Below are 115343 nucleotides of genomic sequence, written 5' to 3' on the forward strand. Positions count from 1 at the left end.
TTAATGAAATGTCTGCAGGAGTTGTTATTTTTATATTTAATATAGTTCTAGTGAAGATAGGTGGAGTAGAAGCAGTTTCTGCCTATAGTATAATTTCAAATGTAGCTTTAATTTGTACTGCAATATTTAATGGAATATCTCAAGGAATTCAGCCTATTATAAGCATGAATTATGGAGCAAAAAAGATAGATAGAGTTATATCTGCTTTTAAGCTAGCTAGAAAAATTTCATTTGTTTCTGGAGTAGTGTTTTTTATAATTGGGGTATCTAATCCTGAATTTATAGCGAGAATATTTTCAAGTAATATAGAAGGAATTCTAGATATTACTTGTAGTGGAATAAGAATATACTTTTTATCTTTTATTGTAATGGGTGTAAATATAGTATCTATAGGTTTTATGCAATCTATAGAAAGATCAAAGGTATCCACTATAATATCTTTAATTAGAGGGTTTATATTAATTTCTATAGTAATAGTAATTATGTCATATATTATGGGATTAACAGGGGCGTGGTTAACTGTACCAATAGTTGAAAGTATCACTTTGATATATACAATTATTATTATAAAAAGAGATAAATCTATATATCTACAAAAATAGAAGTTGAAATGATTTTTTGTATATGTAAAATATAAATTATATAGATAAAACTAATAAGGTGAAAGAATGGATAGAGAATCAATAATGGCTATGGACCCTAATATTTTATTAAGTGTTATAAATATGAAGCTTAGAGATACTTTTTCTTCATTAGAAGGATTATGTGAAGATATGGATGTTTCAGAAAAAGAAATTTGCGAAAAATTAAATGCTATTGGATGTACTTATATAAGAGAAATAAATCAATTTAGATAAAAATATTTAAAAATTTCAAACTATAGTATATAGGCAAGTCTATGGGTTATAATACTAATATAGGTAAAATTTATGTTTGGAGGGTCGTCGTATGAATATGAAAAAAACAGGGAAGGTTTTAGTACTTTTAGGAGCATCAGCAGCTTTAATAGCGTCATTAGTCAATGATAAAAAAACTAAAGCACAAGGAGAAAACAATAATTAGGTTACAGAAAAAATAAAAGGTTATATTATAAGTTCTAATATTACAGGAAGTAAAAAAATAGTAAAATTTAAGTGTAATATATTGACAAAAATAGAAAAGATGCATATTATAATATTAAGATAAATCCTTTGAAGAGGGATAGTAACCAGGTGCAAGGTTAAAGAGAGCTGATGATGGTGGAATATCGGTACTGTAGCTAATGGTGAATGGGCCTTTGAGGAGCAAGATGAAATCTTTGGAGAGAGTAGTTAAGCCGTGGGTTGCACGTTACAGCAAATAGAGTATATTAGTACTTGAAAGTAGAGAGGTGTTATACACAATTTAGGTGGTACCGCGGAACATATCCGTCCTATTAATTTAGGACGGTTTTTTTATTTTATTTAATAAGTTTGGGGCGTGATTAATATGTTATGAAATGAAGAGTGGAAACCAGGATAAGAAATATTTAAAATTAGGGGGAATTTAAAATGGATACAAAGAAAATGGTATTAAACGCAATTTTAATTGCAATAGGAGTAATATTACATGCAATAAGTCCATCCTTTGGGTTACCAGCTCAACCGGATTTTGCACTAGCAATGCTTTTTATAATAATGTTAATTAATAGAGATTATAAAACAACTATATTTGCAGGTATAATAATAGGTATATTTACTGCATTAACAACTAAATCACCAGGTGGGCAATTACCTAATATTATAGATAAGGTTATAACTTGTAATGTAATGTATTTATTAATGCTTCCATTAAGGGAAAAAGTAAGCAATAATATTCAAGGGATAATATTATTTGTTTTTGGAACATTATTAAGTGGGACTGTATTTTTAACCTCTTTAGCACTTATATCGGGGGTGGAAGGAGCTATATTAACAACTATATTTGCAGTAGTAGTTCCTACAGCGGTGGTAAATGTTATTGCAGGAATGATTATATATAAGATAGTCGAACAAGCTATGAGAATTACTAAATATAATATATAGATAATTCTAACGTTTCATGTTAATTGGAAAAAACCTAGAAGTTATTCTAGGTTTTTTCTATTAATGTTTCATAAAATGAAACATTTCATCAGTATCGCTTGATATTGCTTTAAATGTATATCCCTTATCTTTATAGTATTTGATTACCTCAGGTAAAGCTTTTGCGGAGTTTTTATTCATGTAGCCACAATGCATAAGTAAAATTATATTATTTTTATCACTTTTTGCATGTTTTATATAAGTACTTGGGCTAGCGTTGTGGTTGGCACCATCAGTACTATCTACATTCCAGTCATAAATCTTCAAGTTGTTTTCATGTAATGAGTCAACAAGTGTTTTCTTTAAATGATAAGAATTGTTATTGCAACCAAAAGGAAATCTTAATATAGAAGGACTAATACCACATGCATCATTTATGGTTTTTTGACACTCTAGCATTTCTTTTAAAAACTCTTTATCTGAAGAATATAGTTTTGATTTATTATGGGACATACTATGTAGTCCAATTGAATGTCCTTCATCAACCATACGTTTAATGAGTTTTTCTTGTCCTTTTATTTGATCACCAATTAAAAAGAAGGTAGCAGGAACTTCTTCTCTTTTTAATATGTCTAGTACCTCAGTGGTTACTTTGCCACCAGGCCCATCATCAAAAGTAATATAAATTACCTTTTCTTCTTCAGCCATTGTATAAACTGAAAAAAAGCTTAATGTAAAAATAAAAACACATATAAAAGCTAGAAAAGAATATTTGTTTTTTTTCATATGTATCACCCTCTATAAATATTTATTACTTAGTATGTTCCTGTATAAAAAAAATATCCCTTAAAGAAAAGTGTAATATTTTGTTATTGAATTACTTAGATTGCTATGCTATACTTATAGAAGTTTAAATAAAAAATTAAAATTCTTTAAAGTGGTCCAGAGAGGCTAGTAAGAAGAAAGATTTACGGTTATATAGACAAATTATAGCTTCTTACTGCCATGTAAGAAGTTTTTTTATTTTATTAAAACCTTTTAATTCAAGTCCAGAGAGACTGAAAAAGGGAGAAAGTAATTTCTCCTTATAAATATTAAGGAGGTAAAAAGATGTCAGAAATGATACTTTCAGCAATTGAAAAATCAAAAAGTAGAACTTTAAAGGAAAAGGTAATGAGATGCATTTTGGCATTACAACATTTGGTTGCAATGTTTGGAGCAACTGTATTAGTACCATTTTTAACTGGCTTAGACCCATCAGTAGCTCTATTTACAGCAGGATGTGGAACATTAATATTTCACTTATGTACTAAGGGAAAGGTTCCAGTATTCTTAGGATCATCTTTTGCATTTATACCAGTAATTATAGCAGTTAGAGATGCATATGGTGATTTAAGTTATGCACAAGGTGGTATGTTTGTAGCAGGACTTATATATATAATAGTATCTTTAATAATAAAAAAGGTTGGAGTTGGAAAAATAAAAGCAATATTACCAGCACAAGTTGTTGGGCCAATGATTATGGTAATTGGATTAAATCTTATACCAACAGCTATAGATATGGCATCAAATAACTGGACATTAGCAATTATAACATTAGGTGTTACTTTAATAATAAAATTCTTTGGAAGAGGATTTACAAAACAGATTGCAATATTATGTGGTGTAGCAGTTGGATATATAGTAGCTTTAATAATGGGAGAAGTTCAAACAGCTGAAATAGCAAGCGCAGCAGTACTATCCGTACCATCATTTACTTTACCAAAGTTTGATATTGGAGCAATAATGATTATAGCACCAGTAGTACTTGCAGTATTTATGGAACATATAGGTGATATTACTACTAATGGACAAGTTGTAGGTAAAAACTTTATAGAAGATCCAGGTTTAAATAGAACATTACTTGGAGATGGATTAGCAACTATAGCAGCTTCACTTTTTGGTGGACCAGCTAATACAACTTATGGTGAAAATACAGGGGTTTTAGCAGTAACTAAGAACTATGATCCATCTATTCTTAGAATAACAGCAGTATTTGCAATAGGATTAGCTTTTATAGCTAAGTTTGGAGCTGCAATAAGAACTGTACCACAAGCTGTTATGGGTGGAATAAGTTTAATGTTATTTACAATGATTGCAATAGTAGGACCTAAGACTATAAAGAGTGAAAAAGTTAAATTTTCATGGAATAACATAATAGTTATGGTTGTTATATTATTCTTAGGATTAGGAGCTTCATATGTAGAAACTAAATATAATATAATTTTAGGAATTAAAATTACTGAACAAGTAGCTATTACAGGGTTAAGCTTTGCAGCATTAGTTGGTGTAATATTAAATTTAGTTTTAACATGGATAAGCAATTCGATAGGTAAAAATAGATAATAGTTATGATAATAAAGTCTTGAGATTAGTTAATAATTTCAAGACTTTTATTTTTGACAAATTACTATTTATTCTACCTGTATATAACATAACTGTATATAAAATATAAAGGTTATGTGGTAAAATTTAATTATGGAATTAAAAGTGTAGTATTACGGAGGGCTTTATGAGGGACTTAGACAAAACTTTTAATATGCTTGCAGTAACAACTATTATAGTAGCTGTTATAGCTTTATATAAAGGAAATACAATTTTTAATCTTATATTTTTAGGAATATTGTGTTATCAGTTTGTGATTTATAGAAAAATTTATTTTCTTAAGTTATCTATAGAACATGGAAAATATGAAAAAGCATTAGGTGCCTTAAATGGAGCAGTATGGGAATGGTTTGATGACTATAATTTACTTTTTATATCTAGTAGATACAAAAAGGTATTTAAAACTGAAAATAATATTGATTCATTTGATAGGTTATATGAGTTTATAGATAATAGTTATAAAGAATATATAAAAAGCTTTTTTACAGAAATAATAGATAAAAAAATTGAGGATGAATTCATATTAGAATTTAAGACTGTAGATATAGAGGGGCAACAACTATATATAGAATGTTCAGGAAAAGGAAAAATAAAAGATAATAAATATGAGTTAAATGGTATTTTTATTGATATAACAGAAAAGAAAAAGCAAGATGAATTACTAAGGATGAGTGAGAGAAATTATAGAAGGGCCTTAGAAGGTAGTCAAGATATAATGTTTTATTTAAAGGTTGATACAGGAGAATATATTATAAATGATAGAGAAGGTATATTGTTTAATAATAATGAAGATCAATGTAAAATCTCAAATGAGAGTTGGGTAAATTTTATTTTACCCAAGGATAGATGGATTTATATACAAAAGTATGAAGAATTTTTGAGAGAAGAGAAAGAATATTTTTCAGTAGAGTTTAGGGTTGAAGGTAAAAAAGGCGAAACTCTATGGATAAAACAAAAAGGGAAGAGAATATTAGAGGATGATGGATTATACATATATGGTTCTATTAGTAATATAACTGATAGAAAAGAAAAAGAAATGAAGATATATTATATGAGTAACTATGATGAAGTTACTGGAATACCAAATAGAAGATATTTTATAGAGAAATCTAAAAAAATGCTAACTCAGGTTAAGAGAGAGGAAAAGGATTTTGCAATAGTTTTTTTAGATTTAGATAATTTTAAATATGTTAATGATACTTTTGGGCATGATGCAGGAGATAAGCTTTTAAATAGCTTTTGTAATACATTAAATAGTGTTATTAATGAAAAATGTTTATTAGCAAGATTTGGTGGAGATGAATTTATAATAGCAATAGGGGATGTAGAAGCAAAAGAAGAAGTAGTAAAATTACTAAAAGATATATTAGATACATTTAATAGACCACTTAAAGTGTCAGGTAAAGAAATATATTGTACAGTAAGTATAGGAGTTAGTTTTTACAGAACTGATGGGGAAACTGTACAAGCATTATTAAAGAAAGCTGATATTGCAATGTATAAAGCAAAAGCTAATGGAAAAAATAGATTTTGCGTATTTAATAAGGAAGTTTCAGATGAAATTAACAGGGAATTAGCTGTAAAACGTTGTTTAAGAAGTGCCTTAGATAATGGTGAAATATATTTTGATTTACAACCTAAGTATTGGTGCAAATCTAAGAAGATAGAAGGATTTGAATGTTTAGCACGATGGAAAAGTAGTGAACTAGGTTATGTGTATCCAGATGAGTTTATACGTGCATCAGAAAGTTCAGGAGCTATAATTAATATAGGTAAATATCTTATAGATAATGCATTTAAAAAATGTAAATATTTAACTAGTATTATAGATGATAAATTTAAAGTGGCAATAAATCTTTCACAAGTACAAATACGAGATGTTGAACTTTTAGAATATATAAAGGAAAAGATTGATGAGTATGATATAGACCCTGCAAACATTGAATTTGAAGTTACTGAAAGTGTTATAATGAAATCAGCAGAGCGCAATATAGAAATGTTAAGAAAGATAAAAGATTTAGGCGTAACTATAGCTTTGGATGACTTTGGTACAGGATATTCATCTTTAAATTATTTAAAAAGGTTACCTATAGATAAAGTAAAAATAGATAAAAGCTTTGTATCAGATATAGGAATCGACTTAAAAAGTGAATTTATTATTGAAAAAGTTATTGAATTAGCACATATGCTTAATCTAGAAGTTGTTGCAGAGGGTGTAGAAACTAAAAATCAACTTAATTATTTAGAAAAAATTGGTTGTGATATAATTCAAGGATATTATTTTAGTAAGCCTTTAGGATTTGACAAAATAGTTAAAAGCTTTACAGAGGATAAGACACTAGTATTTGACAGGTAAAATAATCACATATCTCTTTAGTTTCTCATATTTTATTAATATAAGAAAACTAAGGAGGTTTTTTTTGTGAGCGAAGAAAAGGGGAAAAGAGTTTATTGTACTAACATGAAAGATGATGATCCTATTATAGAGAGGTTTATGAAGGAGTATTTACAGGAAAAGGCCGAAGCAAAACAAGAAGGGAAAACTGAAGATATAGTAGTAAATTTTGATATATCATATCCAGATGGCAGATGTGAAACACATACTTGTGGGTCAGAAAGCTATATTTTTGGAGAAAATGATGATAGTTGTATTAATAGCAAGATAGAAGCAGAAGAGATGAAATGTTATTATAGTGATGCAGACATAAATGTTACAGAAAAGGAATTTGATAATGCAGAAGATAATCATATTTGCAATGAATGCAAGGAGGAAGAATATGTAAATGAAGAGCCGTATGACGTAAATACCAGTGATTATTATGAACATTATGAAAGGCAAAAATGGCTAAACTGCGAAGACGAGTGGAATGAAAATAATAATTGTGGATGTGCAGTAAAGGATAAGAAAGATAAATGCAGAAAAGAAGTAAAGGGCGTTATAACAGTAATTTCAGCTTTGCATAGTAAAGAAGGAACAAAAATAAAGGGCGTAAAAGTTAATCTTTATAAACTTAATGGAGTATGCCCCAAATTAGTAGATTCAAATGTTACTGATTGTGATGGTAAAGTTGTATTTTGCAATGTTCCTGAGGGAGCATATAGGGTTATAGAATTAATTGATAAGAGATACTTTGAAAAACCTCAATATATAAATTGGAATGAGGTTACTATTGATGAATGTACAACAGAAAGTTGTATTTATGTAATTAATAAGATTAAGAATAAAAGACAATGTAGAAGATAATTAATTCATAAATGAAAAAGATATGGAGTATATTTATTTTCCTTGTTCCATCGCTGCGCTTTAAGTCACATCAAAATAAATATCCACCTCACTGGTACTAAAGGTAGGGAAATTATAAAATTATTATCCTTGATTTATATCTAATTAAAATTTTATACTTTCCTCGTATAAAAAAGGCTTTAGAGAATAGGCCTTTTTTATTTTGTAGAAATATATGTCTATTATTGTTATAATGGTAGTAAAATAGTCTAAAGAGTAAGGAATGAAAGAGAAATTATGAAAATAAGAATAAAGTATTTTGAAGAGGCAACTAAGTTAAAAAAAATAGCAAAAGGTAACTGGATTGATGTGTACGCTAATAAGGATGTATTCGTAAAAGTTAATGAAAGAGCTATGATTCCATTAGGGTTTGCATTAGAATTACCAAGAGGGTGGGAAGCACATCTTGCTCCAAGAAGTTCAACATTTAAAACTTGGGGAATAATTCAAACTAATTCAGTAGGGGTAGTTGATGATACATATATAGGTGATAATGATCAATGGCACATGCCTGTTTATTGTTTAGAAGGAAAAAATATAGAGCTTATAGATGGAGTAGAAGTAAAGGGTACTTGGATAAGAAAAGGGGATAAAATAGCACAGTTTAGAATAATGGAAGTAATGCCTGAGATAGAGTTTGATGAAGTAGAGTCCTTTGGAAATTCTGATCGTGGCGGATTTGGAAGTACAGGATCTAAGTAATTATAATAAAGATAAATAGGATAAGATAGATAATAAGTTTGAGGACAAAACTCTGCATTTGCAGAGTTTTTTATATTAAAAGAGAAATTGCAGTAGGCAATTTCTCTTTTAATCTTTATTATCTATATTATCTTTTTTATTAATTAACTTCTTCCCATTTAATATAAAGGTCTTCTATTTTTTCTTCAAGGATTTTTATTTCTTTATTTACTCTTTCACTTTCTGAAGGATTAGAGTATATTTCTTCTTTACATAAATCTTCTTGAAGGGCTAGAAGTAATTCTTCATTTTTACTTATTGCATCTTCTAACTTTTTAATTTGTAGTTTCTTTGCCTTTTCTTCTTTTTCTATTTCGCGTTTTTTCCTTTTTTCTTCTTTTAGTTGAGTTTTAGTTTTACCATTTGCTAGTTCTTCATAAGCTTCAAATCTTAATGGATTAAGCTTCTTTTCAACATAGTAACTATAGTTTCCTAAATATTCAGTAGTTCCTTCTTCTTGAAGTTCCACAATTCTGTTTATAACTTTATTTAAGAAATATCTATCATGGGAAATTACTATTAATGTACCATCATAGCTTAATATAGCTTCTTCTAAAGCCTCTCTAGATAAAATATCTAGATGGTTAGTAGGTTCATCTAGTAATAATAAGTTGGATCTTGAAAGCATTAACTTAAGCAAGTTGATTCTACATTTCTCACCACCGCTAAGTTTATTAATAGTTTTAAATACATCCTCACCAGTAAATAGGAAGGTTGCTAATGCCCCTCTAACTTGTGATGTTGTTAATTCAGGGAAGTCATCCCATACTTCATCAATTATAGTTTTATCTTCACATAAGTTAGATTGTTCTTGATCATAATATCCTATGTTTACGTTAGTGCCTAATACTTTAACACCGCTATCTGGTTTTATTTTATCCATAAGAATGTTGAAGAAAGTAGTCTTACCTCTACCATTTTCACCAATTAAGGCGATTTTTTCTCCTCTCTTTAAATCTAAAGAAAGATTAGAGAATAAATGTTTATCACCAAAACTCTTACTTAAATTTTCAGCATGTAAAACATCATATCCACTTTTAACTGAGGTTTCAAATTTAATTTTTGCTGGTCCCTTTTCTTCATCTGGAGCATCTATTTTCTCCATTCTATCGAGGGCTTTTTCTCTACTTTCAGCAGCTCTAATACTCTTTTCTCTATTAAAAGATCTAAACTTCTCAATTATTGCTTCTTGTCTTTTTATTTCAGCTTGTTGAAGATTATATGCCTTTAGCTGTGATTCATAATCTTTTTCTCTAAGTTCTAAAAACTTTGTATAAGAAGCATTGTAGCAGTTAACATGACCATTAATTACTTGGAAAGTTCTATTAGTTACAGAATCAAGGAAAAATCTATCATGGGAAATAACTAAAATAGTACCTTTATAAGATTTTAAATACTCTTCAAGCCATTCAATTGCTTCTAAATCTAAGTGGTTAGTAGGCTCATCTAAAAGTAATATATCTGGTGAAAGTAATAATAATTTACATAATGCAACTCTGGTTTTTTGACCGCCACTTAACTTTGAAATTTCTTTATCAAAGTCTTCTTCAGAGAAACCTAAACCTTTTAATACCTTATTTATTTCTCCTTTGTAAGTATAGCCACCCCTATGTGAGTATAGTTCTTGTGAAGTATTATAGTCATTAATTATCTTGTTATGATAATCTGCTTTGCTTTCATCATAGGGCTCATTCATTTTGTTTTCTAAATCTAGAAGTTTTTCTTCTAATCTTATTAAGTCAGAGAAAACTAAAAGCATTTCATTATATATTGTATTTTTTGTATCTAAATCTAGGTGTTGAGCTAAGTAACCTAAAGTTTTATTCTTATCTATAAATATTTCACCATCATCAAATGATAGTTGTTTAGAAAGAATTTTAAATAGAGTAGATTTACCCTCTCCATTTGCACCAATGATACCAACCCTATCCCCTTCATTAATTGATAGAGTAACATCCTTTAATATTTCATCTATTCCATAGCTTTTGCTAATATTTTTACAACTTAAAACAATCATAACCTTTTCCTCCGGAATTATATTGGGTAAACTAGTATAGAATAATAAAGTTTACATAAGTAAATTAATTAACCTTAACATCCTAATTAATTATACTATTGAACTTAAATCATAGCAATTTTAAACAAAAAGCAAACTTTTTAAACAAAAAGAAAATATAGTAAAATATAAATTGACTATTAGTCAGAAAGGAATATAATAGAAATATAAAATGACTGATAGTCATAAAGGAGGAAGAAATGACGAGGGATAAAAGTGGAAGCAGTAAAGTAGGGGAAAAGAAAAGAAAAAAAGAAACAGAACTATTTTCTGCTGCATATGAACTGTTTACTACAAAAGGCACACAGAATACAGCAATAGATGACATAGTTAAGAGAGCTGGGGTAGCAAAAGGAACATTTTATCTATACTTTAAAGATAAGTATGACATAATCAATAGGCTTATACTTCAAAAAAGTTCTCAAGTTATAAAAGAAGCAGTAGAAAAAACTGAAGAACAAAAATTAGATAGGTTTGAAGACAGAACATTATTTTTTATTGACTATGTTATTAATTACTTTAAAGAAAATAAACTTATGCTAAAGCTAATTAATAAAAATTTCTCCTGGGGACTATTCAGAAGAGCATTAAGAAATCCAGAGCAATATAAGGAAATGGAGGGGATAGTAGAAATCTTTATAGGAAATCTAGTTGAAAAAAATATGAATTTAGATGAAGCGGAATTGACATTGTTCATGATATTTGAGTTAGTAGGTAGTGTTTGTTATAGCTCTATAATTTTAGAAGAACCTACAACTATAGATGAAATTAAGCCAATTCTCTTTAAGAAAGTTTTAGCTATGATAAGTTACTAAAAACAAAGGGGATGTTAAGGGTGAATAGAATTAGTAAGTTTATTGCAGATCATGCTAAATCAGTCATAGTAGTTTCATTACTTTTATTAATCCCATCAGTGATAGGTTTCATAAATACAAGAGTAAATTATGACTTATTAAGTTATTTACCTCAGAACTTAGATTCAACAAAGGGAGAGGACATCTTGGACAAAACTTATTCCGATGCGTCAATAGGTATTGTAATAGTAGAAGGAATGGAGAATAAAGATATTAACATTTTAAAAGATAAAATTGAAGAGGTGGATGGTGTTACTACAACGTTAGGCTTAACAGATGTGTTAGATGAAAGTATCCCTAAGGATATTTTACCTGATGAGATAAAAAATCAACTTTATAATGAAGATTCAACAATGTTTGTTATAAAATTTGATGGGGCACCAGGATCCGATTCAACTATAAATGGTATTTCTAAAGTAAAGAAAATATTAAATAAGCAATGTTTTCTTAGTGGAATGTCTGCAATTATGGAGGATACAAAAGAGCTTGCCGAACATGAAGCTCCATTTTACGTTTTAATTGCAGTGGCATTATCAATTGTAGTTTTATTAATTTCAATGGAATCTACAGTTGTACCAATTATATTCTTAGTTTCAATAGGGATAGGTATTGTATATAATTTAGGCACTAACCTATTTCTAGGTGAAATATCTTATATAACTAAAGCACTAGCAGCAGTACTTCAATTAGGGGTAACTATGGATTACTCTATATTCTTGATGCATAGATATGATGAAGAAAGAGGTAAGTGGAGTACTAAAGAGGAGGCCATGACTCAAGCTATAAAAGCAACAATGACTTCTATATCAGGAAGTTCCCTTACAACAATAGCTGGATTCTTAGCTCTTTGTACAATGGACTTAGCATTGGGTAAAGATATAGGTCTTGTTATGGCAAAAGGGGTTGTAATTGGTGTAATATGTGCAATTACAATATTACCTGCATTTGTTTTGGTTTTCGATAAAGCAATTCATAAATTCAAGCATAAAACAATAATTCCAGAGTTTAAAAAGGTATCAACCTTAGTAACAAAGCATTATAAAGCATTTATAGTAGCATTTCTTGTAATAATGCTTCCAGCATTTTTTGGACAAGCAAATGCAAAGGTATATTATAACCTAGATGAAACATTAAAACCTGATATGTCTTCAATAGTTGCTCTTAACAAGATGAAGGATAATTTTAATATGACATCTACACATTTTATAATAGTTAAAGATGATATTAAGAGTTATAAGATGAAAGAGATGACAGATAGAATAGAAAATTTAGAAGGTGTAACTACAGTATTATCCTATGATAAATTTATTGGACCTAATGTTCCAGAAGATTTTATTCCAAGAGATATAAAAGAAATATTTAAACAAGGTGGATATAATCTTTTGTTAGTTAATTCAGAGTATAAATCTGCATCAGACGAACTTAACAATCAAATTATAGAGATGACAGATATAGTTAAGAGCTATGATAAAGATGCAATGGTAACAGGAGAAGGTGCATTAACTAAAGATTTAACTACAATTGCAGATCAAGATTTTAAGAATGTATCAGTTGCATCTATAGCAGCTATATTTGTAATTATTTTAATTGTATTTAAATCAGTGTCAATACCAGTTTTACTAGTTTCTGCAATAGAATTTGCAATATTTATAAATATGGGTATTCCATACTACACAGGAACAGTTATTCCATTTGTAGCCAGTATAGTAATAGGAACTATTCAATTAGGGGCTACAGTTGACTATGCTATTTTATTAACTTCTAGATTTAGGGAAGAAATCAGAAATGGATATGAAAAGAAAGAAGCAATGAGAATAGCAGTCCAAGAGTCAGCGAAGTCTATAGTAACAAGTGGATTAACATTTTTTGGAGCTACAGGTGGTGTAGCATTAGTATCTGATATGGCATTAATTAAGAGCTTATGCTTCTTAATGGCTAGGGGAGCAATTATTAGTATGATGGTTATAATATTTGTTTTACCTGCACTGTTATTAGTAAGTGAAGGCATTATTAATAAGACAACAAAAGGTTGGAAAATTAATAAACTTGACTCTATAGAGCCAAAGAAAGTTGCTATGTAGGGAGGAATTAAATATGAGAAAAGCAATGTCTAAGAAGGTTGTTGCATTAGTAGTGGCAGCAACAATAATGAGTACAACAGTAGTACCAGCAGTAGAAATAAAAAAGGATGAGTCTGTATTTGTAAATTTAAGTTCAGATGGAAAATTAGAAAAGAGTACAGTATCTAATTGGATACATTCAAGCGAGTCAAATTTAGAAGTTAAAGATAAATCTTCTTTAAGTGATATAAAAAATGTAAAGACTGATGATGAACCAGTTAAAGATGGTGAAAATTTAACTTGGAAGGTAGAGGGCAGTGATATATATTATCAAGGAAAAACTGACAAAGAGTTACCTTTAGATGTAAGTATAAAGTATTCATTAGATGGAGAAGAAATTAAAGCAGAAGATTTAGCAGGAAAAACAGGTAGGGTTAAAATTGAACTAGAAATAAAGAATAAGATTTATAAAGAGACAAGCATAAATGGTAAAACTAGAAAGATATATACACCTTTTACAACAGCATCTTCTATTATATTGCCAGTAGATAAGTTTAAGAATGTTAAAAGTGATGGTGGTGTAACAATTTCTGAAGGAAATAATAATATAATTGGCTTTGTTGCATTTCCAGGTTTACAAGAAAGTCTAGGAATAGATAATCTAGATATTGGAGTAGACTTAAAGGATAAATTAGTTGTAGAAGCAGATGTAGATAATTTTGAAATGGGTCCAATAATGATAACTGCAACACCTGAACTACCAGATTTAAGCGCACTAGACAAGGCTAACTCTATTGATGAGTTAAAAGATTCCTTGAATCAATTAAAGGATGGTAGTGATAAGTTATTAGATGGAACTGGAAAGTTAAAAGATGGAATAGACCTAGCAAAGACAAAACTTATTTCAGCTAGTAATTTGTTGAAAACTCAAAGCTTACAAGAGAAGATGTCTTTAATAACTAATGAAGATAAGACTGAAAGAGCTAGAAAATTAATAAAGGATGCATATTTTGCTAAAGATATAGATTTTCATCAAGCAAATGTGTTGATTTCTATGTTAGATGCTGAAAATGTTAATAAAGCTATGACCTTAATGGAAGACTATCAAAGGCTTGCAACTAAAGAGAATAAGGAACTATTATCATCCACTTTAAATATGATAGAAGATTTAGAAAAGGATAATAATTTTACTAGATTAATGTCAGATATAATTAAGACAAAAGATGGATATGATAGCATTGACAAAACTACAAAGATAAAGTTACAACAACTTTTATCTCAAGTAAATCCTACAAATATAAAGGCTGTACAAGGATTACTAGTAGATGTTAATGTTGCTAAAACAGCTACATCTCCTATTATAGAAGAGATAAGTAGAGAGATAAAGAGCGCAGGTGGAACATCAAATTACCTTTATGGGTTAAATAAGAATTTAAAAACAGCATCATCACTTATAGATAGTTCTAGCAAATTAGAAAGCTTGCAAGGAGATATGACAGCATATGCATCATCTTATATGATCCTAAAAGCTCAGCTAGCAGCCGCTGCATCACAAGGTGGAGAAACAGGATTTGCCCAAAAGAAAGAGGAATTAAAGTATATGATTAATGCTGTATATTCTCAAAGTAGTACAGAAGCTGCAAAATCATTAATTAACTATATTGATAGTTTAAATATATCTTCTGTAAGTTCTAATGCTTTAGCACAAGATGGGGCAAAAATTAATGAATATAATTCAACACTACCGTCTCTTGTTCAGGGAGTAAAGTCTATGGAGAATATGAAACCATTAATAGATACTGCAAGTAATGTACTTTCAAATCAAGAGAATGTTAATGCTCTAGGTAAATTCTTTAATGATATTAATGACCCAACAACTCAAGGACTAATTAAGTCCTTCGGGGAGGGAATAATGAGCTTATCGGATGAAGATTTGTCTGCAATAGGAGAAACATTAAATAATATAAATAATTTAGCAAAGGATTTGGAAACCAATAAGTCTAATATTGAAAATATAACTGCATTAGTAAGTGGATTAAGTAATAATACTGAATTAAAAAATAATCTGGTTAAGTTTAAAGCTGATATAGAAAGCTCTAGTGAATTGATTTCAGAATTAGAGGGACTATTAAAAGATACAAAGCCTAGCGATGTTGAAAAAATTAGAAGCTTATCTTCACAATTAATGTCTATGCAAAATGATTTAAAAAATAGTGAGGATATATTAAGAATTACTAATGATGCATTAAGGAGTGGTAATGTATTTCAAGCAAGAAATTTAATTTCTGCACTACCATCACTAGAAAAAGGAATAAGTGAATTATCTACAGGAAGTAAAGAATTAAGTGATGGAATGAAGACTTTCCATGATGATGGAATAAATAAGTTATATACAGAAGGTAATAATACTATATCTTCAATAGATGATGTAATTGCAGCAAAGGATGAATTGGTTAAAGCTTCAAAAGAATTTTCTTCATTTACAGGTAAGGGAGAAGAGATGGATGGAAGTGTTAAGTTCATTATGAAGACAGATGAAGTAAAGATAGAAGATAAAGCAAAAGAAGAAAAAAAGGAAGTTAAGGAAGAAAAGAAGGGCTTTTTTGCATGGCTTAAGAGCTTAATATTTGGGGAGGATTAGTAAAAAAGAAGTTCGCAAAGCGAACTTCTTTTTTTGCTATTTTTTAGTACCATCCTGTTTAAATAAAGAACCAATTCTTGGAGTACCATCAAATAATCCTATTATAAATAAGGTATGAAAGAAACCACCTGTTAATGTGATTTCACTTATAAATTTACTTAATACTGTAGCATCAGTAGCTTCAACTTTAAGATTATATATGCCAGGAGATAGTAGATAATATCCTGTTGTCTCTAAATATTCAACACCATTGAATAGAGTATCACCATTTGGTAAAGATAATGTTAGTAGAGGTGAATCAGGTGATAAATTAATGAACCTTAAATAAGATTCATTAGCCGAACTTGTTGGAGTACCATCTTTTAGTTTTAATAATTGCAATGTACTTTCGAGTAATACAACGCAAAGTGTTGATGTTGAATTAGGCTCTATATCTATGGTTTCAGTATATATAGGATTGTCATAGGTACCTGCTTTATATATTTGAATTTCGTTATTTCCAGGATTAATATTGTAATATTGAGTTATATTGCTGAAACCTATATTCATAGCAATTGGGTTACCATTGCTATAAATATCAATATTATTTGCACCAGGTGCAGCGTGCAACAATCTAATTGTAGAGGTTATTCTAGGAAGAAATTCATTAAACATAATCATAACCTTTCACCTACTTTTTACAATAACGCATTGTTATTTTTATAATACGTCTTACTATTAATTTAGCTATTGGTGAGGGAATATTATAGGCTTCAAGTAAAGATAATATTCCTGGACAGTCATTTTCAATTTCTTTATATAGCTTATTAATATCATCATCTTTACAACATCTAATTAAATCAATATCTTCATCAACGTCTAAATTTAAGCTTCTTAGTAACTCAGCTGGATTTTTAACGTTAGCGTTAGTGGTGGTATTGTTATTAATATTATTAGTAGATGTATTAGGTGTAGTATTTGATGTATTAGTAGTATTTAGGTTTGCGTTATTGTAAGAATACAAAGTATCTGAACTAGTATCACTAGGATACTGAATACTTAAATCCTTGTTTTGAGGAGAGTTAGGGCTATTAATAAGATTTGGTGTATAGCCTGAATTATTAGTATAACTTGGGTTAGTACCAGTACCTTGACTTTGTGAATTCATGGTGTTCATATTATTAGCATTATAGTTTGAAGAAGGTAATCCACCAGCATAGCTATTAGTACTAGTACCTTGATTTGATGTGTTTGTATTATTCATAGTACTGTTGTCAGTGCTATTATATGGTGGATTATTATAGCCCATGCCACTTGGGTTAGTATTAATTCCTTGGTTACTAGGAGTATTGGTATTGTTTTTAGATTGATTATTGTTGTAATTAGCAGATAGTGGTTCACCATAGCCCATGCTACTTGGATTAGTATTAATTCCTTGATTACTAGGAATATTTGGATTGTAAGTATTATTAGCATTGAAGTTAGCAGATAGTGGTTCACCATAGCCCATGCTGCTAGGATTGGTATCTATTGCTTGACTAGGTAATTGCCATGTGTTAATAGGAGTATTATATCCCATATTATTCTGATTAGGATATAAATTAGGTTGCTGTGTTTGCTGGTTCATGTTTGGATTAACTCCCAATTTAGGAAGATTTAACTGAGAATTCATTTGAGGTGTCATAATCATACTATTAGGAATATTATTAACTGATGAGCCATCAAACAAATTCTGAGGAGTCCATCCAATTAGTGGGGAAGGTGAAGTAAAAGGTATAAAGTTTAGGTCATCGTCTGATTTTCTATAACTGGATGGCATATATTTTTCATCAGGTTTCATTTCTTACCTCCAAAAGAATGTTTAATATAATTATATGACTTAAAAAGTCACTTGTTACCTTAAATATTATGAGTTTGTAACCTTTCATAGAACAGAGAACCTAAATATAGATTTTTGAATAAGATATAGTGGAGGAGATGCATATGAATGAAAAAGTGGTTAACTTTCATGATATATTAATGGGAGTAGACGCTAAGGTGGAAATCTTAGGAGGGGTTAAGATTAGGGCGGTAAATTTTGATAATGCAGCGACAACTCCGCCATTTAAATGTGTTTTAGATTCTATTATTAATTTAAGTGAGTATTATGGGTCCATAGGCAGAGGTGCAGGACAAAAAGCTGAGGTTACAACTAGGATATATAGCAAAACTAGAGAATACCTATTGGATTTTTTTAATATAAAAGATAAAGAAAGGTATACGGTAATATATGTAAGTAATGCAACAGATGGTATTAATACTTTGGCAAGAGTTTTAATTAAAGATAAAAATGATGTTGTTATATCTACAAGAATGGAGCATCACTCTAACGATTTACCATGGAGAAGACAGTGTAAGGTAGACTACATTGAAGTAGATGAACGTGGTAGGTTGAAAATTAATGAGTTAGAAGAAAAGCTTATAAAATATAAGGGTAGAGTAAAGTATGTTACAGTAACTGGAGCTTCAAACGTAACAGGATATATAAATGATATTCATAAAATTGCACAAATTGTCCATAAATATAAAGCAAAAATAATAGTTGATGGAGCACAATTAGTTCCTCATATTAGGGTGGATATGAGTGGAAAAGAGAAAGATGAAAGTATCGATTTTTTAGTTTTTTCAGGTCATAAATTATATGCACCATTTGGTTCTGGTGTAATTGTTGGATTGAAGGATGAGTTTGAAGAAAAAGTTCCAGATAATGAAGGCGGAGGGACTGTAAATATAGTATTAGATAATTCTATAGAATATTTATCTCCCCCAGAAAAAGATGAAGCAGGGTCTCCAAATTATTTTGGAGTAGTAGCAATTACAAAAGCGTTAGAAGAACTTGATAAAATTGGTTTTGATAATATAAAGAATCATGAAATTCAGCTAAGAGATAAGTTGATATGTGGATTGTGCTCTATACCAAGAGTTAAGACCTATGGGGATATAGTAAATAGGGAAGATCGACTGGGTATTGGGGTATTTAATATAGATTCCATATATCATCAAAAGGTTGCAGAGAAACTAGCAAAACATTATGGTATATCAGTAAGACAAGGTTGGTTCTGTGCGCATCCTTATTGTAGAAGACTAATGAATATAAGTGAAAAAGATACTTTGATGTTAATGAATAATAAAGGAATGCCAGGAATGATAAGAGCAAGTTTTGGAATATATAATGATATTAGTGAAGTTGATTATTTTCTAAATGCAGTAGAAGATATTTCTATGAAAAAATAGAAACTAAAACTTTTTTGGGGGAGGGTTATGACAAGGAAATGTGAGAGGTGTTCGTATGATATTAGTATCACCCAGATATTAGAACAAGAAAAAGTTAATGAGATCATATGTCCTAACTGTGGTAGGAAACTAGTGGCTACAGATTTAAGTAAATTTGTAACTCTAAGCTTTTTTTTGATGATTTCTGTAATCTTTTGGATACTCCCCTTAAAAAGTATAATTAAATTATGTATTCAAATTATATGGGCTATAATTTCGGCATATTACTTGCCGGTGTTTTTATATATTTATAAAGAAAAAGAAGAAGAGGATTGATAAATCCTCTTCAAATTATATGTGGTATTTATTTAGTAAAAACTTTATACTGTGGAACATTGTTAGTTCTGTATAAAGTAGGAACACCATTTAATAAAGGCATAAAGTACTCATAAGCTTCTTCTGTTACTCCATTACCTTTTTCATTTATCCATTCTTTAGGGAAGTATTTAACATTGTTAGCTATTTTATTTGCTTCTACTAAAAAGAATGAAGTTGAGTAAGGAGAATTGCTTTCTCTCTTTATTGCTACCATGTACCCATTATGTCCATCAGCAGCATATTTTAAAGCTTCATATCCAGCATTAAATGCTTCATCAATATCTATTTGAGATGCACAGTGCATTGCACATCTTTGTAGAACTCCTAATTCTAAAGCTTTAACTCTTGTTGTTATTCCAGCATCAAGTATTAATTGTCTTAAGTGTTGTCCAACTCCACCAAGTTGAGAGTGACCAAAATTATCTTGAGAAATTACGTTCATTTCTGATAAAAATCTTCCATCCTCTGTTTTTAGACCTTCAGAAGCAACTATAAATACTTGATTTTGTTCCTTAAACTTCGCTCTTACATCACATAAGAAGTCTTCAACATTAAAAGCTTTTTCTGGAAGATAAATAAAATCTGCTACAGGTTTACCGTTATATCTAGCTGTACAAGCAGAAGCTGCTAGCCATCCAGTATCTCTACCCATAGTTTCAACTATAAATATACCATTATTTATGTATACAGAAGAATCTAAATATGTTTCTAAAACAGCTGTAGAAATAAAGTTTGCTGCACTACCAAATCCAGGAGTATGGTCGGTATACATTAAATCATTATCTATTGTTTTAGGAATACCTATAAAGTTTATATCTAGTCCATTTTCTTTAGCGTATTTTCCAAGTTTAGCTGTAGTATCCATAGAATCATTTCCGCCAACATAAAAAAAGGCTTTTATATCTAAACTCTTTAAAATATCTAAAAGTCTGTCGTATTCCTCAGTAGATTCCTCTATGTTTTTCATCTTATATCTACAAGAACCTAATCCAGAAGATGGAGTAAGTCTAAATGTATCTATATCTTCAGAAGATATTTGGGATAAATCAATAATGTTTTTATTTAAAATTCCTTCAATTCCGTTTAATCCACCATAAACTTTATCGAATATCTTGAATTCTTCGTTAGCTCTAATTAATCCAACAACACTAGAATTAATTACAGAGGTAGGTCCACCTGATTGGGCTATAATACAATTTGGCATATTAACTCTCCTTATATCTATAAATTTATACTAATACCTTTAAATGTGATATACTATTTGATAAAACATCTACTCTATTTAATACTATACAATAAAAAGTAGTAATAATAAAGACTTTTTAAAATTTTTTGCATAATAAGTTATGTGTGAAACTATTTATAGAATGTATAGATAAAATTATGGAGTTGAAGAAATGAGTGTTTTTGGAGTTTTTGTAATAGGAATAGCTTTAGCTATGGATGCCTTTGGTATTAGTATAGGAATAGGAGTTAACTCAATAATAACTAGGAAAAAGAAAATAGGATATATATTGTCTTTTGGTTTTTTTCAATTTTTATTCACTTTGATAGGAGGAGGAATGGGATATTATTTTGATACATATATATTGCCTATTCCTTCTGTACTTGGAGGAATTATTGTAGGTGCTATTGGTATACTAATGATAATGGATGGAGTTAAAGAAAAGGAAAATTCTCTTTTGGTAAAAAATAGTATGGTAGTGATACTTGGTATTTCGGTAAGTATTGACGCTTTGATAATTGGTTTTACTACATTCCATCAGTTAGGAAGCTTGCTTGTACTACTTATAGACTCTGTTCTTATTGGATTAATAACATTATTTTTTTGTACAATTGCATTTTTCTCATGTAGATATTTAAGAAAAATAAGCTTTATTTCAAAGTATGCAAACTTCTTAGGTGGTATAGCATTAATATTATTTGCTATAAAGATGATATTTTTTTAAATAAAAAAATATATTCATATGATATAATATAATAAATATACTAATTATTCTTGAATCGTAGGTGAGATGATGAATTTTGATGGCTTTTTAAAGAGTAAGGAACTAAAGGTTACTAAAGGTAGAATAGCAATTTTAAAAGTTTTATATGAGGCAGATAGAAGCTTAAGTGTAGAAAATATATTAGAAGAATGTAAGAAATTTGGTGTAGATATTAACTTAAGTACTGTTTATAGAGGGGTAGAAGCTTTTGAGGAAAAGGGAATTATAGACAAGTTTTCATTAAATAATGGAAGATTTTCATATAGAATTAAAGGAGATGAACATAAGCATTTACTTCAATGTAGTGTTTGTCATAAAGAGATTGAAGTTCCATGTCCTATGAAACAAATAGAAGAGTTAGTTCAAAGCGAAACAGGATTTACATTAACAGAGCATAACTTAATTATGAAAGGTGTATGCGAGGAATGTAAAAGGCATAAGTAAGTATGAAACCGCAAAGGCGGTTTCTTTTGTTGTATAGCAAAATATAAAATTCTAGTTAATAGAAATAAAAGGTATTAATACAATTTCATGTTAAAAAAATATAGCGAATTAAAAAAAACAGAAACTGTTAATTAGTTCCTGTTTTATCAATGGTCCAATCATATTTTCCGTCAGGTAAGTCGATTATATGAGAGTTTATAGAAACTGTATCATTATCAATCCATTCTATATTAGCATCTCTAATATGATAATCACTATATATAGTTTTAGATTTTTTATTATCTACAAATAAAATACACTTTACACTAAAATCTGTTGTAGCTCCATTATCAACTAAATAGGCCTCAACTTTATATTTATTATCAGGGGAAAAGGATTCTGATAATAACTCTTCATTTTGAGGAAACATTTTAGAGGTAGTTGATATTAATTCATATAATGCAAATATGATAAGTGATATTAATATACATAAAGATACTAGTGTACCAATAAGAATTTTTTTCTTGGATTTTTTTACTTCTTGATCTGTTAAAAAGTCTTCGTTAAAGTAGTCATTCATATATATTCACCTCAATAAGAATATAACATATGTTTACATAAATTGGAATAGAAAAAGACTACTTCAAAGTAGCCTTATTTTTTAATTATCATTTCTTTTTAGTATTAAGGTAATTACTAAAACTATTACTGATGTTAATGCAATAGTACCTCCAGGTGCACTATCAAAATGATAGGATAAAAATAATCCAAGTAGAATATCAATTAATCCAAATAATACTGATAGAGTTAAAGTTTTATTAAAATTCTTTTTTAGCTGCATAGATGTAGCAACTGGCACAACAATAATTGATGAAATAACTAATATCCCCATTATTCTTATGGAAAGAGAAATTGTTGCACCTACTAGAATAGTAAATAAGTAATTAATAAACTTAACGTTAATACCAGCAGTTTTTGCACCTTCTTCATCAAAGGTAATGTAAATAAGTTTATTATAAATCACTCTAAGTATTAATAGACAAATAATACCGGCTGTAGCTATAATAAGTAAATCACTTTTTGAAACAGTTAGTATACTACCAAATAAATATGAATTAACATTAGCATTTGCTTTTCCTGTGCTAATTAAAATTATTGCTATACCTAAACTTAAGGTTAAGACTATTGACATAACTAGTTCAGCATATTTTTTATAATATCCTCTTAGGAATTCAATTATAACTGCACAAATAGTAGTGAATAAAAATGCTGATATAATTGGATTTACGCCAAAAACTAGCCCAATAGCAACTCCAGCAAAGGATGAATGTGATAGGGTGTCACCTATCATTGAATTACGTCTAAGTACTATAAATAAACCTATGATTGGACATAAAACTGAAACAACTACTCCCGCCATAAAGGCATTTCTCATGAAATCAAATTCAAACATAATTAAGCCCCCGGAAGTGTATAGTTTTCCCTAAAATCTTTATTAGATTGAAGGGTTAACTTTCCATTGTTTATTGTTAATATATGTGTAGAATATTTTAAAGCTATGTCCATATTATGTTCAATTGAAATTATAGTTTTCCCTTGTTCTTTATTTATTTTACTTAAAAGAGAGTAGATTTCTTGTTGATTTTTAACATCAACACCTGTAGAAGGCTCATCTAAGATTATTAAATCTGGATTACCTATAAGAGCTCTTGCTATAAAAACTCTTTGCTGTTGTCCACCTGATAGGTTACCAATTAAGTTTTCCTTAAACTTTAGCATATTAACCTTTTCTAAAACATCAATAGAAGATGATTTAGGATCTAGTTTTAATGATTTTGCGTGTATTTTTAATATTTCATAAATTGAAATGGGAAATTGTGAATTAAATCCATCTAATCTTTGAGGTACATATGCAATATTATCTGTATCTACAGTTATTGACCCAGATATAGGGGTTAGTAGTCCTAGTATTAGTTTTATTAGTGTAGTTTTGCAGCTCCCGTTTTCTCCTACTATAGAAAGATATACACCTTTAGGAATATCTAGGTTTACATTCTTTAATAACGGAGGAGTATTCTTGTTGTAAGCAAAACTCAAATTATTAATTTTTATCAAGTTATCAGCTCCCATAATATCCTTTCTTAACAAAATAATAGACCAATATGCTATATATTATGCATTATTGGTCTATAAATACGCATAAATTGGATTAACTAACCCTATTATACACCTATTTGCGAACTATTTGCAAATACTAACTAAGAGTATTTAATGGGGTTGTGCTCTCTAAATCCCAAGAATCTAGAGAGTCCTTCCTAAACATACCTTCAACAGCACTTTTTTCATGTGGTTCTTCTTTTGAAAGACCATAAGCTTTGACTATTGCTGTAGTATCATCAGAGAAAACCAAAGTCATATTTTGTACTCTCAGCAGTCCGTCATCTGCTTTCTTTGAAGTAAGATAGTGTTCAACGGCATATCCAAGGTCTTTACATTTATTTTTTATGTAAAGTTTATAACCTATAAAGAATCCAACTCCAATAACTAATACACCACATATTAATAAGGATATTCTTCTTTTTCTTCTTTGTTTTTTTAATCTAGCTACTCTTGATATATTATTTTTTCTTGCTTTTTGTTGTCTTTCCATAAATAACCCTCCTAATTGTTGGATAAGAAGATATTACCATATTTTTACAAATGATGAAATAAGAAATTTTTTTCAATATTTAACAATTATTTTGAGTATCTTTTAAAAAAGTTGGATTTTTATCATATTTTTATTGGTACTATTGCCTAATTTGACTAATAAACTCTATAATAAAGGAAGATAATATAATGTAAGCAAAATTGAAAGGAAGAAATTATATGGATTTTTCAAGTTTAGTTTTAATGGAGAAAGACAAGGAAACAGGATTTATAACTAAAGAGCTTGGAAGCTTTGAAGTTAATGAAGGTGCTTTATATGTTAAAAAGCTATTTGTTCTAGATAATGAGGTAAATTTATATTTTGATACAAATAAAGATGTTGAGGAATGGGAATACTCAGCAATATATGATCTTTTTAATATAAAAAGATTTGAAGAAGAAGGTTTTAGAATAGAAGAGGAATTAGATGAATATAATCCAACGTTTATTCTTAAGTTCCCTTATAAGGAAGAACATTTAGAAATGAAGGATGTATTAGATAAAGTTGTAGAATTAATCAATGAAGAAATGGAAAAAGTATTTTTAGCCATAGAAGGCAAGGAAGAAGAATACATATAAAAGGTAATATATGAAGGGAGGGAGCCTTTAATTTAAGGCGAAAATATGGAAGATAATAAAGTTGTAAAGAAAAGAGAAGAGATAAACTTAGAAGATAAGTGGAAATTAGAAAAAATTTATGCAAATGAGGATGCTTGGGAAAAGGATTTTAATATCTTAAAGAAGGAAAGTCCAAAGCTAAGAGAGTTTGCTGGAAAATTAAATGATAAAGAAGAAATTCTTAAATATCTAGAGCTAAATGAAAAAGTATCAAGACTTGGAGAAACATTATATGTTTATGCCCATATGAAATCAGATGAAGATACTTCAAACCAAAAGTATCAATCATATATGAATAAAATTGATGCTTTTATGGCTGAGTTTGCAAGTTATGGAGCTTTCTTTGTGCCAGAGATACTTGCATTACCAGATGAATTTATTAAAGATCTTATAAAGAATGATGAAAGATTCAAGATTTATGAGTTTATGTTAATGGATATTTTAAAGGAAAAGCCACATATATTAACTAAGGAAATGGAAGAATTACTTGCATTAGCATCTGATTGTTTAGATGCACCATCAAGCATACATAATATGCTTACTAATGCAGATATGACTTTTGGAAACATAAAGGATGAAGATGGAGATGAAGTAGAGCTTACAGAAGGAAATTACTCAAGTTTTATAAAGAGTAAGGATAGAAGTGTTAGAGAAGCTGCATTTAAAAGATTGTTTGGTGAATATAAGAAGTTTGATAACACGTTAGCTACTACATTAACTTCATCAGTTAAGAGTTTTAACTTTAGTGCAAGGGTAAGAAAGTATGAATCACCAATTGAAGCATCACTTTCTCCTAATGATATTCCAGTGTCAGTTTATGAGAATGCAATTAAGACTATTAATGATAATTTAAGTTCTCTTCATAGATATGTAAAGATAAAGAAAAAACTTTTAGGTTTAGAACAAATGCATATGTATGATTTATATGTACCAATAATTGAAGTAGAGAAAGAGAAGATATCATTTGATGAAGGTGTTAAGCTTGCTAATGAAGGTCTTAAACCACTTGGAGAAGAATATTTAAATCTATTTAATGAAGGTATTAATAGTGGTTGGATTGATAAATATGAAAATAAGGGTAAAAGAGGTGGAGCTTATTCTTGGGGTGGATATGACACCATGCCATATGTACTACTAAATTACCATAACGAATTAAATGATGTTTCAACTCTTGTACATGAAATGGGACACTCATTACATTCATATTATTCAAGAAAAACTCAACCATATTACTATGCCGGGTATACTTTATTCTGTGCAGAAGTTGCATCAACAACAAATGAAGCACTTCTAATTCATTATTTAATTGAAAAAGAACAAGACAAGAAAAAGAAGCTTTATTTAATAAACCAAGAATTAGAACAAATTAGAACTACTGTATTTAGACAATTAATGTTTGCAGAATTTGAACTATATACACATAATGCATTAAATGCAGGGGAAGCTTTAACAGCTGCAGATTATTCAGCAAAATGGCATGAGTTAAATGCTAATTACTTTGGACCAGATATGGTAGTTGATGAAGATATAGATATGGAATGGGCAAGAATACCTCATTTCTATTCAGACTTCTATGTATATCAATATGCTACTGGATATGCAGCAGCATCAGCATTTGCAAATGCTATTTTAGAAGGCAAAGAAAATGCAGTAGAAAAATATAAAGGATTTTTAAAAGCTGGTGGAAGCAAGTATCCAATAGATATTTTAAAGGATGCAGGAGTTGATATGACAACATCAGAGCCCCTTGAAGCTACAATTCATAGATTTAATGAATTGTTAGATATGTTAGAGGAGTTTTAATTAGAAAATTTTAATGATATAAAAAGGGGCTCTTATAGAGTTCCTTTTTTATTATTATTTGTTATTAAGATATATTCACAATATTAGGAAGGATGATTTTATGAATATTTGTATTGTTGGATCGGGAAATATAGGTACATATTTAGCTACTTATATATCAATGAAAGAAGGAAATAAGGTATGGCTTCATACATCTAAGCCAGAAGTTTTTAAGGAAGAAATAACTTTAGTAGAAGAGGAAAAAAATTTAAGACATAATGTTAAGGTACATTCCATAACATCAAGTTATGAAGAGGCAGTTAAAAATGCAGATTATGTATTAATAACATATCCATCTTTTATGATAGAAGAAACACTGAAAAAAATAATTCCATATTTAAAGGAAGGAACTGTAGTTGGAGTTATACCAGGATTTGGAGGTAAGGAATATTTAATAGATGAATTACTAGAGAAAGGTTGTATTTTCTTTGGAAGTCAAAGAGTACCTTCAATTATTAGATTAGAAAAGTACGGTGAGTGTGTTCTATTAAAGCAAAAAAATGAATTTATGAAGTTAAGAGTTATACCAAGCAAGTATTCTGAAAAGGTATGTGAGATTATGACAAGCTTTATTGATATTCCATGTTTACCTTTAAATAATTACTTAGCTATAACATTATCACCATCAAATCCAACAATGCATCCATCAAGATTATATGAATTATTTAATGATTATGTTGAAGGAGAAAAGGTATATCCAAGAAATCCATATTTTTATGAAGAGTGGGGGACTTTAGCTTCTCAAACATTATTAGATTTAGATGATGAATTAACAGAAATTTTTAATTCATTAAATTATAATAATGAGTTTTATGAAGAAGATATGGAAAAAATAAAGAAGAGATATGGAATATCTATAGCTGAAGAATTGTCTAAAAAAATAAATACAGCTCCAGGATTTCAAGGAATAGATTCACCAATGGTAAAGGTAGAAGGAGGGTTTATTCCAGACAAAAATTCTAGATATTTTGTTGAAGATATTCAGTTTGGCCTTTGCATAATTAAAGCCTTTGCTGAACTGTGTGATGTTAAAACTCCAACTGTTGATAAGGTAATTGAATGGGGACAAAAGTTAGTAGGAAAAGAATATTTAGTTAATGGACGTCTTAATGGAAGAGATAAAGGTGAGTTAATGATACCACAAGCCAAGGGGATAAAAACTAAAGAAGAGTTAATAAAATACTATAAAAACTTATAAAATAAAAACTAATAACACAGCTTGCAGATTATAAATGTGAGCTTTGTTATATTAAAACTTTTTTAAGATTCCAAATATGAATTGTAATTTTTAAATTTTGACAATATAATTAAAGCTAGTGACAAATTTTAAAATATGTAAAAATAGTAGTAACGGAGGAATTAAAAGGTGTTCATTATTAATTTTATAAGAGGCTTTTGTATGGCACTAGCTGATAGTGTTCCAGGGGTTTCAGGTGGTACTATAGCATTTATATTAGGATTTTATGATAAGTTTATTAATTCATTAAATTCTTTAGTTTCAACAAAAAGTAATAAGGAAGAAAAATTAGAGTCATTAAAGTTCTTAATAAAGATAGGTATCGGATGGGCTGTAGGTATGGTACTAGCAGTGCTATTTATATCATCAGTGTTTACAACACATATTTATAAAATAAGTTCTTTATTTTTAGGGTTTATAATTTTCTCTCTACCATTAATATTTAGAGAAGAAAAGTCAGAAATAGTAGGTAAGTACAAGAATATAATTTTTGCAGTAATAGGTATTTTAGTAGTTGCTGCGATAACATATTTTAATCCAGCAACAAGTGGTGGAACTGGTACAAATCTTTCATTAGACAATTTAAATATTGGGTTAATAGCGTATGTATTTGTAGTTGGAGCTATAGCAATTTGTGCTATGATATTACCTGGTATATCAGGTTCAACACTATTATTAATATTTGGAATATATGCTCCAATTATGACAGCTGTAAAAAGTGTTATTAAATTTGATTTTAGCTATTTACCAATAGTTATAGTTTTTGGGCTAGGAGTAATTACAGGTATAGTAAGTATTATAAGGCTTCTTAGATATTTATTAGCAAACCATAGATCGAAGGTAATATATACAATTATTGGGTTAATGATTGGGTCATTATATGCAGTTGTTATGGGACCAACTACCTTAGAAATTCCTGAAGCTCCAATGGGATTTGGGGAGTTTAGTATTTTATTCTTTTTATTAGGAGGAGCACTAATACTTGGTTTAGAAAAGTTAAAGAAAGTTTTAGATAAGGGTCAAGAATAATAAAGGGGTGTTACAAAATTATTGATAATCTTGTAGCACCTCTTTAGTTTAATAATAAGGCAGGAGAAGTAGATGAACATAGCAGAAATATATAATGAATATAATAATTTAAATAATATGTTAGTTATTTATGTAGAAGATTTAGCTAAAAAAGAGTTTGAAAGTGAAGATGAAGAAACAGTAATTAATATGTTCTCATCTTTTAAGAGTAATTTAGAGTATCTGTTTGATAAATGCAATGCTATAGAAGCTGATGATGATAATATAAAAGATTTGAAATATTTTTTATTTGATGCACTTTTATTTACAAGAGATGTAATAGCATTTTACAAAGTTAAAGAATTTACAAGAATAAAGATGAGAATAACTAATTATGTAGCTAAAAAAAGAAGAGCAGAAATGTTTCAAAGATAGAACGTAATATATAATAAATTATGAGAAACTGTTAAGGCAGTTTCTTTTTTTCATTACCTTTAGTATGAGTGGGGGGATGTTTGTTTTGATGTGACTTAGATCGCAGTGACGGAACAAGCAAAATAAATATCTACCCAACTTCTTTCATATAATCAATTAATGGTAAAATAATAATGAGAATTTATATAGGAGGATACTATGGGGATAATTGATAAGTTAAAAAAGAGGAAAATTATTAAGGAAGAAGTAAAAGGGGAGGAAAATATAAAAGAAGAAACAATAGAGTGCTATGATGCTTATGGAAGAAAGATAGTTATCTCTAAGAGTGAATGGAAAACTAAAATATTACCTGATCAATTAAAGAAATATAAAAATGATGATAATGCACTATACAATATAATACTATCATCTATAAATGATGGATTTATAGATGAAGTAGTTGAGTCTGCTGAACATTTAAAAGAAATAGATAGGATAAAGGAAAGAGGATATACTATTTTAGCTATAGTATATATGAAGTTATTACAATATGATAAATCTGAGAAGGTATTACTTGAGTATATAGATAAGTATGGGAAGACAGGGACTATACTTACTAACTTAGCAAAAGTATATTATGGACAAGGGCATGAAGATAAGGGGTTAAATACTTTATGGGAAGGTATATATTTAGATCCTAATCAAACTAATGGATTAATGTGGCTTAAAGCTCTTTATAATGAAAAAGAAGGTAAGGAAGCTGAAATTAAAGTCTTAGATAAGGTGAGTAAGGTAAGTGGAAGTTGGTTTCCTCAGGTGCTAATTGGGAAAATGTACTTAGATAATAAAGAAATAGATAAAGCATTAAAGGAATATGAGAGCATAATGGAAATAGTAAAGGATAATGGGTATGCCCTTTCTATGATTTCTGGTGATTTGGGAGCTTCTGGATATGCAGATATTATGGTTAGAATGATGTCTCCCATATATAAATTAGATATTCACGGTATTGATTTAGGAATGAATTTGCTAAGAGGTTATTTAGTTATAAAAGATATTGAAAATGGGGAAAAACTTTTAAGCACACTTTTAAAGCTAGAAAGACCTGATTTAAAGAATTATCTTATGAATATATATAATGAATTTGAAAAAATGAAGGGGGAATCAACTGGAGAAGAGTTAGGTGAAATATCTATATCTTTGCCAACATATGATTCTCCTTTATGGTATTACTCTTTAGGAGAACCAACTTGGTTACTTCCTAAAAAATCTCAAGATTGCAAAAAGGTTATAGTTTTAGCTTATGCAAATGAAGGGATAAAAGAGGAAAGTAAAGGTCATATTCAAAGAGAAGAGTCAATAGGAAGGTTAACAAGAGCTCTTCCATTTTATTTAGGAGAAAAAATACAGCATGAAATAGAGTTATTATTAAATGTTATAATACCTACAATAAAAGATGTGGGACCAATAGTATCAAGAAAAGTATATGAAGATGATTATATAAAAGATTTATTGGTTAAACGTAATGGGGATTATATGGTTACAGGCGGAATAAGAGAAGAAGAGGATTCTATTTATATAGAGAGTTATATTTATGATAAGTTTGATAATAAGCTTAAAATAAGCAAGAATTTAAACAAAATAAGTTTTGGTAGTGAATTTAATGAAATGATTAAAGAGATAATAGATAGCTTAAAAGTTGAATTAGTGTATTGTGGGGAGTATTATAAAACTCCAAAAGATAATTTAGTTAGCCTATATATACAATCCTTAGCTCAATTATTAAGCCAAAGCTTAGTGAAAAATGAATACTGTAAGAAGGATTCCTTATGGGGGGAAAGAAATATACTAAACTGGTATTTGAATATAGCAGTTGAAAATAGAGATTATCCACACTTTAAGCTTATTCTACTTTCTGGTATAGCTGCTGCTAAGGAATATGGTTCTTCAATATACTTAGAACTAAAAAATGAAGTTTTAACTCTATTTAAGGAGAAGGATGAGCTTGGATTGTCAGAGAAAATGATGCCATTAGTATATAAAATATATGATATGGCTACAGAATTTGAAGATTGCAGAAAAGATCTCATATTAAAGAATAGTAATGATAGTGAGTATACAAAATGGCTACAGAAATTATAACAATATAGAAAAGCAGTAGATATATTAAAATTGAGAAGAGGAAATATCAAAGTATATAAAATAAAAATTCAATAAACTTAATGTATATGATATAATATCTAAAGATTTTCATATTCATAAGGAGGATTTTTATGTTTAGTAAGGAAGAACTTTTGGTTATAGAAGATGCTTTAAAAATTGCAGATAATGAATATATGAGATTATTAGAAGAGAATAGAAATAATAAAAATAGGATGGTAGCTTATAATAGAAAGCAAAAAAGTCTTTGGTTAGTTCAAAATAAGTTAAAGAAGATATTACAAGAAAATAGAGAAAAGTAGTTAGAAATAAAAAAGTTTCTAACTATTTTTTTATGTATTGGAAAGTATAAAATTTAAATTAGCTATAAATCAAAGGTATTATTAGAATCTTATATTAAAAAAAATAAATTAAGGATAATAATTTTATTTTTTCCTTACCTTTAGCATAGGTGGGATATATATTTGTTTTGATGTGACTTGGAGCTTTGTGACGGAATAAGCAAAATAAATATCCACCACACTTTTTTTATTTTCGAGGAAAAAAGATGAAAATTAATTAAAAGAATTGAAAAGAAAGAAATATAAGGTTAAAGCTTTTTCTTTCTCAATGTGAAAGTAAAATTCTCACTGGGTTGATTTTGACTTTCTTTGACTTTAAGCGCATAATAATACTTGTAGAAAGGATTTAAGGAGGTTGTTAAGTATGTTTGGATTAGTACCTTTTAAAACAGATGATGTAAAGAAAAGAAGCGAGTCATTAGAAGATTTCATTACAGAATTTTTTAAGGATGACCATGTTGGAAATATGAACATGGGAATTAAGTTTAAGGCAGACATTAGGGAAACAGCCACTAGCTATATACTAGAAGCAGAATTACCAGGAGTAAAGAAGAAAGACATTACTCTAGAATATAAGGATGGTTACTTAATTGTTGGAGGAAAGCGTGAAGAAGCCAATGAAGAAAGTAAAGATAGCTATATAAGAAGGGAAAGGCATTATGGTGAATTTACTAGAAACTTTTATATAGTAAATGTTGATGAAGAACAGATTTGTGCAGAGTTTAAAGAAGGGGTATTAAAAGTTACAATGCCAAAAGAAAAGATAGAGAATTCTAAAAAGATAGAAATAAAATAATTAGGAGTGATATTTTATGTTTGGATTAATACCTTTTAAGATGAATAGAGTATATAAAGAAGATGTCTTTGATAACTTTTTATCAGAATTCTTTAATGATGACTTTTTTGATATGAGCAATATTAACGGTAGCTTTAAGGCAGATATAAGAGAAACAGATAATGAATATCTTGTAGAAGCAGAGCTTCCAGGAGTGAAAAAAGAAGATATAGAATTAGATTATGAAAATAATAATTTAATTATATCTGCTAAGAGAGATGAGTTTGTAGAAGATAACAATAATAATTTTATAAGAAAAGAAAGACATTACGGAAATTTTTTAAGGAGTTTTTATGTAGAAAATGTTGATAGGGAAGGAATTCAAGGTAGGTTTAAAGACGGATTACTTCAAATAATAATGCCTAAAATAGAAAGAAAAACAAATAGAAATAAGAGAATTAATATTCAATAATATAAGGGATGTAGTATAATCTACATCCCTTATATTATTTATAGGTTGTGTGAGTTGAAGGTTCATCTTCTCCGAAAGGACTTTTTTGATGAGCCTTATTATTTATTTCTTTAGAATAGTTTGGTGAAGTAGGATCAGCTTTAGTTTTTTTATGTTTACAACCATAATTACATGACATATTGATTCCTCCTATTTATTATGAGATAACTTAGATCTCTTAGTGTATTTTTTGCCATTAGCATGAGCTCCTATTTTCTTACCCTTTTCTATACCTATTTCAGCTCCTGCTTCAGAATACATTTTTCTAAGTTCAGCATTAGATTTAGGACGATCTTTAAGCCTATTTTTATTATTATCCATAAAACTTCCTCCTAGAACATCTAAAAGTTTGTACACTAATAGCTTATCCATTCTTAAAAGAAATATTATAATATTAAAACGAAAGTACCTATGGTAATAAGTAGTCCACCTATTAAAGTTTTAGCTGTTATAGCTTCTTTTAGGATTACAAAAGCTAAAACCATGCTAATAACAACACTAAATTTATCTATAGGTACAACTTTTGAAGCTTCTCCTAATTGAAGTGCTTTATAATAAAATAACCAAGATAAACCTGTTGCTATTCCAGATAATATTAAAAATATCCATCCTTTAGTTGTAATATTGCTAATTCCATATTGTTGACCTGTAAGGAAAACTAGTCCCCAAGCCATAATAAGTACAACAATTGTACGAATTGCAGTGGCTAAATTAGAATTTACACCATCAATACCTATTTTAGCTAGAATGGAGGTTAATGCTGCAAAAAGGGCAGATAATAAAGCAAAAACTATCCACATTTTATTTCCTCCTTTTATAGAAGATATCTTTAACATAAAAACATCCCTTTCTATATATAACTATAGTTTATTATAGTATTATTTTAATGTCATTTCTATTAAAATTCACTTAAGTGTTTCCAGTATCTTATAGGCATCATACGTTTTTGTAATTTTGGATTTTTACGTTCTTTTATTGTAGTAGATTCAAAATAGCACTTCCATAAATCTATGTATTCATCTTTGGTGCTTTTAAAAAGGTTATAATCATCTACTGTCATATGAGTAATTTCCCAAGCTCTTTTATTATATATTAAAGCTTTTTCACGATTTATGTCGTGAATTATAAAATACTCATTGGAAAATCTAGAACTAAAGTGGGCGGCAATTAGTTCTAAGATATCATTATCAGGTTCAATAGAAGAATATAAGAATTTATTTTCAATTAAAGAAAAACGTATAAATCCTTCAAATCTATGAGCTTCTAGATAAACTCTTCTTCTAATATCTTCTACTATTTTAACTATATCTAAATTAAGAAAAGCGTGAATATCTTTTCCAAGATTAAATGCAGCTTTTATATATTTTAATGCTATAATACCAGCATCTTTGTTATTACTAAGAAAGACTATATATAAGTTTTGTAAAGTTTTAGAATCAATTTTTGTTATTATTGCATTCATTACCTTTTTGGCTTTAATTTCATCAGTTTCTATATAAATAATTTCGTATAATAATAGAGAATTGTAACTTTCAGATTTAAAAATACCAATAGGAGGAACTTTGGAGTAAAAGCTATCATATATAGCTGTTAATAATCCTTCAAATGTACCATCATATAAAAATGTCTTCATAAATTATAACTCCCCGTTAAAAGATGATAATTTATCACTTAATATATTAGTATTTGTTGATGGAAGAATAATTCCAGATGATGTAGACTTATCATAATTATAGTCATCAAAAAAAGAAATTTGATTTGGTTCAGGTGAATTTTTCTTTATATTTTGAGATAATAATTTTCTCTTTATTTTATAATCATCAAAGACCACATCTCCATAGTATTTACCTGAACAGGTTATAAAGTATTTAGCTCTTTTTAAAACAATTCCTAATCTTTTTAAATCCTCATAAGTTAATCTGCAAACCCTTCTAGTTTTAATGATTCTTCTTGCAGATGTTACTCCAATTCCAGGGATTCTAAGTAAAGCTTCATAAGATGCTTTATTAATTTCTACAGGAAATTCATTAAAGTTATTTAATGCCCAATAGGTTTTAGGATCAAAATTTAAGTCAAAGTTATCATTCTCATTTTTTAATAATTCACTAGCTTTAAAACCATAAAATCGTAATAACCAATCAGCTTGGTAAAGTCTATGTTCTCTAACCATTGGAGGATGAGTGATTTGGGGTAAAAGTGGGTTATCTTTTACAACTGGTACGTAAGCAGAAAAATATACCCTCTTTAACTTGAATTTATCATATAAAGATTGAGTTAAATTTAGTATTTTATAATCACTTTCGGGAGTAGCACCTACTATAAGTTGAGTACTCTGTCCTCCAGGAACAAAAGTGGGAGTAGATTTAATACTATTCTTTAATTCTGTATGGCTAATGATAGAATTTTTAATTGTTTTCATTGGTAAAAGTATTTTTTCTTTACTTTTTTGAGGAGCTAGTAGTTTTAGGCTGTTACTTGATGGTAATTCTATATTGACACTCATTCTATCAACATATAAACCTGCCTCTTTAATTAAGTATTCATCAGCTCCAGGAATAGCCTTTAGATGTATATAACCATTAAAGTTTTTTTCTAATCTAATCTTTTTTACTGTTTTTAAAAGAAGTTCCATTGTATAATTTGGATTTCTTACTATAGCTGAACTAAGAAACAACCCTTCAATATAATTTCTTCTATAAAAGTTTATAGTTAAATCACACACTTCATCAGGTGTAAAACTAACTCTTTGAAAATCTTTGGAATATCCATTTATACAATATTTACAGTCATATATACAATCGTTAGAAAAAAGTATTTTTAATAAAGATATACAGCGACCGTCAGGTGTAAAACTATGGCATATTCCACTTTCAGATGCATTTCCAATACCGTTAATATTATTTTTTCTTTTTGATCCAGAAGAGGAGCATGAAACATCATATTTAGCAGCATTAGAGAGAATTTTTAATTTATCCATAAGGTCCATAAAATGTACCTCCTTAATAGAGAATGTATGTTCTTGTATTAACTTATATTATATACGAATATACGTTCTTTCTCAAGAAAAATAAAAAACAACTAATTTTTTTAGTTGCTTTTAAAATGATGTTTTTAGTATTGTAATTATTTCTTTAATATTATTAACATCTATAGGAAATTCAAATGTTGAAAAGGATAAATTAGGATTATTCAGAGTCAATGTTTTCATATAATTTCTTACATTTGTAGTATCTTTAATAGCATGAATTACATAAATATGATTGCTATTAAATAAAAATACTTTATCTAACTTATCAGAGTTCTTAATTAAATACTTTACTATATCTACTTGGGAATTGTTTCTAATTACGTTTAATGTAAAAGAAACCTTATTTGAAATAAGTAAATCTAGTGAAGAAATAAAGCTTTCAATATTTTCAATACTTTTAGGAATTAAATCTACATATTTATAGTTTTGAATTAAAAGTAAAGAAATAGACTGTTGAACATCTACTAAATTATTAATTAGCTCATAAGATTTATTTGGAGTTTTTGGCTTTATTAAGATAAAAGCAAGGGGGGGTGAATTATAACAAATAGGAACAATTATAAAGTTTGAATTTAATAAGTTAAACTTAGAAACAAAACTAAAGCTATTTTTTAGTCTATATCCTTTAATAATATTTGAGCGTTCTGATTCCATAATGTCCTTTAATTCATTTTGATTATTTAGATTATTTAGATCTAGTTTTAGGTTATTTAAACTTATATTTTCTTCACATCTATAACAAATAGGAAATGTGTACCTATAATTTTCAAAAATAGGATAGATACTTATAAGGGAACATGGAATTAATTCTTTTAGTACATCTATATAACTATAAATTTTTTCTGAAAAATTATGATTTGGAGATAGAGATATCAGATAACTATCTTTAAGCTTACTTAAAAATCTATTGTTAGAAGTAATTTTATAATTCTTTATAAATAGATAACATATTGTAGTGTTTAACAGGAATATGGTTAGGATTGGTGGATAACCTAATATTGTATAAAGTACTAGCCCTAAATATGTAAAAACTGTAGAGTAAGCAAAGTTGATAAGTATAGATATAACACTATCAAGTAAGTGTGTATTTTCCTGTTCTGTTAAAGTTATAATATAAGTTACATATTTTAATAATAGATAAAATATATGTTGAAATGTATTGAATATTATTATTTGTGAAAATAGTAAAGGTACATCATTAATGTATTGAGAAAATACTATAAAAGCACCATTTGCTAGAAATAGAGAGTTAATTATAATTAAAACTTCATTAAATTCAGGACTATTAAAGAAGTAAAAGGTTTCTTTGTAGTAAAAGTACAATATTCCTTTCTTTAGCATTTCGCTAGCTATTAATATAATTAGGGTTGTTTTTAAGTCATAAATAAAAACGGATGAAATAAGTATAAAATCATAAAAGAGAATAGGTGTATTTGTAACTTGCTTTTTCCAACACAGTAGAAGAGCAAGTAGTATTATTAATATTGTCAAAAAAAGTATATCGGTAAGGGAAAAGGTTTTATGTTGTTCTATAAAAAAAGCTGCTAAAAGTGAAATTGCACTAAATAGTATTAGTATATTTTTAAATATTTTATTAAGTTTATTTATTTTCATATGTATTCTCCTTGAACGAGGTCTATTATATAATTATATAAAAAAAGTGTTACATAATAAAGTGATGAGGAGAGGAATATGAATAGGCTAAAAGATAAGTTCTTCAGTTATATTACAGCTAAAGAAGGTTTTTATGTAGAATTTTATATCAGTCAGTATAGGAATAACCAAATGACTATTGCATTAAAAAGAGTTCCACAAGGTATTTATGCAATAATACTAACAGATGATAAGTATGAAAATATAGATTATAACGAAGCCCTATATTACCTTAAACAAAAGGGGGAGGGATTTAGTTTACATACTATAGTTTTTACAAGCGAGAGTATATATAATCCTTCATATTCTATTGATAATAAAGTTGTAGTAGATTATTCATCTGGTAAAATCTTGTATTGTGATCAAGGGTGTGAACCTATTGTAAGAATAATAAGAAATGTCACAGTTAATAATGAAAAGATAGTGAGTGAGTTTAAGAGATATTGTATAACATATACACTGATAATTATTAATGTGGCTCTTTTTATTATATGTGCTTTAAAATCAAGAAATATTTTTGATATAGATCCCTACGTATTATTAGATATGGGAGCAAAGTATGGACCTTATATATATTTTGGTGATGAATGGTGGAGATTGATAAGTTGTAATTTCTTACATGGAGGAATATTGCATTTATTATTTAATATGTATGCATTATACATTATAGGAAAACAGATAGAAGATTTATACGGTAAAAAAGCATATATTACAATTTATTTATTATCAGGATTGGGAGGTAGCATATTAAGCTATTACTTGTCTCCAACGTCTTTATCAGTTGGTGCTTCTGGAGCTATATTTGGTTTATTGAGTGCGCTTTTAGTATATGCTTATAATGAAAGAGGAAGAATACAAAAAGGAGCAATTTCAAATTTGCTCTTTGTCATAGGTATTAATCTTTTGTTTGGATTAAGTATGCCTAATATAGATAATTATGGACATATTGGAGGAATAGTTGTTGGAGGAATATCATCCTACTTCATTTATAACTTATTAAAGAAACAAGGAAAAGTTGTTTAAATTACCTTTATACATTATTATATAAATGTAATAGAAATATAGGAGAACAGATATGAAGAAGAGGTTAGGTTATCATTTATTATGTACATATATCTTTTATGTACTTTTAGCAGTTACTTTTGTATGGGATTATTTCTATAGAGATGGAGAAAAGTTATGGCGAATTGGGCTAATATATGTAACTATATTTGCCGCAAGAGTATTATTTTCAAAAACATTTTTGCGAAAATCTAAAGGGGCTTATGTTGTTACATTAGTATTTATATTCTTTGCAATGTATTTAGCTAATGTAATGAACTTTTATGCATTTGAGGCATATGATAAGATTTTACATTTTGCCTCTGGAATATTATTAGCATTCTATGGACTTATTTATTGTGTGTATCTATGTGGAGATCAGAGCAACAAATCTATTAACCCAATTATTTTAGTGGCATTTCCATTTTTATTTTCTGTTGCTTGTGCAGGCTTATGGGAATTATGGGAATTTGCAACTGATAGTATATTTGGATTAACAGCTCAGAACGGATCATTAAATGATACTATGTGGGATATTATTTGTGGAACTATTGGAGGAATTATTTCCTGCACATTTATTTATCTACATATTAAGATTAAGAATATAAAATTTATTCAAACTATAATAAATGAGATGAAGTAAAAGAAGCGCCGTTTGGTGCTTCTTTTTTTTCTTACCTTTAATATGAGTGGGGGGATATTTGTTTTAATGTGACTTGGAGCGTAGCGACGGTACAAGCAAAATAAATATATAAACCATCTTTTTTACACCCTAAGGAATATATTTTTTAAAAGAATATATATTCTTTTAAAATAAAAATAATATAAGTGATATAAATTTAATTATGAAAAAAATATGAGCTTAAAAGTTCATAGCAAAGATATTTTTCTGCAAGCTTATGAAGATATTCTTTAGCCTTACTATAGTTTCTTTCATTTTTTAATTTGAAAAAGTGATTTGTCTCTCGAGAATTTATATTTTCCTCGATTAATTTAAATCCTTCAACCAATGCTTTATTAGTTGAAGCGGAGGTTGGCTCTTTATAATAAAGATTATCTATATATAGATAAAAATCTTTTATATCACTGAATAAAATTAAGTCCTTAGCTTTTTTTAATATATCTTCTCCTTTTTCTATTAAGTAAAGTTTATAACGTTCAATCTCCATTAACCTATCAACTTCAGTTAAAGCATTTTGGGATTCCTTTATTAGATTTATAGTTTTGATAGCAGAGAAGTCTTTATCCTTAACCTCTAACATGATATCTAAATTATAATTTTTCGCAACTGAATAATATTTAAGAAAATCATCTGTAAAGATAGTGGGAGAGTGTGAACCCTTTTTCTTTTTTGTATCTTGTTGGCTATAGTGTACTTTCATATTACACTTCTCATTTGACCAAGTTGATTTTGCTAGTTCAAATAATTTATCTAGAGTATAGTTGTTATCTCCAAAGCATTCATTATGAAGATTATCAAAAACCATAGGAGCATTAATAGCTTTGCAAATGTTTAGCACATTAATAAATGAATAATTTTTTTCATCATTTTCAATAATTAATCTATTTTTTATTGATTTAGAAAGTAGAGTATAGTTATTCATAAATCTTTCTGTTGATTCAACCTTTGAGTCATATACTCCCCCTACATGAAGAATAATTTTATGTTCTGAATTTAGTCCCATAGAATCTAATAGAGAAGTATGGTAATTTAAATCATCAATTGCCTTATTTACTATTTCATCCTTAGGTGAATTAAGCACTGTATATTGACCAGGGTGCATAGAAACCCTCAAGTTGTTATTTTTAATAAATTCACCTATGGATTTTAATTCATTAGAGAAATACTTAGACCAATTGAAGGTATTTATACTATGACTTCCAAAGGGAATTATATCTGAACTAATTCTAAATAGTTTTATTCCAAGTTTATTATTAAATTCTAATATTTTATATAAATCCAATAAGTTATCAGATATAGTGGTCTTAAGAGTTTCTTCATTGTATGAGTTTAATGTAAATTTTCTAGTGGTTCTTAATGGCGTCGATAAAGGTGTACATGCATATCCTATTTTCAATTTATCACCTCTTCTTTATTATTAAGATTAGTGTTTCTTATTTGTTAAAAGAATATAAAGGGAAAGTAAGTTAGTACTAATAAATTGATATTTTGTTAAAGAAAATATTAAATAAGTATGAAATTCATTAAAAAATAGTCCTTTTAATAATTTTTTGTAGTAATCATAAAGAAAATAATGTATTATTAAGGTAAATTAAAATTTAAAAGGGGATGACAAAATGAACGGTAAGCAATATGTTAAATCTGTTCTAGAAAAGGTGGAAAGTCGTAACAAAGGAGAAAAAGAGTTTTTAGATGCAGTTACTGAAGTTTTAAATTCATTAGTGCCTGTATTTGATAAGCATCCTGAGTTCATAAAAGCGGGGCTATTAGAAAGAATGGTTGAACCAGAAAGACAAATTATGTTTAGGGTTCCATGGGTAGATGATGAAGGAAATGTTCAAGTCAATAGAGGTTTCAGAATTCAATTTAACAGCGCTATAGGACCTTATAAAGGTGGATTAAGATTTCACCCATCTGTTAACGCAAGCATTATTAAGTTTTTAGGTTTTGAACAAATATTTAAAAATTCATTAACTGGTCTTCCAATAGGTGGAGGAAAAGGTGGTTCAGACTTTGATCCAAAAGGAAAATCTGATAATGAAGTAATGAAATTCTGCCAAAGTTTTATGGCTGAATTATACAGACATATAGGATTAGACACTGATGTTCCTGCGGGAGATATTGGTGTTGGTGCTAGAGAAATAGGATATATGTATGGATATTATAAGAAGTTAAGAGGAGCTAATGACCAAGGTGTTTTAACTGGGAAAGGCTTGACATATGGTGGAAGTTTAACTAGAAAAGAAGCTACTGGATATGGATTAGTTTATTTTACAGAAGAAATGTTAAAAGACAATGGAACATCATTTGATGGTAAAACAGTAGTTATCTCAGGTTCTGGTAATGTTGCAATATATGCTACAGAAAAGGCTACTGAATTAGGAGCAAAGGTTGTAGCATTAAGTGATTCCAATGGTTATATTTATGATCCAAATGGAATAAATCTTAATGTTGTTAAAGATATTAAGGAAGTTAAAAGAGGAAGAATTAAGGAATATACAGATAGAGTTCCAGGTTCTACTTATACAGAAGGATGTAGAGGGATTTGGACTATTAAATGTGATATAGCATTACCTTGTGCAACTCAAGGAGAAATTAATGCTGAATCAGCTAAAATATTAGTTGATAACGGAACAATTGCTGTATCAGAAGGTGCTAATATGCCTTCGACATTAGAAGCTATAGAAGTATTCCAAAGCAATGGATTAATGTTTGGTCCAGCAAAAGCTGCTAATGCAGGTGGTGTTGCATGTTCTGCTCTTGAAATGTCACAAAATAGTATGAGATTATCTTGGACATTTGAAGAAGTAGATGAAAAACTTCAAGGTATAATGAAGAATATTTATAAGAATGCAAGTGCTGCAGCTAAGGAATATGGAAAAGATAAGAATATTCTTATGGGAGCTAATATTGCTGGCTTTATGAAGGTTGCTGATGCAATGATGGCTCAAGGAATTGTTTAATTAAATAAGTTTGTTTTCAAAAGGAAATCTAATAAAAAAGATTTCCTTTTTTTTTGCAATCTACCTATAAAAATTTTTATATAGTAATAAGAAATAGGGAAACTTAATAATGAAAGTTAAAAAACATGTATAGGAAAAAATATAAAAAATTAACATTAATTTAAAATTAAGATTTTTGCCCTTGATTTTTTGATATAATTGAACTAGTATTAATAAGAACGCATTAACGAGAAAAAAAGACAACAATAATATAATGGGAACTTCTCATTTAATATTAGGAGTGAAAGTAATGGAAAAAGTAATGTATACAGCAATAGCGGTGTTTCAAGTGTTCGCATTTGTAGTTTTATGCTATTACTTGATATTAGGGTTATTTGGAACCTATAGAAAAAAGAAAAAAAGGATTATGCTCCTAAGCGTAAATTTGCTATGATTGTTGCTGCACACAATGAAGAGGTAGTAATTGGGAAATTAGTAAAAAGTATATTAGGACAAAATTATCCGAGGGAATTATTTGAAGTTTTTGTAATAGCTGATAATTGTGATGATAATACTTCAAAAGTTGCAAAAGAAGCCGGAGCAAAAGTGTTTGAAAGGTTTAATAAAGATCAAAGAGGAAAAGGATATGCATTAGAGTGGATGTTCGATAAAATTTATAAAATGGACGAAAAGTTTGATGCCATTTGTATATTTGATGCAGATAACTTAGTACATCCTGACTTTTTAAGAGAAATCAACTCTAAGATGAAGGAAGGTTATAAAGTTGTACAAGGCTATATAGATAGTAAAAATCCAGAAGATTCATGGATTGCAACTTCATATTCAATAGCATTCTGGTCACAAAATAGAATGTTCCAACTTGCAAGAAATAATGTTGGATTCTCTAATCAAATTGGTGGAACTGGATTTGCAATTGACTTTGATACTTTAAAGGAATTTGGATGGGGAGCTACATGTTTAACAGAAGACTTAGAGTTTACATGTAAGGTTGTCCTAAATGGTGGAAAAATAGGTTGGGCACATGATGCTAAAATTTATGATGAAAAGCCATTAGGATTAAAAGCTTCTTGGGTTCAAAGAAGAAGATGGATGCAAGGGTTTACAGATGTTGCATCAAGGTATTTCTTTAAACTTGTTAAAAAGTCTATTAAGGAAAGAAAATGGTATATATTTGATTGCGCATTATATGTTTTACAACCATTTGCAACTTTATTAATGGCTATATCAGCAATATTAACTTTAATTCAAGCAAATGCACCAGAAGGAGCTAATATATTCATTATGAGTGATCTTCTTGGAAGTGCAGGATATCAAGCTATAACATTAGTTCAGTTTGTTATAACACCATTAGTATTAATATTAGATAGAAAGATATCAAAAGGACTTTTTACTATGATTGCATTATTCTCTACTAATATTTTTATAATGCCTATTTTATTAAAAGGTGTTACTGATGGAGCGATTATTGCAGCAGCTAATTTTGGGTTCTATGCAATATTCTTAGTTGCCACATTTATATTTTGTGGGAAGAAAGGTTTAGTTTTCTTCTTTAGATTCTTACTATATGCTCTATATACTATTACTTGGGTGCCAATTACAATCCAAGGTATATTAAGAAAGAATAATAAGGAATGGAATCCAACTAAGCATGTAAGAAATGTTGAAATTTGTGATGTTTAGATAAGTAAATATTTAATAAATTTAAAGTGGAAGTTAAGAATATTAGCTTCCATTTTTTGTTTTTAAAAAATTGTACTGCAAGATAAGCTGTTAAAAAATTCTACAGATACATAGTGGTTGTGGTGATTTTATAATATCTTTAAAAAGATATGGATAAACTAAAAAATATTTATAATAAATAAATTTTGACATAGTAAATAAAAATAAGTATATTTTAATGTAGACAACTATAGAGATAGAAAATATATGTGGAGGGCAAAAGTTTATGAAGAATAATACTACTTATGATGTTACTGATTTGACTTCCTTAGAAAAATTGGAGCCTGTTAGAATAAGGCCAGGTATGTATATAGGTTCAATTGGAAGTAAGGGATTACATCATTGTGTGTGGGAAATATTAGATAATGCTATAGATGAAATTTCTAATGGGTATGGGAATAAAGCTCAAGTTATTTTAAATAAGGATAAGAGTGTTACTATAAAAGATAATGGAAGAGGTATACCAACAGGAATTCACCCAATTAAGAAAAAGAGTGGGGTAGAGATGGTATTTACAGAGCTTCATACAGGAGGAAAATTTAATAATAAGAATTATAAAACTTCTGGAGGGCTTCATGGAGTTGGAGCAGCGGTAGTTAATGCCCTTTCAAAATGGGTTGAAGTTGAAGTTTATCAAGGCGGAAATATTTATCGTCAAAGGTTTGAATACGCATATGATAAAGAGCTAAAAAGAGATATGCCAGGTACCCCTGTTACAAAACTTGATATAGTAGGTAAAAGTAAGGAGACTGGGTCTAAAATTACATTTATGCCAGATGGAGAAATATTTTCTACAATAGATTTTAAGTTTGATGTGATTGATGAGAGATTACAAGAATTAGCCTTCCAAAATAAAGGTATTAGGCTTGAATTAATAGATAATAGAAGAGATGAAGAAGTTAAAAAAGAATATTATTCTGAAAGAGGACTTTTAGATTTTATAGATTATTTAAATGAAAGTAAAACTAAGCTTCATGAAGCACCTATTTTATTTGAGGGTGAGAGAGAAGTTAGTGGACTTCAAATGTATGGAGAAGTATGTATTCAATTTACTGATTCAACTACAGATTATATTGCAAGTTATGTTAATAATATTCCGACAACGGAAGCTGGAACTCATGAAACTGGTTTTAAAACTGGTATGACTAGAGCTTTTAAGGAATGGGCAAGAAAGCTTGAACTAGTAAAAGGAAAAGATAAGGAATTTGAAGGTGATGACCTAAGAGAAGGTATGACTGCTATAGTTAGAATTAAAATAACTAATCCTGTTTTTGAAGGACAAACTAAAACAAAGCTAGGAAATAATGAAGCCTATACTATGATGAATGACTTAGCTTACACTAAGCTTGGTGAGTGGATAGAGGATAATAAAGAGCTTGCAACAATGATAATAAACAATGCTCTTGCGGCTGCTCAAAGAAGAGAAAAAATAAAAAAGATTAATGATGCAGAAAAGAAAAAGATTGGAAAAGGTACAGCACCTCTTGCAGGTAAGGTTGCAGTATGTACTTTGAAAAATAAAGATGTAAATGAATTTATAGTGGTTGAGGGAGATTCAGCTGGTGGTTCTGCAAAACAAGCTAGAGATAGAAGATTCCAAACAATAATGCCTTCAAAAGGTAAAATAATGAATACTGAAAAGCAAAAGCTTGAAAATGTATTAGCATCTGAAGAGCTTAAGATTTTTAATGCTGCTGTAGGTACAGGTACATTAGATAATTATAATGAAGATGATTTAAAATATAACAAAATAATTATTATGAGTGATGCCGACGTAGATGGTTATCATATTAGAACACTTTGGATGACCTATATTTATAGATATATGAGACCTTTAATTGCTAATGGACACTTATATTTAGCACAACCTCCTCTTTATAAGGTATATAAACATACTAAAAAAGGAGAGGTTCAAAAGTATGCTTATAGTGATGATGAATTAGAACAAGTTAAGAAGGAAATAGGTAAGGGGGCTCTTATTCAAAGATATAAGGGACTTGGAGAAATGAACCCAGATCAATTATGGGAAACTACCCTAAACCCAGAGTCAAGAACTTTACTTCAAGTAACTATAGAGGATGCAGCAAAGGCTGAAAGAATGATATCTCTACTTATGGGAGATGTAGTTGAACCAAGAAAAAAATATATGTACAAATACGCAGAGTTCTAGAAAGGGAGGGATAGTTTATGGCTAAAAAAGTTAATAATAATATTCCAAAAGATAATAATATAATTCCAGTACTTCTTGAAGAAGCTATGCCAGACAACTATCTACCTTATGCGGTAGAGGTTGCAAAAGAAAGAGCTCTTCCTGATGTAAGAGATGGTTTGAAGCCAGTTCATAGAAGAATACTATATGGTGCATATTTACTTAAAGCTTTTCCAGATAGACCATACTATAAGTCAGCAAGAATAGTTGGGGATATTTTAGGTAAATTTCACCCACATGGAGATAGTTCTGTATATGATGCATTAACAATATTGGCACAAGATTTCTCTACAAGAGAACCTTTAATAGACGGTCATGGAAATTGGGGATCTATTGATGGTGATAGTGCGGCAGCTATGAGATATACTGAAGCAAGATTAACTCCTATTGCAATGGATATGCTAAAAGATATTGATAAAGATACAGTGGATATGGTACCTAACTATTCAGATAGTGAATTAGAGCCAAGAGTTTTACCAAGTAGATATCCTAATCTTTTGGTCAATGGTTCCTTTGGTATAGCTGTAGGTTTAGCTACTAATATACCTCCACATAACCTTGGGGAAGTAACTGATGGTGTTCTTGCATACATAGATAATCCGGAAATTACTACAAAAGAGTTAATGAATTATATTAAGGGGCCAGATTTACCTACAGGTGGAGTTTTAATTGGAAAAAATTCAATGATTTCTGCTTATGAAACAGGTGAAGGTAAAGTAACATGTAGAGCTAAAACTTCTATAGAAAAATTAGAGAACGGAAGATTAGGGATAGTAATAACAGAATTTCCTTATAGAAGAAATAAGGCGAAATTGTTACAAACTATATCTGAAATGACTGGTGATAAGAGACATCAAAAGGCATTAGAAGCAATAACAGATATAAGAGATGAATCTGATAGAAGTGGTATTAGAGCTGTTATTGAATTAAAGAAAGCTGCTGATGAAGCTACTGCAGACAAGATTTTAAAATACTTATTTAAAAAGACTGACCTACAATGTAATATAAGCTTTAATATGGTTGCTTTAGCAGATGGTAAGCCAGAAACTATGGGACTTAAAACTATTTTAGGTCATTATATAAATCACCAAAAAGAAATAGTTACAAGAAGAACAAGGAAAGAGTTAGAAATAGCAGAAAAGAGATTTCATATAGTTGAAGGGTTTATAAAGGCAATAAATATCTTAGATGAAGTTATTGCAACTATTAGAGAATCTAAGTCTAAGAAGGATGCAGGGGAAAACTTAATTAGTAAGTTTGGTTTTACAGAAGCGCAAGCAACTGCGATCTTAGAGTTAATGCTATATAGATTAACAGGGTTAGAAATAAATGTATTCCAAAAGGAATATAAAGAATTAGAAAGACAAATAAAGAAGTTTAAGAAGATTTTAGCAGAAGAAAAAGAACTTTTAAAAGTAGTGAAATTGGAACTTAAAGAAATAACTGATAAATACAGAAATCCTAGAAGAACTCAAATAGTTGAAGATGATAGTGAAGCAAAGATTGATCTTGAAGAATTAATAGTTGTAGAAGATGTTATGCTTACTATTTCAAAGGATGGATTTATAAAGAGAATTCCATATAAAAATTACATCAGAGCAAATGCAGAACCTTCTGAGATTGAATATAGGGAAGGTGATGAACTAAGATTTTTAGTTAAATCTAATACTACTGATAATATTCTTATATTTACAGATAGAGGAATAATGTATCAAATTAAAGGAATAAATATTCCTGAAGGAAAGTGGAAAGAGAAGGGTGAAAAGCTTGATACATTAATTAAAGCTCTTAACCTTGATGAGGAAAAGATAATTGGAGTTAATTCAGTTAATATAATGTCATCAGATAGATTTGTACAGTTTGTAACAAATAGTGGGTGCATTAAGAGAAGTTCTTTAGATAAATTCCAAACTAATTACTCAAAAGTTCAAGCTGTTAAGCTTAGAGAGGGAGAAAGGGTAGTTAGAACGGATATTTTAGAAGGAGAAAATAAATTTTTAAAAATTTCAACTAAGTTAGGTTTAGAGTTTACTCTAGAAATACCACAATTAGAAGACCTACCTAGAAATATATTAGGAACACAATTATTCAACTTATCTTCTAAAGATGAGGTTATAAATGCTGAATATGTAGAAAGTATGGAGTTTGTTGAATATACTTTAGGGGTTACAGCTAAGGGAACATTAAAAACTTTTGCGAGAGCCAATAAAAATGATTTATTAAAAGTAACTACAGATTCCTCATCTGAATTATTAATGTTTACTAACAAAGGTAACGTTATAAAAATAGCATCATTTATGCTTCAAGAAGCAATTAAAAATAGGGAAATTTCTATTGAAGATTTAGTTTATGGACTAGGTAAAAAAGAAAGAGTAATTGCAATATACTCTATAAAATATTATAGCGAAGAATATGCAGTATATACAATTTCTAATAAGGGATTAGTTAAGAAGACACTTCTTAGTGAGTTCGCAGGAGACTACTTAATACAACAAGCGTACAAATTTAAGAATGAAGATGATGAAGTGGTTAGCATAGATATATCTAATGAAAAAATAGGTCACATTGTATTATTTACTAAAAAGGGTATGGCTATAAGATTCCCTGTATCTAACGTTAATGCAATGGGGAAAATAGCATCAGGTGTTACAGGTATAAGCTTAAAGGATGAAGACGAAGTTGTTTATGGTAAATGCTTTGTAAATATAGAACAGGACTTAAATGGAGAAATTGCTATTTCATCATTATCAGAATATAGGTTCCAATTAGTTACAAAGAATAAGGAAACAGCAGACATTAAATTATCTGATGTTAAACTTCAAAATAGAGCAGGTAGAGGGTCAGGTGTTATGCTAGTTTCTCTTGATGATGAAATAAAGAGTGTAAATATAATCTAATATATGGCTTTTAGGAGGGATTCTTATGAAAAAAGTAGCTGTAATGCTAGCTAATGGTTTTGAGGAAATTGAAGCTTTAACAGTTGTAGATATTATAAGAAGGGCTAATATTACTTGTGATATGTTTAGTATATCTGGTATGGAAGTAAAAGGTGCTCATGATATAGTTGTTAAAGCAGATAAACTAATAAGTGAAGAAGTTAAGGAATATGATGTAATAGTGCTTCCAGGAGGAATGCCTGGTGCTACTAATCTAAGAGATAATGAAGAGGTAATTGATTTAGTAAAATGGTTTAATGATAATAAAAAAATAGTGGCTGCAATTTGTGCGGCTCCTATTGTTCTTGGAAAAGCAGGAATTATTGAAGGAAAGAAGGTAACTTCCTATCCAGGATTTGAAGATGAACTAGTAAAAGGAAGTTATTTAGAAGATTATGTAGTTGTTGACGGTAATATTATTACAAGTAGAGGTCCGGCAACTGCTATGCTATTTGCCTATAAAATTTTAGAGTTATTACAATGTGATAAATGGAAAAACTTAAGTGAGGGAATGTTATTTAACTCCTTAATGAAATAGAGAAGAAATGGGGGAGAAGCTTTGAAAGAAAAGTGGATGGTAATTAATAAAAAAGAAGATTTTATAAAACTTACTAGTGAATATGAAATTAATCCACTAATAGCAAGATTATTGGCCAATAGAGGAATTGTAAATAAAAAAGAAGCTTCTCTTTTTCTAAAAGGTACAGTTAATGATTTAAATGATGCATCCTTGATGAAGGACATGAAAAAAGCAGTATCTATAATTAAGGATGCTATAGAAGAAAAGAAAAAGATAGTTATTTATGGTGATTATGATTGTGATGGAGTATGTAGTACAACTATTCTCTATAGAACCTTAAAGAAACTAGGAGCAAATTTTGATTATTACATACCTAACAGAGAAGATGAAGGTTATGGTATGAATAGTGATAGAATTAGAAAGCTTAAATCAGAAGGGGCAGAAGTAATTCTAACTTGTGATAATGGAATATCTGCTATGGAACAGGTTGAGGTGGCTAAGGATCTAGGTCTCACTGTAATTATTACCGACCATCATGATATACCTTATATTGAAAAAGATGGTAAAAGGATAAATGTTGTTCCTAATAGTGATTGTGTTATAAATCCTAAACAGGAAAACTGTGAGTATCCCTTTAAGGAGCTTTGTGGAGCAGGAGTTGCATTGAAATTTTCTATGGAATTAGTTAATTCTATGAAAAGAAGTTTTTCGGAATTTTATGATTTGTTCCAATATGCAGCTATTGCAACCATTTGTGATGTTGTAGAGCTTTTAGGTGAAAATAGAATAATTGTTAAAGAGGGATTGAAACTAATCAATAACACCTCTAGTATAGGGCTTAAAGCATTAATAAAAGCAACTGGTCTAGAAGGAAAAGAAATAAGTGAGTACCACTTTGGATTTGTACTTGGACCATGTATAAATGCTACAGGAAGATTAGAAACAGCAGATTTATCAGTAGAATTATTAATAACTGAAGATGAGAAGTATGCAGAAGAACTAGCTAAAAAGCTTTATGATTTAAATGTAGAAAGACAAGAATTAACTTTTGATAGTGTTGAAAGTGTTATTTCTAAGGTTGAGGAAGAAATAACAAATGGAGAAAAGGTTATACTTGTATATGATGAGAAGATACATGAAAGTATAGCTGGTATAGTAGCAGGTAGAGTTAGGGAAAGATTTAATTTGCCAGCAATAGTTATGACAAAAGGAAAAGATATGCCAAAGGGGTCTGCTCGTAGTATTGAAGGATATAATATGTTTGAAGAATTGAATAAGTGTAAAGAATATATAGAGAAGTTTGGAGGGCATCCTATGGCAGCAGGTCTATCTGTAAAAGAGGAAAATATATATCTTTTAAGGAAGGCTCTTAATTCTAAATGTACTCTTTCAGATGAAGATATTATTCCAGTTATAAAAATAGACTCTCCATTGGAAATTAAATATTTGGATGAAGGTCTAGTAGAGGAAGTTGAAAGTTTAAGACCTTTTGGAAAAGGCAATGGAAGTCCCATGTTTGCTGTAAAAAATCTCAAAGTATCAAGAGTCTTTTTTATAGGAAAAGATAAAAAATTTATGAAGTTTAGATTCGTTATTCCAGGAACATTTGGATATGTTGAAGGGTTAAACTTTGATAAATACGAAGATTTTAAAAGTATGTTTATAGATAAGTACGGTGAAGAAAAGTTTTTAAAATTAGTAGATAGCGGATATGCAGATTTTAATATGGATATAATTTATTATCCAACTATTAATGAGTTTAATGGAAAAAGAAATATACAACTTAATGTTAAGAACTTTAGGTTATAATTTTAAGAGGATAGCTTGAAGCTATCCTCAATTTTTAAGGTTAGAGAGAATTAAAGACCTCTTTCATATTGTTCTACCATTCTCTTAACCATTTCTCCACCAACACTACCGCATTGTTTAGAAGTAAGGTTTCCGTTGTAATCAGAGAAAGGTATATTCATTTCACTAGCAACTTCGTTTTTGAATTTAGCTAGTCCTTGTTTTGATTCTGGAACTAATGATTGGTTTGACATTTTAATTCACCTCCCTGTAGCCTTGTAATCATAGCTTGTGTAATTTTTTTATGATTATTATATATAATTAGAGGGAAAGGTGGAAAAGCCATACAAATTGTTTATAAAAATAAAAGTTTAGGGGTTGATTTTTTGAGTAAGTATAAAATTATAATGACAGGTGGAGGTACAGCAGGGCATGTAACTCCAAACTTAGCGCTAGTACCAAGTTTGGAAGAGTCTGGCTTTGAGGTTAAGTATATAGGAAGTAAGGATGGAATAGAAAAAGAGATAATAGAATCAAAAGGAATTCCTTACTATGGAATATCATCAGGTAAGTTAAGAAGATATTTTGATATTAAAAATTTTACAGATCCATTTAAAGTTTTCAAGGGAGTAATTGAGGCTAAAAAAATATTAACAAAGGAAAAACCTAATATAGTTTTTTCTAAAGGTGGTTTTGTTGCAGTACCTGTAGTTATTGCTGCTAGTATAAAGAAAATACCAGTGGTTGCTCATGAATCAGATATAACTCCAGGACTTGCTAATAAGTTATCAGCACCGTTTTGCGATAAGCTATGTGTTACTTTTAGAGAAAGCTTAAGTTTTGTAAAAGATAATAAGGGAGTTTTAACAGGAAGTCCTATAAGAAGTGAAATATTAAATGGAAGTAAGTTACAAGGAAAGCAAATATGTGGATTTAAAGATGAAAAAGAAATTTTATTTATTATGGGTGGTAGTCTTGGATCGAAGGTCATAAATGATGTGATTAGAGAAAACTTGGATGAAATTTTAACAAAGTTTAATGTTATTCACATATGTGGAAAAGGAAATTTAGACAGTAAATTACAAAGTTATACTGGATATAAACAATTTGAGTTTGTAAGTGATGAGCTACCTCATTTAATGAAAGCAGCAGATTATATAGTTTCTAGAGCAGGAGCAAATTCTATTTTTGAGTTTTTAGCATTAAAGAAACCAACATTGTTAATACCATTATCTAGAAAAGCTAGTAGAGGAGATCAGATTTTAAATGCAAATTCTTTTAAGAAAGAGGGGTATTCTTTAGTTCTTGAGGAAGAAGAGATAACTAAAGAAAGCTTTTTGTCATATTTAGAGGAATTAAGGACTAGAAAGAAGGAGTTAATTGGTAAAATGAATGCTAAACAAGGAGAGGTTGGAACTTCTGCTGTGATTAAGACAATTATGGAAGTTATGAGGAGGTAGTGTAATTTGCAGAATATTTATAATATTACTTAAATGTTTTTAATTTACAATTCCCTTGCAAAATTGATATTCTGATATATAATTATATACGTAGGTTTGTTTTACTAGGAGGTACAAAAGTTATTTTTTTAACAATGTCGTTATTAATATATTTAATGGACATTATTAATTTAAATGAATAATTCAGTGTATTTTTATGTTAAAATACACTCTACGGTTTAAACAAACATGTTTCTTAATTAATTTTTATATAAAGAAAGAGGGGTCTACGCGATGAGAAAAATGAAAACTATGGATGGTAATACTGCAGCTGCTCATATATCTTATGCATTTACTGAAGTTGCAGCTATCTATCCTATCACACCATCATCACCAATGGCTGAACACGTTGATGAATGGGTAGCACAAGGAAGAAAGAACATATTCGGTCAACCTGTACAAGTTATGGAAATGCAATCAGAAGCAGGTGCTGCTGGTGCAGTTCATGGATCATTACAAGCAGGTGCATTAACAAGTACTTATACTGCATCTCAAGGTTTACTATTAATGATTCCAAACATGTACAAGATTGCTGGTGAAATGCTTCCAGGAGTATTCCATGTTTCAGCAAGAGCACTAGCTACTTCAGCTCTTAATATCTTTGGTGACCACCAAGACGTTATGGCTGCAAGACAAACAGGTTTTGCTATGCTTGCAGAAGGATCAGTACAAGAAGTTATGGATTTATCAGCAGTTGCTCATTTAACTGCAATTAAATCAAGAATACCTTTTGTTAACTTCTTCGATGGTTTCAGAACTTCTCACGAAATTCAAAAGATCGAAGTTCTTGAATATGATGAATTAGCAAACTTAGTTGATTGGGATTCAGTTGAAGCTTTCAGAGCTAGAGCTTTAAATCCTAACCATCCTGTAACTAGAGGTACTGCACAAAATGCTGATATCTACTTCCAAGAAAGAGAAGCAGTTAATAAGTTCTATCAAGCAGTTCCTGATATAGTTGAAGGATACATGGCTGAAATAACTAAGTTAACAGGAAGAGAATATCACTGCTTCGATTACTATGGAGCACCAGATGCAGATAGAATAATCATTGCTATGGGTTCTGTAACAGATGTATGTGAAGAAACTGTTGATTACTTAAATGCTAATGGACAAAAAGTTGGTGTTGTTAAGGTAAGATTATACAGACCATTCTCAATTGAAAAATTAATGAAGGCTATACCAGCATCTGCTAAGAAGATTGCTGTATTAGATAGAACAAAGGAACCAGGATCAGCTGGTGAACCATTATACTTAGACGTTAAGAATGCATTCTATGGTAAGGAAAATGCTCCAGTTATCGTAGGTGGTAGATTTGGTCTAGGTTCTAAGGATCCAAATCCAGGTCACATTGCTGCAGTTTATGAAAACTTAGCAAAGGAAGATTCAAAGGATGGATTTACAATAGGAATCGTTGATGACGTAACAAATACTTCATTAGAAGTTCATCAAGATATAGATGCTACTCCAGAAGGAACTACAGCATGTAAGTTCTGGGGATTAGGATCAGACGGTACTGTTGGTGCTAATAAGAGTGCTATCAAAATCATCGGTGACCATACAGACATGTATGCTCAAGGTTACTTCTTCTATGACTCTAAGAAGTCAGGTGGTATAACAGTATCTCACTTAAGATTTGGTAAGAAGGCAATCAAGTCTCCATACTTAATAAACAAGGCAGACTTCGTTTCATGTTCTAACCAATCATACGTTCATAAGTACAATGTACTTGATGGATTAAAGCCAGGTTCAACTTTCTTACTAAACACTATCTGGACTCCAGAAGAATTAGAAGAAAAGTTACCAGGTTCATATAAGAGATTCTTAGCTAACAACAACATTAAGTTCTACACTATCAATGCTGTTGGAATCGCTCAAGAAATAGGTCTTGGTGGAAGAATCAACATGATAATGCAATCAGCTTTCTTCAAGTTAGCTAACATTATCCCAGTTGAAGATGCTGTTAAGTACCTTAAGGATGCAGTTGTAACTTCTTATGGTAAGAAGGGACAAAAGGTTGTTGATATGAACAACGCAGCTATCGATAAGGGTGTTGAATCAATCGTTAAGATAGATATTCCAGAATCATGGAAGGATGCTAAGGACGAAGAAGTTGAAAACAACCACAAGATGACTGAATTCGTTAAGAATATAGTTATTCCAATGAACAGACAAGAAGGAGACTCTCTTCCAGTATCTACATTCATGGGAATGGAAGATGGTACTTTTGAAGCTGGTACTGCAGCTTACGAAAAGAGAGGAATTGCAGTTAACGTACCTGAATGGGTTCCAGAAAAGTGTATCCAATGTAACCAATGTGCTTACGTTTGTCCACACGCTGCAATTAGACCATTCTTATTAAATGATGCTGAAAAGGCAGCTGCTCCAGAATCAATGAAGTTAGTTCCTGCTAAGGCATTAAAGACAGAAGAACCATTAAGCTTCTCAATTGGAGTAACTCCATTAGACTGTACTGGATGTGGAAACTGTGCTCAAGTTTGTCCAGCTCCAGGAAAAGCTTTAATAATGAAGCCACAAGAATCTCAACATGATCAAATGGAAGCTTGGGATTATGCAGTTGAAGAAGTTTCAGCTAAGAAGAACCCAATGAATAAGAATACAGTTAAGGGAAGCCAATTCGAACAACCATTACTTGAGTTCTCAGGTGCTTGTGCAGGTTGTGGAGAAACTCCATATGCTAAGCTTATAACTCAATTATTTGGTGACAGAATGATGATTGCTAACGCAACTGGATGTTCATCAATCTGGGGTGGTTCAGCTCCTTCAACTCCATATACAATTAACCATAAAGGACATGGTCCAGCTTGGGCTAACTCATTATTCGAAGACAATGCTGAATTCGGATTAGGTATGTTCTTAGGTGTTAAGGCTATAAGAGAAAGAATAGCTAATAACTTAAAGGCATTATTAGAAGAAGGTGTAAATGACGACGTTAAGGTTGTTGTTGAAGACTGGTTAGCTAATATGAACAATGGTGAAGGAACTAGAGATAGAGCTGAAAAGTTAGAAGCAGCTTTAGCTACAGTTAATTCAGAATTAGCTAAGAAAGTATTAGATGAAAAAGACTACTTCGTTAAGAGATCTCAATGGATATTCGGAGGAGACGGTTGGGCTTACGATATCGGATACGGTGGGGTTGACCATGTATTAGCATCTGGTGAAGATGTAAATATATTCGTATTTGATACAGAAGTTTACTCTAATACAGGTGGACAATCTTCTAAGTCTACTCCAACAGCTGCTATAGCTAAGTTCGCAGCATCTGGTAAGAAGACTAAGAAGAAAGACCTTGGAATGATGGCTATGAGCTATGGTTATGTATATGTTGCTCAAGTAAATATGGGTGCAGATAAGAACCAAACTCTTAAGGCTATTGCTGAAGCAGAAGCTTATCAAGGACCATCATTAATCATTGGTTATGCTCCATGTATTAACCACGGTATTAAGATTGGTATGGGTAACAGCCAACAAGAAGCTAAGAGAGCTACTGATTGTGGATACTGGGCTATGTACAGATACAACCCACAATTAAAGGGAACTAAGAATCCATTTGCTTTAGATTCTAAGGAACCAAAGGCAGACTTCAAGGAATTCTTAATGGGTGAAGTAAGATATGCTTCATTAGCTAAGGCGTTCCCAGAAGCAGCAGATGCTTTATTCGAAAAGACTTACAATGATGCTATGGAAAGATTAGCAGGATATAAGAAATTAGCTGAACAAGAATAATTTCTTTAAATATGAAAAGCTGTATCATTAATTGATGCAGCTTTTTTGCGTATATATTTCCATAAAAGCTATGTATACTGAAAGTTGCTTCTCAGTAAGTTCGTATTTGTGATTTTTGTTGAATAATAATTAGTTAATTTACTAATGTTATTAATTACATAAAATAAAATTCTAATTATTTTAAAATATAGCTTTTAATTTATAAGAAATAAGGGTAAAATTAAAACAACTACTTATTTAAAAGGAGGATTTGAAAATGAGTGATGAATTAAATAAATGTGGATGCGGACATGACCACGATCATGAAGGATGTGGATGTGGACACGATCATGATGAACATGGTTGTGGATGTGAAGAGCATGAAAGCTTTGTAATTGATTTAGAAGATGATAACGGAAACGTAATATCTTGTCCTATTATAGATGCTTTTGAGTTTGAAGAAAAGGAATATGTTTTAGCTCAAAGTCCAGAAGATGACTCAGTATACTTATTCAGAGCTGATGGTGAAGAGTTAGTAGTACCTGAAGAAGAAGAATTTGATAGAGTTGCTACTTATTATAATGACGAATTAGTAGAAAAGTAGAAAGAGAGTGGTAAATCCACTCTTTTTTTACGTCTAGACCAGTTATTAAATAAGAACTAGTTAAGCAATAGAAAAGTAAATGGAAAATTATAATAAATGATTTACAAGGTAGTTCATTAATGCTATATTTTTTATAGATAGGAAGGAAGGTGCACACTATGAAATATGCAGATTTACATATTCATTCTTCCTACTCTGATGGAGTATTAGCACCAGAAGAAATAGTGGAATTAGCTAAAAATCAAGGTATTAAATATATATCAATAACTGATCACGATTCTATTTCTGCTCAGTATATTATTGATAAAAAGGATACTGGTGTAAATATTATACCTGGAATTGAACTTAGTACGGAATATAATGATTTAGAAATACATATTCTGGGGTATTTTATTGATATAAATAATAGAAGATTAAATGAAGTTGTAAGTGGATTAAGAAGATCAAGGGTAGAGAGAACATACAAAATCTTAGAAAAGTTAAAAGAAAACAAGGTGTATATTGATATAGATGAAATAGCAGTTGATAAAGATTCATCTATAGGTAGGGGGAATATTGCAAACGCAATTGTAAACAAAGGTTACGCTGAAAATTATAAAGAAGCATTTTCTAAATACCTAATAAAAGGAAAATCTGCCTATGTTAAAGGTGAAAAACTTTCATATAAAGAAACATTGCAAGTTATTAATGAAGCTGGAGGCATATCAGTGCTAGCCCACCCTGGTAAGATATATAGAAGTATAGAAATAGAGAATGTAGTAAGAGAGTTAAAATGCTATGGTTTAAATGGGATAGAAGTATATCATCCAAGTCATAGTAAAGAACAGATTAATAGTTTTTATAATTTAAGTAAGAAATATAAAATGTTGATAACAGGTGGTAGTGATTTTCATGGATGTTCTAATAAATCTATTTTATTAGGAACACAGGGAATCAACGAGCTACTTTTAGATAAATTAATTAATTATAAGCAAAAGCAATAAGTGGAGGAGATAAAATGAATTATTCAAAAAAGGCTATGAACATAACTCCATCAATAACCCTTGCAATTACTGCCAAAGCTAAAGAGCTTAAGGGGGCAGGAGTTGATGTTGTAAGTTTTGGGGCAGGAGAACCAGATTTTAACACACCTAAAAATATAATGGAGGCAGCTATCAAGTCTATGGAAGAAGGAAAAACAAAATATACTCCTACTTCTGGAATAATAGAGTTAAGAGAGGCAATATGTAAAAAACTTAAAGAGGACAATAATTTGCACTATAATTCTAATCAGATAATTGTTTCTACAGGAGCAAAACAATGTTTGGCAGATGCTTTTATGGCTATATTAAATCCAGGAGACGAGGTTATAGTACCGATTCCATATTGGGTAAGCTATCCTGAATTGATAAAACTTGCTGATGGGATGCCTGTTTTTGTTGAAGGTAAAGAGGAAAATGATTATAAATATACTTTAGAATCTTTAAATAAAGTAGTTAATAATAATACCAAGGCAATTATTATAAATAGTCCTAACAATCCAACAGGAACTGTTTATTCTATAGAAGAGCTAAAAGAGATAGCTGAGTTTGCCAAAAAGCATGATTTAATAATTATATCTGATGAAATATATGAGAAGTTAATATATGATGGTAAAAAACATGTTAGTGTAGCTTCTCTTTCAGAAGACGCTTACAATAGGACAATAGTTATTAATGGCTTTTCTAAATCTTACGCGATGACTGGATGGAGATTAGGTTATGCAGCAGGAAACGCAGAAGTGATTAAGTTAATGACTAGTGTTCAAAGTCATGTTACTTCTAATGCTAATTCAATAGCTCAATATGCAGGAGTGGAAGCTCTAAATGGGCCAAAAGATGAAATTGAAAAAATGGTTGGGAAGTTTGAAGAGAGAAGAAACTTAATGATAGATAGAATTAAAAATATCACTGGATTGAGTGTTATTAGACCTGAAGGTGCGTTCTATGTAATGATTAATTTGGAAAATTATCTAGGAAAGAGTATAAATGAGAATGTTATTAATAACTCAGTAGATTTCTCAAGAGAACTTTTAGAACATGAAAAGGTTGCTGTTATACCAGGATCTGCTTTTGGGTTAGACAAGTATATTAGATTGTCTTATGCGACTTCAGAAGAATTAATATTAAAAGGTTTGGACAGAATTGAAAGTTTCTTAAATAAGTTAAAGTAAAGAGGTGGCTATGCCACCTTTTATTTTTTTGAATAGATATTATATAATAAATACAAAGATAAGTGGAGGAATAAAATGAAAAAGTTAGCTATATTTGATATTGATTATACTATTACAAAGAAAGAAACATTAATGGAGTTTTATAAGTATTCTTTAGAAGAAGATATAAAAAATATTAGATTTTTACCAAGAGCTTTATATAGTGGTTTAATGTATGGCATAGGTATATATGATGAGAGAAGGGTTAAGGAGTGCTTTTTAAAGTTTATTGATAATATTGAAGAAGAAAAATTACAAGAATTAGTTAAAAGATTTTATAAGAACAGGTTAAGTAAAATATTATATAAAGATGCAGTAGATATGATGTATAAATTAAAAAAGGAAGGTTATGATATTTATTTAATATCTGCATCTCCTGAGTTTTATATAAATGAGTTTTATAACATTGATGTTGTAGATAAGGTTATTGGAACGAGGTTTGAATTTAAAGAAGGAAAATTTATTAGAAAGATGTTAGGTAACAATTGTAAAGGTGAAGAAAAGGTAAAAAGGTTGAAGGAAGTTTTATCAAAAGAAAATATTAAAGTGGATTTTAAAAATTCATATATGTTTTCTGATTCTTTATCAGATAAACCACTTTTAGATTTGGTTGGAAAACCTTATTTAATTAATTATAAGAAGAAGCATGAGATAGAAATATTAAAATGGATTTAAGAGGAGGAGTAAAAATGATTGAAGCTATTAATGAATATTATATTGATAACGGCAAATTAAGAAAGCTAGAAGAATGGAGAGAAGAAGGGGAAGGAAAACTAATATATGAAGTTATTAGAATAATTAATGGGAAACCACTATTTTATAAAGAACATTATGACAGAATGATAAACTCATTTAAATTAAATAACTACAAAAATGATATTACATATGATGAGGTGTTGAATGATATAAATAATCTAGTAAAATCAAATAACAAGACTTTAGGAAATATAAAAATAATTTTTAATACGAAATCTAATGAATTTAAAATATTTTTTATAAAGCATTCTTATCCTACAGACGAAATGTATAAAGAGGGGGTAAAAACAATACTGTATTTTGGAGAAAGAGAAAATCCAAATGCAAAGGTTATTAACAACAGTTTTAGAGGAGCAGTAAATAAAGAAATAAAGAAAAATGATGCTCATGAAGCTATTCTTGTTGATAGAAATGGATATATAACAGAAGGTAGTAGATCAAATATTTTTCTTATAAAAGGTTCTAATGTTTATACATCTAAGGTAGAAGCTGTTTTGCCAGGAGTTACAAGAACAGAGATAATTAAGGTGGCAAAAGAAAACAGCATTAACATTATAGAGGAAAATATAAGATATACTGATCTAGAAAAATTTGATGTGTTGTTTATTTCGGGAACATCACCTAATATTTTACCAATAAGAAGAGTAAATGGGTTAGAGTTTGATGTTGAAAATGATTTGTTAAGAAAATTAATGAGGTTATTCGATGAATTAATTTGTAGAAATACACTAAACTAAATAAATTTTCATATATTTTACAAACTATTCTTATATGATATACTTAATAAAGGGGAAAATGGGAGATGGTGTATATGAATTGTAACTTTATAGGAAAAAACCTAGAAGAATGTTTATGTGAAGCAGAAAGGCAATTATCTATCCCAAGGAATAAACTTGTATATAAGATAATAAAGGAAGAAAATGGTATATTTAGGAAACGCTGTGAAATAAAAGTTATAGAGAAAAGTAAGAATCAAGATAAGAGTAGTAATTCAATAGATATAGTGGATAATAAAATACTTATAAAGGATAAGCAGAATAAGTTTAATTTAGATTTTGAGGAAGATATAGAGTTATATGTTAATGGTGAAAGAGCAGTATCTGGTGTAGAAGTTACTTTTGAAGATGCTATAACCTTTAAGTTAGAAGGAGTAAAAGCAAAAAGAGAACTAAAAATAGACACATCAGATAAGGTTCAAGCTAAAATATATATTTTATATACTCCAGAATATAAACCTGTTTTAAAGTACGAAAAGACTTTAGGTAGAATTAAACTGAAAAAGGATTTTGATACTGGAGAGCTTCCGCCTAAATACACTAAAGAAGAGATATTAGAAGTGTTGTCTTTAAAGCAAATAACCTATGGTATTGATGAAGGTGTTATTGCAAAAGCAGTAGAGATGAGCGAAGTGAATGGAGAATTAATAGCTAAGGGAGTTAATGCTCAAAATGATGAAAATGATAAGATAAAAACATATTTCGATAGTATAAAGAAAAATGTAGATGAAAATTCTATTGAAAATATTGATTATAAAAATATGTACTCCATAGAGAATGTAAAAAGTGGAGATATTATTGCGGAACTTATCATTGGAAAAGTGGGGAAAGATGGAATAGATGTATTTGGCGGAGTTATAAAGAGGAAAGTTAAGAATAAATTGAAGTTAAGGATCGGTGTTGGGTGTAAGATTGAGGATACTAAGGTGGTAGCAACTACAGAAGGTAGGCCTTCTATAAAGAATGGAGTTTTTAATGTTTTTAAAACCTTTGAGACTTCTAAAGATGTTGACATAAAGAGCGGTAATATCGATTTTATTGGTGATGTCAAGATTAATGGAAATATAAAAGAAGGTATGAAGGTAACATCAGGTAATAGTGTAGAGGTTAATGGGAATGTAGAGAGGGGAACAATTTCTGCACAAGGTGAAGTGAGGGTGGCAGGCAGTGTGATTAGTTCTACTATAACTGCAGGAACTAAAGATTTAGATAGGCAGTTATATGTGGATAACTTGAGAAGTTTAAAAAAGGACTTAGAACTGTTAATCTCTTCAGTTAAACAAATAAAAGAGAATAGTGTTCTTGGTGCTGAAAAAGAAGATGGAGAAATTATTAAATTATTGATTGAAACTAAGTTTAAATCTGTTATTAGAGTTTCTATTTTAATAATGAGCATATCAAGTAGTATTGGAAATAGTTCTCAATATATATATGACTTTATAAAGGAAAAGATTATTGGATTAGGTCCTTTAAAAATTAAGTTTGCAAATGAGTTATACGATTTTATTAGATATATAGAAGATGAAGTTAAAGTTAATGAGTTGGAAACAATAATACCAGTAAATATATATGTAGGATATTGTCAGGATGGAAAAATAGAGTCAAGCGGGAAAGTAATAATTAATGGTAAAGGTATGTATACATCAGAAATAACAGCTAAAGATGGTATAGAAGTATTATCAAAAGGGGCTGTTGTTAGGGGAGGAACTTTAAAGGCTAACAATTATATTAAGGTTAGTACTGTGGGAAGTAATGCAGGTGTTAGTACTATTTTACATACTTCTAAAAATGGAAGAATAGAAGCAGAGGTGGCTTATCAAAATACAGTTTTCTGTTTTGAAGAAAGACAATATATATTAGAAGTTCATTCAAAAAACATAAAAGCCTATCTAGATAAAGATGGCCAAATAGTTGTAGAAAAGTTTGTATTTTAGGAGGAATGTATGGAAAAGATAGAAAATAAAATGCTAATATTTAGGCTAGGAGAAGAGTGTTATTCTGCTTATATTAGTGAAATAGAAAGAATTTTAGAGTATACTGAAGCCGTACAGATTCCTGATGCACCAAGCTTTGTTGAAGGGGTAATTAATTATGAAGGGCATGTTATGCCTGTCATAAATTTATGCAAAAAGTTTAAATTGGATTGTTGTAATAATAATTGTAAAGACTTTAAGATTATTGTAGTAAAAAGAGAGAATAGAAAATTTGGTGTCATTGTAAATAACGTATATGAGGTTTCCAGTGTTTGTGATGAAATGTTGGAAAAGGTGCCATCCATAACTTTATCGGAAAACAATAATTATATAAAAGGGTTAGTTAAGGTTGATAGTAAAATAATAATTCTTTTAGATATGGAAAGTCTTTTGTCAAAAGAAGATATTGATCAAATATTTTAGGGGGAATTATGGAGTATACTGAAGTTAAAGTAGGAATATCAGATTTGAATGTAGTTCTTCCTCCTCAGAAAATTATAACTATAGGATTAGGGTCTTGTGTTGGAATTGGGCTTTATGATGCAGATTCAAAGGTGGCAGGATTAGCGCATATAATGTTGCCAGATAGTACTCAATTTAGGAATGTTACACAACCTTTAAAATTTGCAGATTTAGCCATACCAATATTGATAGAAAAAATGGTATCAAAAGGATGTAAAAGAAAAAATATAGTTGCTAAAATTGCAGGTGGAGCATCTATGTTTAACTTTAGTGATAAAAATATGATTAGTGATATTGGTAAAAGAAATACAGAAGCAGTAAAACAGTCATTAAGATCACATGAAATACCTATAGTGGCTGAAGAGACTGGAGGAAACAAAGGAAGAACTATGATAATAGATTCTAGTAATGGAGAGGTTACAATTAGAGTTGTAGGAAAAGGAATATTAACTCTATAAAATACATAAATTTTGTGAAGTCTTTAGTTGATTAAAATTAAAGATGAACTTAGAGAGGAAGATAAAAAGTATTATGGAATTTAATGATTTTCATAAGTGGGTTCATAGAGAGTATGGGATGAATTTATCTGCTTATAAGTCAGAACAGCTAAATAGAAGAATATCTAGTCTTATGGGAAGATTAGATATTTCAAGTTTAGAGGAGTATAGAAAAATAATAGTTAGTGATAGCGAGCAAAGAGAGAGGTTTTTTGATTTTATAACGATAAATGTAACTGAGTTTTTTAGAAATCCTGAGCTTTTTAAGGAGTTAGAACAGATAATAAAAAAGTCATTAATACATAAAAATGAAAGCTTAAAAATATGGAGTGCTGCTTGCTCCATCGGTTGTGAACCCTATAGCTTAGCAATAATGTTAGACAAGTTATCCGTTAAAAATAATGTGAAAATAATTGCTACAGATATAGATAGAAATGCATTAGCTAAGGCTGAAAAAGGAGTTTATACACTAGATGAAATTAAAAATGTAAAAAAAGAAGATTTAGATAAATATTTTGAAAAAATAGACGATAATTATTGTGTTGGTAAAAACATAAAATCAATGGTCACTTTCAGAAAGCATGATTTAATAACAGAAAAGTATGAGGGTGGGTTTGATTTAATTGTATGTAGAAATGTAGTTATTTACTTTAAAAGTGATGCTAAGATGGAAGTGTATAGTAAGTTGGCAGGTGCTTTAAATAAAGGTGGTTTTTTATTTGTAGGAGGTACAGAAAGTATATATGACTATAAAAAAGTTGGCTTAGAACGAGTTTCTACATTTATTTATAAAAAGCTATAGAGGGGGTATATGAATGGATACATCGCAATATATGAATATGTTCTTAGAAGAATCCATGGATAATCTTCAAACATTAAATGAATCATTATTAGAATTAGAAAAAAATCCTAATGATGTTGATAAGGTAAATGAAATATTTAGAGTGGCCCATACAATTAAGGGAATGGCTGCAACAATGGGGTTTACGGATATAGCTGAATTAACTCATAAGATGGAAGATGTTTTATCAAAGTTCAGAGATGGTCAGTTAAATGTTACTCAAGAGGTTGTTACAGTTCTCTTTGATTGTTTAGATACATTAGAAAGAATGGTAAGTAATATTGAAGAAGGGACAGATTCTAGTGTAGATATAGAGCCAATAATAAAATCTTTACATAATATTTCTCAGGTGAATGATGTAGATGGAAGTCAAGAAGTAGAAAGTTTAGTTACATTAGAAAAAGATAATTGTAGTATGGAACTAAATGATTATGATATGTCAATAATAAAGCAAGCCCAAGAAAAAGATTTTAATGCTATAGAGTTAAGTATAACATTAAGTGAAAATACGTTATTAAAATCTGCTAGAGCCTTTTTAATTGTAAAGGATTTAGAGGAAATTGGTGAAATAATTAAATCTAAACCATCTACAGAAGATATAGAAAATGAGGACTTTGAGCTTCAATTAGACTTCGTTTTAATTACTACAAGCTCAGAGGATGAAGTTAAAAAGTTAGTTGAAAATATTTCTGAAGTTAGAATGGTTGAGACTAAATTAATAGAGTTTCAAAAGATAGAGGAGAGCGCAGTTAAGCCAAAAGAGGTTAAACTGGAACCAAAAGAGGTTACTGAAGAGAAGAAAAAAAGTGTAAAAAAAGAAGGGTATAAGAAATCACATCAATCAGTAAGAGTTGATCTAGAGAGAATAGATAAACTTATGAATATGGTTTCTGAATTAGTTATATATAGGACAAGACTTGAACAAATAGTAGTAGACCATAAATCATCTGATTTAACAGAAACTTTGGAGCAAGTTGGAAGAACAACTACAGATCTTCAAGATTTAGTTATGAAAATTAGAATGCTTCCTTTAGATACTGTATTTAATAGATTCCCAAGAATGATTAGGGATATATCAGTAGAATTAAATAAGGAAATTAATTTTGTTATTGAAGGCGCTGAAACAGAACTAGATAGAACTGTTATAGATGAAATTGGGGAACCACTAATACACTTATTAAGAAATGCAGCAGATCATGGAATTGAAACTAAAGAAGAAAGAATAGCTAAAGGAAAACCTGCAGTAGGTACAATTAAGCTTGTTGCATATCAAGAAGGAACAAAAGCTTTAATAAAAGTAATAGATGATGGCGCAGGAATAAATGTTGAAAAAGTAAAAGCTAAAGCTGAAAAAGTTGGTATTAACACAGAAGGATTAAGTGATGACGAGATTAAAAATTTAATCTTTGCACAAGGGTTCAGTACTAATGAAGTTGTTACAGATATATCAGGTAGAGGAGTAGGAATGGATGTTGTTAGGGCAAAAGTTTCAGCTCTTGGAGGAACTGTAGATCTAATTAGTGAAGAAGGTAAAGGGTCAACATTTGTAATTAGGTTGCCGCTTACATTGCAAATAATACAAGCTTTATTGGTTAATGTTGGTAATGAAACTTTAGCAATTTCTCTAGGATTTATAGATAGGGTTATTGATTATAAGAAAGATAATATTAAAAAGAGTAATGGTAAAGAAGTAATTATATATAGAGATGATGTAATACCATTAGTTAGATTAAATGAAAGATTAAATATAGAATCTGTAGATACAGAGAAAAAGTTTGTAATTATTGTTAAGGTTGGTGAAAAGACTATTGGACTTCTTGTTGATTCGTTAATGGGACAACAAGAGATAGTAATTAAGCCATTAGGCAATACATTGAGTTCTTTAAAAGAGTATATAGGTGCAACTATATTAGGTAATGGATTAGTTACATTAATACTTGATGTAGGAGCCTTAATATAAAAAAATATTAGGAGGTATGTAATGGATCTTGATAATTTGAGCAATATACAGCTTGATGCATTAAAAGAAGTTTCTAATATAGGAGCAGGAAATGCAGCAACTGCATTATCAATGATGCTTGGAAAAAAGATTGACATGACTGTACCTTCAGTTAATATGATAAAATTAAGTGAAATGTATAATGATGAAGCAGAATCATTGGTCTGTGGAATCGTAGTTAGAGTACTTGGAGATATTCAAGGAAATATATTAATTATTTTTAAAGACAGTGTAGCTCACGATATTGTAGAAATGTTAACTGGAGTTAGAGAAAATGAGTTGTCAGACTTAGGTGATTCAGCACTATGTGAAATAGGAAATATTCTTTCTGGATCATATATGAATGCTATAACGCAATTCACTGGATTATGTGTTATACCATCAGTACCAGCAGTAGCTCATGATATGTTGGGAGCAATATTAGCAACAACTTTCGTAGAGTCTGGTCAGTATGACGAAAATATATTAGATATAGAAACAGTATTTTCAGATGAATTAAATAGTAATATAGGAGCACATTTTTATTACATACCTGTTCCTGGTTCATTTGAAAAGATATTAAAATCAATTGGAGTATATTAATTTGGAGGTTAAAGATATGGCGAATAAAGTATTAATAGTTGATGATGCAGCTTTTATGAGAATGATGATAAAGGATATTTTAGAGAAAAATGGATATGATGTTATTGGTGAGGCTAGTAATGGATTAGTAGCAGTAGACTTATATAAAAAGGAAAAACCAGATGTTGTTACTATGGATATAACAATGCCAGATATGGATGGTATTGAAGCTGTTAAGCAAATAAGAGCATTTGATCCTAATGCAAAGATTATAATGTGTTCAGCTATGGGACAACAATCAATGGTAATGGATGCTATCAAATCAGGAGCAAAAGATTTTATAGTTAAGCCTTTCCAAGCAGATAGAGTACTTGAAGCAATTAAAAAAGTAATAGGCTAATTATCCTAATTATAGGAGGGATACAAATGCAAATAGTAGTATTTAAGTTGGGCGATGAACATTTTGCTGTTGAAACAGAAAAGGTTCAAGGGATAAATGATATGATGAGTATAACTCTGGTACCTAAAGCGCCTAATTACATTAAAGGATTAATTAATTTAAGAGGTAGCATAAAATCATTAGTTGATATTAATCTACTTCTAAATGTAGATACATCTGATAATCAAGAAAATATAATAATTCTCAATGTTGGAGATGAAGAAATAGGAATTTGTGTAGATGAGGTAGAAGAGGTTCTAGATATAGAAGAAGCTTCTATCCAGAGAGTAGAAACAGAAGTTGAATATCAATATATAAAGGGAATTTATAAACATGATGAAAAACTGCTTACTATAATTGATATAGACAAACTATTAAATATATAGAAAAGAGGGACAAGTATGGCAGATGTTTTATCACAGAGCGAAATAGATGCCTTGTTGTCTGCCTTATCTACAGGGTCGTTAGAACCGGATGAACTTCAAAAAGAAGAAGAAAAACATAAGGTTAAAGTATATGATTTTAGGAGTCCACAAAAGTTTTCAAAAGATCATATTAGAACTTTAGAGTTAATTCATGATAATTATGCAAGAATAATATCTAATTTCTTAACCGCACAATTAAGAAAAAACGTTAAAGTAAAAATAGAAACTGTAGAGCAGATAACCTATGAGGAATTTATACATTCAATACCCAATCCAACAATAATGACTATGTTCAGAATGCCACCTCTAACAGGGACTATATTATTTGAAACTAATCCGCAATTCTCTTTTCAAATAATAGATGTACTATTAGGGGGAACTGGAGAAAGGAATACAGTTAGTAAGGAATTTTCGGATATAGATAAAAACATAATGATGCAAATTACTTCAGGAATGATTTCTAATTTGAAACTTGCATGGGAAGATATATTAAGTGTTGAGCCAGAGGTTGAATCTTTAGAAACAAATCCAGCTATAAATCAAACATTAGCACCAAACGAACCAGTTGCTTTAGTTACTTTTTCTGTAGAAATGGGTAAGAGTAATACATTTATTAATATATGTATTCCATACCTAAGCATTGAAAAGGTATTGGATAAATTAGTTGTTCAATATTGGTTCCAAAATGAAAAAGATGCATCAGGCGATGAAGTAAGAGAAAAGATTAAAGAGGGACTTAATCCAGTAGAGATAGAAATGTCAGCAGAATTAGGGTGTACTCATTTAACAATTGATGATTTCTTAAATTTATCTAGGGGAGATATAATAAGATTAGATAATAAATGTACTAGTCCTATAAAGATATATGTAGAAGATCAAGAGTGTTATTATGCAAAGCCAGGAATTACTGGTAAGAATTTAGGGGTTGCAGTATTGGATATAATAGATAAGGATGTGAATGAGTATGAGTAATGGTTTTTTATCTCAAGAAGAGATAGATTCACTATTAAATGGAAGTGATGACTCTTCAAGTAATACAGGGAGTAATGATAACTCAGTTAATTTGTTAAGTGATATAGAGAAAGATCTTTTAGGGGAAATAGGAAATATTTCTATGGGATCTGCATCAACAGCCCTTTATCAAATAATAAATCAAAAAGTAAATATAACAACACCAGTTGTTTCAATTACAACATTAAAGGAAATAAAAGAAACCTTTGAAACACCAACTGTTGTATTAGATGTAGAATATACAAGTGGAATAATAGGAAGAAATATACTTATTATTAAGACTGAAGATGCTGCTGTTATAGCTAATTTAATGATGGGCGGAGATGGAATTGTTGAAAATCATGAACTATCAGAAATAGAAATTAGTGCTGTACAAGAAGCTATGAATCAAATGATAGGTTCTGCAGCTACGTCAATGGCTACTATGTTTTCTAGAGAAGTAAACATATCACCACCTATATCTAAAATATGGAGCAATAGTGAAGACGCTCTTTCTAGTGAGATTCCAGAGGATCAAGCGATTGTAAGAGTTAATTTTAGAATGACAATAGGAAACTTGGTTGACAGCAATATAATGCAGATACTTCCTGTGGAGACTGCAAAGAAAATTGTATCTATAATGATAGGTAAAGAAGATGAAGACAGTAATGTTTCTGAACAAAATGATAATCCTGTAAATAATGAGATTTTAGTTGAAAGTTATAATGATTCATATGAAGATGTTTATGAAGTAAATCAACCTGTATCAGAAAAAACAATAATTGAAACTCCACAACCACAAGTGGAAGTACATAAAGCTAGTTTTGAGCCTTTAGTAGAAAGTAAAAAGTCTGGGGTGTCTAATAAAAATATTGATTTGATTCTAGATGTTCCATTAGATATTTCTGTAGTTCTTGGTAGAACCAAAAAGAGTATAAAAGACATATTAAACTTTAGTACAGGCTCCTTAATAGAATTGGATAAATTAGCAGAAGAACCTGTTGAAGTACTTGTAAATGGAAAAACAATTGCTTTAGGAGAAGTAGTTGTGGTAGACGAGAATTTTGGTGTTAGAATAACAAGTATAGTAAGTAATACCGAAAGAATAAATTCATTAAAGAAGTAATGATATAATAAAAGCTATGTTGATTATAATCAATGTAGCTTTTATTACATTCCAGTAATTGTAAAATAAAAAGTTAAAATTAACATAAAACTATAAATTATATCTTAGTATATTCGATAATAAATATATAGGTTACTTGGGAGGTAAGTATTATGAATATAAATGGGATAAATTCTAATAATGTTATTAATCTTTATTCAAAAAATAGAAATAGAGTATCTCAAACAAAGGAAGTAAAGAGTGTTTCTGACAGAATAGAAATATCTAAGTTAGGAAAGAGTTTAACTAACTATACATTAGAAGGAGTAAATGTGGATAATTCTAAAAAAATTCAGGAACTAAAAAATCAAATTAATAATGGAACTTATAATGTTGATGCTAAGTTAACTGCTAGAAGTATTCTAGATACAATTAAGGAGAACGGTTTAAATGAGTAATGAGTTAACTATAGTTATAAAAAATGAAGGAGAAGCTTTAAAGAAGCTTTTATCACTACTAGAAAAACAATATAAACATGTGATGAAAAAGGAAGTCTTTGAGTTAGAAGCTTTAGTTGACGAAATAAAGTTGGTAAATAAAGAAGTTGCTCAAGCAGAGGTTGAGAGAAGAAAACTAGTTGGGAAAAGAAGTATGAGAGAAATTGTGAATACTTCTAATGATGAGGAGCTTGATAACTCATATAGAGAAATTAATAGAATAATATTAGCTGTAAAGCAACAAAAAGAAACTAATGAATTGTTGATAAGGCAGCAAATGAGTTTTAATAATCAAATATTAAATATAATAAATCCAAGAAGAGAAATGAAGACATATAATTCATATGGAAATCTTTCAAGATAGGAGGAAGTTGCATGACAGGATTGTTTGGAACTTTTAATATAGCTAAAAGAGGAATTAATACATCACAGGCTACCATTGATGTAACTTCTCATAATATTTCTAATTCAAATACAGTTGGATATTCAAGACAAAGAGCTAAAATAGTTACATCAAGACCTATGACTGGAACAGCTGGGTATGGTCAAGTAGGAACAGGTTCACAAGTTCAAGCTATAGAGAGAGTTAGAGATGGTTTTCTTGATTATCAGTTAAGAGGAGCAAATAGTAGCTTAGGGTCAAGTGATATAAGAAGTAATTTTTTATATGAGGTAGAAAATATTTTTAATGAACCCTCAGATACAGGAATATCAACTTTAATGGGGAAATTCTTTGATTCATTTCAAGAATTATCTAAGCAACCTAATAGTTCTAACGCGAGAACTGTTACTGTTCAACAAACTTTAGCTTTAACAGATGCTTTAAATCATACTTATACAAAGCTAGAAGAATTACAACAAAATGCTCAGCTTGCGTTGAAATCAAATGTGACTGATATAAACAGTTTATTAAGTCAAATAGATGGTTTAAATAAGCAAATAATGAGTGTGAAAAGTTCAGGGCAAATGCCTAATGATTTAATGGATCAAAGAGATACTCTTTTAGATGAATTAAGTTATAAGTTTAATATTACAGTAGATAGAAAAGAATTTGAAGGAGTTGATATAAGACCAACTGATACTAATGGAATGAAAGTTGCTAACTTGGTATCAGCTTCACCTAATACTGATTCACTAAGATTATCATATATATCAAAAGTAGAAAAGGATCCTACATATCCCAATATTCATGTTATAACATATCATAAGTTAGGTGATATGAATAATCCAGATAGCACACAGACAATTAGGGTATCAGGATTAAATGATGCACAAGTAAAAGAATTAAATTCTAGTAGGATAATATGGTCCAATCAAGAAGGACAAGCGGTAAAGGGTGATGGATATCCAATAAAAAATAATGATATTATCAATGCATCAGAACTACAGTTATTTAAACCATCAGATGGTGAGGTGGCTGGAAATATTACTGTTCAAGATGATGTCCAAGTATATATGGATGAATTAGATAAGCTTGCTAAGGCAATAGCATTTTCAGTAAATGCCATACATAGCGGAATTTCTGATCCATTATATACAGGAGGTAATCCAGATAGAGATTATATGCCTTTCTTTGTAAATAAGAGTGTAGCTCAATATAATAGTAATAATATATTGATAAATCTTGATAATACTTTAACTCAAGAAAGCCATATTTCTGCTAAGAATATAACAATTAATAAAGAGATTTTATACGATGTTATGAAGTTAAAAACAAAAACTCATGATAATGATTATGCTTATACCTCAAGTAATGATGTAGATGGGGAAGGCGATGGGGCAAGAGCTCTTGCAATAGCACAATTAAGAGATAGTTTAATTAGAGTTCAAGACTTTGGTTCAACAATAACATCTAGATCTGATTTGAAGTTGTCTAATTATGGAATGACTATTCAAAGTGATACTAGTGGGATGAAACTAGATTCTTACTTTAAGGATATTATAGATAAATTAGGTGTACAAGCTCAGGAGGCCTCTAGACAGGTGTCAACTAAAGAAGACTTGTTTTATGAATTAGAAAATAGTAGAGCACAGGTGTCAGGAGTTTCTATTGATGAGGAAATGGCCAACTTAATTCAATATCAACATGCTTATAATGCAAATGCAAAGATCATTTCAACAATAGATGAATTACTTGATGTAGTAATAAATGGACTTAAAAGATAAGATTAATTGATAAATATTAAGTTAATGAGGAAGTGAAGATATGAGAGTTACTAATAGAATGCTTGCAAACAATTATTTAAGGAATATGAATAAAAACTTAACTAATATGCAAACATTAAATCGTCAATTGAGCACTGGTAAAGAAATAAGTAGACCGTCAGATAATCCATATAAAACAGCAAGAAGTATGCAGCTTAATACAGATATAAGTACAAATAAGCAATACAATGAAAATATAAAGGATACAATAAATTGGTTAGACTCTACAGATCAAGCCTTATATCAAGCAACTAATACAATGCAAAGAATTAGAGAGTTATTAGTATCCTCAGGAAATGCTGCATATGGTTCTGATGAAAGAAATGCTATAGCGGATGAAATGAATGAAAGAGTAGAAGAACTAGCTCAAATTATGAATACAAACTTTGATGGTAAATATATTTTTGGAGGAACAAAAGCTTCTTCAAAGCCCGTAGATATAGTAACAGATGCTATAACAGGAAACAAAGATATAATATTCATTGATAAAGAGGGTAATAAGGTAGACTTAAATAGTGATGATATATATATGAAAAATCAATTAGATATGCTTGGAAGTAAGCTGAATGTAGAAGTTTCTCAAGGAGTTACTATTGAATATAACGTTACTGCTAAAGAGTTACTTTCTTTCAATAACGAAAGAGGCGAGGAAGTTAATGTATTAAACTTACTTGGAGATATAGTTGGTAATTTAAAATCAAGTGATGAGTTAGATTCAAATAAACTTATAAATGAAAACTTATCAGCAATAGATGATGTTATAACTAACCTATTAAAAACAAGGTCAGAAGTTGGAGCTAAACAAAACAGAATGGAATCAGCTCAGCAAAAGAATGAAGATGAAAACTTTAATATGACAGATATTTTATCTCAAACAGAAGATATAGATTTTACACAAAAAACAATAGAGTTTAGTATGGCACAAACTGTCTATACTGCTTCATTACAGGTTAGTGCAAAAGTTTTACCACCATCACTATTGGATTATCTATAAAGATGAGGTGAAATAATGAAAGTTACTTTTAAAAAGGGGTTACCAGGGTTAGACGAATATAAAGATTATGAAATACAAGAAATAGAGGGTGGAGAAGAATTCAAGTTACTTCAATGTAATGAAAAAAAAGAACTTGGGTTAGTGATTATATCTCCATTTCAAGTAGAAAAAGAATATGAAATAAAAATAACTGATGAAATTATAAAGAATTTAAGTATAACATCACCAGAAGATGTATTAGTATATTCAACAGTTACTTTAAATTCAGATCCAAAGAAAATTACAGCCAACTTAAGGGCTCCTATTTTAATAAATGTACATACTGGGTTAGCGGAGCAGCTAATTACAGAGAATGAAAAATACAAAATAAAGCATCCTATATTTAAGGGGTGATTTTATGTTAGTAGTTACAAGAAAACAAGGTGAGTCAATTTTAATTGGAGATGATATAGAGATTTCGGTTTCTAAGATTGAAGATGGAAGCGTAAAAATTGCGATACAAGCGCCAAGGGAAATGTCTATTTTAAGAAAAGAATTATACAAGGAAGTAGAAAGTGAAAATATAGAGGCAGCAAAGGTTAATCTAGATTTACTTAAGAACTTAAAAAAATAGGGGTGAAGTAAAATGGAGATACAGGTTATAGGTCAAGGAGGACAAACTAACCTTAATGTTATTAAACCAAACATGGAAGTTAATAATGTGGAAAAAGAATTTAACACAAACTCTGAAGATGAGAACAGATACACTAAGGAAAACTTAAATAAGGCAATAAAAAAGCTTAATGGTTTCTTAAAGGATGATAATGCATATGCAGAATATAATGTTCATGAAAAGTTTGGAGATATAATGATAAAAATTGTAGATAAGGATACTAAAGAAGTTTTGGTTGAAGTACCTCCAAAGAAGATTCTTGACATGATAGCTAAGCTTTGTGAAATATCAGGTGTGGTTTTTGATAAGAAGGCTTAAATTATGGAATTTAGGTTGAATAAAATTGATACTGATATTAGAAGGAAACTTGCTAAAGAGGTAAAAGAAAAAGAAGTTAATCGCAAAACTCGACCTGAGATAGATAATAAAGTTAAGAAACCTTTTGTAGAGTTAGATACTGAAGATAAAAATGACACAAATAAATCTCAAAAATATATAACAGTGGAAGGAACATTGGAGAATACGAAAAAGATTACCATAGATGCAGCAAGAGAAGAAAATTATATTGAAAGAGTGCCTATTGGTAATGTAATTGATAGTGTTAAGTAGGAGGGGAATATGTACAATAGCGGATATAATGCTTATAAAAATAATAGTGTTAATTATGCATCAAAGGAGCAGCTACTTTTAATGTTAGTAGATGGAGCTGTTAAGTATGCAAAAATAGGAAGAGCAGCTATTGAAGAAAAAAATGTAACTAAAGCTCATGAAAGTCTTACAAGAACTCAAGACATATTTGTGGAACTTATGGCAAGTCTTGATACAGGAGCTGGGGAATGGGCAAAACAAATATTTAAAATTTATGAGTTTATAAATTACAAAGTCGGACAGGCTAATTTAAAAAAAGATATAAAAGAGATAGAAGAAGTTATACCTTTTATAGAGGATGTAAGAAATATGTGGTATGAAGTTTATGAAAAAACAAAGGCTTCAGGTCAATAAGAGGATGAGGTGATAAAATGAGAATAACTGGGTTAGCTACTGGTTTAGATATGGATGAAGTTATAAAGGAAAGTATGAGACCATATAGAGTTAAAATTCAGCAACAGCAACAGCAAAAAGAAATAGTAGAAATAAAGCAAAAGTTATATAGAGATGTATTAAAGGATAGTAGAGAGTTTTATAATAAATATTTTGATGTGTCAAAAAGTGATAGCATAGTATTAAGTAAAAATTGGAGCACAATTAAATTTGAATCTTCTGATAGTAATGTTGTGTCAGTTTCAGCCAATAGTGAAGCTGTAAATAAAAATTTTACAATAACGGGGAGCTCAGCTACTGCTACAAAGGCTACTTTAACTGAAGGAATAGGTGAAGGAGATAAAATAGTAGTAGATGGTAAAGAGTTTACTCTAAGTGGTAGTACAGATAGGGAGAGAGTTTCTAACTTAAATAAGGAATTGGAAAAAGCCGGTATAAAAGTTTGTGTATCTTATACTGATTTTGCAGGAAGTGTAGATGGAGAAAATAAAAAAGGTTTGATTTTTGAGTCTACAGTATTAGGAGAAAAAGGAAGTTTTACTTTAGGTGGAAGTGTACACTCAGTAAATATAGAAGAAGTTAAGGGAAGTAATGCAACAGAAGCTAAGTTTACTGGAATAACTATTAAAAACATAAGAGATTCAAAAGAAATAAAGATTGGTGATAAAGTTATTGGGTTAAACCTAGATTCTTCAAAGGAATATACTAAGGACGAATTAGTTAGTGAATTAAATAAGAAGCTTGAAGAAGAAAAAATAGATTTTAGAGCTAAGGTAGATGAAGATAATAATGTTACTTTAGTAAGTACTAAAAGTGGTGAACTTACTAACCTACCAACTTTGGAAATTACATTAGAGAATAATTCTATTGTAAATGGAACTTTTGAAAATGGTAATAATGCAACTAAATCGATAACTTCATTGAACCTATCGGAAATAGAAGGTAAAGTTCTATTTATTGATGGGAAAAAGGTAGAATTTTCTTTAAAGGATAGCATTCTTGATGTAGATGCTCTTAATAAATCTTTAGAGGAAAAAAACTTAAATGTTTCTGCTGAAATTAAGGATGGAAAGTTGTCTTTAATATCTAAAACAAGCGGAGAAAGTAAAAGTTTAGATATAAGTGTTATAGAAGAACCTGCTGAAGGTTTTACACCTATCATTCAAGGGAAAGACGCTAATATAATTATAAAAGATAGCAAAGGTGGAGTTTATACTCACAAAGGGGATAGCAACGTTGTAACATTAGATGGGGTTACTTTTAAGTTTGATGGAGAAATACCAGCAGATGGAATAAAGATAACTAGTAAAAAGGATTCAACTAAGACAAAGGAAATGGTGGTTAACTTCTTTAATGATTACAACAAACTTATGGAAAAGTTAAATACTCTTACAATGGAAAAGAGGGATAGAAGTTATAGTCCTTTAACAGATGAACAAAAGAAAGAAATGTCAGAAAGTGAAATAAAGCTTTGGAATGAAAGAGTTGAAAAAGGACAATTAAGTAGAGACTCTGATTTAAGTAGAATAATAAATTCTCTAAAAAATGCAATGACTACAATGGTAGATGGGATAGATATTAATTTGGAGGATATTGGGATTAAGCCAGTATCAGACTATGGTGGAGTTAAAAATGGAACATTTACAATAGATGAAAATAAATTAACTGCAGCATTAGAAGAAGATCCTAATAAAGTTATGAGATTATTTACTGCAACTCCAACTGATTCTAAAAATTTAACATCAGCAGAGAAAAATAGTAAGAGTGGAATAGCTCAAAGATTAAAGAGTATATTGTATGATGAAACTATGACTGTATCTGCTAGGTTACTTAAAAAAGCTGGTTACGAAGGAACTACTACTGTAACCAATAATGAACTTACTAAGAGTATTGAAAAGTATGAAAGAAAAGTGAAAGATATGGAAAAGGCCTTTAGCAAAAAAGAACAAGCTTTATACTCTAAGTATGCTACTTTAGAAACTATGATGAATCAATTGAATTCCCAACAATCCTATTTATTATCACAGTTAGGAACGGCTTAATGTATGAGTATAAGGGTAATATTAGAGGAATATAAAAATGTTACAGAAATGCTTATACAAGCTGTAAAAATTGGTGATATAGATGAAGAGTTTATAAAGGATAGGGAAAAGTTATTAAATGAGATTAAAGCTTGCGATTTTGATAAAAGTGAATTAAAAAAAATATGCGATGAATTGGAGATATTAAATCTTGAGAAAGAAGCATATAAGATTTTAAATAATGAAAAGCAAAAGGTAAAAGAAGAAATTATAACCTTAAAAAAGCAGAAGCAAGCTAATAAAAGCTACGGTAATGCTGTAGGTAAAATGAACTTTTTTAATACAAAAGTATAAAGCTATATGTGAAAGAAACGATAAATAAATATAAGGGTTGTAAGAAAAAATAGAAAGTTAGAAAAAAAGGTGTAAAGTTAATAAGTTCTAAGACGAATATATAAATATAAAGCTTAAGCATAAAAAACTCTTAAGAGTATTTTATAAATAAAAAGCCAAGGATGGCGAAAATTAAAATTCAGGGAGGAATTTACTATGATTATTAATCACAACATGAATGCGTTAAACGCACACAGAAACATGACAGCTAATACTAACTCAGCTGGAAAGTCAATGGAAAAATTAAGCTCAGGTTTAAGAATAAACAGAGCTGGTGATGATGCAGCGGGATTAGCTATTTCAGAAAAGATGAGAGGACAAATTAGAGGGTTAGATCAAGCTTCTAGAAATGCTCAAGATGGTATTTCATTAATTCAAACAGCTGAAGGTGCTTTAAATGAAACTCATAACATTCTTCAAAGAATGAGAGAATTAGCAGTTCAATCAGCTAATGATACAAACATTACTGAAGATAGAGCAGCTATACAAGAAGAAATTAACGCTTTAACTCAAGAAATTGATAGAATTTCAGAACAAACTGAATTCAACAAACAAACATTATTAAATGGATCGTTTAAAGGACAATTCCAAATAGGGGCTAATGGAGGACAAACAATAAGCTTAGATATTGGAAATATGGCTTCAGGAGAGTTAGGTTTAACAACAACGTCATCTGTAGTTGAAGTTAAAACTACAGCAACAAAAGAAGGAAATGGTGCTACACTACAAGTTGGAACTTATACTGTTAAAGGTACTGATATAGTAGATAAAGATGGTAAAACTGTAGGTAAAGTTGATGCTAGTAAAAATTTACAACTTGGTAGCACTGATAATACTAACTATATTAAAGTAGTATCAAGTGAAGAATTAAAAGATGGAGATAAAATTGTTATTGGTAAAAATATAGAGACAAATAGTACTACTGATTTAGATGTTAAAATTGAAACAAAAAGAGATTTAGGGGATAAAGGTAAAACTTTAGCAGCAGGGGAGTATGAAATAAAAGGTACTGTTGTATTAAGAGATGGTAAAGAAGTAGGTAAATTAGCTACGAATGATATTGTATTAGAAGATGGAACAACAGTTGAAGCAACAGATATTGGAAGAACAGTAGCTTTAGTAGCTGGAGCTAAATTCACTATAAATGGAGCAGATGTTTCTTCTTCAGATAAGGCTTCAGGAAGTATTGAAACAATTACAAAGGCAATAGAAAATGTTTCAACACAAAGAGCTAAATTAGGAGCTGTTCAAAACAGATTAGAACATACAACTGCTAATTTAAACAACACTTCAGAAAACTTAACAGCAGCTGAATCAAGAGTAAGAGACGTTGATATGGCTAAGGAAATGATGACATTCTCTAAGAATAACATCCTTTCTCAAGCAGCTCAAGCTATGCTTGCTCAAGCTAATCAACAACCTCAAGGAGTTTTACAACTTCTTAGATAATTAACATAGTTTATTAAAAGGTGAGATGTATTTCTCACCTTTTTGTATTATCTAGCAAAATACTAAAAAATATTAAAGAATATAATCATTATTTCGATAATAAAGTAAATACATTTTTGGAGTGGTGAAATATGAGACTTAATCACAATATGAGTTCTCTAAGCATATATAACGGATACAAGAAAAATTTAATTAATAATAAATCTGCAATTGAAAGACTTAGTACAGGAATTAAAATTAATTCTGCAAAAGACAATTCTAATAAAATTGGACAAAGTGAGCAGATGAGAATACAAATAAAAAGCCTTCAAGCAGTTCAAAGAAATCTTCAAGATGGTACATCAATGCTTCAAACAGCAGATGGAGCTCTTCAAGAGGTGAATAATACGCTAGCTAGAATTAAAGAACTTTCAGTAAGTGTTGCTAATGGAAGTAAAAGTGAAAGCGAAAAAGAGATAATACAAAATGAAATAGAGGAAATGAAGAAAAACATAGATGATTTAGCTAATAATACAGAATTTAATGGGGTTAAGCTTTTATGTGATGAGAGAGTTCCTAATAATAAATATCCAATGTATAAGAATATTGTAGTAGGAGCTATGCAAGGAGAACAAGGTAGAATTCCAAGCTTTAATATTAGAACAGAAATATTAAAAGATGAAAAAGGTAACACTTTAAAAGATATAGATGTTAGAACGCCAGAGGGAGTAAGTAGTGCCTTGGAAGTAGTAAATGAATCTATAAAAACTGTTTCTAGTATAAGAAGTAGATATGGTGCTATGTCTAATAGATTAGAAACCACAGCAGAAAACATAAGTTCAAATGAACAAGTATTTGAAAGAGCTGATAGTAATTTAAGAGATTCAGATATTGCTTTAGAAATGGCTGAACTTGCAAGAACACAAATTTTAAATGATACATCTCTAGCACTTATATCTCAAAGTAATAACTTACCACAAGATGCATTGAGAATTTTAGAAAGAGTTAGGTAAGATTATTAGAGAACTATTTAGTATGTTTTATTAAATAGTTCTTTTTTTGATGCAAAAATAAAAAGCGAAATATAAAAAATATCAAAATATTAACGCTAGTCCAGCAAATTATGGTATTTTTAGAGGTTTTTTTTGAAATATGTAAAAAAACTCTAAATTATCTAGAAATTTAACTAATTGTAACATATAATAGTGATAGATAAATAAATTGGGAATAATTTTTTGCTTATTATTAGTTTGGTTATAAATTTAATTAAACTAATTCAATATTTGAATCTAAAGATGGGGGTGTAGTATGTCGATTAATTTAGTGGGAGGCGAAAATAGTACGTATAGCTTAATTAAGCAAGGTATAAAAGCTTCTACGACAAGAGCAAAGGCCATTTCAAATAATATAGCTAACATTAATACAAAAGGATATAAAAGATTTAGTGTTATTTTTGAAGAGAATATAAATGGAAGTGGTCAGACTGATCTACAAATGAAAACTACAAATGAAAAACATTTATCTAATAGTGAGAGCTTAGGAAATATTTCTGTTAAAAGAGATGATAGTACAAGCATGAGAACTGATGGTAATAATGTGGATTTAGATGTAGAAAAAGTTGAGCAAGCTGCAAATACATTAAAGTACAATGCATTAATTCAAAGTGCAAATGGTAAATTGACAAATTTAAAATATGTTATTAGTGGAGGTAATTAAAAATGAATGCATTTTCTGCAATGAGAATTAGCGCTAGTGGACTAGCAGCAGAAAGACTTAGAATGGATACAATTACATCCAATATGGTAAATGCAACTACAACGAGAACAGAAGATGGAGGGCCTTATGTTAGAAAGGTAGCTGTCTTTCAAGAAGCCTTAGATGAAAAATTAAGAGGGAATGGGGTAAAGGCGGTAGCTCTTGAGGATGATGAATCGCCTTTAAGAAGTGTATATGATCCAACACATCCTGATGCTGATGAGAATGGGTATGTTTTATACCCTAATGTTAACGTCCTTAATGAAATGGCAGATATGATAGCATCTACTAGAGCTTATGAGGCTAATGTAGATACTTTAACAGCAAATAAAAATATGTTTATGAAAGCTTTAGAGATAGGTAAGTAGTCAAGTTAGAATGGAGATGTATTTATGAGGATTAGTAGTTTTGTTCCAAGTGAAGAAATATTTAATAGTGGTTTAGATGGTATAAAGGTGGGGAAGAAAGATAATGATGGAGAGCTTTTTTCAAATGTATTAAAAGAATCTTTAGATAAGATAAATGAACAGCAAATAGTAGCTGATAAGTCTACAGAAGCATTTGTAAAGGGTGAAGATATAGATATTAGTGAAGTTATGCTTGCAGGAGCAGAAGCCAGTGCATCATTACAATTTGCAGTGCAGGTTAGAAATAAATTAGTTGAAGCATATCAAGAAATTAGTAGAATGCAGTTATAAGAGTTAGGAGTGCAATGTGATGAAAAAGCTTTCGGAATTATTTAAAAAGCTTTGGGCTAAATTTAAAACCTTTGGTAAAGGTATAAGAATTGCTATGGTAGTATCTGTTATAGCTGTACTTGTAGCAATTATTAGTTTAGTTGTCTATTCATCTTCAAATAAGTATGCAGTATTATACTCAAATTTAGATCCTAGTGATGTGGATGTTGTTATAAATAAATTAACTGAAGATAAAGTAGACATGAAGGTTGATGGAAATTCTATTTTAGTAGATAAGAATCAAGTTGATGAATTAAGATTAAAACTTGCTTCACAGTTATCATCAGGTAGTAAGGGATATGAACTTATGGATGATAGTAGTTCCTTTGGAATGACTGATGAAGAATTTAATATAAGAAAACTTAGAATGCTACAGGGAGAGCTGGAAAAATCTATAAAAAGTCTAGAACCTGTAGAGAGTGCAAGAGTACATATTACACCAGCAAAGAGTTCTGTGTTTGTTCAAGACAAGGAGCCTGGAAAGGCAGCAGTTATTCTTAAGCTAAAGAATGGGACAAAACTTTCAGATGATCAAGTGCAATCAATTGTATCTTTATTATCAGTTAGTACAGAGAATGTTCCTAAGGAAAATATTGAAGTCATCGATGATAAGATGAATTTATTGACAAAGAATTTAAATACTTCAGATGACTCAAATGGAGTTTCATCTGAAACAATACAGAATAATCAACAATTAGAAGCTAATTATGAAGAAAAGTTAAGAAAAGAAGTAATTAATTTGCTTGAACCTGTAATAGGTAAAAATAGAATTCAAGCTAAAATTAGTGTGGATTTAGATTTTGATTCTAAAAAGCAAACTCAAAATATTATAGATCCTAATAAAGTAATAGTAAGTCAGCAAACAATTAAGGAATGGAATAATATCAATGGAGGCACAGTTAGTGAGAGCCCTGTTGATAATAATATGAGCAATACAATAGAAGGAAATACGTCTGTTGGTTCATCTGGATCAGAAGAGCAAAAGACTAATTATGATACAGGTAAAACAGAAACAGTAACTATAACAGCTCCAGGAGAAGTTAAAAGATTAACGGCATCAATATTTATTGATGGAAAATTGGATGAGGCAACTAAAGCTGAGTTTGAAAAGGCCATAGGTGCTGCAATTGGATTTGATAGCAATAGAGGAGATGAAATATCCTTAGTTGGTATGGAGTTTGACCCTACAATAAAGGAAGAAGCACAAGCTCAAATAGATGAGTTTAATGCTGAGCTTGCTAAAGAAAAGAGAAATAAGTTAATTATGTGGGGAGCAATAGCCTTAGGAATTGTAGCTGGAATTATTGTTTTAATAATACTAATTAAAAAGAGAAAAGAAAAAGTGGACGAGAGAGTTCTTGATGTAGTTATAGATGATTCGATACCGAGTAAAGAAGCAATAAGCTTTGCTCCAATAGATTTTGAAGTGAAAAATGAAAAATCACATATAGAAAGTGAAATAAAGAAATATGCAAAAGATAAACCAGATCAAGTCGTAGACATAATAAAATCTTGGTTATCTGAAAATGAGAGGTGATAAGTTTTGGCTAAAGATGCAAAGCTATCTGGAGTACAAAAAGCAGCAATATTATTTATAACCCTTGGGCCAGAAGTATCATCTGGAATACTAAAAAAGTTACCAGAAGCAGAGATTCAAAAGATAACATATGAAATTGCTAATATTACTTCTGTTACTTCAGAGCAAAGAGAAGGAATTTTAAATGAATTTTTACAAATAAATAAAGCTAGGGAGTACATAATCGAAGGTGGTATGGATTATGCAAGAGAACTTTTATCAAAGGCATTAGGTCCTCATAGAGCTAATGAGATTTTGGAAAAAGTATCAGAAGCTACTCAGCAATATAGGCCATTTTCAATTGCAAGAAAAGCAGATGCACACCAGCTTTTAAATGTTATAACCTATGAACATCCCCAAACAATAGCTTTGATACTTTGCTATCTTCAACCAGAGAAGGCAGCACAGGTTATGGCTGAGTTACCTGAAGAGACACAAAGTGAGGTTGCATATAGAATAGCAACTATGAGTACAACTTCTCCAATGGTTATTAAGGAAATAGAGAAGGTACTAGAGAGTAAATTATCTTCAGTTGTAAGAACAGAAATGACTACTTTAGGTGGGGTAGAAACTTTAGTTGATATATTAAATCAAGTAGATAGAACTACTGAAAGAAATATTACAGAAAGCCTTGAAAGAGAAGATGCTGAACTTGCTGATAGAGTTAAGAGTTCTATGTTTGTATTTGAAGATATTATTACTCTTGATGATGTTGCAATTCAAAGAATTCTTAGAGAAGTGGAAGCTAAAGAACTTGCACTTGCTCTTAAGGGATGCTCAGAAGAAGTTGCTGAAGTTATCTACAAAAATCAATCAAAGAGAGCTGCTGCTTCATTGAAGGAAGATATGGAGTTCTTAGGACCTGTAAGATTAATGGATGTAGAAAAAGCTCAACAAGGTATTGTTGCAATAATTAGAAGGTTAGACGAAGCAGGAGAAATAATAATCTCAAGAGGTGGAGAAGATGCAATTATCGTATAATCTTATAAGAAAAAATCAAGCATTAAGTTCTAATAGTAAGGTTATATCAACTGAATATGTAAAAGGTCTTGATATAGAAGATGATAAAGAAGATATTGTTTGTAAACAAAGTGGTAAAACAATAGAAGAAATAGAGAACATATTAAGTAATTATGAGAGTATAGGAAATAGTATTGTCTTAGAGGCAAAAAGAAAAAAAGATGAAATAATGTATAAGGCATTGGAAGAATCGCAGGCTATGGAGAGAGAAGCCTATGAAAAAGGATATGCTCAAGGAAAAGAAAACGGATATGAAGATGGAAAAAAAGAAGCTATAGAAAATATATTGCCTCAAGCAGAGAGACAAGCTGCTGAAACAATAAAAAAGGCAGATGAAATTTTAGAAGGTGCTAAAGAAGATTATATTAGATATTTAGAAAGTAAAAAAGCAGAAATAATTAGACTTTCTATTGCTATAGCTGAAAAAGTAATTAGACAAAAAGTTACAGATGAAGATGGAATAAGTGAAATTTTGGAGGAAGGCATAAGACTGTCAAAGGGAGAAGAAAATTTAGTCATAAAATGCAATCCTAAATATGTGTCATCTATTAAAGAACATATTCCTGTGTGGAAAGCTAACTATTCAATTAGTGGAGAAATATTTGTTTTACCAAATGAAGGAGTTTCATTAGGTAATGCAATTATAGAAAAGGCTAGCGGTAAAGTAGAAGTTGGAATAGATGTAAGTTTAAAGGCAATAGAAGAGGCTTTATCATCATAGAAATGTAGGTGACATTCTTGAATATAGATTTTGATGAATTAATTGATAAGGTAAATGAAACTTTGACTGTTTATTCAGAAGGAGTTGTAAAGAGAGTAATAGGTTTAACAATTGAAGTACAAGGAATAAAGGCTTTTGTTGGTGAACTTTGTACAATATTTAATCAATATGGAAAACCTGTGCATAGTGAAGTGGTTGGGTTTAGAGATGATTTTGTAATCTTAATGCCTTTAGGAGATTTAAATGGTATAGCCTCAGGATGTAGAGTTATTCCTTCCAATAAACCATTAGAAGTAACGTGTTCAGATGATATGCTTGGAAAAATACTAGATGGATTAGGGAAACCTATAAATGGAGAAGAGGAACTTTCAGGAGTGGGATATTCTCTTGAAAACTCTCCTCCAGATCCACTATCTCGTATAAGAATAAAGGATGTAATGCCTACAGGGGTAAGAGCTATAGATGGGTTTTTAACTGTTGGTGATGGACAAAGAATAGGTATATTTGCAGGTAGTGGGGTAGGGAAAAGTACTACATTAGGTATGATTGCTAGGGAAGCAGAGGCGGATGTTAACGTTATAGCTCTTATAGGAGAAAGAGGTAGAGAGGTTCTTGAATTTATTGAAAAAGATTTGGGGCCAGAAGGAATGAAGAAGTCAGTTGTAGTGTGTGCTACTTCAGATAAACCAGCTCTTATTAGATTAAAAGGGGCTTTAACTGCAACTGCAATAGCGGAGTATTTTAGAGACAAAGGAAAGAAAGTTATATTAATGATGGATTCTGTAACAAGATTTGCCATGGCTCAAAGAGAAGTTGGTTTAGCTATTGGCGAACCTCCAGCTACAAAAGGATATACGCCATCAGTTTTTGCTAAGTTGCCTATGCTTATGGAGAGAGCAGGGACATCTGATAAGGGATCAATAACGGCTTTTTATACGGTTCTTGTTGATGGAGATGATTTTAATGAACCTATAGCTGATGCTGTAAGAGGTATACTTGATGGACATATAGTTTTATCAAGAGATTTAGCTCAGAAAAATCATTATCCAGCTATAGATGTTTTGCATAGTGTTAGTAGACTTATGTCTTCTATAGCAGATGAAAATCATAAGATGGCAGCATCTATGGCTAGAGATTTACTTGCTACATATGAAGATTCAGAGGATTTAATTAATATAGGTGCTTATGTAAAAGGTAGTAATCCTAAAATAGATAAAGCTATAGCTTATCATGATTTGCTAGATCAATATTTAAGACAAGGAATTACAGAGCGTTCTCCCTTTAACGAAAGTATAAGTATTTTAACCTCAATGTTTAAGTAGTAGGGGGGGGGAGATATGGCATCTGGATATAAATTTAGTTTACAAAAACTTCTTGAAATTAGAGAAGAAAAAGAAGAAGAGAGCAAAAGGCTTTTTACTGAGAGTCAAAGACAAAAACAAATTACTGAAAATGAACTTAGTAATATGAGAGATAGTTATGATAAATACAAAGGTATAAGACCTGGTGAAGATGTTATTTATCAAAAGATAAAAAGAAACTATCTTTTAGCTTTAGAGTCTGGAATAAAAAATAAAGAGAAGGAACTTGTTGTTAAATCAAGAGAAGTAGAGGTAAGAAGAATTGATTTAAAACAAAGACAAGTTGATAGAAAGATAGTAGAAACCTTAAAGGAAAAGCAATATAGGGCTTTTATTAAAGAACAGGATAGAATAGAACAAATTAATAATGATGAATTTGCCCTATATGCATATATGAGGAATTTGAAAGGGGGTGAATAAATGATACAGGGGATAAATCTTGATTTAATTAAAATGGTAAATAAACCAACTGATAATACCCTACCTAAAGATGTTAAAGAGGATAAATCATTCAAAAGTGTGTTAGATAATGAGAAAAATAATATTACTAAAAAAGATGTAGATGAAGTTATTGATGTTATGGATGAAGAGGTTGAAGAAATACCAGAAAATTTAATGGAACAATTATCTTTAATTATTTCATTATTACCATCTATTGTTGAAAAGCTCCCAAATGAAACAATAAATTCAGAAAAAGTTGTGGAATCAATCAATAATACTTTTATTAAAGAAACTGATTTTGTCATTGATTTAGGAGAAAACTTAATAGTTAATGATAAAAATAACTTGAAGGATATTCAAAGTATACTTAATGAGTTTGTACGTGTTTTAGATGAGGATATAATGCCTAACTTAGATAATCAAGTTCTTAAAGAAGACTTAAGTAAGTTGGAAAATGAAATTGAGGTATTTAATAATATTTTATCTTCAAATATACCTAATTCAGATGAAAAAAGTGTTGTTGGATTAAAAAGCATTATTAAGGAAAAAATAAACGTAGCTGAAAGTAACTCCAATATTGTTGTTGATAAAGAAATAGAAGATGAAGTTACCCATATTCCAGTTGTAGAGGAAGAGGCATCTGATAATGGTTCAGAATTTAGCAAAAAGTCATTTGATAATGAAGAAAAAGTGTTAAATTCAATTATTAATGATGGAGAAGATAAAAAAGTTACTACAAAGTTTACTCTTATGAGTAATAATATTTCTTCAAGTAATGTTGAAAAGGTAGAGGTACCTAAAGTGATTAATAGAGGAAATATGGTTGAGGATATAGTAAAATCAGTGAAGTATATGACTTCTAATAATATAAAAGAGCTTGTGGTAAGAATTAATCCAAAAGATTTAGGTGAGGTTGCTATAAGAATTGTTCAAGAAGATGGAATTATGAAAGCCAATCTAAAAGCATCTTCAAAAGAAACATATAGTATTTTGTCTCAAAACCTAGGAGATATAAAAAGGTATTTAGGTGAGCAAAATATCAAGATTCAACAGGTTGATATAAGTTTATATGAAGATACTACATATTTTAAAGAAGAGTTCCAAGGACAAGCTTTTAACCAAGACAGAAGAGAAAAACAACCATTTAATAAAGAGATAGAAGTTAATAGTTCTTTAATTGAAGATGAATTTGAAGAAAATGAAGTCGATATGTTAAGTAATATTAATATGTTGGCATAGGAGGAGATTATATGCCTGGATTAAGTAGTATAAACTACAATGGTGCTAATAGAACAGACAGGGGAACTAAGATAGTAAAACCTGGAGAAGAAATGGACAAAAATGCATTCTTGACAATATTAGCAGCAGAATTAGCTAATCAAGATCCAACAGCTGATATTGATTCTACTGCATATGTATCACAGTTAGCTCAATTTGCATCTATGGAACAAATGTCTAACTTAAATACAACTATGTCTAATTATGTAAATCAAAATCTTATTGGTAAAGGTGTGACAGTTAGCATAACTGATGATAGTGGAATGCCATATACAGGAGTTGTTCAAAGTGTAACTAATACAGCAAGCGGTACTAATATATCTCTTGAGGTAAATGTAAATGGGAAAAATGAAGTAATGACTTTTCCAATAGACAAAATTGTATCTGTTGTAAATGTACCAGATTACTCAATACCACCTTTAACAAGTTTACAAGGAAATATGCAGTTCTTAGTAGCTACATCATTTATAAATAAGAATGTAGAATTAACAACTACAAATGCAGAAGGAAAAAAGGAAGATTTATCTGGTTTGGTTAAGGGAGTTTATAAAGATTCAAATGGTAACATAATGCTTAGAGTTGAATTAGAATCTGGAGAAATAAAAGAATTTAATTATTCAGATGTAACTAAGGTTGGAGATTTTTCAAGTACTGAAACAGAAGATGGAAATGAGAAGGAGTAAAGAAAGTTAGGGGATAGAAATGAGTTATAGAATAGTGAATGGACGAGCCTATCCAGTAGGAAATATAGGTGGTGTTCAAGTTAATAAACCTATAAATAATTCAAAAAGCTCTGGAAATTCTTTTAAAGATGTTTTAAATAAGACAATTGAGAATAATGGATATACTGTTTCAAAGCATGCAGCAGATAGATTAGAAAGAATAAACTTTTCTGAAATGGATATGAAAGTAATAGGAAAGGGATTTGATTTAGCTGCTGATAAGGGGTCTAGAAATGCAGTTATGCTTTATAAGGATGTTGCTTTGGTAGCAAGTATTGAAAATAGAACTGTCATTACAGCTGTGGAAAAGGAAAGAGCTGTAGATAATGTGTTCACCAATATTGATAGTGTAGTAATGTTATAGGCTGGACCAATATATATGGAGGCCTATGCTTATGGAACGATAGAAGTAAGCAAAATAATGGGGTTTTAGGAGGTCAATCAAATGTTAAGATCAATGTATTCCGGTATAAGTGGAATGAAAGTAAATCAAACAAGATTAGATGTTATAGGGAATAATATTTCAAATGTAAATACAACAGGGTTTAAATCTTCAAGGGCAAGATTTAAGGATATGTTAAATCAAAATGTATCTAATGCAATGGCTCCTTCGCAAAATCAAGGTGGTACTAATGCAAGCCAAGTTGGTTTAGGAGTTCAACTTGCAAGTATTGATGCTGTTATGACACAAGGAAATTTGCAATCAACAGGAAGAGCATTAGATTTAGCTATTGATGGTGAAGGATTCTTCATGGTAAGTAATGGACCATCAATATATGGGGATAGTCAGTTAGAGGTTAATCATAGAGCAGGTACACATACTCTTACACAACAATCTCTTGCTAACTCAGGAAGCGAAATAATGTATACGAGAGATGGTTCTCTTATACTTGACAGTGAAGGAAACCTTTTAACTGGTGATGGATATAGAGTAATGGGTTACTCATTAACAAATGATGATAGCTCAATGCCAGCTACATCCCAAAAGCCAAATAACACAACTGCAGCAGGACTAGATTTTAAATTTGGACCTGGTTCTCAATTAAATGGATATAAAGTTGTATTAGGTTCAGTAGGACCTGGAACAGTAACTTCTGCAGATGTTGATAAAGCTCAAAAGTTAATTATAGTAAATGGAGATTTTTCTGAAACAGGAAACTTAACAGCTGCACAAATTGAATCGGCAGTAAATAAAGGATTATCAGCAAGTGGAATTTCTCAAGAAATATCTGTATCTGGTACACCTATTTCATTAGCTAATTTAGGTTCAGATTCAATATTAGGTGGTTCTGATGCTTCAGCGCCTAAAGCAGTAACAGTTGCAGGATTTACTATCCAATTAACTGAAGGGGATGCCTTAAATGGATATACTTTTGAAATAGGAGAAGTAGCAGCAGATTCATTAAGTGTACAAGTTAATTCAGATGTAAAGAAGATATTAATAAATGGTGATTTTATTAATAAAGGTGCACTAAGTGCTGATGGAATAAAGACAGAAATTAATAGAGCTTTATCTGATGCTAAGATAAATCAAAGTGTTAAGAGTGTAACGGGTTCAGCACAAAATCTAACTCAAATAACTGGACAAACATCAGAGTCTGTTGTAGCTGAAGAGCCAAAGGCAACTTTACAAAACAAAGATGGATCTGGAGCAGCTAACTTTAGTGGTTTAACTGTGACTACAGGATTAGGAGCAGCTTTAAATGGATATACAGTATCTTTTGGAGATTCAACAGGAGACATAAGTGTAACAGTTGATAAAACAAGTAAGTCAATTAAGATACATGGTGATTTAACTGGAGTAGCAGACGGTACAGATAAGCTTACTCAATTAAACAATAAAGTAGCAAATGCATTAAAGAGTAATGGTATTTCAGGAACAACCCTAACATTTGGTGGAAGGTATGAGCAAACTAACGCTGGATCAACAACAATAGATTCAAGAGATATTACAATGAAATTATCTGGTGGTGTGGATGCACAAAAACCTAAGGACATTGAATTTGGTAATGGATTTACTTTAGAGTTCCCAGAGTTAATAGGTAATAAAAAGTCTTCATTTGATAATTACCAAATTGTTATAGCTGATGTTAATGAAGAAGAGTTATCTGTTGAAGTAGACACAACTGAAAATAAGATTATATTAAAAGGTAACTTTATGTCTGCAAATGCTGTTAAAAAGGATGACTTACAAAATAAGATAAATCAGAAGCTAAAGGAAAAGGGGTTAATTGCAGATACTGACAAAGGAGTAAAGATATCAGGATCAGGTAAGATATATACAGGTCTTACAAGTGAAGAAGTTGAAGGTGGCGAAGAATTAAAAGCACCAGCTATGGTTGGAGCATTAGGTTTGGAATTTAACTTCAGTGATGGAGCTGCTCTAAATGGGTATAAGATAGTTACAGGAAATATTAGTGCCGGAACAAAATCAAGTGTTTCTATTAGTGAAAAGAATAAAACAATCACAATAAATGGAGACTTTGTAACTCAAGGAGCAGTATCAGCTAAGGGAATCGAAAATGCATTAAATAACGCATTAAGAGAAGCAAGTATAAACCAATCAATAAGCGTTACAGGTAATCCAATGGAAATTGGAGGAACAGAATCTGAAATAACTAATGGTGGTACTCCAGTTCAAAGTTTAGATAATGATGGAACAGTAAACTTTGTAGATGGTACAAAAGATTTAAAAGCATATGATAGCTCATTAAAAACTCTTAAGATTCCAGATAAGGTAAAGTTACCAGGAAGTGAAACAGAATTAAGAGTTAAGAGTTATACAATAGATAGTTCAGGAATTATAAATGGTATTTTAGAGGATGGTAGAGTAGCAGCTCTTGGACAAATAGCTATGGCATCCTTCAAAAATCCAGAAGGCTTAACTAAGATGGGTGGAAACTTATATAGTTCATCAGTTAACTCTGGAGACCCTACAATAAAAAGTGGAGTTGGAACACTTGGAGAGGACAATAGCTTAGGATACGGAGATAGTGTTCAAAGTATGTTAGAGATGTCAAATGTTGATTTATCAGAACAATTTACTGAAATGATAGTTGCAACAAGAGCATTCCAAGCAAGTGGGAAGATGATAAACACTGGAGATGAAATTCTTCAAGATATAATCAACCTAAAGAGATAAGAAGGTAAAAGGTAGGTGAGTAAGAAGTTAAGAATAAGTAGTTTACTCTATCTTAACTTCTTACCTATACTTCTACCAGTGGAGGGATAGATATGATAGATTTAACAGGTATGAACAATAAAGAGTTTATATTAAATGCAGATCATATAGAAAAGATAGAAGAGGTACCTGAAACACTTATTACATTAACAAATGGTAAGAAATATATAGTTCTGGAGAGTGTTGATGAGGTAAAAGATGCAGTATTGAGATATAAAAATAGAATTTTTACTTATAGGTTGTAGGAGGCAGTAACATGAAAAAGTCAGATGCTTTAACCGGAATAGGATTACTACTAGGAATTGGAATGATGATTTATGGTATGATGCTAGGCAGTAGTTTAATGATATTCTGGGATTTATCGTCAGTGCTAATAACTGTCGGTGGTTCTTTATCGGCAGTATTAATTACAGTACCATTAGATCAGATGAAAAAGATTGGTAAAGTTTTTATACAAGCTTTTAAAGAGTCATCATACTCAGAACAAAATGTAATCACTCAATTTTCTGAGTTATCAAAGAAGGCAAGAAGAGAAGGTCTGCTTTCCTTAGAAGATGAAATTTCAACTTTGGAAGATGATTTTCTAAAGAAAGGTTTACAAATGGTAGTGGATGGTATAGAACCAGAAACTATTAGAGAAATATTAGAATTAGAAATTGGAGAAATGGAAAATAGACATAGTCAAGGTGCATCAATATTTAGTACATGGGGAGCTTATGCACCAGGGTTTGGTATGTTAGGTACCTTAATAGGACTTATACAAATGCTTCAAAACTTATCAGATGCTACAACAATAGCTCAAGGTATGGGAAAAGCACTTATAACAACATTTTATGGTTCATTACTTGCTAATATTTTCTGTAATCCAATAGCAGCAAATCTTCAAAAGAAAAGTGAGAAAGAAGTTAATATAAGAGAAATGATGCTTGAAGGGGTTTTAGCAATTCAATCTGGAGTAAATCCAAGAATTGTTGAAGAAAAGTTAATATCTTATTTAGAACCAGCTGAGAGATTAGAATATTTGAAGAATAACGCTGAAAATAGTGAAGGGGTTGCATAGGCCATGGCTAGAAGAAAAAAGAAGAATAATGATTCAGGGGGAAGTACTTGGTTAGATACATATGCTGATACAATAACATTACTTTTAACATTTTTTGTTCTTTTATATTCTATGTCTAGCTTAGATAGTGAGAAGCTGAAGCAACTATCCAATGCATTTAATGAAGTGATGTCTGGAAAAAGTGCTGATTCAATTTTACAATATGACCTATATAATGGGAAAGTGCCTTTAGTAGGTGGGGAATCACCTGTAGAAGATATGATAGAAAATGGTGGGTCTCAAGTTGAAACTTACGAAGAGATACAAAAGTTTGTAGAAGAGAATGACTTGTCTGCAACGGTTGAAATCACAAGTGATGAGAGAGGTATAATACTTCAACTAAAAGATAGTATACTTTTTGAACCAGGTAGAGCAGACTTGAAACAAGATTCATTAGCAATATTGGATAAAATAAATGTACTTATAGCCACATTGCCTAATTCTATAATTGTAGAGGGACATACAGATAATGTACCTGTTGGAGTAAAAGAATTTGAATCTAACTGGGAGTTGTCAGCTACAAGAGCAACAAAGGTTTTAAGGTATTTTACTGAGGCTAAGGGACAAAATCCTAATAGATTTAGTGCAGTAGGATATGGGGAAACAAAGCCGTTAGTACCTAATAACAGTACAGAAAATAAAGCAAAGAATAGAAGAGTAAACATCTTGCTTGTTACTAATAATAAGGAGTGATTTTAATGGCAAAAAAGAATAGTGATAATGAAAAAAGCACATCAGGTGGGATAAAGAAAATTTTAGTTATAGTATTAGCATTATTAGTTCTTGGTGCAGGAGGTTTTGGAGGAGTTTACTTTTATATGCAGAGTACAAGTGATGTAGAAAAGCCAATTGTTGAAGAAAAGGTTCCTGTGGCAGAGGATATAATGGTTAGATTAGCAGATGAAAGTGGAAGAAGCTATCTTAAAGCAACAATGAATATTTCTTATGATAAAAAAAATAAGAAGTTAGGAAAAGAATTAAATAGTAAGCTTACAGAAGTAAAAGATGCAACCTTATTTTATTTGATGTCAAAAAAGAGTGAAGATTTTAGAGCTGAAAATGAAGAAAATTTAAAAAAGGGGCTAATTGAAGATATTAATAAAATATTGGATGAAGGTAAAATAGTGAATATCTATTTTGATCAATTATTAGCACAGTAGGGAAGAAAATAAATGGATTTTACATTAATGATTTTTAAGTTAATTGTATCTATGATAATTATCTTTGCTTTAATGATTATATTGTTTAAATATGCCAATAAAGGTATTAACGGAAATTTAAATAAAAAGTATGTAAAGGTAATAGAGAGAGTTCAAATTTCTAAGGATGGCTACATATTAGTGGTTAAAGTAGGGAAAAAGGGAATGGTATTATCAACTTCTACTGGACATACTGAAAAGTTACAAGAATTAACTGAAGAAGAATTGGCAGAAATAGAAGAAGCAAAACAACAAGCTTTAAAGGATATGAACAACAAATATGAGGGTATATTAAATAATTTTAAAAGTTTATCAATAGAGGCTTGGGGAAAAATAAAATCAAAGGAAGATAAGCATGAGTAAAAAGAGGAAATCACTATTAATATTTTTGGTAGCTTTAGCAGTTATAGGGTTTACAGGAATAGCAGTAAGTGCAGCCCCAGAAACAGTAGATTTACCTGGTGTAAATATAAACATTGGGGGAGAAGGTACTTCAGGAGACTATGTATCTAATATAAAGCTATTAATATTTTTCACAGTATTAGCTTTATTACCTTCAATTATTATAATGGTAACATCTTTTACAAGAATAGTTGTTGTATTTTCATTTTTAAAAAGTGCAATGGGAGCACAGCAGTCTATACCAAATCAAGTTTTAGTTGGACTAGCATTGTTTTTAACATTTTTTATTATGAGTCCTGTAGTTGGTGAAATGAATGAAAAGGCAATTAAGCCATACTTGGAAAATTCAATTACACAAGAACAAGCTATTGAAGAAGGTGGTAAACCACTAAAAGAATTTATGTTGAAGCAAACTAGGCAGAAAGATTTAGAACTATTTGTAGAGGCTGCTAATTTGCAAGATGAAGAATTAACACCAGAGAATATTCCATTTTCAGCAGTTGTGCCAGCTTTTGCTATTAGTGAATTAAAGACTGCCTTCCAAATAGGTTTCTTAATTTATTTACCATTCTTACTAATAGACTTGGTAGTTGGAAGCGTATTAATGTCCATGGGGATGTTTATGCTACCGCCAGTTATGGTCTCTTTACCATTTAAGTTATTACTTTTTGTAATGGTAGATGGATGGTATTTACTTGTTAAGTCCTTGATTTTGAGCTTTTCGTGAGGTGATTTAGTATGAGTGAAAGTTTAGTTATAGGTGTAGTTAAAGATGCAATTATGACAGCATTAAAGGTAGCTGGACCAATCTTAGCAGTAGCTATAGTAATTGGTCTAATTATAAGTATTATTCAAGCAACTACTCAAATTCAAGAGCAGACATTAACATTTGTTCCTAAGCTGTTAGGTGTAGCCTTTATTGGTATATTGTTAGGAAATTGGATGCTTCATACCATTATGGGATTTACAAGAAGAATTTTTGAATTAATTATTAAAGTTTCAACATAGGGGGTAGAGCAGTGGTTAATACAGCCTACTTTCTAGCATTAATACTTGTATTTATACGATTAACATCATTTTTCCTGGTTGCTAAGTCTTTATTTCCCAAAGGAACACCACCAATACTAAAGGGTGCAATTGGAATGATATTGTCATTTTCAATAATATCGGGAATAAATTATCAGGTCGTTTTAGAGATAAATAACAACTATATGCTTGTTTATAGCGTAATAAGTGAAATAATGAGTGGGGTTATACTAGGCTTTATAGCCAATATGATATTTGATTTTATAAGAATGGCAGGAGGGTACATGGATATCCAAATAGGGTTATCTATGATGAATATGCTAGATCCTAGTAGTGAGACAACAAGTACTCCCTTTTCTAATTTATCGTATTTTATTTCCATGGTAATATTCTTTATTATCGATGGGCACCACCTGTTAATTAAGTGTTTAATACAAAGTTTTAAGGTAGTAAATATAGGGCAAAATATAGTTTTTCAAGATACTTTCTCAGTAGTTTTAGATGCTTTTAGAGAGTATTTTGTAATAGGAGTGAAAATTGCAATACCATTGGTATTGATAATTATAATAACAGATTTATGCATGGCTTTAGTTTCAAGAACTGTGCCAGCAATTAATGTAATGATTTTAGGTATGCCAGTTAAAATGGTGGTTGGATTACTAACATTTATAGCATTATTACCTATAATGATAAAAATAGTATCCTATGCATTTAATTTAATACCAGATATTATAGAGGAAATGTTAAAGGTACTACCAGCGGCACCTATGGTGCTTATATTTGCAAAAGAAGAAAAGACAGAGGAAGCTACACCAAAGAAAAAGAGTGAAGCTAGAAAAAAAGGTCAGGTAGCTAGAAGTAAGGATGTTGGACTTGCAATAACAATGGTTACTTGTACTCTAGTGATACTTTTATTAAGTAGTATGATAGTAGGAAATTTAAAAGATACTATGATATATTTCCTTCAGTCTGGAATGCTTCAAGATATAAATGAAATGAGCATAAAATCCATAGTAATTACTATATTATTGAAAGCTGGGTTATGTATACTTCCAGTTGTTATTCCAATAATGATAGCTGGAATAGTGGCAAGTTTAATGCAAACGGGATTTTTACTTACAGGAGAACCTCTAAAACCAAAATTTAGTAAATTAAATCCTATTTCTGGTTTTAAAAATATGTTTTCTAAAAAGAGTTTTGTGGATTTGTTAAAGAATCTTGCAGTGGTAACAGTAATAGGTTTTATTGGTTTTTTATATGTTAGAGACAATTATGATAAAATCCTTCAAATATCTAATACATATCTGCCTTCTTTAGGGGGACAAGTTCAGGATTTAGTTGTAGGTATATTCTTTCAAGTAAGTTTAGTTTTAGTAATAATTGCTGCTGCAGATTACTTTGTTCAATTTAGGTTTCACCAAAAGGACTTAAGAATGACAAAACAAGAAATTAAGGAAGAGTATAAACAAATGGAGGGAGATCCTCAGATTAAAAGTAAAATAAAACAAAAGCAGAGAGAGATGGCAACAAGAAGAATGATGGCATCTGTAGCAGATGCAACTGTTGTAATTACAAATCCAACACATCTTTCAATAGCTTTAAAGTATGAAGAAGGAAATAATGAAGCTCCTAAAGTAGTGGCAAAGGGAGCAGATTTAGTAGCACTAAAGATAAAAGAAGTCGCAAAGGAAAATGATGTTCCTATAATGGAAAATAAACCTTTAGCAAGAATGATATATGAACAGGTAGATATAGATAGGGAAGTTCCCCAGGAAATGTATCAAGCTGTAGCAGAGATTCTAGCTATGGTATATAAACTAAAAAATAAGAAGTAAGACTTTGCTTAGATAAAGGATGGGATGAATTTGTCACCTATAAATAATAAAAAGATGAATTTAAAAGAAAATTTAGATGTGCTTGTAGCTATAGGTGTAATAGGAATAGTTCTTATGATTATTATTCCATTGCCTAAGGGTGTATTAGATGTTTTATTAGCATTGAATATTACACTTTCAGTTGTAATAATGCTTATAACAATGTTTACAACAAATGTATTGCAATTATCAGTGTTCCCTACACTTTTACTTGTAACTACACTTTTTAGATTAGCACTTAACATATCCTCCACAAGATTAATACTAACAGAAGCAGATGCAGGGAGTATTATTACTGCATTTGGAGATTTTGTAGTAGGTGGAAACTATGTTGTTGGTATTATTATATTCATAATTATAGTTATTGTTAATTTCATTGTTATAACAAATGGTGCTGGGAGAGTAGCAGAAGTATCTGCAAGATTTACTCTTGATGCAATGCCAGGAAAGCAGATGTCAATAGATGCAGATTTGAATTCAGGGCTTATAGATGAAGCAATAGCAAAAATTAGAAGACAAGACTTGCAATCAGAAGCAGACTTTTATGGAGCGATGGATGGAGCATCTAAGTTCGTTAAGGGAGATGCCATTGCAGGTATAATAATAACTCTTATAAATATAGTTGGTGGAATTATAATTGGAGTTATGATGAAGAATATGAGTGCTGGTGATGCTGCAAGCAAATATATAATCTTAACGGTAGGAGATGGGTTAGTAGGACAAATACCAGCATTATTAATATCAACATCATCAGGTATTTTGGTAACTCGTTCAGGAAGCAGAGATAACTTTGGTAAAACATTTGCTAATCAGTTAACAGCTTTCCCAGTGGTAACAGGAATTGCAACAATATTAATGTTTTCTATTGGAATTATTCCAGGTATGCCAAAGCTTCCGTTCTTTTTAGCAGCAGCTGCTATGGGAGTGTTAACATATCTTCTTTATAAGGAAGAAAATAAAAAGCAGGAATTAGCAATTGCTATGGAAGAAGATGAAATTGTTGAGATGGAAAGAAAAGAGCCAGAGAATGTAATGAATCTTATATCCGTTGAGCCTATGGAAGTTGAAATTGGTTATGGATTAATTCCATTAGCAGATGAAACTACTGGAGGAGATTTGTTACAAAGAATTGCCTCTGTAAGAAGGCAGTGTGCAATTGAAATGGGGATAGTTGTACAACCTATAAGAATTAGAGATAACCTACAACTTAGAACCAATGAATATGTAATAAAGATAAGAGGAACAGTTATAGCTTCATCAGAACTTATGCCTAATATGTTATTATGTATGGACCCTACAGGTGACAATTCAGATATACCAGGAATTAAGACAATAGAACCTACATTTGGACTTCCAGCTGTATGGATTAATAAAGACCAAAGAGAGGAAGCAGAGATTAAAGGATTAACTGTAGTAGATCCAACAACAGTTATGGTTACACATTTAACTGAAACAATAAAAGCACATTCTTATGAATTGTTAGGAAGACAAGAGGTTAAGTTAATTGTTGACAACACAAGAGAAAAATACAGTGCTGTAGTTGATGAGTTAATACCAGATCTATTAACTATTGGAGAATTACAAAAAGTATTACAGAACTTATTAAGAGAGAAGGTTCCAATAAAGGATATGGTTACTATTATGGAATCTCTTGCTGATAATTCAAGAAATACAAAGGATATTGAATTATTAACTGAATATGTAAGATTCTCTCTTGCAAGAACTATATGTAATCAAATTATAAATGAAGATAGAGCAGTTACTGTTGTAACATTACATCCTCAGCTAGAAGAATTAGTAGCATCAAATATACAAAAATCAATTCAAGGAACATTCCCAACAATTGATCCCGATACTACAACAAGAATATTTAATAATATAAGAGATACTATAGAATCAGTATATTTCTATAATAACCAACCAGTAATTTTGGTATCACCAAATATAAGATGTGTATTTAGAAAATTAATAGAAATGGCATTTCCTCATATAATGGTTATTTCTTTAAATGAAATTCCAAATGATGTTGAAATTCGTACTGAAGGAGTTGTAACACTGTAGATGATAATAAAAAAGTATTTAGTCAGTAATATGAATGAGGCTCTTACAAGAATAAGGTATGAACTGGGAAAGGATGCTATAATAGTAAGCCAAAGAAAAGTAAGAAAACCAGGATTTAAGGGACTTTTTTCTGAAAAGCAGATTGAAGTAACTGCTGCTGTAGAGAACTCAAGTAAGGGAACTGAGGAAAATTTTCAAAGTTCAATAAATGATATAAGAAAGATAATGGAACAAGAAATTGAAAATAAGCAAAGTGAAGTTTCAAAGCCTAGTATTTCAACTAAAGAGGAGAAGGAAGAAAAACTAGAAGCGGAAGTAAAAGAGATGAAGGAACTTCTAAATAAGGTAATAAAAAATACAACTAAGGAAGAAGAAAGGGATCCTATTAAGGAAGTACTAGAAAAAATAGATATAGACTTAGAGTTTTATAATGAGCTAAAAGATAGGATAGATATTGAGCACATAGAGAATTCCTTAAAAGAAGTTATTAATGCAGACATTGAAATATCAGAAGAGAATTTAAAAGGAAGAATAGTTTTAGTAGGACCTACTGGAGTAGGAAAGACAACAACTATAGCTAAGCTTGCAGGAAAGTTATCTTTGATAGAAAAAAAGAAAGTAGGATTAATAACAGTAGATACATATAGAATTGGAGCTGTTGAACAATTAAAGACATATGCAGAAATAATGAATATTCCATTTAAGGTTGTAGTTACAATTAAAGAGATGGAAGAGGCTATAGAGGCTTTAAAGGGAATGGATGTTATTTTAATAGATACTACCGGAAGAAGTAGTAAAAATACAATGCAAATTTCTGAATTAAGAGCATTTACAGAAAAAGCTAAGCCTGACAGTGTGAGCATGGTCATAAGTGCAACAACTAAGAATCGAGATGTAGAGACTATATTACAAGGATATAAGTATTTAAATTATGACAATATTATAATAACTAAATTAGATGAAACAACTACTTATGGAGCTATTTATAACATAAGTAAAAGGTCACAAAAGCCTATAAGATATATTGCAACAGGACAAAATGTTCCTGATGATATAAAAAATCCATCAAAGGATGATTTAATGAAGTTTATATTCGGGGAGGAATCCTTATGCTAGATCAAGCGGAAAACTTAAGAAGATTAGCTAATAAGGATAACTCAAAGAAAAAGGCAAAAATAATTACTATAACATCGGGTAAAGGTGGAGTAGGTAAAAGTAATTTTGTTGTTAATATGGGAATAACTCTTCATAAAAAAGGGAAAAAAGTATTGATTTTTGATGCAGATATAGGGATGGGAAATGATGATGTTTTAATGGGAGTACTGCCTAGTTATAATGTTTTTGATCTTCTAGAGGGGAAGGATATAAATGAAGTAGTTGTAGAAGGACCCTATGGAATTAATTTATTACCAGGAGGCTCTGGAATAAACTATATTGAAAACTTAGAAGAAGAGGAGAGGTTAGCCTTTATAGAAAAGTTAACTAGCCTAGATAAATATGATTATATATTCATTGATACTGGTGCAGGAATTAATAAAAATGTACTTGCATTTATAGCTTGTTCAGAAGAAACAATAGTAATAACTACACCAGAACCAACATCTTTAACTGATGCTTATAGCTTAATAAAGGCTACAGATCATTTTAAATTAACAAATACCGCAAATGTAATAGTTAATAGAGCTTTTTCAATTAAAGATGGAGAAGAAACTTATAATAAGCTAAAAAGAGCTGTAGAGAAGTTTTTAACTATAAAAGTTAATTATTTAGGATCTATATCAGAGGATAGAAAATTAGTTGAAGGGGTAAGGGCACAAGTCCCCTTTACAATATTACATCCAAAATGCGATGCATCTAAATCAATAGAAAGAATATCAAATAAGTTAATAGGAAATGCGAGTGTAGAAAATATGGGAGCGGAAGGGTTGTTTAAAAAACTGTTCAGTTTATTTTCTTAGAGGGGGAGTAAGGAAATGAAAAAATTTAAACTTGAGATTAATGGAAACATTCAAATTTTAGAGGGAGAGGTATTTTATAAAAGTAACCTACAGGATGTAACAGAAAGTTATATTTTAATAGATATTCCTGTTAATAATGGTATTTATCTTACTATGAATGATAATGATGAAATAGAGGCGGAACATTATGTAGATGGTGGTAGTTATTATAAGTTTAATTGTAGAGTACTTGGAAGAACTAGGGAGGGAAAATTAAATTTATATAAGTTGTCAAAACCATACAACATAAGTAAAATACAAAGAAGAAATTATGTAAGAGTTGATATGGTAGAGTATGCTTTCTATAAGCTGCAAAATGATAATGGAGAAGAAGTATGGAAAAAGGGAATTATTCTTGACCTAAGTGGTGGAGGCATGAAGATAAAGATAGAAGAAAAATTATCTTTAAGAGATAGAGTAACAGTAAATATTTTTATAGCTGAAAATGAAAAGGTACAAATAGTTGGAGAAGTTGTAAGAGTTGAAAAGAGTAATACAGGCGAATATATATGTGGATTAAAGTTTAAGGAAATATCAGAAAGAACAAGAGATAAAATTATTCAAAAAGTATTTGAACAAATGAGAAAACAAAGGGGACTTGTATAAAAGGAGGAGTATTTATGACCACCTTAAATCTATTAGAGGGAAAAGAACAAATTATTGAGGAATGTATACCATTAGTTAAATACATAGCTTCACGTATTAGCTTAGGAAAAAATAAAAATATGGAATACGAAGATTTAGTAGGATATGGAATGATTGGATTAATAGATGCTATTTCTAAATATGATGAAACTAAAGGCATGAAGTTTTCATCATATGCATCTATAAGAATAAGAGGAGCAATAATTGATGAAATAAGAAAGAACAGACCTATATCTAAAGGAGCTATGGATAAGTTAAATAGATATAATGAAGCAGTAGAAACTCTACAAAAAACACTTTGTAGAGAACCGTCAATTGATGAAATTGCAAAACATATGAACTTATCAATATGTGAAGTTGGAGAAATAGAAAATTATATTAACTATATATCAGTTGTTTCGTTAGAAGATATAGTATATTCCGATGATGAAGATATGACTATTATGGGAATTATTGAAGATAAAAATAGTCCAAGCCCTGAACAAAGTTATGAAGAGAAGGAACAGATAGAGATATTAGCTAAAGCAATAGAATCTCTTAATGAAAAAGATAGAACTGTTTTAAATTTATATTACTATGAAAAGCTGACATTAAAAGAAATTGGAGCTGTTTTAGGGGTTTCTGAATCAAGAGTGTGTCAACTACATAGTAGAGCTATAAGAAACTTAAGGGAAAAGATGAAAAAAATTAATTATTTGTAATGAGGGTGTGGAAATATGCCATTTATATTGATAGTTATAGGAGTTATTTTGGTGGTTTTAAACTATAAAGCTCTAAAAAAGGATGAAAGTTCCTTTAGTGATGTGTTAAAATACAAACAGAAAGATATGACAGAAGTAGAAGTAGAGATAGGAGCTATAAGAAGAGATATAGCTGAAAGCTTAACAGAACTTCAAAAAGAAATTTTAGAGATTAAACAACATATTAATTTCAATAATAATGTAGAAGATATTAAAGAAAACTTAGAAATAGACGAAGAATTAATTAGTAATAATTTAACTTCTATAGATGAAGAAGTGGATGTAATAAATGAAATAGATAATAAGAATAAAACAGAGGTCATAAGAGAATTAATTAGTTTAGGACTTAATGATGATGAGATTTGTGAAAAACTTTCTTTAGGTAAGGGGGAAGTATTATTAGTAAGGAATTTATACAAAAAGTAAAGGAAGTATTTAACTTCCTATGTGATAAAAAGATCCTTATAGGAATTGGAATAGGCCTAATATTAGGTACAAGCCTTATGTTTACATATAAATATAGTAATTCAATGACTGATGCTAAGATAGAAGAAAAAGCTAGAGGTCTAGGTATGCACACTAAGGATGAGTGTAAGGTGTTTTTTAAAGGGGATGAGAAAAATGATTAGAAGTTTATATACAGCTGTTTCAGGAATGATATCATTAGAGAGCAGGCAAAGTACAATAACTAACAATATGTCTAATGCCAATACAATAGGTTATAAATCTGAAAACCTAGCTATAAAAAGCTTCGATGAAGTATACATACAAAATAAAGATAAGATTGCTGCAGGTAAAAATGTTCCTCAAAGATTAGGGGCATTAAGTTTAGGAGCAGAAATAGATACTGTAGAAACTGCATTTACTCAAGGTGCGCTTAAAGATACTGGAAAGGTTACTGATTTTGCAATAAGTGGAAGAGGATTTTTTACAGTTCAAAGAGGTAATGAAAGACTTTATACTAGAGATGGTAACTTTCTAATTGGAAATGATGGTTTTTTAACAACTACTACAGGTGATAAGGTCTTAGGAGTAAATAAGTATACAGGAAATATGGAACCTATATATGTTGGAAATGATAATTTTTCTATTGATAGAAATAATAATATTTCAGTAGGTGGAGTTGCTACTCATTCATTAGCACTAGCTGATTTTCAGGATTATGGAAATTTGGAAAAGATGGGAGATAATTACTTCAGAGGAGAAAATCCAATGTATAATACAGTAGTTACTGTAAGCCAAGGATTTGTTGAAGCATCTAATGTTAATATTACAAATGAAATGGTAAATATAATTACAAATCAAAGAAGTTTTGAAACAAATCAGAAATTTGTATCAATGCTAGATGAAACTTTAAATAAAGCAGCAAATGATATTGGAAGAGTATAGGAGGACTAGGAAATGCTTAGAACAATTTGGACAAGTAAAACAGGATTAAATGCTCAACAAGTTAAATTAGATACAATAAGTAATAACCTAGCTAACTCTGGGACAATGGGATATAAGAGAGTAGATGTAGGCTTTAAGGATTTACTTAATGAATCTTTAGACAGAAAAGGATATCCGGTAAATGATAAGGATGCATCTATGGGAACAGGAGTAAGAACTACAGAGTGGTATAGAGATAATACTCAAGGATTCTTAACAGATACAGGACTTCCAACAGATCTAAGTATAGATGGAGAAGGATACTTTAGATTAGTTCAACCAGATGGATCATATGTTTATACTAGGGATGGTGCATTCCAAGTTGATAGTATGGGAAGACTTGTTGATACTAGAGGAAATAAAGTTTATATAGAATACATAAATGGTAGAAACGAACAAAACACTGCATTAAACGCAAGAAACCTTTTAATTGATACAAAAGGTGGAGTATATAATAAAGAAGGAGATACCTTTATTAAGATTGGAAATATTCCTTTATATACAGCAGTAGGAACAAATGCTTTTCAATCAGTAGGTGATAATTTATTCCTTCCAGTAGGAGATGCTAATGTTCAAGTATCAACTAATGCAGAAATGTATCAAGGATTTTTGGAAGGTTCTAATGTAGATGTTGCTACAGAATTTACAGATATGATTGTTACTCAAAGAGCATTTCAATTAAGCACTAAAGCAATGGAAAGTGCTGATGAGATGTGGGGAATGATTAATAATATGAGAAGATAAGATTGAAACTTTAGCTATGCTAAAGTTTCTTTTTAATTACTTTAGTACGAGAGGGATGGATATTTGTTTCCATGTGACATGGAGCTTTTGATGGAACAAACAAGATAAATTATCCACACCACCTTTTTGTTCAAAATAATTAGGATAACTTGGGCCAAAAAAGAAATGTTTAAATATTGTTTTAAATATATAAATATATAAATATATAAATATATAGTAAAAATGCGGGCTTGGATAGATTTTAAAAGATAAAAAAACTGCCATGAGGCAGTTTTTTACATTGTAGATATTACGTTTGTTAATGGTGGTATAACTTGCTTCTTTCTTGAAAGAACTCCAGGTAAGAAAGCAGTTGATGCTTCTAAAGTAACACTGAAAGTCTTTTCAACTATTTCAGGCATTCTTCCAGCTACTAAAATTTGAGAACCTTCATTTAGTATGTCAGTTAGAAGAAGCATTACCATGCTGAAGGAATTTTCTTCAGCTTTTCTTTCCATATACTTTAGCATATCTTCTTTTAAAGGCATAAATCCTTCGATATCCATAGTGTTAACTTGAGCAACACCTATTTTTACTTCACCAATTGTAAATGGCTTGAAGTCTTGATTGAAGATTTGTTCAACTGTCTTTCCTTGTAATGAAGTACCAGCTTTGAACATTTCTTTAGCAAAAGCTTCAACATCATTTACTCCAGCAATTTCAGCTAATCTCTTGCAGATGTGCTTATCTTGTTCAGTACAAGTTGGACTTCTGAATAATAATGTATCAGAAATTAAAGCACCCATTAATAGACCAGCAGCCTTCTTAGAAGGTCTTATACCATTTTCAAAGAAGCACTTAGCAACTATACTTGAAGTACTTCCAAGAGGTTCGTTTCTGAAGTAAATTGGGTTGTTTGTTTGAATATCAGCAACTCTGTGGTGGTCGATGATTTCTAAGATTTCAGCTTCATCTAATCCATCTACAGATTGACCTCTTTCATTATGGTCAACTTGAATTACTTTCTTCTTATGGTTAGAAATTAAATGATATCTAGAAATTAAACCTACTACCTTACCATCTGAATCAGTAACAGGGTAGCTTCTATATCTAGTTTCACTCATTTCCTTCTTAATATCTTCAACTAAGTCATCAGTTGAGAAAGATACTATGTTTTCTGTAGCCATAACATATCCTACAGGTATACTTTGAACTATTAATCTTGAAGCTGTAAATGAATCATGAGGAGTGCTTATGATACATACTCCATTATTCTTAGCTTTTTCAAGTAATTCATCAGATACATTATGAGAACCTGTTATTATAACTAAAGAAACCTTAAGATCAATTAAAGCTTCTTGAACTTCAGGTCTATCACCAACTATAGCAATATCGCCTTCTTCAATTAATCCCTTCATGCTTTCTGGTTGCATAGCAGCAACACAAATCTTTCCAGGGAATTTTGGGTTGTTACCATGGATGTATAATTCCTTTGCAGATAAAGTATCAACTATATTATCTATAGAAGTATTACTCTTATCTAGGATAACATTATCCCATATATCCATATATGAAGAAGTTAAGTTAGATACAGATAGCATACCTAATAAATGATCATTTGAATCAGCTACAGGAAGAGATTGAATGTTCTTATCTCTCATAATGTTCCAAGCCATCTTTAATGATATCTCAGGTGTAACAGGGTTGATATTATCTATCTTTAAATCTTCAACTTTTAACTTTACAGTTTCTAAATATTCAGGAGCTTCTGCACCAAAGTAATCTAAGATGAACTGAGTTTCTCTGCTAACATTACCTAATCTAACAGGTATAGCAGGAATTTCTCCAGTTTTGTTCTTAAATTCAGCATATGCGTAAGCTGCACAAATTGAATCTGAATCTGGATTTTTATGTCCAGTTACATAAACTACGTTTCTCAAAACTATTCCTCCTTTGACTTAAAATTTTACTATTATATTTTAAAGCTAAACACGAAAAAAGTAAAGAAAAGAAGAAAATAGAGAAGTATAGCAGAAAACATATTTATTAATGAAGTATTTCACAATATAAAAAATATATTGAATCTAAGATATGTGACCTTAAGCAGGTATTCACTATTTAGATAGTATAAGAGAACATTCAATTAATATGATAGTTCTTTTATTAAAAGAAAGTTCATAACAACCTTTAACTTTATTATGTTTTCTTGTGTTCTAACTTCAGTAAAGCAAAATATATATAATATAGAGTTTTGTTTAAGGAGGAAAAAGGGTGATACAGGAAAAGACAATAGTTCCGGGGTTAACAACACGAGAAGCAGAGAAGAGAATGAAAAACTTTGGATTAAATGAAATACAGCATAAAAAGAAAGCTTCACCAATAATGATTTTTTTATCTCAATTTAACGATTTTATGGTATGGGTATTATTAGGTGCCACCATTATTTCAGGTATTATGGGAGATACAGCAGATGCTATTACAATTATAATAATCGTTATAGTAAATGCAATTTTAGGATTTGTACAGGAATTTAGAACTGAAAAGTCTTTAGAAGCTTTGAAGAATCTAGCAGCACCAACTTGTAAGGTGTTTAGAGATGGAGGATTAAAGGTAATTAATTCTGCCTATCTAACAATAGGGGATGTTGTTGTACTTGAAGCTGGAGATAGAATTCCAGCAGATGGAGAATTCCTTGAAGGATCATCAATAATGGTAGATGAATCATTATTAACAGGGGAATCAGTTGGAGTTTCTAAGGATACAAATAAGAAAGAAAAGCGCAGTGGATATATGGGAACAACAATGCTAAAGGGAAAAGGATTATTTACAGTAACTAGTATTGGAATGGACACTGAAATGGGTAAGATAGCAAATCTTTTAGATAATATAAAAGAAGAAAAATCTCCTTTAAAAGAACGATTAGAATCATTAGGAAAAATATTAGTTGTTTTATGTCTTGTAATTTGTGCAGTTGTTACTATCTTAGGAATTATTAGAGGAAATGATATAACAGAGATGTTCTTACTTGGAGTAAGTTTAGCTGTAGCAGCAATTCCAGAGGGATTAGCAGCTATAGTAACAGTTTCATTAGCACTTGGAGTTTCTAGAATGCTTAAGAGAAATGCATTAGTTAGAAAGCTTCCAGCTGTAGAAACATTAGGATGTACATCTGTTATTTGCTCTGATAAGACAGGTACCTTAACACAAAATAAAATGACTGTTAAGGAAGTATACCTAAATGGAAAGATATGTGAACTTGATAAGGAAAAGCTTACAGATTATACAATGTTAATGAAGTCACTAGTATTATGTAATGATTGTAATTATGATTTTAATGTTAAAAATATAGATAAAGCATTACATGGTGATCCAACAGAAACAGCATTAGTAAAACTATTCTTTAAGGATACAAATCTTCTTAAAGCTTTTGTTGAAAAATCTGAGCGTGTATATGATATACCTTTTGATTCAACAAGAAAGATGATGTCTGTTATTATGAGGGAAAATGGAAAAGAATGTTGCTATGTTAAGGGGGCTCCTGAAAGGGTTATAGAAAAATGTTCTTATATATTAGAAAATAATAAGATTAAGCCTCTAACATATCAAAAGAAGAAGCAAGTAGCTTCATTTATTGAGGCAATGTCTTCTAGAGCATTAAGATGTATTGCAGGTGCATATAAGGATGAAAATTTAACTAGGAGTGAAAAATTAGAAGATGGATTGATATTCATAGGTGTTGCAGGTAGCATAGATCCACCAAGAGCTGAGGCTAGAGATGCTGTTCTTAGATGTAAGCTTGCAGGTATTAAGCCAGTTATGATTACTGGTGATCATAAAAATACTGCTCTTGCAATAGCAAAATCTTTAAACATATGTAATAACGATGACCAAGTTGTAACTGGTGAAGATATAGAAAGCATGACAGATGATGAACTAAAGAAGAAAGTTGAAAAGATAAGGGTTTTTGCTAGGGTATCACCTGATCATAAGCTTAGAATTGTTAGGGCATTTAAAAGAAATAATAATGTTGTAGCAATGACTGGTGATGGTGTTAATGATGCTCCAGCTATTAAGGAAGCTGATATTGGAATATCCATGGGAATTTCAGGAACAGATGTAACTAAGGAAGCATCATCTATGATACTTATGGATGATAATTTTGCAACTATTGTATCAGCAGTAGAAGAGGGAAGAGTTATATATGATAATATCAGAAAGTTCATAAGGTACTTATTATCATGTAACTTAGGTGAAGTATTAACAATGTTCTTAGCATCTTTACTTACATTACCTAATCCTCTTTCACCAATTCAGATTTTATTTGTAAACTTAGCAACTGATGGTTTGCCTGCTATAGCTTTAGGGGTAGATCCTGCAGATAAGGATATAATGAGGCAAGCTCCTAGAGATAGGAAAGAAGGAATATTTGCTAGAGGGTTAACTGAGAAGATTTTAGTTCGTGGTTCATTAATTGGTATTTGTACTTTATTATCTTTCATGGTTGGAAGATATTACGGAATGAATTTAGAGACTTGTAGAACTTTAACATTGGCTACATTAGTAATGTCACAATTGTTCCACGTGTTTGAATGTAGGTCAGAAAGACATTCCATTTTTGAAATAAAGTTATTCACTAACTTATATTTAGTTGGTGCAGTATCTTTTTCTATAATAATGTTAGCGGCAATATTATATATACCTTTCTTACAAGGCATATTCCATACAGTACCTTTAATGATTAATCAATGGATGATTGTATTATTCTTCTCTGGAATAATAGCATTTATAAATAGTATTTATTTGTTTATAAAAACAAAATAATTGTAAGGAATAGAATGAGAAAAAGCAAATCTTATTTTTAAGATCTGCTTTTTCTATTTAGGTAACTTAAATTAAATCATCCACTCCATTAACTGTAGCTTGTTCATTTTCATTGATAGGAATGATTATGCACTTTTGTCCATCTATTATTTCAGATTTTATTTGAGGTACTTTTTCAGGCTTTACTTGAAGTATAACATCATAGTCTGGATTACTTTCTTCTAAGTTAGCATTTTCCTCATCATTATCAGCAGCAACTTCTTGCTTAACTTCTTCAAGTCTAGTTTGAAGAATTGCTACTTGTTTTTCTAGATGTTCTTCCTTTTTTCTTTGTTCATTTGCCTTAAGTACCTTTGCATCAATTAAATTTTCTGCTAAAGGAAGGTCATCACCAAAGCTTTCAACATAAGATTCTTCTATTTTTGTGGTTACCTCCTCAGGAACTCCACTTTCTATTAAAAGGTTTTGAATGTCTTTATTGGTTAGAGTTTTTGGTTCACTATCTGTATCCTCATATATGGAATTATGTTCTTCAATCATAGCGCTTAGATTATCTTGTACTTCCATAAAAATTTTATCAGCTTTTTCTTCATCAGCATCAAGTGAATCTTTAATAATTGATTGGAAAGTTTCTTTTTGTATAGTGGCAGTTTGCTTTGAGGAGCAACCTAAAGCATCCTCCATTAATTCAGGATGCGGATCCTTAGCATTTTTTGTGTAGTACATTACAGAGTTAACGTCTGTACTACGATCAATGAAAGCAGGGAAGACAAAGCCATTAGTTGGAGGGGTAACAACCCAATCTCTAATACGTGCCTTAATTTTATGCTCATCCTCATAGTATCTAAGACCAGGTTCAGAAAGTGAAACTGGACAGATTGCACAAAGTACATATTCATATACTTCTTCAGATTCATCTAATTTTAAATTATCTTTGGTTTTAGTTATAACATCATAAGCGTCGTGGAAAACAAGTATTAAAAAGTTACCAGTGTAATCATAACTATCTATGATAGAGTTATAAAAATCATCAAGAATAGAGTCATCTTTTAATTTACTATTCTTAAGCTGCATAAGAGAAACTTGTTTTTCATTTATAAGATCTTCATTAAGTGGAAAGTTTAATTCTAAAATGTTATTTCCAATAGTTCCAGATAGAACCTTTCTAGCTATTTCTAAAAATTTAAAGTAATCATCTTCTTCTAAATTTAGAAATGTTTCTCTAAATTTTAAAATTACATTTTTCTCTCCATTAACATAGCAACCACACATTTTAGTAAAGGTGCAATAATCCTTCTTTAAACGCTTTTTTAATTCAAGTATATCTTTTTTTCTCATCTACAAACCCCTCGTTTTACTATTTTTAATATCAGGAAAGTATAAAATTTTAATTAGCTATAAATCAAATGTATTATTATATTTTAATATTATAAAATATAAAATCAAGGATAATAATTTTATATTTTCCTTACCTTTTTTATTGCTTTTTCGAGTAAAAAAGAGCACCATTAAGTGCTCTTTTACTTATATCTCATTTTATTAACTTGTTGTCTAGACTTCTTTATTTGAGAGTGGTCTATTGGAATTAGATCCCTTTTAGCAGTTAAGTTAATGATGTTTTGAATTTGAAGTATGTCAGCATCCTTCTTACCTTTAACTCCCTTAAGTCCCATAAGCATAATCTTATGTCCCATAGCTAAAGGAATGAAATCAACCTTTTTAAACCAACGCCATTTTTTGTATCTAGCTTTTATAATTGATTTTCCTACTTCTGGCTTCACAACTAAATCACAAACTAATTTATGAATTAAAATAAAGTTTTTTTCTTCAACTTTTACAGATACAACTGTACCACTCGCACTTGCTATTCTATCCCCATATTTTTCAAAATATGAATCTTGAAAATACTTATTAAACTTATCTTTAAAACCCATGACTAATCTCCTTTTATAAATAATATGAATAATTCCTATAAATATATCTGTATTATACCATACATTTATTTTTTGTAAAATAATAAATCAGTAATCGTTTTAATAAAATTAAAAATAATAATTGTGTAATAAATAGAGAATATTATAAAAATTCTTACAAAAACTTTAAGAAAGGCAAAAAATGTGATATTATGAAAATATGTAAAAAAATACAAGGTGGAATATGGAAATGTGCTTGGGTTTAGTTATGAAAGTAATAAGTATAGATGATAAAGAAGCTTTATGTGATTATTTAGGAAATAGAAGAAAGATAAGAATTGATGTAATAAAAGATGTAAGCTTAGGAGATTATTTGCTAATCCATGCTGGTTTTGCAATAAGCAAGTTAAGTAAAGAAGAAGGAGAGGAACGTTTAGATATTTTTAAGGAGCTTCAAGAAAAGATTGGAGAAATAAGCAAATGAATAAGAGATTAATTTGGGAACTTAAGGAGGAGCTAGATAATATAGAAGGTACTATGACATTTATGGAGGTATGTGGTACTCACACTATGGAAATTGGAAAAATGTCTTTAAGAAATTTCCTGGGAAATAAGGTTAAATTAATTTCTGGTCCAGGTTGTCCTGTATGTGTAACTCCAAGTTTGTACATAGATTATATATATTCCTTAGCTTTAAATAAGAATATATCAGTAATAACTTATGGTGATATGTTAAGGGTTCCTGGGACAAGCCCTTTAATATCTCTAGAAAGGGCAAGAGCTTTAGGTGGAGATATAAGAGTAGTATATTCATCAGTAGATGCCATAGAAATAGCTAAAGAGGAAAAAAATAAGAATTTTGTGTTTTTAGGTATTGGTTTTGAAACAACAATACCATCTACCTGTGTCTTATTAGAAGAGATAATGAATAAAGATATTAGAAATCTATTTGTTTTTTCAATGCATAAGAGAGTTGAACCTGTAATGGAGACAATTATGGAGGATAAAGAACTTAAATTAGATGGATTCCTTTGTCCAGGTAATGTTGCAGTTATATTAGGAGAAAGAGATTTTGAATTCATTAAAGAATATGGACAATTAGGGGTAATAGCTGGATTTAAAGAGGATGAAATTATAGAAGCTATTATACAGCTTATAAGGAATAAGGGGAGTAAAAAAATAATTAATTGCTATAAAAGCTTTGTAAGTAGAGAGGGAAATATTGTAGCAAAAGAGTTAATTAATAAATATTTTAAAGAATCACAATCATTATGGAGAGGGCTTGGAAATATAGATAAAAGTGGATTGGTTTTAAAGGATGATTATAAAGAAAAAGATATATTAAATAAGTTTCCTTTAGATGAAGAGTTAAAGCTAATTACTAGGAGTAAAGAAAAGTATGTATGTAGATGTGGAGAAGTACTAAAGGGGAGAATATTACCTTGTGAATGTAGCTCTTTTAAAAGAGTGTGTACTCCAGCATTCCCTATAGGACCATGTATGGTATCAAGCGAGGGAACTTGCGCAGCATATTACAAGTATGAAGGTTAATAGAGGTGAAATTTATGGAAGATGTAATTACTCTTTCTCATGGTAGTGGTGGAGAGCAAAGTGAAAATTTAATAAAGAATGTAATATTACCTAAGGTGGGTAATAGTAAATTGAATATACTAGGGGATGGTGCAAGCTTGAGTTTGAAAGGAGAAATTGCCTTTTCAACAGATAGTTTTGTTATTAATCCTCTTTTTTTCGTGGGTGGAGATATAGGGAAGCTTGCAGTATGTGGAACTTGTAATGATCTATTAATGTGTGGAAGCATTCCTAAATATCTAAGTTTAGGATTAATAATTGAAGAGGGATTAAGTGTAGAAAATTTAAATAGGATAATAGAATCTTTAAGTGAAACGGCGAAGATAGCAGGAGTAGAAATAGTAACTGGAGACACTAAGGTAGTTGAGAAGGGACATGGAGATGGAATATTTATTAATACTTCTGGAATAGGTATTAAAGTGGAAAAGTTAAGGTTAGGAAAAGAAAGAATTAAGCCTGGAGATAAGGTGATAGTAACAGGAAACATAGGGGATCATGGTATATCCATTATGTGTGAAAGAAATAACTTTTTTCAAGGAGCAGTAAAATCAGATTGCGCTTATTTATATCCATTAGCTTCTATAATATTTGAATATGGTGACAAAATTAAGATTTTAAGAGATCCAACAAGGGGAGGAGTGGCAACAACACTAAATGAATTTGTAGATGGAACTAATTATTCTATT

General features: G+C 30.0%; 112 protein-coding genes, 2 pseudogenes and 1 other annotated feature (2 of these 115 cut by a window edge). Of the genes and pseudogenes, 94 read left to right on the top strand and 20 right to left on the bottom strand.

The annotated features are described in order from the left end of the window. From DR024_RS07815 to DR024_RS07825, 3 genes are all read left to right on the top strand, one after another. Positions 1–602 carry the 3' portion of an MATE family efflux transporter gene (locus DR024_RS07815; protein WP_027099432.1) on the top strand. 736 nt of this gene lie to the left of the window's left edge, so only the last 602 of its 1338 coding nucleotides appear in the window; the start codon falls outside the window, past its left edge; the stop codon is at positions 600–602. 66 nt (positions 603–668) lie between these two features. After that, positions 669–857: a DUF4250 domain-containing protein gene (locus DR024_RS07820; protein ID WP_027099433.1), complete on the top strand. Its 189-nt coding sequence runs from the start codon at positions 669–671 to the stop codon at positions 855–857. Between the two features lie 324 nt (positions 858–1181). Further along, positions 1182–1417 (top strand) — a binding site (T-box leader). A 112-nt stretch (positions 1418–1529) separates the two neighbouring features. Beyond that, the gene (locus DR024_RS07825) at positions 1530–2042 is read left to right on the top strand and encodes a tryptophan transporter (protein ID WP_027099434.1); all 513 of its coding nucleotides are present in this window, start codon (positions 1530–1532) and stop codon (positions 2040–2042) included. A 60-nt stretch (positions 2043–2102) separates the two neighbouring features. Here the strand turns inward: DR024_RS07825 and DR024_RS07830 are convergent, their stop codons facing one another. Then, on the bottom strand, positions 2103–2807 hold the full coding sequence (locus DR024_RS07830) for a polysaccharide deacetylase family protein (protein WP_027099435.1): 705 nt from the start codon (positions 2805–2807) through the stop codon (positions 2103–2105). A gap of 324 nt (positions 2808–3131) precedes the next feature. Between DR024_RS07830 and DR024_RS07835 the strand changes: the two genes are divergently transcribed. From DR024_RS07835 to DR024_RS07850, 4 genes are all read left to right on the top strand, one after another. Further along, positions 3132–4406: a uracil-xanthine permease family protein gene (locus DR024_RS07835; protein WP_111918468.1), complete on the top strand. Its 1275-nt coding sequence runs from the start codon at positions 3132–3134 to the stop codon at positions 4404–4406. A gap of 166 nt (positions 4407–4572) precedes the next feature. After that, on the top strand, positions 4573–6801 hold the full coding sequence (locus tag DR024_RS07840; protein ID WP_111918470.1) for a bifunctional diguanylate cyclase/phosphodiesterase: 2229 nt from the start codon (positions 4573–4575) through the stop codon (positions 6799–6801). Between the two features lie 66 nt (positions 6802–6867). Next, positions 6868–7689, top strand: a complete 822-nt coding sequence (locus DR024_RS17995) for a SpaA isopeptide-forming pilin-related protein (protein WP_242983095.1) — start codon at positions 6868–6870, stop codon at positions 7687–7689. A 276-nt stretch (positions 7690–7965) separates the two neighbouring features. Next, complete coding sequence (locus tag DR024_RS07850) at positions 7966–8430, top strand: dUTP diphosphatase (protein WP_099313754.1); 465 nt, start codon at positions 7966–7968, stop codon at positions 8428–8430. Positions 8431–8569: 139 nt separating this feature from the next. Here DR024_RS07850 and DR024_RS07855 read toward each other — a convergent pair whose 3' ends face one another. Beyond that, positions 8570–10486: an ABC-F family ATP-binding cassette domain-containing protein gene (locus DR024_RS07855; protein ID WP_111918472.1), complete on the bottom strand. Its 1917-nt coding sequence runs from the start codon at positions 10484–10486 to the stop codon at positions 8570–8572. Between the two features lie 239 nt (positions 10487–10725). Between DR024_RS07855 and DR024_RS07860 the strand changes: the two genes are divergently transcribed. Genes DR024_RS07860 through DR024_RS07870 form a run of 3 tightly spaced genes read left to right on the top strand, consistent with a single transcriptional unit; the run spans position 10726 to position 16080 of the window. Then, complete coding sequence (locus tag DR024_RS07860; protein WP_027099439.1) at positions 10726–11340, top strand: TetR/AcrR family transcriptional regulator; 615 nt, start codon at positions 10726–10728, stop codon at positions 11338–11340. 20 nt (positions 11341–11360) lie between these two features. Beyond that, the gene (locus tag DR024_RS07865; RefSeq protein WP_027099440.1) at positions 11361–13460 is read left to right on the top strand and encodes an efflux RND transporter permease subunit; all 2100 of its coding nucleotides are present in this window, start codon (positions 11361–11363) and stop codon (positions 13458–13460) included. Between the two features lie 13 nt (positions 13461–13473). After that, the gene (locus tag DR024_RS07870) at positions 13474–16080 is read left to right on the top strand and encodes a hypothetical protein (RefSeq protein WP_027099441.1); all 2607 of its coding nucleotides are present in this window, start codon (positions 13474–13476) and stop codon (positions 16078–16080) included. Between the two features lie 36 nt (positions 16081–16116). Here DR024_RS07870 and DR024_RS07875 read toward each other — a convergent pair whose 3' ends face one another. Further along, positions 16117–16740, bottom strand: a complete 624-nt coding sequence (locus DR024_RS07875; protein WP_027099442.1) for a DUF4397 domain-containing protein — start codon at positions 16738–16740, stop codon at positions 16117–16119. Between the two features lie 10 nt (positions 16741–16750). Continuing rightward, complete coding sequence (locus tag DR024_RS07880) at positions 16751–17899, bottom strand: hypothetical protein (RefSeq protein ID WP_111918474.1); 1149 nt, start codon at positions 17897–17899, stop codon at positions 16751–16753. Positions 17900–18036: 137 nt separating this feature from the next. Here DR024_RS07880 and DR024_RS07885 point away from each other — a divergent pair, with 137 nt between their 5' ends. Continuing rightward, a complete protein-coding gene (locus DR024_RS07885; protein WP_027099443.1) occupies positions 18037–19332 on the top strand; it encodes an aminotransferase class V-fold PLP-dependent enzyme in 1296 nt (431 codons plus the stop codon). Positions 19333–19675: 343 nt separating this feature from the next. On the opposite strand, the gene DR024_RS07895 is transcribed toward DR024_RS07885, so the two are convergent. Further along, a complete protein-coding gene (locus DR024_RS07895; RefSeq protein WP_027099445.1) occupies positions 19676–20893 on the bottom strand; it encodes a 6-phosphofructokinase in 1218 nt (405 codons plus the stop codon). Positions 20894–21086: 193 nt separating this feature from the next. Here DR024_RS07895 and DR024_RS07900 point away from each other — a divergent pair, with 193 nt between their 5' ends. Both DR024_RS07900 and DR024_RS07905 read left to right on the top strand, forming a co-directional pair. After that, complete coding sequence (locus DR024_RS07900; protein WP_027099446.1) at positions 21087–21638, top strand: manganese efflux pump MntP; 552 nt, start codon at positions 21087–21089, stop codon at positions 21636–21638. A 69-nt stretch (positions 21639–21707) separates the two neighbouring features. Continuing rightward, positions 21708–22121 (top strand): Fur family transcriptional regulator, encoded by a 414-nt coding sequence (locus DR024_RS07905; RefSeq protein WP_099313758.1) that lies wholly within the window; start codon positions 21708–21710, stop codon positions 22119–22121. 127 nt (positions 22122–22248) lie between these two features. Here DR024_RS07905 and DR024_RS07910 read toward each other — a convergent pair whose 3' ends face one another. From DR024_RS07910 to DR024_RS07925, 4 genes are all read right to left on the bottom strand, one after another. Further along, on the bottom strand, positions 22249–22680 hold the full coding sequence (locus DR024_RS07910) for a DUF5412 family protein (RefSeq protein WP_055184720.1): 432 nt from the start codon (positions 22678–22680) through the stop codon (positions 22249–22251). Positions 22681–22761: 81 nt separating this feature from the next. Next, positions 22762–23553 (bottom strand): metal ABC transporter permease, encoded by a 792-nt coding sequence (locus DR024_RS07915; protein ID WP_065254187.1) that lies wholly within the window; start codon positions 23551–23553, stop codon positions 22762–22764. Positions 23554–23555: 2 nt separating this feature from the next. Then, positions 23556–24215 carry a metal ABC transporter ATP-binding protein gene (locus DR024_RS07920; RefSeq protein WP_099313825.1) on the bottom strand — a complete coding sequence of 220 codons (660 nt, stop codon included), beginning with the start codon at positions 24213–24215 and terminating at the stop codon, positions 23556–23558. A 139-nt stretch (positions 24216–24354) separates the two neighbouring features. Further along, complete coding sequence (locus tag DR024_RS07925; protein WP_034866987.1) at positions 24355–24750, bottom strand: hypothetical protein; 396 nt, start codon at positions 24748–24750, stop codon at positions 24355–24357. A gap of 218 nt (positions 24751–24968) precedes the next feature. On the opposite strand from DR024_RS07925, the gene DR024_RS07930 reads away from it, so the two are divergent. From DR024_RS07930 to DR024_RS07970, 9 genes are all read left to right on the top strand, one after another. Next, a complete protein-coding gene (locus DR024_RS07930; protein WP_065254188.1) occupies positions 24969–25367 on the top strand; it encodes a DUF6762 family protein in 399 nt (132 codons plus the stop codon). Positions 25368–25412: 45 nt separating this feature from the next. Beyond that, a complete protein-coding gene (gene pepF, locus DR024_RS07935; RefSeq protein ID WP_049178592.1) occupies positions 25413–27209 on the top strand; it encodes an oligoendopeptidase F in 1797 nt (598 codons plus the stop codon). 100 nt (positions 27210–27309) lie between these two features. After that, a complete protein-coding gene (locus DR024_RS07940; RefSeq protein ID WP_055184726.1) occupies positions 27310–28446 on the top strand; it encodes an NAD/NADP octopine/nopaline dehydrogenase family protein in 1137 nt (378 codons plus the stop codon). Positions 28447–28614: 168 nt separating this feature from the next. Continuing rightward, positions 28615–29514: a DUF368 domain-containing protein gene (locus DR024_RS07945; protein WP_027099454.1), complete on the top strand. Its 900-nt coding sequence runs from the start codon at positions 28615–28617 to the stop codon at positions 29512–29514. 72 nt (positions 29515–29586) lie between these two features. Then, positions 29587–29928, top strand: a complete 342-nt coding sequence (locus DR024_RS07950; protein WP_055184728.1) for a hypothetical protein — start codon at positions 29587–29589, stop codon at positions 29926–29928. Between the two features lie 198 nt (positions 29929–30126). Further along, positions 30127–32049, top strand: coding sequence for a tetratricopeptide repeat protein (locus DR024_RS07955; protein ID WP_111918476.1), 1923 nt, complete (start codon positions 30127–30129; stop codon positions 32047–32049). 131 nt (positions 32050–32180) lie between these two features. Further along, complete coding sequence (locus tag DR024_RS07960) at positions 32181–32369, top strand: hypothetical protein (protein WP_027099457.1); 189 nt, start codon at positions 32181–32183, stop codon at positions 32367–32369. Between the two features lie 403 nt (positions 32370–32772). Next, entirely contained in the window at positions 32773–33204 is a 432-nt protein-coding gene (locus DR024_RS07965; RefSeq protein ID WP_027099458.1) for an Hsp20/alpha crystallin family protein, read from the top strand. A 16-nt stretch (positions 33205–33220) separates the two neighbouring features. Further along, the gene (locus tag DR024_RS07970; protein ID WP_027099459.1) at positions 33221–33655 is read left to right on the top strand and encodes an Hsp20/alpha crystallin family protein; all 435 of its coding nucleotides are present in this window, start codon (positions 33221–33223) and stop codon (positions 33653–33655) included. A gap of 34 nt (positions 33656–33689) precedes the next feature. Here DR024_RS07970 and DR024_RS17680 read toward each other — a convergent pair whose 3' ends face one another. The 6 genes from DR024_RS17680 to DR024_RS07995 all read right to left on the bottom strand — a co-directional run bounded on the left by DR024_RS17680 (position 33690) and on the right by DR024_RS07995 (position 38336). Beyond that, positions 33690–33833, bottom strand: coding sequence for a hypothetical protein (locus DR024_RS17680; RefSeq protein WP_167539571.1), 144 nt, complete (start codon positions 33831–33833; stop codon positions 33690–33692). An 11-nt stretch (positions 33834–33844) separates the two neighbouring features. After that, positions 33845–34015, bottom strand: coding sequence for a hypothetical protein (locus tag DR024_RS07975; RefSeq protein WP_099313761.1), 171 nt, complete (start codon positions 34013–34015; stop codon positions 33845–33847). A 65-nt stretch (positions 34016–34080) separates the two neighbouring features. Beyond that, a complete protein-coding gene (locus DR024_RS07980) occupies positions 34081–34494 on the bottom strand; it encodes an EamA family transporter (protein ID WP_027099460.1) in 414 nt (137 codons plus the stop codon). A 98-nt stretch (positions 34495–34592) separates the two neighbouring features. Then, positions 34593–35327, bottom strand: coding sequence for a TIGR03915 family putative DNA repair protein (locus tag DR024_RS07985; protein ID WP_027099461.1), 735 nt, complete (start codon positions 35325–35327; stop codon positions 34593–34595). A 3-nt stretch (positions 35328–35330) separates the two neighbouring features. Further along, on the bottom strand, positions 35331–36680 hold the full coding sequence (locus DR024_RS07990) for a putative DNA modification/repair radical SAM protein (protein WP_027099462.1): 1350 nt from the start codon (positions 36678–36680) through the stop codon (positions 35331–35333). A gap of 111 nt (positions 36681–36791) precedes the next feature. After that, positions 36792–38336 (bottom strand): hypothetical protein, encoded by a 1545-nt coding sequence (locus tag DR024_RS07995; protein ID WP_111918478.1) that lies wholly within the window; start codon positions 38334–38336, stop codon positions 36792–36794. 78 nt (positions 38337–38414) lie between these two features. On the opposite strand from DR024_RS07995, the gene DR024_RS08000 reads away from it, so the two are divergent. Both DR024_RS08000 and DR024_RS08005 read left to right on the top strand, forming a co-directional pair. Further along, entirely contained in the window at positions 38415–39398 is a 984-nt protein-coding gene (locus tag DR024_RS08000) for a rhomboid family intramembrane serine protease (protein WP_111918480.1), read from the top strand. A gap of 52 nt (positions 39399–39450) precedes the next feature. After that, complete coding sequence (locus DR024_RS08005; protein ID WP_027099465.1) at positions 39451–40059, top strand: DUF2238 domain-containing protein; 609 nt, start codon at positions 39451–39453, stop codon at positions 40057–40059. A 196-nt stretch (positions 40060–40255) separates the two neighbouring features. Here the strand turns inward: DR024_RS08005 and uvsE are convergent, their stop codons facing one another. Next, positions 40256–41494, bottom strand: a complete 1239-nt coding sequence (uvsE, locus tag DR024_RS08010) for a UV DNA damage repair endonuclease UvsE (protein WP_027099466.1) — start codon at positions 41492–41494, stop codon at positions 40256–40258. Positions 41495–41714: 220 nt separating this feature from the next. On the opposite strand from uvsE, the gene gdhA reads away from it, so the two are divergent. The 6 genes and pseudogenes from gdhA (at position 41715) to recJ (ending at position 52254) form a co-directional block, all read left to right on the top strand. Further along, positions 41715–43061 (top strand): NADP-specific glutamate dehydrogenase, encoded by a 1347-nt coding sequence (gene gdhA, locus DR024_RS08015; RefSeq protein WP_111918482.1) that lies wholly within the window; start codon positions 41715–41717, stop codon positions 43059–43061. 289 nt (positions 43062–43350) lie between these two features. Further along, positions 43351–44741: pseudogene (locus DR024_RS08020) on the top strand (glycosyltransferase family 2 protein). Positions 44742–45006: 265 nt separating this feature from the next. Continuing rightward, positions 45007–46950, top strand: a complete 1944-nt coding sequence (locus tag DR024_RS08025) for a DNA gyrase/topoisomerase IV subunit B (protein WP_027099469.1) — start codon at positions 45007–45009, stop codon at positions 46948–46950. Positions 46951–46967: 17 nt separating this feature from the next. Beyond that, the gene (locus DR024_RS08030; RefSeq protein WP_111918484.1) at positions 46968–49886 is read left to right on the top strand and encodes a DNA topoisomerase IV subunit A; all 2919 of its coding nucleotides are present in this window, start codon (positions 46968–46970) and stop codon (positions 49884–49886) included. 25 nt (positions 49887–49911) lie between these two features. Next, entirely contained in the window at positions 49912–50463 is a 552-nt protein-coding gene (locus DR024_RS08035; protein ID WP_111918486.1) for a DJ-1 family glyoxalase III, read from the top strand. A gap of 21 nt (positions 50464–50484) precedes the next feature. Next, complete coding sequence (gene recJ / locus DR024_RS08040; RefSeq protein ID WP_099327796.1) at positions 50485–52254, top strand: single-stranded-DNA-specific exonuclease RecJ; 1770 nt, start codon at positions 50485–50487, stop codon at positions 52252–52254. Positions 52255–52304: 50 nt separating this feature from the next. Here the strand turns inward: recJ and DR024_RS08045 are convergent, their stop codons facing one another. Beyond that, complete coding sequence (locus DR024_RS08045) at positions 52305–52487, bottom strand: alpha/beta-type small acid-soluble spore protein (protein ID WP_099313770.1); 183 nt, start codon at positions 52485–52487, stop codon at positions 52305–52307. 132 nt (positions 52488–52619) lie between these two features. Between DR024_RS08045 and DR024_RS08050 the strand changes: the two genes are divergently transcribed. The 60 genes and pseudogenes from DR024_RS08050 to DR024_RS08335 all read left to right on the top strand — a co-directional run bounded on the left by DR024_RS08050 (position 52620) and on the right by DR024_RS08335 (position 106354). Continuing rightward, complete coding sequence (locus DR024_RS08050; protein ID WP_111918488.1) at positions 52620–53693, top strand: undecaprenyldiphospho-muramoylpentapeptide beta-N-acetylglucosaminyltransferase; 1074 nt, start codon at positions 52620–52622, stop codon at positions 53691–53693. A 273-nt stretch (positions 53694–53966) separates the two neighbouring features. Continuing rightward, positions 53967–57479 carry a pyruvate:ferredoxin (flavodoxin) oxidoreductase gene (nifJ, locus tag DR024_RS08055; RefSeq protein WP_099327794.1) on the top strand — a complete coding sequence of 1171 codons (3513 nt, stop codon included), beginning with the start codon at positions 53967–53969 and terminating at the stop codon, positions 57477–57479. A 256-nt stretch (positions 57480–57735) separates the two neighbouring features. After that, the gene (locus DR024_RS08060; protein WP_027099476.1) at positions 57736–58062 is read left to right on the top strand and encodes a DUF1292 domain-containing protein; all 327 of its coding nucleotides are present in this window, start codon (positions 57736–57738) and stop codon (positions 58060–58062) included. Between the two features lie 158 nt (positions 58063–58220). After that, positions 58221–59045: a PHP domain-containing protein gene (locus DR024_RS08065; protein ID WP_027099477.1), complete on the top strand. Its 825-nt coding sequence runs from the start codon at positions 58221–58223 to the stop codon at positions 59043–59045. Positions 59046–59059: 14 nt separating this feature from the next. Continuing rightward, on the top strand, positions 59060–60253 hold the full coding sequence (locus tag DR024_RS08070) for a pyridoxal phosphate-dependent aminotransferase (RefSeq protein WP_027099478.1): 1194 nt from the start codon (positions 59060–59062) through the stop codon (positions 60251–60253). A gap of 75 nt (positions 60254–60328) precedes the next feature. Next, entirely contained in the window at positions 60329–60967 is a 639-nt protein-coding gene (locus DR024_RS08075; RefSeq protein WP_027099479.1) for an HAD-IB family hydrolase, read from the top strand. Positions 60968–60984: 17 nt separating this feature from the next. After that, complete coding sequence (locus DR024_RS08080) at positions 60985–61785, top strand: aminotransferase class IV (RefSeq protein ID WP_027099480.1); 801 nt, start codon at positions 60985–60987, stop codon at positions 61783–61785. Positions 61786–61859: 74 nt separating this feature from the next. Further along, a complete protein-coding gene (locus DR024_RS08085) occupies positions 61860–63758 on the top strand; it encodes a DUF342 domain-containing protein (RefSeq protein ID WP_172458931.1) in 1899 nt (632 codons plus the stop codon). Between the two features lie 9 nt (positions 63759–63767). Then, a complete protein-coding gene (locus DR024_RS08090) occupies positions 63768–64220 on the top strand; it encodes a chemotaxis protein CheW (RefSeq protein ID WP_027099482.1) in 453 nt (150 codons plus the stop codon). An 8-nt stretch (positions 64221–64228) separates the two neighbouring features. Next, complete coding sequence (locus DR024_RS08095) at positions 64229–64717, top strand: chemotaxis protein CheD (protein ID WP_111918492.1); 489 nt, start codon at positions 64229–64231, stop codon at positions 64715–64717. Positions 64718–64790: 73 nt separating this feature from the next. After that, the gene (locus tag DR024_RS08100; protein WP_027099484.1) at positions 64791–65558 is read left to right on the top strand and encodes a CheR family methyltransferase; all 768 of its coding nucleotides are present in this window, start codon (positions 64791–64793) and stop codon (positions 65556–65558) included. Positions 65559–65571: 13 nt separating this feature from the next. Next, a complete protein-coding gene (locus tag DR024_RS08105) occupies positions 65572–67557 on the top strand; it encodes a chemotaxis protein CheA (RefSeq protein ID WP_055183654.1) in 1986 nt (661 codons plus the stop codon). A 21-nt stretch (positions 67558–67578) separates the two neighbouring features. Then, positions 67579–68178: a chemotaxis protein CheC gene (locus DR024_RS08110; protein ID WP_027099486.1), complete on the top strand. Its 600-nt coding sequence runs from the start codon at positions 67579–67581 to the stop codon at positions 68176–68178. Between the two features lie 16 nt (positions 68179–68194). Next, complete coding sequence (locus DR024_RS08115) at positions 68195–68557, top strand: response regulator (RefSeq protein WP_027099487.1); 363 nt, start codon at positions 68195–68197, stop codon at positions 68555–68557. A gap of 26 nt (positions 68558–68583) precedes the next feature. Next, positions 68584–68982, top strand: a complete 399-nt coding sequence (locus tag DR024_RS08120) for a chemotaxis protein CheW (protein WP_027099488.1) — start codon at positions 68584–68586, stop codon at positions 68980–68982. Between the two features lie 15 nt (positions 68983–68997). Continuing rightward, positions 68998–69993, top strand: coding sequence for a flagellar motor switch protein FliM (gene fliM / locus DR024_RS08125; RefSeq protein ID WP_027099489.1), 996 nt, complete (start codon positions 68998–69000; stop codon positions 69991–69993). Next, the gene (gene fliY, locus DR024_RS08130; RefSeq protein ID WP_055183653.1) at positions 69986–71137 is read left to right on the top strand and encodes a flagellar motor switch phosphatase FliY; all 1152 of its coding nucleotides are present in this window, start codon (positions 69986–69988) and stop codon (positions 71135–71137) included. Before fliM ends, fliY begins: the two co-directional genes overlap by 8 nt. Positions 71138–71289: 152 nt before the next feature. Then, complete coding sequence (gene flgM / locus DR024_RS08135) at positions 71290–71574, top strand: flagellar biosynthesis anti-sigma factor FlgM (protein ID WP_027099491.1); 285 nt, start codon at positions 71290–71292, stop codon at positions 71572–71574. Next, complete coding sequence (gene flgN / locus DR024_RS08140; RefSeq protein ID WP_027099492.1) at positions 71567–71977, top strand: flagellar export chaperone FlgN; 411 nt, start codon at positions 71567–71569, stop codon at positions 71975–71977. The genes flgM and flgN overlap by 8 nt, the downstream gene beginning before the upstream one ends. Positions 71978–71988: 11 nt before the next feature. Next, positions 71989–73779 carry a flagellar hook-associated protein FlgK gene (gene flgK, locus DR024_RS08145; RefSeq protein ID WP_055253562.1) on the top strand — a complete coding sequence of 597 codons (1791 nt, stop codon included), beginning with the start codon at positions 71989–71991 and terminating at the stop codon, positions 73777–73779. Positions 73780–73819: 40 nt separating this feature from the next. Further along, entirely contained in the window at positions 73820–74812 is a 993-nt protein-coding gene (gene flgL / locus DR024_RS08150; RefSeq protein ID WP_027099494.1) for a flagellar hook-associated protein FlgL, read from the top strand. Positions 74813–74827: 15 nt separating this feature from the next. Continuing rightward, positions 74828–75205 carry a flagellar assembly protein FliW gene (fliW, locus tag DR024_RS08155; protein WP_034866996.1) on the top strand — a complete coding sequence of 126 codons (378 nt, stop codon included), beginning with the start codon at positions 74828–74830 and terminating at the stop codon, positions 75203–75205. A 4-nt stretch (positions 75206–75209) separates the two neighbouring features. Further along, positions 75210–75425, top strand: a complete 216-nt coding sequence (gene csrA, locus DR024_RS08160) for a carbon storage regulator CsrA (protein ID WP_027099495.1) — start codon at positions 75210–75212, stop codon at positions 75423–75425. Between the two features lie 12 nt (positions 75426–75437). Further along, positions 75438–75782, top strand: coding sequence for a flagellar protein FlaG (locus DR024_RS08165; RefSeq protein ID WP_027099496.1), 345 nt, complete (start codon positions 75438–75440; stop codon positions 75780–75782). Between the two features lie 3 nt (positions 75783–75785). Further along, positions 75786–76073: a hypothetical protein gene (locus DR024_RS08170; protein ID WP_027099497.1), complete on the top strand. Its 288-nt coding sequence runs from the start codon at positions 75786–75788 to the stop codon at positions 76071–76073. A gap of 9 nt (positions 76074–76082) precedes the next feature. After that, complete coding sequence (fliS, locus tag DR024_RS08175) at positions 76083–76466, top strand: flagellar export chaperone FliS (protein ID WP_027099498.1); 384 nt, start codon at positions 76083–76085, stop codon at positions 76464–76466. A gap of 17 nt (positions 76467–76483) precedes the next feature. Continuing rightward, the gene (gene fliD, locus DR024_RS08180; protein WP_111918494.1) at positions 76484–78547 is read left to right on the top strand and encodes a flagellar filament capping protein FliD; all 2064 of its coding nucleotides are present in this window, start codon (positions 76484–76486) and stop codon (positions 78545–78547) included. Positions 78548–78550: 3 nt separating this feature from the next. Beyond that, on the top strand, positions 78551–78880 hold the full coding sequence (locus DR024_RS08185; RefSeq protein ID WP_027099500.1) for a flagellar protein FliT: 330 nt from the start codon (positions 78551–78553) through the stop codon (positions 78878–78880). Between the two features lie 195 nt (positions 78881–79075). Further along, complete coding sequence (locus DR024_RS08190; RefSeq protein WP_111918496.1) at positions 79076–80368, top strand: flagellin N-terminal helical domain-containing protein; 1293 nt, start codon at positions 79076–79078, stop codon at positions 80366–80368. 131 nt (positions 80369–80499) lie between these two features. Further along, positions 80500–81360: a flagellin gene (locus DR024_RS08195; RefSeq protein WP_027099502.1), complete on the top strand. Its 861-nt coding sequence runs from the start codon at positions 80500–80502 to the stop codon at positions 81358–81360. A 295-nt stretch (positions 81361–81655) separates the two neighbouring features. Further along, positions 81656–82063, top strand: a complete 408-nt coding sequence (flgB, locus tag DR024_RS08200) for a flagellar basal body rod protein FlgB (protein WP_027099503.1) — start codon at positions 81656–81658, stop codon at positions 82061–82063. Positions 82064–82065: 2 nt separating this feature from the next. Next, entirely contained in the window at positions 82066–82470 is a 405-nt protein-coding gene (flgC, locus tag DR024_RS08205; protein ID WP_027099504.1) for a flagellar basal body rod protein FlgC, read from the top strand. A gap of 24 nt (positions 82471–82494) precedes the next feature. Beyond that, complete coding sequence (gene fliE / locus DR024_RS08210) at positions 82495–82800, top strand: flagellar hook-basal body complex protein FliE (RefSeq protein ID WP_055183643.1); 306 nt, start codon at positions 82495–82497, stop codon at positions 82798–82800. A gap of 19 nt (positions 82801–82819) precedes the next feature. After that, positions 82820–84376 (top strand): flagellar basal-body MS-ring/collar protein FliF, encoded by a 1557-nt coding sequence (gene fliF, locus DR024_RS08215; protein ID WP_027099506.1) that lies wholly within the window; start codon positions 82820–82822, stop codon positions 84374–84376. A gap of 6 nt (positions 84377–84382) precedes the next feature. Further along, a complete protein-coding gene (gene fliG, locus DR024_RS08220) occupies positions 84383–85396 on the top strand; it encodes a flagellar motor switch protein FliG (protein WP_055183641.1) in 1014 nt (337 codons plus the stop codon). Beyond that, positions 85380–86156 (top strand): FliH/SctL family protein, encoded by a 777-nt coding sequence (locus DR024_RS08225; RefSeq protein WP_055183640.1) that lies wholly within the window; start codon positions 85380–85382, stop codon positions 86154–86156. The genes fliG and DR024_RS08225 overlap by 17 nt, the downstream gene beginning before the upstream one ends. A gap of 8 nt (positions 86157–86164) precedes the next feature. Beyond that, complete coding sequence (gene fliI / locus DR024_RS08230; RefSeq protein WP_111918498.1) at positions 86165–87478, top strand: flagellar protein export ATPase FliI; 1314 nt, start codon at positions 86165–86167, stop codon at positions 87476–87478. Between the two features lie 15 nt (positions 87479–87493). Beyond that, complete coding sequence (gene fliJ / locus DR024_RS08235; protein ID WP_027099510.1) at positions 87494–87937, top strand: flagellar export protein FliJ; 444 nt, start codon at positions 87494–87496, stop codon at positions 87935–87937. Continuing rightward, entirely contained in the window at positions 87938–89197 is a 1260-nt protein-coding gene (locus DR024_RS08240; protein WP_099327788.1) for a flagellar hook-length control protein FliK, read from the top strand. Between the two features lie 11 nt (positions 89198–89208). Continuing rightward, positions 89209–89919, top strand: coding sequence for a flagellar hook assembly protein FlgD (locus DR024_RS08245; RefSeq protein WP_111918500.1), 711 nt, complete (start codon positions 89209–89211; stop codon positions 89917–89919). 19 nt (positions 89920–89938) lie between these two features. After that, entirely contained in the window at positions 89939–90322 is a 384-nt protein-coding gene (locus tag DR024_RS08250) for a TIGR02530 family flagellar biosynthesis protein (RefSeq protein WP_027099512.1), read from the top strand. 81 nt (positions 90323–90403) lie between these two features. Next, positions 90404–90737: pseudogene (locus tag DR024_RS18280) on the top strand (flagellar hook-basal body complex protein); the annotation flags it as partial. 188 nt (positions 90738–90925) lie between these two features. Further along, positions 90926–93100 carry a flagellar hook-basal body complex protein gene (locus tag DR024_RS08255; protein ID WP_396335073.1) on the top strand — a complete coding sequence of 725 codons (2175 nt, stop codon included), beginning with the start codon at positions 90926–90928 and terminating at the stop codon, positions 93098–93100. Positions 93101–93192: 92 nt separating this feature from the next. Continuing rightward, positions 93193–93384 (top strand): flagellar FlbD family protein, encoded by a 192-nt coding sequence (locus tag DR024_RS08260; protein WP_027099514.1) that lies wholly within the window; start codon positions 93193–93195, stop codon positions 93382–93384. Positions 93385–93395: 11 nt separating this feature from the next. After that, positions 93396–94199 (top strand): motility protein A, encoded by an 804-nt coding sequence (locus DR024_RS08265; protein WP_027099515.1) that lies wholly within the window; start codon positions 93396–93398, stop codon positions 94197–94199. 3 nt (positions 94200–94202) lie between these two features. Beyond that, positions 94203–94931: a flagellar motor protein MotB gene (locus DR024_RS08270; protein ID WP_027099516.1), complete on the top strand. Its 729-nt coding sequence runs from the start codon at positions 94203–94205 to the stop codon at positions 94929–94931. A gap of 5 nt (positions 94932–94936) precedes the next feature. Continuing rightward, positions 94937–95398 carry a flagellar basal body-associated FliL family protein gene (locus DR024_RS08275; protein ID WP_027099517.1) on the top strand — a complete coding sequence of 154 codons (462 nt, stop codon included), beginning with the start codon at positions 94937–94939 and terminating at the stop codon, positions 95396–95398. 12 nt (positions 95399–95410) lie between these two features. Further along, on the top strand, positions 95411–95800 hold the full coding sequence (locus tag DR024_RS08280; RefSeq protein WP_027099518.1) for a flagellar biosynthetic protein FliO: 390 nt from the start codon (positions 95411–95413) through the stop codon (positions 95798–95800). Continuing rightward, positions 95793–96566, top strand: coding sequence for a flagellar type III secretion system pore protein FliP (gene fliP / locus DR024_RS08285; RefSeq protein ID WP_027099519.1), 774 nt, complete (start codon positions 95793–95795; stop codon positions 96564–96566). Before DR024_RS08280 ends, fliP begins: the two co-directional genes overlap by 8 nt. A gap of 11 nt (positions 96567–96577) precedes the next feature. Next, positions 96578–96847, top strand: coding sequence for a flagellar biosynthesis protein FliQ (gene fliQ, locus DR024_RS08290; protein ID WP_027099520.1), 270 nt, complete (start codon positions 96578–96580; stop codon positions 96845–96847). A gap of 11 nt (positions 96848–96858) precedes the next feature. After that, a complete protein-coding gene (locus tag DR024_RS08295) occupies positions 96859–98700 on the top strand; it encodes a fused FliR family export protein/FlhB family type III secretion system protein (RefSeq protein WP_027099521.1) in 1842 nt (613 codons plus the stop codon). 54 nt (positions 98701–98754) lie between these two features. Continuing rightward, on the top strand, positions 98755–100800 hold the full coding sequence (gene flhA, locus DR024_RS08300; protein WP_243252843.1) for a flagellar biosynthesis protein FlhA: 2046 nt from the start codon (positions 98755–98757) through the stop codon (positions 100798–100800). Continuing rightward, entirely contained in the window at positions 100801–101916 is a 1116-nt protein-coding gene (flhF, locus tag DR024_RS08305) for a flagellar biosynthesis GTPase FlhF (protein ID WP_027099523.1), read from the top strand. Further along, the gene (locus tag DR024_RS08310; RefSeq protein ID WP_065254207.1) at positions 101910–102758 is read left to right on the top strand and encodes a MinD/ParA family protein; all 849 of its coding nucleotides are present in this window, start codon (positions 101910–101912) and stop codon (positions 102756–102758) included. Before flhF ends, DR024_RS08310 begins: the two co-directional genes overlap by 7 nt. Before the next feature lie 15 nt (positions 102759–102773). Continuing rightward, entirely contained in the window at positions 102774–103403 is a 630-nt protein-coding gene (locus DR024_RS08315; protein WP_027099525.1) for a flagellar brake protein, read from the top strand. A 14-nt stretch (positions 103404–103417) separates the two neighbouring features. Next, positions 103418–104143: a FliA/WhiG family RNA polymerase sigma factor gene (locus DR024_RS08320; protein WP_027099526.1), complete on the top strand. Its 726-nt coding sequence runs from the start codon at positions 103418–103420 to the stop codon at positions 104141–104143. A 15-nt stretch (positions 104144–104158) separates the two neighbouring features. Then, positions 104159–104608 (top strand): hypothetical protein, encoded by a 450-nt coding sequence (locus tag DR024_RS08325; RefSeq protein ID WP_111918504.1) that lies wholly within the window; start codon positions 104159–104161, stop codon positions 104606–104608. Between the two features lie 77 nt (positions 104609–104685). Continuing rightward, entirely contained in the window at positions 104686–104811 is a 126-nt protein-coding gene (locus tag DR024_RS18140; protein ID WP_271815177.1) for a hypothetical protein, read from the top strand. Then, positions 104804–105571 carry a flagellar hook-basal body complex protein gene (locus DR024_RS08330; RefSeq protein WP_027099528.1) on the top strand — a complete coding sequence of 256 codons (768 nt, stop codon included), beginning with the start codon at positions 104804–104806 and terminating at the stop codon, positions 105569–105571. Before DR024_RS18140 ends, DR024_RS08330 begins: the two co-directional genes overlap by 8 nt. Before the next feature lie 12 nt (positions 105572–105583). Then, complete coding sequence (locus DR024_RS08335; RefSeq protein WP_027099529.1) at positions 105584–106354, top strand: flagellar hook-basal body complex protein; 771 nt, start codon at positions 105584–105586, stop codon at positions 106352–106354. A gap of 275 nt (positions 106355–106629) precedes the next feature. On the opposite strand, the gene DR024_RS08340 is transcribed toward DR024_RS08335, so the two are convergent. After that, on the bottom strand, positions 106630–108273 hold the full coding sequence (locus tag DR024_RS08340) for a putative manganese-dependent inorganic diphosphatase (RefSeq protein ID WP_099327784.1): 1644 nt from the start codon (positions 108271–108273) through the stop codon (positions 106630–106632). Between the two features lie 331 nt (positions 108274–108604). Between DR024_RS08340 and DR024_RS08345 the strand changes: the two genes are divergently transcribed. Next, positions 108605–111154: a calcium-translocating P-type ATPase, PMCA-type gene (locus DR024_RS08345; RefSeq protein WP_027099531.1), complete on the top strand. Its 2550-nt coding sequence runs from the start codon at positions 108605–108607 to the stop codon at positions 111152–111154. A gap of 66 nt (positions 111155–111220) precedes the next feature. Here the strand turns inward: DR024_RS08345 and DR024_RS08350 are convergent, their stop codons facing one another. Further along, entirely contained in the window at positions 111221–112492 is a 1272-nt protein-coding gene (locus DR024_RS08350) for a DUF4317 domain-containing protein (protein WP_027099532.1), read from the bottom strand. A 182-nt stretch (positions 112493–112674) separates the two neighbouring features. After that, positions 112675–113088, bottom strand: a complete 414-nt coding sequence (locus DR024_RS08355) for a hypothetical protein (RefSeq protein ID WP_027099533.1) — start codon at positions 113086–113088, stop codon at positions 112675–112677. Between the two features lie 229 nt (positions 113089–113317). On the opposite strand from DR024_RS08355, the gene DR024_RS08360 reads away from it, so the two are divergent. The 3 genes in view from DR024_RS08360 to hypE are tightly spaced (at most 14 nt apart) and all read left to right on the top strand, a layout consistent with a single transcriptional unit that may run on beyond the window. Then, on the top strand, positions 113318–113551 hold the full coding sequence (locus DR024_RS08360) for a HypC/HybG/HupF family hydrogenase formation chaperone (RefSeq protein WP_027099534.1): 234 nt from the start codon (positions 113318–113320) through the stop codon (positions 113549–113551). Further along, the gene (gene hypD / locus DR024_RS08365; RefSeq protein WP_027099535.1) at positions 113548–114618 is read left to right on the top strand and encodes a hydrogenase formation protein HypD; all 1071 of its coding nucleotides are present in this window, start codon (positions 113548–113550) and stop codon (positions 114616–114618) included. Before DR024_RS08360 ends, hypD begins: the two co-directional genes overlap by 4 nt. A 14-nt stretch (positions 114619–114632) precedes the next feature. Further along, on the top strand, positions 114633–115343 hold the 5' portion of the coding sequence (gene hypE, locus DR024_RS08370) for a hydrogenase expression/formation protein HypE (protein ID WP_027099536.1). Its footprint extends 291 nt past the window's final position; the window shows 711 of its 1002 coding nt (coding positions 1–711); its start codon is at positions 114633–114635; the stop codon falls past the right edge of the window.

Origin of the sequence: Clostridium paraputrificum, from assembly GCF_900447045.1 — a bacterium.
Classification (GTDB): domain Bacteria; phylum Bacillota; class Clostridia; order Clostridiales; family Clostridiaceae; genus Clostridium; species Clostridium paraputrificum.

Coding starts and splice junctions, on each gene's coding strand:
- DR024_RS07820 (WP_027099433.1), top strand. CDS start 669: ATGGATAGAGAATCAATAATGGCTATGGACCCTAATATTTTATTAAGT.
- DR024_RS07825 (WP_027099434.1), top strand. CDS start 1,530: ATGGATACAAAGAAAATGGTATTAAACGCAATTTTAATTGCAATAGGA.
- DR024_RS07830 (WP_027099435.1), bottom strand. CDS start 2,807: ATGAAAAAAAACAAATATTCTTTTCTAGCTTTTATATGTGTTTTTATT.
- DR024_RS07835 (WP_111918468.1), top strand. CDS start 3,132: ATGTCAGAAATGATACTTTCAGCAATTGAAAAATCAAAAAGTAGAACT.
- DR024_RS07840 (WP_111918470.1), top strand. CDS start 4,573: ATGAGGGACTTAGACAAAACTTTTAATATGCTTGCAGTAACAACTATT.
- DR024_RS07850 (WP_099313754.1), top strand. CDS start 7,966: ATGAAAATAAGAATAAAGTATTTTGAAGAGGCAACTAAGTTAAAAAAA.
- DR024_RS07855 (WP_111918472.1), bottom strand. CDS start 10,486: ATGATTGTTTTAAGTTGTAAAAATATTAGCAAAAGCTATGGAATAGAT.
- DR024_RS07860 (WP_027099439.1), top strand. CDS start 10,726: ATGACGAGGGATAAAAGTGGAAGCAGTAAAGTAGGGGAAAAGAAAAGA.
- DR024_RS07870 (WP_027099441.1), top strand. CDS start 13,474: ATGAGAAAAGCAATGTCTAAGAAGGTTGTTGCATTAGTAGTGGCAGCA.
- DR024_RS07875 (WP_027099442.1), bottom strand. CDS start 16,740: ATGATTATGTTTAATGAATTTCTTCCTAGAATAACCTCTACAATTAGA.
- DR024_RS07880 (WP_111918474.1), bottom strand. CDS start 17,899: ATGAAACCTGATGAAAAATATATGCCATCCAGTTATAGAAAATCAGAC.
- DR024_RS07885 (WP_027099443.1), top strand. CDS start 18,037: ATGCATATGAATGAAAAAGTGGTTAACTTTCATGATATATTAATGGGA.
- DR024_RS07895 (WP_027099445.1), bottom strand. CDS start 20,893: ATGCCAAATTGTATTATAGCCCAATCAGGTGGACCTACCTCTGTAATT.
- DR024_RS07900 (WP_027099446.1), top strand. CDS start 21,087: ATGAGTGTTTTTGGAGTTTTTGTAATAGGAATAGCTTTAGCTATGGAT.
- DR024_RS07905 (WP_099313758.1), top strand. CDS start 21,708: ATGAATTTTGATGGCTTTTTAAAGAGTAAGGAACTAAAGGTTACTAAA.
- DR024_RS07910 (WP_055184720.1), bottom strand. CDS start 22,680: ATGAATGACTACTTTAACGAAGACTTTTTAACAGATCAAGAAGTAAAA.
- DR024_RS07915 (WP_065254187.1), bottom strand. CDS start 23,553: ATGTTTGAATTTGATTTCATGAGAAATGCCTTTATGGCGGGAGTAGTT.
- DR024_RS07925 (WP_034866987.1), bottom strand. CDS start 24,750: ATGGAAAGACAACAAAAAGCAAGAAAAAATAATATATCAAGAGTAGCT.
- DR024_RS07930 (WP_065254188.1), top strand. CDS start 24,969: ATGGATTTTTCAAGTTTAGTTTTAATGGAGAAAGACAAGGAAACAGGA.
- pepF (WP_049178592.1), top strand. CDS start 25,413: ATGGAAGATAATAAAGTTGTAAAGAAAAGAGAAGAGATAAACTTAGAA.
- DR024_RS07940 (WP_055184726.1), top strand. CDS start 27,310: ATGAATATTTGTATTGTTGGATCGGGAAATATAGGTACATATTTAGCT.
- DR024_RS07950 (WP_055184728.1), top strand. CDS start 29,587: ATGAACATAGCAGAAATATATAATGAATATAATAATTTAAATAATATG.
- DR024_RS07955 (WP_111918476.1), top strand. CDS start 30,127: ATGGGGATAATTGATAAGTTAAAAAAGAGGAAAATTATTAAGGAAGAA.
- DR024_RS07960 (WP_027099457.1), top strand. CDS start 32,181: ATGTTTAGTAAGGAAGAACTTTTGGTTATAGAAGATGCTTTAAAAATT.
- DR024_RS07965 (WP_027099458.1), top strand. CDS start 32,773: ATGTTTGGATTAGTACCTTTTAAAACAGATGATGTAAAGAAAAGAAGC.
- DR024_RS07970 (WP_027099459.1), top strand. CDS start 33,221: ATGTTTGGATTAATACCTTTTAAGATGAATAGAGTATATAAAGAAGAT.
- DR024_RS17680 (WP_167539571.1), bottom strand. CDS start 33,833: ATGTCATGTAATTATGGTTGTAAACATAAAAAAACTAAAGCTGATCCT.
- DR024_RS07975 (WP_099313761.1), bottom strand. CDS start 34,015: ATGGATAATAATAAAAATAGGCTTAAAGATCGTCCTAAATCTAATGCT.
- DR024_RS07980 (WP_027099460.1), bottom strand. CDS start 34,494: ATGTGGATAGTTTTTGCTTTATTATCTGCCCTTTTTGCAGCATTAACC.
- DR024_RS07985 (WP_027099461.1), bottom strand. CDS start 35,327: ATGAAGACATTTTTATATGATGGTACATTTGAAGGATTATTAACAGCT.
- DR024_RS07990 (WP_027099462.1), bottom strand. CDS start 36,680: ATGGACCTTATGGATAAATTAAAAATTCTCTCTAATGCTGCTAAATAT.
- DR024_RS07995 (WP_111918478.1), bottom strand. CDS start 38,336: ATGAAAATAAATAAACTTAATAAAATATTTAAAAATATACTAATACTA.
- DR024_RS08000 (WP_111918480.1), top strand. CDS start 38,415: ATGAATAGGCTAAAAGATAAGTTCTTCAGTTATATTACAGCTAAAGAA.
- DR024_RS08005 (WP_027099465.1), top strand. CDS start 39,451: ATGAAGAAGAGGTTAGGTTATCATTTATTATGTACATATATCTTTTAT.
- gdhA (WP_111918482.1), top strand. CDS start 41,715: ATGAACGGTAAGCAATATGTTAAATCTGTTCTAGAAAAGGTGGAAAGT.
- DR024_RS08025 (WP_027099469.1), top strand. CDS start 45,007: ATGAAGAATAATACTACTTATGATGTTACTGATTTGACTTCCTTAGAA.
- DR024_RS08030 (WP_111918484.1), top strand. CDS start 46,968: ATGGCTAAAAAAGTTAATAATAATATTCCAAAAGATAATAATATAATT.
- DR024_RS08035 (WP_111918486.1), top strand. CDS start 49,912: ATGAAAAAAGTAGCTGTAATGCTAGCTAATGGTTTTGAGGAAATTGAA.
- DR024_RS08045 (WP_099313770.1), bottom strand. CDS start 52,487: ATGTCAAACCAATCATTAGTTCCAGAATCAAAACAAGGACTAGCTAAA.
- nifJ (WP_099327794.1), top strand. CDS start 53,967: ATGAGAAAAATGAAAACTATGGATGGTAATACTGCAGCTGCTCATATA.
- DR024_RS08060 (WP_027099476.1), top strand. CDS start 57,736: ATGAGTGATGAATTAAATAAATGTGGATGCGGACATGACCACGATCAT.
- DR024_RS08065 (WP_027099477.1), top strand. CDS start 58,221: ATGAAATATGCAGATTTACATATTCATTCTTCCTACTCTGATGGAGTA.
- DR024_RS08070 (WP_027099478.1), top strand. CDS start 59,060: ATGAATTATTCAAAAAAGGCTATGAACATAACTCCATCAATAACCCTT.
- DR024_RS08075 (WP_027099479.1), top strand. CDS start 60,329: ATGAAAAAGTTAGCTATATTTGATATTGATTATACTATTACAAAGAAA.
- DR024_RS08085 (WP_172458931.1), top strand. CDS start 61,860: ATGAATTGTAACTTTATAGGAAAAAACCTAGAAGAATGTTTATGTGAA.
- DR024_RS08090 (WP_027099482.1), top strand. CDS start 63,768: ATGGAAAAGATAGAAAATAAAATGCTAATATTTAGGCTAGGAGAAGAG.
- DR024_RS08095 (WP_111918492.1), top strand. CDS start 64,229: ATGGAGTATACTGAAGTTAAAGTAGGAATATCAGATTTGAATGTAGTT.
- DR024_RS08100 (WP_027099484.1), top strand. CDS start 64,791: ATGGAATTTAATGATTTTCATAAGTGGGTTCATAGAGAGTATGGGATG.
- DR024_RS08105 (WP_055183654.1), top strand. CDS start 65,572: ATGGATACATCGCAATATATGAATATGTTCTTAGAAGAATCCATGGAT.
- DR024_RS08110 (WP_027099486.1), top strand. CDS start 67,579: ATGGATCTTGATAATTTGAGCAATATACAGCTTGATGCATTAAAAGAA.
- DR024_RS08115 (WP_027099487.1), top strand. CDS start 68,195: ATGGCGAATAAAGTATTAATAGTTGATGATGCAGCTTTTATGAGAATG.
- DR024_RS08120 (WP_027099488.1), top strand. CDS start 68,584: ATGCAAATAGTAGTATTTAAGTTGGGCGATGAACATTTTGCTGTTGAA.
- fliM (WP_027099489.1), top strand. CDS start 68,998: ATGGCAGATGTTTTATCACAGAGCGAAATAGATGCCTTGTTGTCTGCC.
- fliY (WP_055183653.1), top strand. CDS start 69,986: ATGAGTAATGGTTTTTTATCTCAAGAAGAGATAGATTCACTATTAAAT.
- flgM (WP_027099491.1), top strand. CDS start 71,290: ATGAATATAAATGGGATAAATTCTAATAATGTTATTAATCTTTATTCA.
- flgN (WP_027099492.1), top strand. CDS start 71,567: ATGAGTAATGAGTTAACTATAGTTATAAAAAATGAAGGAGAAGCTTTA.
- flgK (WP_055253562.1), top strand. CDS start 71,989: ATGACAGGATTGTTTGGAACTTTTAATATAGCTAAAAGAGGAATTAAT.
- flgL (WP_027099494.1), top strand. CDS start 73,820: ATGAGAGTTACTAATAGAATGCTTGCAAACAATTATTTAAGGAATATG.
- fliW (WP_034866996.1), top strand. CDS start 74,828: ATGAAAGTTACTTTTAAAAAGGGGTTACCAGGGTTAGACGAATATAAA.
- csrA (WP_027099495.1), top strand. CDS start 75,210: ATGTTAGTAGTTACAAGAAAACAAGGTGAGTCAATTTTAATTGGAGAT.
- DR024_RS08165 (WP_027099496.1), top strand. CDS start 75,438: ATGGAGATACAGGTTATAGGTCAAGGAGGACAAACTAACCTTAATGTT.
- DR024_RS08170 (WP_027099497.1), top strand. CDS start 75,786: ATGGAATTTAGGTTGAATAAAATTGATACTGATATTAGAAGGAAACTT.
- fliS (WP_027099498.1), top strand. CDS start 76,083: ATGTACAATAGCGGATATAATGCTTATAAAAATAATAGTGTTAATTAT.
- fliD (WP_111918494.1), top strand. CDS start 76,484: ATGAGAATAACTGGGTTAGCTACTGGTTTAGATATGGATGAAGTTATA.
- DR024_RS08185 (WP_027099500.1), top strand. CDS start 78,551: ATGAGTATAAGGGTAATATTAGAGGAATATAAAAATGTTACAGAAATG.
- DR024_RS08190 (WP_111918496.1), top strand. CDS start 79,076: ATGATTATTAATCACAACATGAATGCGTTAAACGCACACAGAAACATG.
- DR024_RS08195 (WP_027099502.1), top strand. CDS start 80,500: ATGAGACTTAATCACAATATGAGTTCTCTAAGCATATATAACGGATAC.
- flgB (WP_027099503.1), top strand. CDS start 81,656: ATGTCGATTAATTTAGTGGGAGGCGAAAATAGTACGTATAGCTTAATT.
- flgC (WP_027099504.1), top strand. CDS start 82,066: ATGAATGCATTTTCTGCAATGAGAATTAGCGCTAGTGGACTAGCAGCA.
- fliE (WP_055183643.1), top strand. CDS start 82,495: ATGAGGATTAGTAGTTTTGTTCCAAGTGAAGAAATATTTAATAGTGGT.
- fliF (WP_027099506.1), top strand. CDS start 82,820: ATGAAAAAGCTTTCGGAATTATTTAAAAAGCTTTGGGCTAAATTTAAA.
- DR024_RS08225 (WP_055183640.1), top strand. CDS start 85,380: ATGCAATTATCGTATAATCTTATAAGAAAAAATCAAGCATTAAGTTCT.
- fliJ (WP_027099510.1), top strand. CDS start 87,494: ATGGCATCTGGATATAAATTTAGTTTACAAAAACTTCTTGAAATTAGA.
- DR024_RS08240 (WP_099327788.1), top strand. CDS start 87,938: ATGATACAGGGGATAAATCTTGATTTAATTAAAATGGTAAATAAACCA.
- DR024_RS08245 (WP_111918500.1), top strand. CDS start 89,209: ATGCCTGGATTAAGTAGTATAAACTACAATGGTGCTAATAGAACAGAC.
- DR024_RS08250 (WP_027099512.1), top strand. CDS start 89,939: ATGAGTTATAGAATAGTGAATGGACGAGCCTATCCAGTAGGAAATATA.
- DR024_RS08255 (WP_396335073.1), top strand. CDS start 90,926: ATGCCAGCTACATCCCAAAAGCCAAATAACACAACTGCAGCAGGACTA.
- DR024_RS08260 (WP_027099514.1), top strand. CDS start 93,193: ATGATAGATTTAACAGGTATGAACAATAAAGAGTTTATATTAAATGCA.
- DR024_RS08265 (WP_027099515.1), top strand. CDS start 93,396: ATGAAAAAGTCAGATGCTTTAACCGGAATAGGATTACTACTAGGAATT.
- DR024_RS08270 (WP_027099516.1), top strand. CDS start 94,203: ATGGCTAGAAGAAAAAAGAAGAATAATGATTCAGGGGGAAGTACTTGG.
- DR024_RS08275 (WP_027099517.1), top strand. CDS start 94,937: ATGGCAAAAAAGAATAGTGATAATGAAAAAAGCACATCAGGTGGGATA.
- DR024_RS08280 (WP_027099518.1), top strand. CDS start 95,411: ATGGATTTTACATTAATGATTTTTAAGTTAATTGTATCTATGATAATT.
- fliP (WP_027099519.1), top strand. CDS start 95,793: ATGAGTAAAAAGAGGAAATCACTATTAATATTTTTGGTAGCTTTAGCA.
- fliQ (WP_027099520.1), top strand. CDS start 96,578: ATGAGTGAAAGTTTAGTTATAGGTGTAGTTAAAGATGCAATTATGACA.
- flhA (WP_243252843.1), top strand. CDS start 98,755: ATGAATTTAAAAGAAAATTTAGATGTGCTTGTAGCTATAGGTGTAATA.
- flhF (WP_027099523.1), top strand. CDS start 100,801: ATGATAATAAAAAAGTATTTAGTCAGTAATATGAATGAGGCTCTTACA.
- DR024_RS08310 (WP_065254207.1), top strand. CDS start 101,910: ATGCTAGATCAAGCGGAAAACTTAAGAAGATTAGCTAATAAGGATAAC.
- DR024_RS08315 (WP_027099525.1), top strand. CDS start 102,774: ATGAAAAAATTTAAACTTGAGATTAATGGAAACATTCAAATTTTAGAG.
- DR024_RS08320 (WP_027099526.1), top strand. CDS start 103,418: ATGACCACCTTAAATCTATTAGAGGGAAAAGAACAAATTATTGAGGAA.
- DR024_RS08325 (WP_111918504.1), top strand. CDS start 104,159: ATGCCATTTATATTGATAGTTATAGGAGTTATTTTGGTGGTTTTAAAC.
- DR024_RS18140 (WP_271815177.1), top strand. CDS start 104,686: ATGTTTACATATAAATATAGTAATTCAATGACTGATGCTAAGATAGAA.
- DR024_RS08330 (WP_027099528.1), top strand. CDS start 104,804: ATGATTAGAAGTTTATATACAGCTGTTTCAGGAATGATATCATTAGAG.
- DR024_RS08335 (WP_027099529.1), top strand. CDS start 105,584: ATGCTTAGAACAATTTGGACAAGTAAAACAGGATTAAATGCTCAACAA.
- DR024_RS08350 (WP_027099532.1), bottom strand. CDS start 112,492: ATGAGAAAAAAAGATATACTTGAATTAAAAAAGCGTTTAAAGAAGGAT.
- DR024_RS08355 (WP_027099533.1), bottom strand. CDS start 113,088: ATGGGTTTTAAAGATAAGTTTAATAAGTATTTTCAAGATTCATATTTT.
- DR024_RS08360 (WP_027099534.1), top strand. CDS start 113,318: ATGTGCTTGGGTTTAGTTATGAAAGTAATAAGTATAGATGATAAAGAA.
- hypD (WP_027099535.1), top strand. CDS start 113,548: ATGAATAAGAGATTAATTTGGGAACTTAAGGAGGAGCTAGATAATATA.